The organism is Methylobacterium sp. D54C (assembly GCF_053345595.1).
The window spans coordinates 1-90,213 of sequence record NZ_JBKFAK010000022.1 but is presented as its reverse complement, the minus strand read 5'-3'; the positions used below and the strand labels follow the sequence as shown (position 1 = coordinate 90,213).

General features: G+C 71.0%; 83 protein-coding genes, 2 tRNA genes and 1 pseudogene. 44 read left to right on the top strand and 42 right to left on the bottom strand.

Annotated elements, in window-relative coordinates:
• The 3 genes and pseudogenes from ACLBYB_RS26925 to ACLBYB_RS26915 form a co-directional block, all read right to left on the bottom strand.
• A pseudogene (locus ACLBYB_RS26925) lies at nucleotides 1-209 on the bottom strand (polysaccharide biosynthesis/export family protein); the annotation flags it as partial.
• 261 nt (nucleotides 210-470) lie between these two features.
• Nucleotides 471-719 (bottom strand): Flp family type IVb pilin, encoded by a 249-nt coding sequence (locus ACLBYB_RS26920; RefSeq protein WP_447700614.1) that lies wholly within the window; start codon nucleotides 717-719, stop codon nucleotides 471-473.
• Between the two features lie 181 nt (nucleotides 720-900).
• A complete protein-coding gene (locus tag ACLBYB_RS26915; protein WP_447700613.1) occupies nucleotides 901-1,197 on the bottom strand; it encodes a DUF3072 domain-containing protein in 297 nt (98 codons plus the stop codon).
• A gap of 174 nt (nucleotides 1,198-1,371) precedes the next feature.
• On the opposite strand from ACLBYB_RS26915, the gene ACLBYB_RS26910 reads away from it, so the two are divergent.
• From ACLBYB_RS26910 to ACLBYB_RS26880, 7 genes are all read left to right on the top strand, one after another.
• The gene (locus ACLBYB_RS26910) at nucleotides 1,372-1,938 is read left to right on the top strand and encodes a gluconokinase (RefSeq protein ID WP_427510502.1); all 567 of its coding nucleotides are present in this window, start codon (nucleotides 1,372-1,374) and stop codon (nucleotides 1,936-1,938) included.
• Between the two features lie 4 nt (nucleotides 1,939-1,942).
• A complete protein-coding gene (locus ACLBYB_RS26905) occupies nucleotides 1,943-2,764 on the top strand; it encodes a Cof-type HAD-IIB family hydrolase (protein WP_447700612.1) in 822 nt (273 codons plus the stop codon).
• Between the two features lie 168 nt (nucleotides 2,765-2,932).
• Nucleotides 2,933-3,910: a lytic transglycosylase domain-containing protein gene (locus tag ACLBYB_RS26900; RefSeq protein ID WP_447700611.1), complete on the top strand. Its 978-nt coding sequence runs from the start codon at nucleotides 2,933-2,935 to the stop codon at nucleotides 3,908-3,910.
• A gap of 343 nt (nucleotides 3,911-4,253) precedes the next feature.
• Entirely contained in the window at nucleotides 4,254-5,135 is an 882-nt protein-coding gene (locus ACLBYB_RS26895; protein ID WP_020095664.1) for a helix-turn-helix transcriptional regulator, read from the top strand.
• Nucleotides 5,136-5,361: 226 nt separating this feature from the next.
• Entirely contained in the window at nucleotides 5,362-6,213 is an 852-nt protein-coding gene (gene cysE / locus ACLBYB_RS26890) for a serine O-acetyltransferase (protein ID WP_026605327.1), read from the top strand.
• 91 nt (nucleotides 6,214-6,304) lie between these two features.
• Nucleotides 6,305-6,520, top strand: a complete 216-nt coding sequence (locus tag ACLBYB_RS26885) for a DUF3126 family protein (protein ID WP_007565940.1) — start codon at nucleotides 6,305-6,307, stop codon at nucleotides 6,518-6,520.
• 146 nt (nucleotides 6,521-6,666) lie between these two features.
• Nucleotides 6,667-6,996 (top strand): DUF6949 family protein, encoded by a 330-nt coding sequence (locus tag ACLBYB_RS26880; protein WP_020095662.1) that lies wholly within the window; start codon nucleotides 6,667-6,669, stop codon nucleotides 6,994-6,996.
• 6 nt (nucleotides 6,997-7,002) lie between these two features.
• On the opposite strand, the gene ACLBYB_RS26875 is transcribed toward ACLBYB_RS26880, so the two are convergent.
• Nucleotides 7,003-7,710: a transglutaminase-like cysteine peptidase gene (locus ACLBYB_RS26875; protein WP_447700610.1), complete on the bottom strand. Its 708-nt coding sequence runs from the start codon at nucleotides 7,708-7,710 to the stop codon at nucleotides 7,003-7,005.
• A gap of 319 nt (nucleotides 7,711-8,029) precedes the next feature.
• Here ACLBYB_RS26875 and ACLBYB_RS26870 point away from each other — a divergent pair, with 319 nt between their 5' ends.
• Nucleotides 8,030-8,287, top strand: a complete 258-nt coding sequence (locus tag ACLBYB_RS26870) for a hypothetical protein (RefSeq protein ID WP_012320711.1) — start codon at nucleotides 8,030-8,032, stop codon at nucleotides 8,285-8,287.
• A 7-nt stretch (nucleotides 8,288-8,294) separates the two neighbouring features.
• Here ACLBYB_RS26870 and ACLBYB_RS26865 read toward each other — a convergent pair whose 3' ends face one another.
• The 8 genes from ACLBYB_RS26865 to ACLBYB_RS26830 form a co-directional block, all read right to left on the bottom strand.
• Entirely contained in the window at nucleotides 8,295-8,894 is a 600-nt protein-coding gene (locus tag ACLBYB_RS26865) for a transglutaminase-like cysteine peptidase (protein ID WP_447700609.1), read from the bottom strand.
• A 368-nt stretch (nucleotides 8,895-9,262) separates the two neighbouring features.
• Nucleotides 9,263-10,984, bottom strand: coding sequence for an AMP-binding protein (locus tag ACLBYB_RS26860; protein ID WP_447700608.1), 1,722 nt, complete (start codon nucleotides 10,982-10,984; stop codon nucleotides 9,263-9,265).
• A gap of 45 nt (nucleotides 10,985-11,029) precedes the next feature.
• On the bottom strand, nucleotides 11,030-11,464 hold the full coding sequence (locus tag ACLBYB_RS26855; protein WP_447700607.1) for a hypothetical protein: 435 nt from the start codon (nucleotides 11,462-11,464) through the stop codon (nucleotides 11,030-11,032).
• 14 nt (nucleotides 11,465-11,478) lie between these two features.
• Nucleotides 11,479-12,258, bottom strand: a complete 780-nt coding sequence (locus tag ACLBYB_RS26850) for an enoyl-CoA hydratase (RefSeq protein ID WP_020095657.1) — start codon at nucleotides 12,256-12,258, stop codon at nucleotides 11,479-11,481.
• Entirely contained in the window at nucleotides 12,255-13,148 is an 894-nt protein-coding gene (mmsB, locus tag ACLBYB_RS26845) for a 3-hydroxyisobutyrate dehydrogenase (RefSeq protein ID WP_447700606.1), read from the bottom strand. The genes ACLBYB_RS26850 and mmsB overlap by 4 nt, the downstream gene beginning before the upstream one ends.
• 234 nt (nucleotides 13,149-13,382) lie before the next feature.
• On the bottom strand, nucleotides 13,383-14,444 hold the full coding sequence (locus ACLBYB_RS26840) for an enoyl-CoA hydratase/isomerase family protein (RefSeq protein ID WP_447700605.1): 1,062 nt from the start codon (nucleotides 14,442-14,444) through the stop codon (nucleotides 13,383-13,385).
• The gene (locus ACLBYB_RS26835) at nucleotides 14,441-15,586 is read right to left on the bottom strand and encodes an isobutyryl-CoA dehydrogenase (protein WP_447700604.1); all 1,146 of its coding nucleotides are present in this window, start codon (nucleotides 15,584-15,586) and stop codon (nucleotides 14,441-14,443) included. Before ACLBYB_RS26835 ends, ACLBYB_RS26840 begins: the two co-directional genes overlap by 4 nt.
• A gap of 122 nt (nucleotides 15,587-15,708) precedes the next feature.
• The gene (locus tag ACLBYB_RS26830) at nucleotides 15,709-17,205 is read right to left on the bottom strand and encodes a CoA-acylating methylmalonate-semialdehyde dehydrogenase (protein WP_091980827.1); all 1,497 of its coding nucleotides are present in this window, start codon (nucleotides 17,203-17,205) and stop codon (nucleotides 15,709-15,711) included.
• 116 nt (nucleotides 17,206-17,321) lie between these two features.
• On the opposite strand from ACLBYB_RS26830, the gene ACLBYB_RS26825 reads away from it, so the two are divergent.
• Both ACLBYB_RS26825 and ACLBYB_RS26820 read left to right on the top strand, forming a co-directional pair.
• A complete protein-coding gene (locus ACLBYB_RS26825; protein ID WP_447700603.1) occupies nucleotides 17,322-18,230 on the top strand; it encodes a LysR family transcriptional regulator in 909 nt (302 codons plus the stop codon).
• 87 nt (nucleotides 18,231-18,317) lie between these two features.
• Entirely contained in the window at nucleotides 18,318-19,481 is a 1,164-nt protein-coding gene (locus tag ACLBYB_RS26820; RefSeq protein ID WP_447700602.1) for an iron-containing alcohol dehydrogenase, read from the top strand.
• A 131-nt stretch (nucleotides 19,482-19,612) separates the two neighbouring features.
• Here the strand turns inward: ACLBYB_RS26820 and ACLBYB_RS26815 are convergent, their stop codons facing one another.
• On the bottom strand, nucleotides 19,613-20,842 hold the full coding sequence (locus tag ACLBYB_RS26815) for an ABC transporter substrate-binding protein (RefSeq protein ID WP_020095650.1): 1,230 nt from the start codon (nucleotides 20,840-20,842) through the stop codon (nucleotides 19,613-19,615).
• Between the two features lie 257 nt (nucleotides 20,843-21,099).
• On the opposite strand from ACLBYB_RS26815, the gene cpaB reads away from it, so the two are divergent.
• The 7 genes from cpaB (at nucleotide 21,100) to ACLBYB_RS26780 (ending at nucleotide 29,167) form a co-directional block, all read left to right on the top strand.
• Nucleotides 21,100-21,915 (top strand): Flp pilus assembly protein CpaB, encoded by an 816-nt coding sequence (gene cpaB, locus ACLBYB_RS26810; RefSeq protein WP_020095649.1) that lies wholly within the window; start codon nucleotides 21,100-21,102, stop codon nucleotides 21,913-21,915.
• Between the two features lie 5 nt (nucleotides 21,916-21,920).
• The gene (locus ACLBYB_RS26805; protein WP_447700601.1) at nucleotides 21,921-23,549 is read left to right on the top strand and encodes a type II and III secretion system protein family protein; all 1,629 of its coding nucleotides are present in this window, start codon (nucleotides 21,921-21,923) and stop codon (nucleotides 23,547-23,549) included.
• A gap of 30 nt (nucleotides 23,550-23,579) precedes the next feature.
• A complete protein-coding gene (locus ACLBYB_RS26800; protein WP_175556351.1) occupies nucleotides 23,580-24,347 on the top strand; it encodes a CpaD family pilus assembly protein in 768 nt (255 codons plus the stop codon).
• Nucleotides 24,348-24,425: 78 nt separating this feature from the next.
• Nucleotides 24,426-25,670: an AAA family ATPase gene (locus tag ACLBYB_RS26795; RefSeq protein WP_056526226.1), complete on the top strand. Its 1,245-nt coding sequence runs from the start codon at nucleotides 24,426-24,428 to the stop codon at nucleotides 25,668-25,670.
• A 57-nt stretch (nucleotides 25,671-25,727) separates the two neighbouring features.
• Complete coding sequence (locus tag ACLBYB_RS26790; protein WP_026605321.1) at nucleotides 25,728-27,176, top strand: CpaF family protein; 1,449 nt, start codon at nucleotides 25,728-25,730, stop codon at nucleotides 27,174-27,176.
• 4 nt (nucleotides 27,177-27,180) lie between these two features.
• Nucleotides 27,181-28,158, top strand: coding sequence for a type II secretion system F family protein (locus ACLBYB_RS26785; protein ID WP_020095644.1), 978 nt, complete (start codon nucleotides 27,181-27,183; stop codon nucleotides 28,156-28,158).
• Between the two features lie 31 nt (nucleotides 28,159-28,189).
• Entirely contained in the window at nucleotides 28,190-29,167 is a 978-nt protein-coding gene (locus tag ACLBYB_RS26780) for a type II secretion system F family protein (protein ID WP_447700600.1), read from the top strand.
• Between the two features lie 25 nt (nucleotides 29,168-29,192).
• Here ACLBYB_RS26780 and ACLBYB_RS26775 read toward each other — a convergent pair whose 3' ends face one another.
• Complete coding sequence (locus tag ACLBYB_RS26775) at nucleotides 29,193-29,450, bottom strand: GcrA family cell cycle regulator (protein WP_012320730.1); 258 nt, start codon at nucleotides 29,448-29,450, stop codon at nucleotides 29,193-29,195.
• 378 nt (nucleotides 29,451-29,828) lie between these two features.
• On the opposite strand from ACLBYB_RS26775, the gene sseA reads away from it, so the two are divergent.
• Entirely contained in the window at nucleotides 29,829-30,677 is an 849-nt protein-coding gene (sseA, locus tag ACLBYB_RS26770; RefSeq protein ID WP_447700599.1) for a 3-mercaptopyruvate sulfurtransferase, read from the top strand.
• 65 nt (nucleotides 30,678-30,742) lie between these two features.
• Here the strand turns inward: sseA and ACLBYB_RS26765 are convergent, their stop codons facing one another.
• Genes ACLBYB_RS26765 through ACLBYB_RS26750 form a run of 4 tightly spaced genes read right to left on the bottom strand, consistent with a single transcriptional unit; the run spans nucleotide 30,743 to nucleotide 33,980 of the window.
• Nucleotides 30,743-31,567 carry an FTR1 family iron permease gene (locus ACLBYB_RS26765; protein WP_042672594.1) on the bottom strand — a complete coding sequence of 275 codons (825 nt, stop codon included), beginning with the start codon at nucleotides 31,565-31,567 and terminating at the stop codon, nucleotides 30,743-30,745.
• 51 nt (nucleotides 31,568-31,618) lie between these two features.
• Nucleotides 31,619-33,052: a 4Fe-4S binding protein gene (locus tag ACLBYB_RS26760; protein ID WP_447700598.1), complete on the bottom strand. Its 1,434-nt coding sequence runs from the start codon at nucleotides 33,050-33,052 to the stop codon at nucleotides 31,619-31,621.
• The gene (locus ACLBYB_RS26755) at nucleotides 33,049-33,399 is read right to left on the bottom strand and encodes a cupredoxin domain-containing protein (RefSeq protein WP_447683352.1); all 351 of its coding nucleotides are present in this window, start codon (nucleotides 33,397-33,399) and stop codon (nucleotides 33,049-33,051) included. The genes ACLBYB_RS26760 and ACLBYB_RS26755 overlap by 4 nt, the downstream gene beginning before the upstream one ends.
• 17 nt (nucleotides 33,400-33,416) lie before the next feature.
• Nucleotides 33,417-33,980: an iron transporter gene (locus ACLBYB_RS26750; RefSeq protein WP_020095636.1), complete on the bottom strand. Its 564-nt coding sequence runs from the start codon at nucleotides 33,978-33,980 to the stop codon at nucleotides 33,417-33,419.
• A 353-nt stretch (nucleotides 33,981-34,333) separates the two neighbouring features.
• On the opposite strand from ACLBYB_RS26750, the gene ACLBYB_RS26745 reads away from it, so the two are divergent.
• The gene (locus ACLBYB_RS26745) at nucleotides 34,334-36,457 is read left to right on the top strand and encodes a carbohydrate porin (RefSeq protein ID WP_447700597.1); all 2,124 of its coding nucleotides are present in this window, start codon (nucleotides 34,334-34,336) and stop codon (nucleotides 36,455-36,457) included.
• A gap of 148 nt (nucleotides 36,458-36,605) precedes the next feature.
• Here the strand turns inward: ACLBYB_RS26745 and lipB are convergent, their stop codons facing one another.
• Nucleotides 36,606-37,337 (bottom strand): lipoyl(octanoyl) transferase LipB, encoded by a 732-nt coding sequence (gene lipB / locus ACLBYB_RS26740; RefSeq protein WP_447700596.1) that lies wholly within the window; start codon nucleotides 37,335-37,337, stop codon nucleotides 36,606-36,608.
• A gap of 89 nt (nucleotides 37,338-37,426) precedes the next feature.
• Here lipB and ACLBYB_RS26735 point away from each other — a divergent pair, with 89 nt between their 5' ends.
• The 3 genes from ACLBYB_RS26735 (at nucleotide 37,427) to ACLBYB_RS26725 (ending at nucleotide 40,139) form a co-directional block, all read left to right on the top strand.
• On the top strand, nucleotides 37,427-37,732 hold the full coding sequence (locus tag ACLBYB_RS26735) for a FliM/FliN family flagellar motor switch protein (protein ID WP_020095633.1): 306 nt from the start codon (nucleotides 37,427-37,429) through the stop codon (nucleotides 37,730-37,732).
• 118 nt (nucleotides 37,733-37,850) lie between these two features.
• Nucleotides 37,851-37,935 (top strand) — tRNA-Leu (locus ACLBYB_RS26730).
• Between the two features lie 653 nt (nucleotides 37,936-38,588).
• Nucleotides 38,589-40,139, top strand: coding sequence for a DEAD/DEAH box helicase (locus ACLBYB_RS26725; protein ID WP_020095631.1), 1,551 nt, complete (start codon nucleotides 38,589-38,591; stop codon nucleotides 40,137-40,139).
• A gap of 170 nt (nucleotides 40,140-40,309) precedes the next feature.
• On the opposite strand, the gene ACLBYB_RS26720 is transcribed toward ACLBYB_RS26725, so the two are convergent.
• Nucleotides 40,310-42,448 (bottom strand): molybdopterin-containing oxidoreductase family protein, encoded by a 2,139-nt coding sequence (locus tag ACLBYB_RS26720; RefSeq protein ID WP_447700595.1) that lies wholly within the window; start codon nucleotides 42,446-42,448, stop codon nucleotides 40,310-40,312.
• 228 nt (nucleotides 42,449-42,676) lie between these two features.
• Here ACLBYB_RS26720 and ACLBYB_RS26715 point away from each other — a divergent pair, with 228 nt between their 5' ends.
• From ACLBYB_RS26715 to ACLBYB_RS26700, 4 genes are all read left to right on the top strand, one after another.
• The gene (locus ACLBYB_RS26715) at nucleotides 42,677-42,862 is read left to right on the top strand and encodes a YegP family protein (protein WP_026605317.1); all 186 of its coding nucleotides are present in this window, start codon (nucleotides 42,677-42,679) and stop codon (nucleotides 42,860-42,862) included.
• A 162-nt stretch (nucleotides 42,863-43,024) separates the two neighbouring features.
• A complete protein-coding gene (locus ACLBYB_RS26710) occupies nucleotides 43,025-43,294 on the top strand; it encodes a hypothetical protein (RefSeq protein ID WP_331293994.1) in 270 nt (89 codons plus the stop codon).
• A gap of 149 nt (nucleotides 43,295-43,443) precedes the next feature.
• Nucleotides 43,444-43,581 (top strand): hypothetical protein, encoded by a 138-nt coding sequence (locus ACLBYB_RS26705; protein WP_165923092.1) that lies wholly within the window; start codon nucleotides 43,444-43,446, stop codon nucleotides 43,579-43,581.
• 26 nt (nucleotides 43,582-43,607) lie between these two features.
• A complete protein-coding gene (locus tag ACLBYB_RS26700) occupies nucleotides 43,608-44,060 on the top strand; it encodes an acyl-CoA thioesterase (RefSeq protein WP_020095626.1) in 453 nt (150 codons plus the stop codon).
• On the opposite strand, the gene ACLBYB_RS26695 is transcribed toward ACLBYB_RS26700, so the two are convergent.
• Nucleotides 44,053-44,592 (bottom strand): superoxide dismutase family protein, encoded by a 540-nt coding sequence (locus ACLBYB_RS26695; protein WP_056526253.1) that lies wholly within the window; start codon nucleotides 44,590-44,592, stop codon nucleotides 44,053-44,055. The two genes, ACLBYB_RS26700 and ACLBYB_RS26695, sit on opposite strands and share 8 nt — an antisense overlap.
• Before the next feature lie 109 nt (nucleotides 44,593-44,701).
• Here ACLBYB_RS26695 and ACLBYB_RS26690 point away from each other — a divergent pair, with 109 nt between their 5' ends.
• From ACLBYB_RS26690 to ACLBYB_RS26615, 16 genes are all read left to right on the top strand, one after another.
• Entirely contained in the window at nucleotides 44,702-45,493 is a 792-nt protein-coding gene (locus ACLBYB_RS26690) for a TlyA family RNA methyltransferase (protein ID WP_447700594.1), read from the top strand.
• Nucleotides 45,490-46,755, top strand: coding sequence for a class I SAM-dependent RNA methyltransferase (locus ACLBYB_RS26685; protein ID WP_447700593.1), 1,266 nt, complete (start codon nucleotides 45,490-45,492; stop codon nucleotides 46,753-46,755). Before ACLBYB_RS26690 ends, ACLBYB_RS26685 begins: the two co-directional genes overlap by 4 nt.
• Before the next feature lie 53 nt (nucleotides 46,756-46,808).
• Entirely contained in the window at nucleotides 46,809-47,081 is a 273-nt protein-coding gene (locus tag ACLBYB_RS26680) for a hypothetical protein (protein ID WP_100253168.1), read from the top strand.
• 491 nt (nucleotides 47,082-47,572) lie between these two features.
• The gene (locus ACLBYB_RS26675; RefSeq protein ID WP_447683359.1) at nucleotides 47,573-49,501 is read left to right on the top strand and encodes a methyl-accepting chemotaxis protein; all 1,929 of its coding nucleotides are present in this window, start codon (nucleotides 47,573-47,575) and stop codon (nucleotides 49,499-49,501) included.
• A gap of 54 nt (nucleotides 49,502-49,555) precedes the next feature.
• Nucleotides 49,556-51,139 carry a chemotaxis protein CheW gene (locus ACLBYB_RS26670; RefSeq protein ID WP_447700592.1) on the top strand — a complete coding sequence of 528 codons (1,584 nt, stop codon included), beginning with the start codon at nucleotides 49,556-49,558 and terminating at the stop codon, nucleotides 51,137-51,139.
• A 50-nt stretch (nucleotides 51,140-51,189) separates the two neighbouring features.
• Entirely contained in the window at nucleotides 51,190-52,245 is a 1,056-nt protein-coding gene (cheB, locus tag ACLBYB_RS26665; protein ID WP_447683361.1) for a chemotaxis-specific protein-glutamate methyltransferase CheB, read from the top strand.
• Between the two features lie 19 nt (nucleotides 52,246-52,264).
• Complete coding sequence (locus tag ACLBYB_RS26660; RefSeq protein ID WP_447700591.1) at nucleotides 52,265-52,864, top strand: HEAT repeat domain-containing protein; 600 nt, start codon at nucleotides 52,265-52,267, stop codon at nucleotides 52,862-52,864.
• A gap of 12 nt (nucleotides 52,865-52,876) precedes the next feature.
• Entirely contained in the window at nucleotides 52,877-53,740 is an 864-nt protein-coding gene (locus tag ACLBYB_RS26655; RefSeq protein ID WP_447700590.1) for a CheR family methyltransferase, read from the top strand.
• Between the two features lies 1 nt (nucleotide 53,741).
• Nucleotides 53,742-54,113 carry a response regulator transcription factor gene (locus ACLBYB_RS26650; RefSeq protein ID WP_091683012.1) on the top strand — a complete coding sequence of 124 codons (372 nt, stop codon included), beginning with the start codon at nucleotides 53,742-53,744 and terminating at the stop codon, nucleotides 54,111-54,113.
• Nucleotides 54,110-56,692: a chemotaxis protein CheW gene (locus ACLBYB_RS26645; RefSeq protein WP_447700589.1), complete on the top strand. Its 2,583-nt coding sequence runs from the start codon at nucleotides 54,110-54,112 to the stop codon at nucleotides 56,690-56,692. The genes ACLBYB_RS26650 and ACLBYB_RS26645 overlap by 4 nt, the downstream gene beginning before the upstream one ends.
• On the top strand, nucleotides 56,692-56,961 hold the full coding sequence (locus tag ACLBYB_RS26640) for a hypothetical protein (RefSeq protein WP_447683365.1): 270 nt from the start codon (nucleotides 56,692-56,694) through the stop codon (nucleotides 56,959-56,961). The genes ACLBYB_RS26645 and ACLBYB_RS26640 overlap by 1 nt, the downstream gene beginning before the upstream one ends.
• Complete coding sequence (locus ACLBYB_RS26635) at nucleotides 56,958-57,755, top strand: ParA family protein (RefSeq protein WP_447700588.1); 798 nt, start codon at nucleotides 56,958-56,960, stop codon at nucleotides 57,753-57,755. Before ACLBYB_RS26640 ends, ACLBYB_RS26635 begins: the two co-directional genes overlap by 4 nt.
• A gap of 51 nt (nucleotides 57,756-57,806) precedes the next feature.
• Nucleotides 57,807-58,175: a response regulator gene (locus tag ACLBYB_RS26630; protein WP_447700587.1), complete on the top strand. Its 369-nt coding sequence runs from the start codon at nucleotides 57,807-57,809 to the stop codon at nucleotides 58,173-58,175.
• A gap of 93 nt (nucleotides 58,176-58,268) precedes the next feature.
• Nucleotides 58,269-59,516, top strand: a complete 1,248-nt coding sequence (locus tag ACLBYB_RS26625; protein ID WP_447700586.1) for a methyl-accepting chemotaxis protein — start codon at nucleotides 58,269-58,271, stop codon at nucleotides 59,514-59,516.
• 138 nt (nucleotides 59,517-59,654) lie between these two features.
• Nucleotides 59,655-60,659 (top strand): magnesium transporter CorA family protein, encoded by a 1,005-nt coding sequence (locus tag ACLBYB_RS26620; RefSeq protein WP_012320756.1) that lies wholly within the window; start codon nucleotides 59,655-59,657, stop codon nucleotides 60,657-60,659.
• Between the two features lie 97 nt (nucleotides 60,660-60,756).
• Nucleotides 60,757-62,442: a methyl-accepting chemotaxis protein gene (locus tag ACLBYB_RS26615; protein ID WP_447700585.1), complete on the top strand. Its 1,686-nt coding sequence runs from the start codon at nucleotides 60,757-60,759 to the stop codon at nucleotides 62,440-62,442.
• Nucleotides 62,443-62,457: 15 nt separating this feature from the next.
• Here the strand turns inward: ACLBYB_RS26615 and ACLBYB_RS26610 are convergent, their stop codons facing one another.
• The 5 genes from ACLBYB_RS26610 to ACLBYB_RS26590 all read right to left on the bottom strand — a co-directional run bounded on the left by ACLBYB_RS26610 (nucleotide 62,458) and on the right by ACLBYB_RS26590 (nucleotide 68,193).
• The gene (locus ACLBYB_RS26610) at nucleotides 62,458-62,778 is read right to left on the bottom strand and encodes a DMT family transporter (protein ID WP_447700584.1); all 321 of its coding nucleotides are present in this window, start codon (nucleotides 62,776-62,778) and stop codon (nucleotides 62,458-62,460) included.
• Nucleotides 62,779-62,906: 128 nt separating this feature from the next.
• A complete protein-coding gene (locus tag ACLBYB_RS26605; RefSeq protein WP_447700583.1) occupies nucleotides 62,907-64,592 on the bottom strand; it encodes a B12-binding domain-containing radical SAM protein in 1,686 nt (561 codons plus the stop codon).
• A gap of 244 nt (nucleotides 64,593-64,836) precedes the next feature.
• Entirely contained in the window at nucleotides 64,837-65,679 is an 843-nt protein-coding gene (locus tag ACLBYB_RS26600; protein WP_447700582.1) for an SDR family NAD(P)-dependent oxidoreductase, read from the bottom strand.
• Nucleotides 65,676-66,443 (bottom strand): enoyl-CoA hydratase-related protein, encoded by a 768-nt coding sequence (locus ACLBYB_RS26595; protein ID WP_447700581.1) that lies wholly within the window; start codon nucleotides 66,441-66,443, stop codon nucleotides 65,676-65,678. Before ACLBYB_RS26595 ends, ACLBYB_RS26600 begins: the two co-directional genes overlap by 4 nt.
• 10 nt (nucleotides 66,444-66,453) lie before the next feature.
• Complete coding sequence (locus ACLBYB_RS26590; RefSeq protein ID WP_447700580.1) at nucleotides 66,454-68,193, bottom strand: acyl-CoA dehydrogenase; 1,740 nt, start codon at nucleotides 68,191-68,193, stop codon at nucleotides 66,454-66,456.
• Between the two features lie 137 nt (nucleotides 68,194-68,330).
• Between ACLBYB_RS26590 and ACLBYB_RS26585 the strand changes: the two genes are divergently transcribed.
• The gene (locus tag ACLBYB_RS26585) at nucleotides 68,331-69,329 is read left to right on the top strand and encodes an L-threonylcarbamoyladenylate synthase (RefSeq protein WP_447700579.1); all 999 of its coding nucleotides are present in this window, start codon (nucleotides 68,331-68,333) and stop codon (nucleotides 69,327-69,329) included.
• A gap of 133 nt (nucleotides 69,330-69,462) precedes the next feature.
• On the opposite strand, the gene wrbA is transcribed toward ACLBYB_RS26585, so the two are convergent.
• Entirely contained in the window at nucleotides 69,463-70,065 is a 603-nt protein-coding gene (gene wrbA, locus ACLBYB_RS26580) for an NAD(P)H:quinone oxidoreductase (protein WP_056526308.1), read from the bottom strand.
• A 135-nt stretch (nucleotides 70,066-70,200) separates the two neighbouring features.
• Between wrbA and ACLBYB_RS26575 the strand changes: the two genes are divergently transcribed.
• On the top strand, nucleotides 70,201-71,073 hold the full coding sequence (locus tag ACLBYB_RS26575) for a LysR family transcriptional regulator (protein ID WP_447700578.1): 873 nt from the start codon (nucleotides 70,201-70,203) through the stop codon (nucleotides 71,071-71,073).
• 6 nt (nucleotides 71,074-71,079) lie between these two features.
• Here ACLBYB_RS26575 and greA read toward each other — a convergent pair whose 3' ends face one another.
• The 15 genes from greA to ACLBYB_RS26500 all read right to left on the bottom strand — a co-directional run.
• Nucleotides 71,080-71,553: a transcription elongation factor GreA gene (gene greA / locus ACLBYB_RS26570; protein ID WP_020096234.1), complete on the bottom strand. Its 474-nt coding sequence runs from the start codon at nucleotides 71,551-71,553 to the stop codon at nucleotides 71,080-71,082.
• Nucleotides 71,554-71,794: 241 nt separating this feature from the next.
• Complete coding sequence (acuI, locus tag ACLBYB_RS26565; protein ID WP_447700577.1) at nucleotides 71,795-72,781, bottom strand: acrylyl-CoA reductase (NADPH); 987 nt, start codon at nucleotides 72,779-72,781, stop codon at nucleotides 71,795-71,797.
• A 73-nt stretch (nucleotides 72,782-72,854) separates the two neighbouring features.
• Nucleotides 72,855-73,439, bottom strand: coding sequence for a hypothetical protein (locus tag ACLBYB_RS26560; RefSeq protein WP_447700576.1), 585 nt, complete (start codon nucleotides 73,437-73,439; stop codon nucleotides 72,855-72,857).
• A gap of 212 nt (nucleotides 73,440-73,651) precedes the next feature.
• Nucleotides 73,652-74,749, bottom strand: a complete 1,098-nt coding sequence (locus tag ACLBYB_RS26555) for a cell wall hydrolase (RefSeq protein ID WP_056526330.1) — start codon at nucleotides 74,747-74,749, stop codon at nucleotides 73,652-73,654.
• A 425-nt stretch (nucleotides 74,750-75,174) separates the two neighbouring features.
• Entirely contained in the window at nucleotides 75,175-79,386 is a 4,212-nt protein-coding gene (rpoC, locus tag ACLBYB_RS26550; protein WP_447700575.1) for a DNA-directed RNA polymerase subunit beta', read from the bottom strand.
• Between the two features lie 174 nt (nucleotides 79,387-79,560).
• Nucleotides 79,561-83,685: a DNA-directed RNA polymerase subunit beta gene (rpoB, locus tag ACLBYB_RS26545; protein ID WP_447700574.1), complete on the bottom strand. Its 4,125-nt coding sequence runs from the start codon at nucleotides 83,683-83,685 to the stop codon at nucleotides 79,561-79,563.
• Nucleotides 83,686-83,930: 245 nt separating this feature from the next.
• Complete coding sequence (gene rplL, locus ACLBYB_RS26540; protein ID WP_020096227.1) at nucleotides 83,931-84,308, bottom strand: 50S ribosomal protein L7/L12; 378 nt, start codon at nucleotides 84,306-84,308, stop codon at nucleotides 83,931-83,933.
• 49 nt (nucleotides 84,309-84,357) lie between these two features.
• Nucleotides 84,358-84,876 carry a 50S ribosomal protein L10 gene (rplJ, locus tag ACLBYB_RS26535; RefSeq protein WP_026605422.1) on the bottom strand — a complete coding sequence of 173 codons (519 nt, stop codon included), beginning with the start codon at nucleotides 84,874-84,876 and terminating at the stop codon, nucleotides 84,358-84,360.
• A gap of 539 nt (nucleotides 84,877-85,415) precedes the next feature.
• On the bottom strand, nucleotides 85,416-87,059 hold the full coding sequence (locus tag ACLBYB_RS26530) for a B12-binding domain-containing radical SAM protein (RefSeq protein ID WP_091980893.1): 1,644 nt from the start codon (nucleotides 87,057-87,059) through the stop codon (nucleotides 85,416-85,418).
• Between the two features lie 258 nt (nucleotides 87,060-87,317).
• The gene (rplA, locus tag ACLBYB_RS26525; RefSeq protein ID WP_020096224.1) at nucleotides 87,318-88,016 is read right to left on the bottom strand and encodes a 50S ribosomal protein L1; all 699 of its coding nucleotides are present in this window, start codon (nucleotides 88,014-88,016) and stop codon (nucleotides 87,318-87,320) included.
• A gap of 11 nt (nucleotides 88,017-88,027) precedes the next feature.
• Entirely contained in the window at nucleotides 88,028-88,477 is a 450-nt protein-coding gene (rplK, locus tag ACLBYB_RS26520; protein ID WP_010686899.1) for a 50S ribosomal protein L11, read from the bottom strand.
• 226 nt (nucleotides 88,478-88,703) lie between these two features.
• Nucleotides 88,704-89,237: a transcription termination/antitermination protein NusG gene (nusG, locus tag ACLBYB_RS26515; RefSeq protein WP_012320778.1), complete on the bottom strand. Its 534-nt coding sequence runs from the start codon at nucleotides 89,235-89,237 to the stop codon at nucleotides 88,704-88,706.
• 76 nt (nucleotides 89,238-89,313) lie between these two features.
• A complete protein-coding gene (gene secE, locus ACLBYB_RS26510) occupies nucleotides 89,314-89,610 on the bottom strand; it encodes a preprotein translocase subunit SecE (protein WP_020096222.1) in 297 nt (98 codons plus the stop codon).
• A gap of 182 nt (nucleotides 89,611-89,792) precedes the next feature.
• Nucleotides 89,793-89,869, bottom strand: a tRNA-Trp gene (locus ACLBYB_RS26505).
• 177 nt (nucleotides 89,870-90,046) lie between these two features.
• Nucleotides 90,047-90,213: EF-Tu C-terminal domain-related protein (locus tag ACLBYB_RS26500; RefSeq protein ID WP_447700615.1), on the bottom strand; the 167-nt coding region annotated here is incomplete at its 5' end.

The following is a 90,213-nucleotide window of genomic DNA, read 5'->3' as shown; positions in this document are numbered from 1 at the left end:
GCGAGCAGGCTGTCGAGGGGGCGGCCGCGCAGGGCCTCGACCACGGAGGGGGTGACGTCGATGATCTCGTAGCGGGCAAGGATCCCGCCGTCGGCCGTGGCGACCTCGGCCCCGGCCTGGATCGCGCTCGCCGTCGGACCCGCCGCGGGCAGGTACGTGCAGCCCGACATCGCCGTGACGGCGAGCAGGACGAGGGGAAGTTTGCGCATCCAGATGTTGCCCATCGGTATTGCCGAGCCCGTGCCTAGCCCATAGCGGCCCAGGTGTCCGTAGCGGGTGAGCCACACTCCGCCCGCCACGACCGAGACTGCTAAGTCATCCTCGTTAAGCACAGCTTTTTCGGGGCACAGGGACGACGAATGCCGGGCGCAGCGCGCGCTGCTGAAATATCGGGACACAAATCCGAGCGCTGTCGACGGTAACGAGTCGGCCCATCGACTCCAGGGCCGCACGGCCCCGGCGCGATCCGCTCACTGACCCTGGGTCACCGCCGCGGTGATGTCGCCGTAGACGGCGCTGACGCGGGACACGTAGTAGCGGATGCTGCCGACCGCGACGAGGAAGATCAGGCCCCCGAGCAGGGCGTACTCGGTCGCGGTGGATCCGCGGAGGTCGTGGGCGAAGCGCGCGGCCGCGACAGGGATCCGATCCGTCAGGGCGGCCGCCGCCCGGGATCGCACCGCGCGCCGCCCCGCCCCGTCGCCGCCCGGCTCATCCATGGTCGAACGCGCCTTCCCATCCCGCCGTCCGCGTGGCCTCACGCGCTCGGAAGGCTGTTACCGGCCCGCGCTTGCCGCCGGCTTAACGAAGTGTCCGAAACAGGGCATCGGGCTGATTCCGGGCGGGATATGCACCGCCCCGCGCGGCGGGCGCGCCCGGCGAGGGCGCGCCCGCGACGGCTCAGGCGTGGCCGGCCTTGTGGCGCAGGTCGTCGATCCGCTTGGAGGCCTCGGCCTTGTCGAGGTCGGGATCGAACGCCTTCGGCTCCTTCGCCTCTTCGGAGAGCGTCTTCAGGTAGGAGGCCTGCGCGCCGGTCATCGGCTCGCCGCCGGTGGTCCACTGGTCTGGATCCTTGATCTGGTTCGACACGTCCTTCGGGTCGGTCTTGGGGTTCTCCGGCGCCTCCTGGTGCGCATCCTGGCGCACTCCGGAATCCCGATCGGCCTTCGACGTCGCCTTCGCGGTGGTGGTAGCCATGCGACTCATGTTCCCTAAATGTTCGCGTTCTGGGTCGTCAACGCGGCCCGCGCCGCGACGGTTCCTGCCGACACGGCGGCAACGTCGGGCGCGGCGATCTTCCCATCCGCGCGCGCGCTCCGCATGATCGTGACGCGCGGCGGCCCGGCGCGCCTCGGAGCCACGGTGGTCCGGATGACGTCCCAATCAGACTCGCCATTCGATGCCGGGACGGCCGCTCAGGTGCTCGTGGTCATGGGCGTCTCGGGGTCCGGGAAGAGCACCGTGGCGGCGCTGATCGCCGAGAAGCTCGGCTGGATCTTCGTGGACGGCGACAGCTTCCACGCGCCGGAGCATGTGGCGAAGATGCACGCGGGCCACGCCCTCGACGACGCGGACCGCGCACCGTGGCTCGCCCGGATCGCGACCTGGATCCAGCAGCGCCTCGACGCCGGCGAGTCCGGCGTGGTGGTCTGCTCGGCGCTCCGGCGCGCGTACCGGGACGTCCTCACCCGGGGCAGCCGGCGGGTCCGCATCGTCTACCTCGACGGCGACAAGGCCCTGATCGCGCGGCGTCTCGCGGAGCGCCAGGGTCATTTCATGTCGCCGCATCTCCTGGACAGCCAGTTCGCCACCCTCGAGGTCCCGGGCCCCGACGAGCACCCGATCACCGTCGGGATCCTCGAGCCGCCCGAGGCGATTGCCGACCGGGTCGTGGCGGAACTCGCCACCGCGGCGCGCCGGGATCCGGGTGGGGAGTGACGCGATGACTGCAGGAACCGGCAAGGCCGCGGGGATCGCCCTGGTGATCTCGGACGTCGACGGCACCCTGGTCACCGGGGACAAGCGCCTGACGGCAGCGACGGTGGCGGCCGTGCGCCGCCTGCGCGCGGCCGGGATCGGCTTCAGCATCGCCTCGGCGCGGCCGCCGATCGGGCTGCGGAGCCTCGTGGCGGAGCTCGGCCTCGACCTGCCGATGGGGGCCTTCAACGGCGCGAGCGTCGTCCGGCCGGACCTGTCGATCATCGAGGAGCGGACCATCCCGGAGCCGGCGGCCCGGGCGGCCCTCGACCGGCTCCTGGCCGAGGGGCTGGACGTCTGGGTCTTCGCCGACGGCGCGTGGTGCCTGCGCGACCCGGACGGGCCCTACACCGACCTGGAGCGCCGCACGATCGACGCGGAGCCCCGAGTCGTGCCGGATCTCGGAACGCTCATGGGTATGGCCGCCAAGATCGTCGGCGTCAGCCGCGACCACGCCCATCTCGCGGCCTGCGAGACGCGAATCGCGGCGGCGCTGGCCGGCCGGGCCACCGTCCACCGCTCGCAGAAGTACTATCTCGACGTGACGCCGCCCGATCTCGACAAGGGTCGCTTCGTCGCCTGGATGAGCGCGCATCTCGCCATCCCGCGCGAGCGGATCGCCACATTCGGCGATGCCGGGAACGATCGCCCGATGTTCGCGCAGAGCGGCTACTCCGTGGCGATGGGCAATGCCGAGGCGAGCGTCCAGGCGGCCGCCAGCGCGGTCACGGACAGCAACGACGCCGACGGGTTCGCCCGCGCGGTCGAGCGCTTCATCCTTCCCTGACCGGCTCCCCAGACCGGCCGACCGCGTCCGCGCGCCGCCCTGTGGCGCGCGGATCACAAGCACGCCCGTCGCCCCGGCCGCCCACAGGCTGCCGAACGGGGGCCGCTTTCCGGCCTCATTTCCCCGTGACCTAGCTTGACTACAGAACAAGCAGCACCGGGTCTCGGAATGCATCGCCTCATCCTGGCCGCCGTCCTCGCGGTCGCGCCCGCCGCCGCCTTCGGGCAGGGCGCGCGCGACAATATCGACGCGTTGATCGAGCAGCAGGCGAAGGCGAACGGCGTTCCGGCGAGCTTCGTGCACGCCGTGGTCAAGCGCGAGAGCAACTACAATCCGCGGGCGAAGGGCGGCAGCGCCCTGGGTCTCATGCAGATCAAGCACGCGACCGCGCGCGGCATGGGCTACACCGGCGACGCCGCCGGCCTGTACGATCCGGAGACCAACCTGCGCTACGGCGTGGCCTATCTGGCGGGCGCCTACCGCACGGCCAAGGGCAACGTCGCCCAGGCCTACCAGTACTACAACCGCGGCTACTACTACGCCGCCAAGCGCCAGGGCATCTCCACCGAGGTCGCCTCGGTGGTCGCCCCCGTGGCGGCTTCGGCCAGCGCCCTCGCGAGCCTGTTCGGCGGCGGCGTCGCCGACTCCAAACCCAACCCCGCGGCCGCCGCCCTGGCCTACGCGCCGACGGCCGCCGCCGTGGCCGAGGTTCCGACCGAGACCGTCGAGGTGCCGCTGCCGCCGCGCCGGCCCGCCGCCCTGGCCGGCGCCGCGGTCGAACTCGCCAGCCTGTCCATCGACCCGGCCGCGGGCGCGCCCCCGGCCGCCCCGCAGGCCGCCTCGGTTCCCTCCGTGGAGGTGCCGCTGCCGCCGCGCCGACCCACGGCCCTCGGGAGCGCGGAGGCCTCGCCGGCGCAGATGGCGGAACTCCGGCTCTCGCCGCAGCCCGCGGCGGCCGCCACCCCGATGACCCCCGCGGCCGCTTCGGCACCGGCCACCGAGGCGGCGGTCGAGGCGGTCGAGGTGCCGCTGCCGCCGCGCCGTCCGTCGCTCCAGATGCTCGCCGCCGCCACGCCGCGGCGCGCCCCGGCCGCCGCGGCGCTCGCCACGCCGGTGCGCGAGGCCACGGCCCTGCCGGTCGAGTAGCGCGCCCGCTCCGGCGCGGGCGCAGACCGCCGATCGCCCGCCCGGCCGGGCCTTCTGCCCACACAAGGATCATGCCCAAGGCTTGACCATCGGGTCGATCCGCAACACATAGGCGCCACGCCAGCAACGTGGTTGGATCGTTACGGTACGGACCGGCGCCGCGAGACAGCGGCCGTACGCGGGTGGCGCACGACGGATCTCAGGGCAGGAAACGCCGGTCTACACGCGCACGTTCTCAGGCAGCTTCCTGTCCGGCGGAACGCCAAAGCGCGATGGATCTCGAAGCGGCAGGCATGCAGGGCACGGACTCTGCTTTCGAGCTGGCAGGAAAGCGGACGGCGCCATGACCGGCGTGGAACAGGAATCTCTCTTTCTCACGGACCTCGGGCGACGCGTCAGGCACGCGCGCACAGTGCGCGGGCTGTCGCGCAAGGTTCTGTCGCAGACCTCGGGCCTGTCCGAGCGCTACATCGCGCAGCTAGAGGGCGGCCAGGGCAACGTCTCGATCATCCTGCTGCGGCGGGTGGCGAACGCCATGGGTGTGCGGCTGGACGACCTGATCACCGGCAACGACGCGCTGCCCGACTGGCCCGTGGTGCGCGACCTCCTCGCCCAGGCGAGCCCGGCCCAGATCGTCGCCGCCAAGGAGGCCCTGTCCGGCGGCAGCCGGCCCGAATCGAGCAACCGGCCGCGCGTGGCGCTGACCGGACTGCGCGGCGCCGGCAAGTCGACCCTCGGCAAGCTCGCGGCCGAGCGCCTCGGCTGGACCTTCGTGGAGCTCAACGCCGAGATCGAGCGGGAGAACGCCCTCTCGGTCCAGGAGATCTTCGCGATCTACGGCCAGGAAGGCTACCGCCGGCTCGAGCAGGCGGCCTTGCGGCGCCTGACCGAGCATCCCGGGCCGCTGATCCTCGCGACGAGCGGCGGCATCGTCGCGGAACCGCTGACCTACGATCTGCTCCTCCAGGCGTTCTACACCATCTGGCTGCGCGCCCGGCCGGAGGAGCATATGAGCCGCGTCCGCGAGCAGGGACACCTCGCCACGACGGGCGACCACGCCTCCGCGATGCAGGAGCTGCGCGCCGTGCTGGCGAGCCGCGAGCCGCTCTACGCCCGGGCCCCGGCGACGGTGGACACCTCCAACATCCCTGTCCAGACGATGCTGGACCGCCTGACGGCGGCGATCGAGGCGCGGTTCGGGCAGGGCGTGCCGCTGGCGGACTGACCCGCCCGCGTTCGCTGACAGCCATGCGACCGATGCGACCCCCGGGCCGCGCTGGCCCTTGATCGCCGCGGTGCAGCGCACCACGCTAGGACAGTACCCGCGGTCCGTCGCCGCCGCTGCCGTCTCTCCGGGCGGGACAACCACCCCGCTCGAGCGGGCGCTGGACCGGCCCCGCCCCACGCGCGACCGGCAGACCCTGCGAAGTCCCGGACATGAGCATCCGACTATGAGCGCCAGTCCTGCCTTCACTCACCCATCGCATGACCTCGCGGTCGTCGACCCGGTCTGGTCGCGGTTGCGGGACGAGGCGGAGGATGTCCTGCGGACCGAGCCGCAACTCGCCTCCTTCATCGTCGCCACCATCCTGAACCACACCACGCTGGAAGGCGCGGTCTCCCACCGGGTCGCGGCGCGGCTCGGGCACCCGTCGCTCCCGGCCGAACTCGTCGCCCACGCCTTCCACGAGGCGATCACGGTCGATCCCGGAATCGGCCAGGCGTTCCGCGCCGATATCGGCGCGGTGATCGACCGGGATCCGGCGACGCTCCGGGCCCTCGAACCGGTCCTGTACTTCAAGGGCTTCCACGCCCTGCAGGCCTACCGCCTCGCCCACCATGTCTGGAACCGCGGTCGACGCGACCTCGCCCTCTACCTCCAGAGCCGGGTCTCGGAGGTGTTCCAGTGCGACATCCATCCGGCGGCGCGGATCGGTCGGGGCGTCTTCCTCGACCACGCCACCGGCCTCGTGGTCGGGTCGACCGCGGTGATCGAGGACGACGTGTCGATCCTCCACGCCGTGACCCTGGGCGGCACCGGCAAGCAGCGCGGCGACCGCCACCCCAAGATCCGCCGCGGCGTGATGATCGGCGCCGGCGCCAAGATCCTGGGCAACATCGAGGTCGGGGCCTGCGCCCGAGTGGCGGCGGGCTCGGTGGTGCTGCGGCCGGTACCGCCGAACACGACGGTCGTCGGCGTGCCGGCGCGCGTGGTCGGCACCGCCGGCTGCGACGATCCGGCTCGGGCGATGGACCAACTCGTCGCCCTCGATCAGTTCATCCACCTGGGCGACGGGATCTGACCCGGGGCCGTCGCGCTTGCCGCTCCGCCCGCGGCGTGGCAAGCCCTCGGCCCATCCGCGGCGCCAGCGCCGCCAGGGGAGATCGACCAGCGTGACCAAAGCCGAGACCGCGAAGCTTCAGGACTATCTGCGCCGCAAGTTCGCGAACAACAATATCCGCCTCACCGCGATGAAGACCGGCGACTCCGCCGAGGTGTTCATCGGCGAGGAGTCGATTGGCGTGATCGCCGACGACAAGGAGGACGGCGACGATTCCTTCGTCTTCCGGATGGCGATCCTCGACATCGATCTCGAGGAAGAGGCCTGAGGCCCCGCGCTCCGGCCGGACCCGCGTCTCGGATCGGGTCCCGCCGGCCGCACCTGTGCACGGATTAACGCTAACGAGGACTCGTGCTTAACAACCGGTAAACGGCGTGAGTACAGTGCGCGCAACCTGTATCAGGAGCGCGAATAATGGTCCTCACGCCCGTCGCCCTCGAGTCGATCCGGACCCTCTGCATCGGACTGGCGCTGTCCGGCCTGATCGCCAGCGCCTTCGAGCTGTTCGCGGCGCGGCGGGCGAGCTTCAGCCTGCTGGAGCGCGGTGGTCTGCCGGCGGTCGCCGCCCTGCCGATGCTGGCCTTCTCGGCGCCGTTCATCATCCTGCGCAACACGGTGCGCGGCCGGCGGATCGAGGGGCGCCCGATCCCGTTCGTGATGCTGGCGACGGTCATCGCGTGCGGCTGGAGCCTGCTCTCCGGCCGCGTCGCCCTCGACCTCGCCGCGATGCTGGTCGGCGCCTGACCGGGTTCAGGGCTCGGCGGTGGCCACCTGCGCGGTCCCGTCCTTGCCCTCCAGGGACACCCAGGCCGCGCCGTCCTGGCCGGCCCGCTTGATGAAGTTGTAGCCGGTGCGGCGCCAGGACCGGATCGCGTCGGTCTTGTTGTCGAGGATGAAGTCGCCGCGGTCGGTCCGGACCGTCAGCACCGCGTGGCCCTCGTTGGTCTCGTCGATCACCACGGTCATCAGCAGGGCGCGCCGCGGCAGGCCGCGCTCCACCAGCATCCGCCGCTTCAGCAGCTGGTAATCCTCGCAATCGCCGAACCCGTCATCGGGGAAGTCCCAGCGGTCGACGACGCCCCAGTGCGCCTGATCGGTGATCGGCCGGATGCGCGCGTTCACGCGGCGGTTGACGCTCTGCAGGGTCCGCCACACCGCCACGGTCAGGGAAATCTCGGCCGGCTCGGCCGTGTCGACCGTGCATTCCTGAGGCGTGCGGGCGCAGAAATCCGTCCAGCCCGCGGTCGCCCGCACCGGCCCGGTCGGTTCGGCGGCGGTCACCTGATCCGGCAGGACCAGCCGCGCGTGGGCGTGGGTCGTGGCGCCGCCCATCGCGAGGATCGTGCCGAGCAGGGCAAAACTGGCCGCCTGCCGCGCGCGGCACGCCGCGTGCGTCCACCCGCGCCAACGGAGCGGGCCGAAGACCTGACACGAGATACCGCCATCCGCGTGCCGCATGGTTCAAGCCCCCGCCGCCCGATGATGACGGAAGGGTGACACGGCCACGTGCGACGCACAATGGGTCAGGACGAGACAGCTAACGCGCGGGGAGCCGTATCGGTTCCGATTTAAGAGAGTGTTGCATCCGCGGGGCTGACCGAAATCGTATGCACTGAGTGAATAGCCGCTCTGCGCCTTCTCGGAAGGCCTTGATTCACGTCAGCTTTGCCGGCTTCTCAGCACGGCTCGCACGGGGGATTCGCGGCGGGCTCGATCGAGACGCGTGAAGCCGGCCAGCCCGTCGCCGACGGGGCCGCACCCCAGGAAAGGACCCGCCATGCAGCCCGCCATCCAGCAGGTGATCAGAGCGCTCGCCGAGGATGGTCGGGCCGGCGCGATCAATATCGCGGAGCACGCGGTCGATTCCTACCTCGCCGACGCGCCGAGCGAGGGCGACAGGGCGCTGTCGCGGGACATCCTGGTCCGGGATCTCGCCAGTCTCCGGGGCGTCGCCCCGCATCTCGCGGCTTTCATTGGCCGGGTGGAGTCCTACGTGGCGAGCCTCGCCCAGCCGTCGCTGAGCCGGGCGGCCTGAGGCCGCTTCACCGGTTTGCGGTGGTGACCGGGGAGGTGACGCCGCCGAGGGAGACCCAGGCGACGGCGTCCTGGCTCTCGCGCTTGATGAACACGTAGCCGGTCTTGTGCCAGGGCAGGATCGCGCTGGTCTTGTTGTCGAGCACCAGGTCGCCGCGGTCGGTGATCAGGGTCAGCACGGCGTGGCCCTCGCCCTTCTCGTCGATCACCACGGTCATGCGCATCGCCCGCCGCGGCAGGCCGGCCTCGGCCAGCATGTGGCGCTTGAGCAGCTGGAAGTCCTCGCAGTCGCCGATGCCGTCCTCGGCCAGGTCCCAGCGGTCGGCCACGTGCAGGTGGTCCTGGTCGGTCATCGGCTCGATCGCCTTGTTGACCCGCCGGTTCACCGACACGATCGTCGCCCAGGTGGCGGGCGTCAGGCTGATCCGGGCCGGCTCGCCCCGGTCCAGCGCGCACTCCGCCGCGTAGGTCTGGCAGAACGTCACCCACGCCGCGATCGGCTTGGCGTCGCCCAGGATCTTGGCGCCCACGTCCGCGGGCAGGCTCGCCAGCGTCTGCGCCTGAACCGGAGCGGCGAGGCCGAGCAGCGTCGCCGCTCCGACCAGCATCCCCCGAACCGTCCTGAGAAGCGCCGCGCCCATCGAACCCGTCCCCGTTGTTGAGGACAGGATTGCGCCGCAGAGCCTCCGCGGCGCTGAAGCGGATGCGCGCAATTTTACCGATCCGCCGGCGCGGGCCCGCTCACGCGCGACAGCGTCGACGGGAGACTTGAGAACCCTTGTAAATCGGCGGCTTCGGCTTCGGAAACCGAAAACCTTGAGGGTTCGTCACCCGGGGACCTTAGTCCTCAGGCGCGCAGCCGCCATCGCGAGCGCAGCGGGGCGCGCCAGGACTGCGCCAAGCCGACCGATGGCGCGCTGCCCTGGGTCGCCTGGCCGCGCCCGCGATGACGGAGTGGATGCGCTCAGCCCGCCGTCTAGTCGAGCTTGCGCTCGGCCTCGCCCTTCAGCTCCGGGAAGTCCGCCTGCGTGTAAGCGCGGCCCCGGTGCGGGTCCTCGGTGATGCCCTCGTGCTCCAGGCGGCGCAGCTGCACCCGCCGGATCTTGCCCGAGATCGTCTTGGGCAGATCGGTGACGAATTCGAGCCCGCGCAGGCGCTTGAAGGTCGCGAGCCGGGCGTTGGTGAAGCGGAAGATGTCGAGCGCCGTCTCGGGTCCGGGGCTCGCTCCGGCCACCAGGGACACGTAGGCCTTCGGGATGGTGTGACGCATCGGGTCGGGCACAGGCACCACCGCCGCCTCGGCCACGGCCGGGTGCTCGATCAGCACGCTCTCCAGCTCGAAGGGGCTGATTCGGTAGCCCGACGACTTGAACACGTCGTCGGCGCGGCCGACGAAGGTGTAGCAGCCCTGCTCGTCCACGAAGGCGACGTCGCCGGTGTGGTAGAGGTCGCCGGCCGCGCCCGACAGGTTGCCCTGGCCGTCGTCGTAACCCTGCATCAGGCCGGCGGGCCGGTGGGCCCCGAGTTCGAGGCAGACCTCGCCCTCGGCGGCCGGCTGACCGTCGAGGTCGAGGACGCGCACCCGGTAGCCCGGGAGAGGCCGGCCCAGGGCGCCCGGCACCACCGGCTGCCCCGGCGTGTTGGCCATGAGCGCGGTGGTCTCGGTCTGGCCGTAGCCGTCGCGGATCGTGAGGCCCCAGGCGCTCTTCACGCGCTCGATCACCTCGGGATTCAGGGGCTCGCCCGCCGCGCAGACCTCGCGCAGGGCGAGCCGCTTCCCGGACAGGTCCTCCTGGATGATCATCCGCCAGACGGTCGGCGGCGCGCAGAGCGTCGTGGCGCCGGTGCGCTCCAGCTGCGCCAGCAGCGCGGCCGCGTTGAACGGCGCCTGGTTGATCACCAGGATCGTCGCGCCGGCGTTCCAGGGCGCGAAGAACGAGGACCACGCGTGCTTCGCCCAGCCCGGCGAGGAGACGTTGCAGTGCACGTCCCCCGGCTGCAGCCCGAGCCAGTACATGGTCGAGAGCGCGCCCACCGGGTAGGAGCGGTGGCTGTGGCGCACCAGCTTCGGCTTCGCCGTGGTGCCGGAGGTGAAGTAGAGGAGCAGCGGGTCGTCGGCGGCGGTCGGGGCGTCCGGCGCGAAGCTGTCCGAGGCCGTGAAGGCGTCGTCGTAGGCCGCCCAGCCCTCCGTCGGAGCCCCGGTGACGAGGCGGACGGCGCCGCCCGTGTCGAGGCCGGCGAACCGTGCGATCTGCTCCGGCCCGACCACGATCGCCCGCGGGCGGCCGCGGGCGAGGCGGTCGGCGAGCTCGTCGGCGGTGAGCAGCGTGGTCGCCGGGATGACCACGGCGCCGAGCTTCATCGCGGCCAGCATGGTCTCCCACAGGGCCGGCACGTTGCCGAGCAGCAGGAGCAGGTGGTCACCGCGCTTCAGGCCGAGCTGACGCAGGTGGTTGGCCACCTGATTGGACCGTGCCGCGAGCTCGCCGAAGCTGAGGCTCTGCTCGGCCCCGCTGCCAGCCTCGACGATCCGCAGGGCGGCGCGGTCGCGGCTCTCGGGGCTGGCGAGGACGGCGTCGAACCAGTCGAGCGCCCAGTTGAACGGCACCGGGTCCGGCCACGCGAAGGCCGCGACGGCGGCGGCGTAGTCGGTGCGATGGGCCAGCAGAAGGTCGCGGGCCTCCCGGAAGCTCGGCATGGTCGTTCCCCCTCGTCCTCGTTGACCGATCCCGACCCGGCGTCTTCAGGCCGGGATCAGATCCTCACCGGCCTCGCCCTGCGCGAGGCGCTGAACCATGGCGGCGTGGAAGTCGCGGATCTGCCCGGCAATCGCCCCAACACTGCGGTCGTTGCGGGCGAAATCGTCGGCGTTCAGCGCGATCAGGCCGGCCGTGTAGCCGGCTTCGTTGTGTTCGAATGGATCCGCGTAGAGCCATGCCCACCAATCGCGGGGCGGGATCAGGCTGGCGCCGGGCTTGACCCGCAGCGCCGCCAGGAAACGGAAATGGCGCGTCAGCTCTTTCCGCCAGACCGACCGCGTCCGTTGGGGCACGTCGAAGGCGAGCAGCTTCACGAGGTGCTCGTTGATGGTCTCCTCGCGCCCGCGCGCCTTCTGGGCGACGATTGCGCGCGGGAAGGCCATCTCGAACCGGACTTCGTCGTGGTCCAGCACATCCATCGCCTGGTCCCCGCTCAGGTGTTCTCGAACCGGGGCGGCCGCTTCTCTACGAAGGCGGCCATACCCTCCTTCTGGTCCTTGGTGGCGAACATGGCGTGGAACACCCGCCGCTCGAACCGGATGCCCTCGGTCAGCGTGGTCTCGTAGGACCGATTGACTGCCTCCTTGGTCATCATCGCGATCGGCAGCGACATCGACGCGATGGTCTCGGCCGCCTTCAGCGCCTCGTCGAGGAGCTGGTCGGCCGCGATCACGCGCGAGACGAGGCCAGCGCGCTCGGCCTCGGCGGCGTCCATCATCCGCCCGGTCAGGCACATCTCCATGGCCTTGGCCTTGCCGACGAAGCGGGTCAGCCGCTGGCTGCCGCCGATCCCAGGCATCACGCCGAGCTTGATCTCGGGCTGGCCGAACTGCGCCGTGTCGGCCGCCAGGATGATGTCGCACATCATGGCGAGCTCGCAGCCACCGCCGAGCGCGTAGCCCGCCACCGCGGCGATGATCGGCTTGCGCACGGCGACGAACCGGTCCCAGTCGGCGAACCGGTCGCCGGAATACATCTCCGCGTAGGTGGCGTGCTGCATCTCCTTGATGTCGGCGCCGGCCGCGAAGGCCTTGGCCGAGCCGGTGAGGACGATGCAGCCGATCCCCGGATCGGCATCCGCCTCGGTCGCCGCCCGGATCACCTCGCGGGTGAGCTGCGCGTTGAGGGCGTTCAGGGCCTTCGGCCGGTTGAGGGTGATCAGCAGGACGCGCCCGCGCGTCTCCGTCAGGATCGTCTCGTACGTGTCGCTCACGACTCGCCTCCCTGCCCGCGGAGCATACGGATGATCGCGGAAAAGTCCTCTCCCCCGTGGCCCGCGCCCTCGAACAGGCCGTAGATCTGCGCGGCCTCCGCGCCCAGCGGCGTCGCCGCCCCCGCGGCGATGGCGGCGGCCTGAGCGAGTCGGAGGTCCTTGAGCATCAGCGCGGCGGCGAAGCCCGGCTTGTAGCCGTTGTTGGCCGGCGAGGTCGGCACCGGGCCCGGCACCGGGCAGTAGGTGGTCAGCGACCAGCACTGGCCCGAGGAGACTGAGGCCACGTCGTAGAGCGCCTGGTGCGACAGGCCGAGCTTCTCGCCGAGCGCGAAGGCCTCGCTGACGCCGATCATCGAGATGCCGAGGATCATGTTGTTGCAGATCTTGGCCGCCTGCCCGGCACCGGCATCGCCGCAATGGAACACGTTCTTGCCCATCGCCTTCAGCAGCGGCTCGGCCCTGGCGAAGGCGGCGGCGGCGCCGCCGGCCATGAAGGTCAGCGTGCCGGCCTTGGCGCCGCCGGTGCCGCCGGAGACCGGCGCGTCCACCGACAGGCAGCCCCGTGCCTCCGCGAGGGCGTGGGCCTTGCGGGCACTCTCGACGTCCACCGTGGAGGAATCGATCAGGAGCGTGCCGGCGGGCAGGGCCTCGGCGAGCTGCGTCCAGACCTCGACCACGTGCCGCCCGGCGGGCAGCATGGTGATGACGACGTCCGCCCCTTGGGCCGCCTCCAGGGCCGAGCCGGTGACAGCGACGCCCGCGGCGCGCGCCGCCTCCAGCGAGGCCGGCACCAGGTCGAAGCCCCGTACGGTGTGGCCCGCCTTCACGAGGTTGGCCGCCATGGGCCCGCCCATGTTGCCGAGACCGATGAACCCGATGGTCTGCGCCATCCTGCTTCTCCCTGCTCTCCTCGCGCACCTTCACCTCAACGGCAGGCCACGTCGGTCTGCACCGAGCGCGACACGCCCCCTCTCCCGTGCGGGAGAGGGTCGGGGTGAGGGATACGCCCTCTCCGGAAAAACCTGGTCCCTCACCCTGTCCCTCTCCCGCACGGGAGAGGGGACCTGCGCTCCGAAGGGATCCGGAGGCGCCCTTGAAGCGATGCCGGGACGCGCGATCTCACATCACACAGGCCCCGTGCGCGCGTCCGAGAAGACCGGCTCCGCCCGCTTCTCCAGCCAGCGGGCGATCCGCGCCGGATCGACCGCGTCGAGGGTCGGCGGGTTCCAGCGCGGGCTCTTGTCCTTGTCGATCACCGCGGCGCGGATGCCTTCGCGGAAATCGCCCTCCGCTAGCAGCGCCAGCGAGGCGTGGAACTCGCGCTCCAGGCAGGCTTCCAGGTTCGGCGCGCCGCGGCCGAGCCGCAGGAGGCACAGCGTCAGGACGAGGCTCGACGGCGCCTTGGTCAGGAGCGTCGCCTGGGTCGCGGCGGCGAAGTCCGAGCCGTCCGCCGCCAGGGCCGACAGGATCTCGTCCACCATGTCGAAGGCGAAGCAGCGGTCGATCACCGCCCGGTGCGCGGCGAGCGGTGCCGGCTCCGGATCACGGGCGAGCCGTGCGATCGCGTCCCGCACGCCCGCCTGCCCGGCATCCGGGTCGAGCGCCACGAGGGCGTCGATCAGGTCAGGCAGACCCGCGGAGGGCACCAGGGCGTCGGCCAGCCGGCAGAAGATCGCGTCGGCGGCGCCGACCGGCTCGCCGGTCAGGCCGAGATAGGTGCCGAGTTCCCCGGGCGCGCGCGGCAGCAGCCACGTTCCGCCGACATCCGGCAGGTAGCCGATGCCGGTCTCCGGCATGGCGACGCGGGAACGCTCGGTGACGATCCGGTGCGCAGCGTGGCCCGCGAGCCCGACACCCCCGCCCATGGTGATGCCGTCCATGACCGCCACGAAGGGTTTCTCGTAGGCCGCGATGCGCGCATCGAGCCTGTACTCGTCCCGCCAGAAGGTCTCGGCGAAGGCGGTATCGGGGCTGTCGTAGAGGGAGCGCAGGTCGCCGCCAGCGCACAGGCCGCGCTCGCCCTCCCCGGTGAGCAGCACCGCGGCGATGCCCGGATCGGCCGAGAACCGGTCGAGCGCCCGGTCGATCTCGCCGACCATGCCGTGGGTCAGGGCATTGAGGGCCTTCGGCCGGTTGAGCCGCAGTCGGCCCAGTGCGCCGACCCGCTCGACGATCACGTCGCTCATCGGCGGCCCCCGGTCAGCCCGCGGGCGATGATCAGCCGCATGATCTCGTTGGTCCCCTCGAGGATCTGGTGCACGCGCAGGTCGCGGACGATCTTCTCCACGCCGTACTCGGCGAGGTAGCCGTAGCCGCCGTGAAGCTGGAGCGCCTGGTTGGCGACCTCGAAGGCTGCGTCGGTGACGTGGCGCTTGGCCATCGCGCAGAGCTGGGTCGCGGCCGGGTCCTTGGCGTCGAGCGCGGCGGCCGCGTGCCGCAGGAAGGTGCGCGACACCTCCAGGCTCGTCGCCATGTCGGCGAGGCGGAACTGCAGCGCCTGGAAGTCGGTGAGCCTCGCCCCGAAGGCGCGGCGGTCGCCCATGTAGGCGAGCGCCTTGTCGAGGGCCGCCTGCGCGCCGCCGAGCGAGCAGGCCGCGATGTTGAGCCGCCCCCCGTCGAGGCCGCTCATGGCGATCTTGAAGCCCTGGCCCTCGGCGCCGAGGCGGTTGCCCACCGGCACACGGCAGCCGTCGAAGCGCACCGCGCGGGTCGGCTGGGCGTTCCAGCCCATCTTGCGCTCGTCGGCCCCGAAGGACAGGCCGGGCGTGCCCTTCTCGACCACGATCGCGGAGATCCCCGCCGGGCCGGCCTCGCCGGTGCGGACCATGCAGACGTAGAGGTCGCTGGCGCCGGCGCCCGAGATGAACTGCTTCTCGCCGGAGAGCACGTAATGGCCGCCGTCCCGCTCGGCGCGGGTGCGGAGCGCCGCGGCGTCGGAGCCCGAGCCCGGCTCGGTGAGGCAGTAGCTGGCGATCCGCTCCATGCCCATGAGCGACGGCAGCCAGCGGCGGCGCTGATCGTCGTCGCCGTAGGCGTCGATCATCCAGGCGCACATGTTGTGGATCGACAGGAACGCCGCCACGGTCGGGCAGCCGGTGCTGAGCGCCTCGAAGATCAGCGTCGCGTCGAGGCGCGACAGGCCGGAACCGCCGACATCCTCGCGGACGTAGATGCCCGCCATGCCGAGGGCGGCCGCTTCCCGCAGGGTCTCGACCGGGAAGGTCTTGTCGCGGTCCCAGTCGAGGGCGTGCGGCGCGATGTGCTCGGCCGCGAAGCCGAGGGCCATCTCGCGGATCGCGGTCTGGTCCTCGTCGAGCCCGAAACTCATGGGCACTCCCTCATGTTCGTCAGCCACCGCGCGAGGTACGCACATCGGCCGCCCCAAGGCGGGCCGTACCCCCTCCCCGCGCGGGAGAGGGGGACCCGGGCCCCACCTCGAGCCGTCGCGCTCTACCGCATCGTCGGGATGGAGAACTCCGCCCCGCTCTTGATGCCGCTCGGCCAGCGCTGCGTCACGGTCTTGGTCTTGGTGTAGAAGCGGATCGAGTCCGGCCCGTGCTGGTTCAGGTCGCCGAAGCCCGAGCGCTTCCAGCCGCCGAAGGTGTGGTAGGCGATCGGGACCGGGATCGGCACGTTCACGCCGACCATGCCGACGTTGACCCGCGCGGTGAAGTCGCGGGCCGCGTCGCCGTCCTGGGTGAAGATCGCGACGCCGTTGCCGTACTGGTGGGTCGAGGGCAGCGCCAGCGCCTCCTCGTAATCCCTGGCCCGAACCACCGAGAGCACGGGGCCGAAAATCTCTTCCTTGTAGATCGTCATGTCGGGCGTCACGCGGTCGAACAGCGAGCCGCCCATGTAGAAGCCGTTCTCGTAGCCCTGGAGCTTGAAGCCGCGGCCGTCGACGGCGAGTTGCGCGCCCTCGGCTACGCCCTTGTCGATGTAGCTCGCGACCTTCTGCACGGCCTCCCGGGTGACGAGCGGGCCGTAATCGGCCGAGCCGTCGTGCGAGGGACCGATCTTGAGCGACTCGACCCGCGGGACCAGCTTCTCCATCAGGCGGTCGGCGGTCTGCTCGCCCACCGGCACCGCCACCGAGATGGCCATGCAGCGCTCGCCGGCCGAGCCGTAGCCGGCGCCGATCAGCGCGTCGACCGCCTGGCCCATGTCGGCGTCCGGCATGATGATCATGTGGTTCTTGGCGCCGCCGAAGCACTGGGCGCGCTTGCCCGTCTCGGCGGCGCGCACGTAGATGTACTCGGCGATGTGCGAGGAGCCGACGAAGCCCACCGCCTTGATGTCCTCGTCGTCGAGGATCGCGTCGACCGCCTCCTTGTCGCCGTTGACGACGTTGAGGATGCCCGGCGGCAGGCCCGCTTCCAGGAAGATCTCGGCGATGCGGATCGGCACGCTCGGGTCGCGCTCGGACGGCTTCAGGATGAAGGCGTTGCCGCAGGCGATGGCCGGGGCGCATTTCCACAGCGGGATCATGGCCGGGAAGTTGAACGGCGTGATGCCGGCGACGACGCCCAGCGGCTGGCGCAGGGAGTAGACGTCGATCCCGGGACCCGCCCCTTCCGTGTACTCGCCCTTGAGCAGGTGCGGGATGCCGCAGGCGAACTCCACGACCTCGACGCCGCGCTGGATGTCGCCCTTGGCGTCCGGCACGGTCTTGCCGTGCTCGGAGGCCAGCAGCTCGGCCAGCGAATCGTTCTCGCCGCGGATGAGCTCGAGGAAGCGCATCATCACGCGGGCGCGCTTCTGCGGATTGGTCGCCGCCCAGGCCGGCTGGGCCGCTGCGGCGTTCTCGACCGCGGCGCGCATCTCGGCCTTGCTGGCGAGCGCGACCTTGGCCTGCACCTCGCCGGTCGAGGGGTGGAACACGTCGGCGAACCGCCCGCTCTCGCCGCCGACGTTCCGGCCGCCGATGTAATGCCCGATCGTGCGCATGCGCGCCTCCCTGTGATGTGGCGTTCGATTTTGGCGCACCCTATCAGGATCGCTTGAGCGATAAAGCCGGATGCGCTTACAGCCGTCGTGCATCGATGCACAGCGAGGGTGCGATCATGGCCAGGACGGGACCCAACTGGGACGACCTTCGCTTCTTCCTCGCCGTAGCGCGGACCGGAACGCTGAGCGCCGCCGGGACCCGTACCGGCACCGAGCACACCACGGTCGGGCGCCGGATCCGCGCCCTGGAGGAAGGGCTCGGCGCCCGGCTGTTCCACCGCAGCAACCTCGGCTACGCGCTCACCGAGGACGGCGCGAACCTGCTCGGCGTCGCCGAGGCCATGGAGAGCGCGTTCCTGTCGGCGAGCGCCGCCACGGAGGCCGCCCAGGCGGTCTCCGGCACGGTGCGGATCGGCGCGCCGGACGGGTTCGGCAGCGTGTTCCTGGCCCCCCGGATGCACCGGCTCACCGCGCGCCATCCGGGGCTGGAGGTCGAGATCATGGCGACCGCCCGGATCTTCAGCCTGTCGAAGCGCGAGGCCGACATCGTCATCGGCCTGTCCGGCCCGCAGCAGGCCCGGGTGGTGGCGCGCCGCCTGACCGATTACCGGCTGCTCGTCTACGCGGCCGAATCCTACCTCGCCGGAACCGGGCCGATCGCGGAGGTCGGAGATCTCTCGGGGCATCCCTTCGTCGGCTACATCGAGGACATGCTGTTCACGCGCGAGCTGAACTATCTCGGCGCCCTGGGCCCGCCGGTCTCGGCGCGTCTGCGCTCCACCAACCTCCTGGCCCAGGTCCACGCGACGCTCGGCGGCGCAGGCCTCTGCGTGCTGCCGGCCTTCATCGCGGCGGCCCATCCGGGGCTCGTGCCGGTGCTGCCCGGGGCAGTGTCGCTGACCCGCTCGTTCCACATGCACATCCACGAGGATCACCGGAAGGCCGCCCATATCCGCGCCGTGGCGGGCTTCATCGCGGGCGAGGTGGAGGCCGCCGCCGCGCTCTTCGCCGGGCCGGCAGTGTAAGCGCCGGCAGTTTCGCCCGGCGGGCGCAGGTCGTAAGATCGTCGTTCCGGCGCACCAGCAGAGGCGCCGGGTGGGAGAAGCAAGAGTATGGTCGCCTCGATCGCCCTGCCCCGGCTGATGCGCGTCGGCGCCGGCGCCTCGCGGCTCCTGCCGGAGGTGCTCGGCCAGCTCGGCCTGTCGCGGCCCTTCGTGGTCACCGATCCCTATCTCGCCGGCAGCGGCCGCACCGACACGCTGCTCGAGCGCCTCACCAAGGCGGGCGCGCAGGCCACGATCTTCTCCGAGACCGTGCCGGACCCGACCGTGGCGTCCGTGGAGGCGGCGCTGGCGGCCCTCCAGGCGGGCGATTTCGACTGCGTGGTCGGCTTCGGCGGCGGCAGCCCGATGGACACCGCCAAGGCGGTGGCGGTGCTCGCCCGCCACGGCGGCCACATGCGCGACTACAAGGCGCCGCGCCAGCAGGACGAGCCCGGCCTGCCGATCGTGGCGATCCCGACCACCGCCGGCACCGGCTCGGAGGCGACCCGCTTCACCATCGTGACCGACGAGGCCTCGGACGAGAAGATGCTCTGCATCGGCCTCGCCTACCTGCCGGTGGCGGCCCTGGTCGATTACGAGCTGACGCTCACCAAGCCGAAGCGGCTCACCGCCGATACCGGCATCGACGCCCTGACCCACGCGATCGAGGCCTACGTCTCGCGCAAGTCGAACCTGTTCTCGGACGGGCTGGCGCTTCAGGCGATGCGGTTGATCGCCCCGAACCTGCGCCGGGTCTGGACCGATCCGGGCGACCGGGCGGCCCGCGAGGCGATGATGCTCGGCGCGACCCAGGCCGGCATCGCCTTCTCGAACGCCTCCGTGGCGCTCGTCCACGGCATGAGCCGGCCGATCGGCGCCCATTTCCACGTGGCCCACGGGCTCTCGAACGCGATGCTGCTGCCGGCGGTGACGGCCTTCTCGGCCCCGGCCGCGATCGACCGCTACGCCGCCTGCGCCCGCGCCATGAAGATCGCCGGCCCGGACACCGATGACCGCTCGGCGGTGTCCGCCCTGGTGACCGAGCTCGAGGCGCTGAACGACGACCTCGACGTGCCTGGACCGCGGGAATACGGGATCGACCCGGCCCGCTGGGAGGCGCTGCTGCCCACCATGGCGGCCCAGGCGCTGGCTTCCGGCTCCCCCGCCAACAACCCGGCGGAGCCCAGCGCCGACGAGATCGTGGCGCTGTACCGGCGCGTCTGGGCGGGGTGAAACCCTCTCGGAGCAGAGCACATCCTGAGACGGGACATTCGACCTGCCGCCGTCTGTGCGAGCGGAGCGAAGCAATCCAGGGACGCGCCGCCCCGGGTCGCTGCGCTGCGCTCGCGATGACGGGGTGAGACCTACTTCGCCGCCGTCAGCGGGCAGCCGCTCTCGGCCGGAGAGGCGAAGGCCTCCTTGCCGGGGATCGTCGAGATCAGCTTGTAGAGGTCCCACGGACCCTTCGACTCGGCCGGCTTCTTGACCTCGAACAGGTACATGTCGTGGACCATGCGGCCGTTGGGCTGCACGATCCCGCCATGGGCGAACACGTCGTCCACCGGCAGCTCCTTGAGCTTGGCGTTCACCGCGTCGGTCTCGTCGGTGCCGGCCGCCTTGACGGCCTTCAGGTAGGACAGGACCGCCGAGTAGGTGCCGGCCTGGATCATGTTGGGCATCCGGCCGGTGCGCTTCATGTAGCGCTGGCCGAAGGCGCGGGTCTCGTCGTTGGCGTCCCAGTACCAGCCCTCGGTGAGCGTCAGGCCCTGGGCGACCTTGAGGCCGAGCCCGTGCACCTCCGAGAGGGTGAACAGCAGCGCCGCGAGCTTCTGGCCGCCCTCGACGATGCCGTACTCGGCGGCCTGCTTGATCGCGTTCGAGGTGTCGAGGCCGGCATTGGCGAGCCCGATCACCTTGGCCTTCGAGCCCTGTGCCTGGAGCAGGAACGACGAGAAGTCCTGGTTCGAGAGCGGGTGCCGGACGCTGCCCAGCACCTTGCCGCCGTTGGCGAGCACGACCTTGCTGGTGTCGGCCTCCAGCGCCGAGCCGAAGGCGTAGTCGGCGGTGAGGAAGAACCACGTGTTGCCGCCCGCCCGGGTCAGCGCGCCGCCGGTGCCCACCGCCAGCGCCCGCGTGTCGAACGCCCAGTGGTAGCCGTAGGGCGAGCACGCCTTGCCGGTGAGGTCGCTGGTCGCGGCCCCGGTGGTGATGGTGATCTTCTTCTTCTCCTTGGACAGGCCCTGGACCGCCAGCGCCACGGAGGAGGTGGTCAGCTCCATGATCGCGTCGACATTGTCGCGGTCGTACCATTGCCGGGCGATCGCCGAGGCGATGTCGGGCTTGTTCTGGTGGTCGGCCGTGAGGATCTCGATCGGCACGCTGCCGATCTTGCCGCCCATATCCTCCACCGCCATCCGGGCGGCCTCGACCGAGCCCTGGCCGCCGTACTCGGCGTAGAGTCCGGACTGGTCATTGAGGACGCCGATCCGTATCGCGTTGTCCGAGAAGCTTCCCTGCGCGGCCGCCGGAGCGGACCCGAGCGCGGTCCCCGCGAGTGCGGCCGCCATCACCGCGCCGCCGATTGTCCTGATCATGTCTCCCCCCGGTTCGCCCGAGCGCCCGCTTCTGAGGCGGTTCCGGCGGCACGATAGGGGACGGCCCGGCGCCGCGCCACGGCCGAGGTCGGGCGGGAGCTGAAGGATTCCGCGGATTGTGACGCGGTTCCGATCGACCCGTTTCCGGACCGGAGACAACGGCAGAGGTTATAATACCTTAACCATAATTACACGAATCCCCGCGCAGGTTCCGGTCATGGACGGCAATCCGGCCGTCTCCGGCGCGTGGCGATGCGATGAACCCAGCCCGTTTCGCCGTCCTCGGTATCGCCCTCGCGGCGGGGACCGGGGCGGCCTTCCTGATGAGCGGCGGCGATCCGCCACCGCCGCCACCGCCGCCGACGGCCGAGGCGCCGCCGCAGCCGACGACCGACGTGCTCGTGGCCGCCATCGACATGCCCATGGGCCAGGTGCTCCGGGCCGCCGACCTGCGCTGGCAGCCCTGGCCGGACGGCGCCGTGGCCAACGGCTACATGACCCGCAAGATCAACCCCAAGGCCCTCGAGGAGACCGTCGGTGCGTCCGTGCGCTCGGGCTTCCTGACGGGCGAGCCGATCCGCGCGCAGAAGCTGGTGCGTCCGGAGAGCGGGTTCATGGCGGCGATCCTGCCGCCCGGCATGCGCGCGGTCGCCATCGTCACCGACAGCCGCGGAACCAACTCGGCCGGCGGCTTCATCCTGCCGAACGACCGCGTCGACGTGATCCGCACCTTCCGCGACGAGTCCAATTCGCGGGCCAACAACAGCGACGTGCAGCTCTCCCAGACGATCCTCACCGACATCCGCGTCCTGGCGATCGGTCAGCTGGTCCAAGAGAAGAACGGCACCAACGTCGTCACCGGCGAGACCGCGACGCTGGCGGTCACGCCCGCGCAGGCCGAGACCCTGGCGCTCGCCCAGAAGGTCGGCGCCCTGACGCTCTCCCTGCGCAGCCTCGCCGATGCCGGGCTGCCGCCGGAAGCCGTGCCGCTGGCCGACGCGTCCGCCGCGCAGATGCCCGAACCCGCCCTGACCGTGGTGCGCTTCGGCGTCGCGCGGCAGCAGACGCCGTGACCGCCATGACCGCTTCGCTGTCCCTCACGCGCCCGACGCGGCGCCCCGACCGCGGCCCGCGCCGTTGCTCGGCCGGCGCCCTCGCGCTGCTCGTCGCCCTGACCGGGCCGGCCTCTGCCCAGGATCGCCAGACCTTCGGCCCGGCGCCGATCCTGACGGTCGGAGCCGCGGAAGCGAGCTCGACCCGGCGGGTCGAGCTGACCGCGGGCCGCTCCGTCATCGTCGACCTGCCGCGGGACGCCAAGGAGGTGTTCGTGGCCAACCCCGCGGTGGCCAACGCCGTGGTCCGCTCGACCCGCAAGGTCTTCGTGATCGGCATGGCGGACGGCGCGACCTCGATCTTCATCATGGATGCCGAGGGCCGCCAGATCGCCGCCCTCGACGTGACGGTGGCGCGGGACCTGAACCTCGGGACCCTGCGCGAGCTGCTCAACCAGAGCATCCCGGGCGGACGCTTCGACGTGCGCTCCTCGGGCGCCTCGGTGCTCCTGTCGGGAGCGGTCAACTCCTCGGCGGACGCGCAGCAGGCGATCGACATCGCCAACGCCTTCGTGGGCCTGGGCGGCGCCGGGGCCGCGGGGGCCGCGGGCGCGGCCAGCGGCGGCGTCGCCGCCGGCTCGCGGGGCGCGGTGATCAACAACCTCACGATCCGCAACAAGGACCAGGTGATGCTCCGCGTCACCGTGGTGGAGGTGTCCCGCAACGTCCTGAAGCAGTTCGGGATCAACATGGCCGGCAACTGGTCGGCTCTGAACCCGGTCGGAAACCTGGGGCAGACGCTCGTGAACGGCGGCACCGCGGCGGCCACGCAGGTCCCGGCGTACATCCCGAATGTTATCACCAACAACCTGCCCTTCCCGATCAACACGAACACGCCGACCGGGAATCTGGTCCAGGCCTCCGTGCAGGGGGGCGGCTTCTCGCTTCAGGCGACCCTGAAGGCGTTCGAGCAGGCCGGCGTCTCGCGCATCCTGGCGGAGCCAACGCTGACCGCCATCTCGGGCGAGGCCGCCAAGTTCCTGGCCGGCGGCGAGTTCGCGGTGCCGGCCTCGGCAACCTGCGCCGTCGGCGGCGTCTGCTCGCCCGGCATCACCTACAAGCCCTACGGCGTCGCCCTGTCGTTCACACCGACGGTGTTGGCCGACAACCGGATCTCGATCCGCGTCGCCACGGACGTGACCGAGATCGATACGCAGCAGAGCTTCAACTATGTGATCGGCAACACCTCGGTCGCAGTGCCGGGCACCCGGGTGCGCCGCTCCGAGACCACCGTCGAGCTGCCCTCCGGCGGTGTGATGATGACCGCCGGCCTGATCCAGCAGTTCAACAAGCAGGCGATCGCCGGCCTGCCCGGCCTGATCAACCTCCCGATCCTCGGCGCGCTGTTCCGCTCCCGCGACTACCAGCGCCAGGAGACCGAGCTGATGATCATGTGCACGCCCTACATCGCCCGGCCGATGGAGGCGAAGCAGGTCAGCCGGCCCGACGACAACTTCGTCGACTCCAGCGACGGCCAAGCCGTGCTGCTCGGCCAGATCAACCGCATCTACGGCAAGGTCGCCCCGCCGGGCGCGGCCGCCGCGGCGCCGCTCGGCCGCACCTACCGCGGCCGCGTCGGCTTCATCGTCGAGTAGCGCCCCGCCGCGCCTCCCAGGATCGGACCCATGACCGGACCCATGACCGGACCCACGACCGGACGTCACCCGCCCGCCCTGCCGCGCCGCGCCGCGAGCGTGCTCGCCGCCTGCGCGCTCTCCGCCCTCGCGGCAGCCTGCAAGACCGATCCCGTCACGACCGGCGGCATCGACGTCACGGATTACCGCGCGCGCCACCCGATCGTGCTGACCGACGGGCCCCGCAGCCTCGACGTGTTCCCGACCGGCACGGGCCATCTGGACCCGCGCCAGGCGACCGATGTTGACGCCTTCATGCTGGAGTACCGGCGCTACGGCCGCGGAACCCTTCTGATGCAGGTACCCCAGGGCGTCCCGCCCGACCAAGTCGCCGCCGTGCAGCGGACGGCCTCGGTTCTCGGCCGGCTCGGCACGCAGAACGGCGTCAACGCCCGCGAGATCGCCGTCAGCGGCTACGCGGTGGCGGCGCCGACCCTCGCCGCGCCGATCCGGCTGAGCTTCCAGCGCATGCAGGCCAAGGTGGCCGATGCCTGCGGCCTCTGGCCTCAGGATCTCGGGGCCGGCAATTTCGCGACCGACTACAACAACCGGCCGAGCTGGAACCTGGGCTGCGCCATGCAGTCCAACGTCGCCGCGCAGGTCGCCGACCCGGTCGACCTCGTGCGCGGCCGGCCCGAGGGCCGCATCGACACGGTCAAGCGGGTCCGGGACATTGGCCAGTTGCGGGACGGCAAGGATCCGTCAACCACATGGCGGCAAGATGGGCAGACCGCCGTGAAGGCCCAGGTCACGAACTGAGACAGCCGGCGCCGGGGATGGGCAGCCCCGCCGCCGATCGCAACGCCGCACCCCGCACGCGAACCCGAAAGCGCCGTCATGGCAGAGCTGTCCGAGACAACCGAGCGCACGATCGCCCCGGTGCCCCGGATCACCATCCAGGCCTTCTGCGAGACCGGCGAGACCGCGGCGATGATCGAGGGCGCGGCCCTCGACCGGCGCATGCAGAAGGCGCAGGTCAAGGTCCGGATGGGCGGCGGGGCCGCGGCGATCGAGGCGTACCGGCACGCGCCGACGCCCAACGTCATCGTCCTCGAGATCCAGGGCGCGCGCTCGCGGCCGATCGAGTGCCTCGACGCCCTGGCCGAGGTCTGCGACGAGGGGACCCGCGTCCTGGTGATCGGTCACGTCAACGACGTGATGCTCTACCGCCAGCTGATCCAGCGCGGGGTGTCCGATTACCTGATGGCGCCGGTCGAGCCCCTGACGCTCATCGCGGCGATCTCCGACCTGTTCACGGCCCCGGGCGTCAAGCCGGTGGGCCGGACCGTGGCGGTCTACGGCGTCAAGGGCGGCATCGGCGCCTCGACCGTGGCGCACAATTTCGCATGGTCGGTGGCCCGGGGTCAGGGCGTCCAGACGGTGATCGCCGATCTCGACATCGCCTTCGGCACCGCCTCGCTCAACTTCAACCAGGACCCGCCCCAGGGCATCGCCGAGGCGGTGTTCGCCCCCGAGCGGCTGGACTCCGCCCTGGTCGAGCGGCTGCTGTCCAAGTGCAGCGACAACCTGAGCCTGCTCTCGGCCCCGGCGAGCCTCGACCGGACCATCGACCTGTCCGAGCCGGCCTTCGACACCCTGATCGAGCACATGCGGGCGAGCGTCCCGTGCGTGGTCCTCGACATCCCCCACCAGTGGAACGCGTGGACGAAGCGCGTCCTCACGGCGGCCGACGAGATCCTGATCGTGACCGGGCCCGACCTCGCCTGCCTGCGCAACGCCAAGAACCTCCTCGGCGCGCTGAAGCACGGTCGCCCGAACGACCAGCCGCCCCGCATCGTGCTGAACGGCGTCGGCGTGCCCAAGCGCCCCGAGATCGGCACCGCCGAGTTCGCCAAGGCCCTGGAGGCGCCGGTCGCCCTGACGATCCCGTTCGAGCCGACCCTGTTCGGCACGGCCGCCAACAACGGCCAGATGATCGCCGAGATTCAGGCGGGCTCGAAGGTGGCAGAGCTGTTCAACGACCTGGCGGCCATGACCCTCGGGCGTCCCGAGAGCCGGCGGGGCCGTCCGAGCCTGCTGGAGCCGCTGCTCGCCAAGCTTTCCGGCCGCAAGGCATCCTGATGCGGACGCGATCCCTCACCCGGCCGGTGCCGCGGGTCAGCGTCGGGGCTCTGACCCATGTTCGGTAGGCGACAGTCCGGCGGCGCGTCGGCGCCGCCCCCGCCGATGCCGCAGATGCGGACCCCGGCCCCGGCCACGCCGGTGCTGCGCGACGCGCCGGCGCCCGCGCCGGCCCAGCGCCCGGCGCCGGCGGCCCCGGTCGTCGTCGAGACCGCGCGCTCGGAGGATTACTACCGCACCAAGAGCCTGATCTTCGGCGCCCTCATCGAGGCGATCGACCTGACGCAGCTCTCGCGCCTCGACGCCGAGACCGCGCGCGAGGAGATCCGCGACATCGTCACGGAGATCATCGGGCTCAAGAACATCGTCCTGTCGATCTCCGAGCAGGAGGAACTGCTCGACGACATCTGCAACGACGTGCTGGGCTACGGCCCGCTGGAGCCGCTGCTCGCCCGCGACGACATCGCCGACATCATGGTCAACGGCGCCCACCGGACCTTCATCGAGGTCAACGGCAAGATCCAGCTGACCAGCGTGCGGTTCCGCGACAACCAGCAGCTGATGAACATCTGCCAGCGCATCGTCAGCCAGGTCGGCCGGCGCGTCGACGACGCCTCGCCGATCTGCGACGCGCGCCTGCCGGACGGGTCCCGCGTCAACGTCATCGCGCCGCCGCTCGCCATCGACGGTCCGGCGCTCACGATCCGCAAGTTCAAGAAGGACAAGCTCACCCTGGAGCAGCTCGTGCGCTTCGGGGCGATCTCGCCGGAGGGCGCCGAGGTCCTCAAGATCATCGGCCAGTCGCGCTGCAACGTGGTCATCTCGGGCGGCACGGGCTCGGGCAAGACCACGCTGCTCAACTGCCTCACCGCCTTCATCGAGCACGACGAGCGGGTCATCACCTGCGAGGACGCGGCCGAGCTGCAGCTCCAGCAGCCGCACGTCGTGCGCCTGGAGACACGGCCGCCCAACATGGAGGGCCAGGGCCAGGTCACCATGCGCGACCTCGTGAAGAACTGCCTGCGCATGCGCCCGGAGCGGATCATCGTCGGCGAGGTGCGCGGACCGGAGGCCTTCGATCTGCTCCAGGCGATGAACACCGGCCACGACGGCTCGATGGGCACGCTCCACGCCAACAGCCCGCGCGAGTGCCTGTCGCGTATCGAATCGATGATCTCGATGGGCGGCTTCACCCTGCCGTCGCGGACCCTACGCGAGATGATCTGCGGCTCGATCGACGTCGTGATCCAGGCGATGCGTCTGCGCGACGGCTCCCGGCGCATCACCCACATCACCGAGGTGCTCGGCATGGAGGGCGACGTCATCACCACCCAGGACGTGTTCCTCTACGACATCGTCGGCGAGGACGCGAACGGCAAGCTGATCGGGCGTCACCGCTCCACCGGCGTCGGCCGGCCGAAATTCTGGGAGCGCGCCCGCTACTACGGCCTCGAACAGCGGCTCGGCGAGGCGCTCGACGCCGCCGAGGTCGTCGACCGGAACTGAGCCGATGGCGGACGCCTCCAACCTGCCGATCGCCGCCGGCCTCGCCGGTATCGCGGTGGCCGCCATCGCCTACGTGGCGGTCCTGCCCCTGCTCGGCGGCGAGCGCCGGGCCACCAAGCGCCTGAAGACGATCAGCGTCTCCGCCTCGGGGGCGGCGACCCGGGGCGTCGCCGTCAACCGGCGCGAGCAGGTCGCCAAGACGCTGAGCGAGATCGAGGCGAAGGCCAAGGGCGCCTCGAAGGCCAGCGTGGAATTGAAGCTCGCCCGCGCCGGCCTCGGCTGGACGAAGCAGACCTTCTACGGGGTCTCGGCCCTGAGCGGGGTCGTCTTCGGGCTCCTGCTCTTCGTCATCACCGACAACGCCCTGGCGGCGCTCGGCGCCGCCTTCGCGGGCGGCTTCGGCCTGCCGGCCTACCTGCTGCGCCACCTGCGGCTCAAGCGCATCGCGAAGTTCAACAAGGAGCTGCCCAACGCCGTCGACGTGGTGGTCCGCGGCATCCGCACCGGCATCCCGGTGGGCGACTGCTTCCGCATGGTCTCGCGCGAGGCCGAGGAGCCGGTGCGCAGCGAGTTCCGGACCGTGGTAGAGACGCAGGCGATGGGCCTGTCCCTCGGCGAGGCCTGCACGCGGCTATTCGAGCGCGTGCCCACCGCCGAGGTGAACTTCTTCGCCATCGTGATCAACATCCAGCAGCAGTCGGGCGGTAACCTCTCCGAGGCGCTGAACAACCTCTCCACGGTGCTGCGCGACCGCGCCAAGATGCGCGGCAAGGTCCAGGCGATGAGCATGGAGGCCAAGGCCTCGGCCTCGATCATCGCCTGCCTGCCTTTCGCGGTGGCGGGCATCACCGCGCTCACCAGCCCCGACTACATCTCGCTGCTCTGGACCACCGACACGGGCAAGATCGCCCTGGTCGGCGCGGCGATCTGGATGTCCATCGGCATCTTCACCATCAAGAAAATGATCGCCTTCGAGTTCTAGGCGCGGTGCGCCGTCTGCCGGATCCCGCCCGATGATCGACGCCATCGCCGAGAAGCTGTTCGATCCCCGCTTCATGGGCACGCTGCTGACCGCCGTCGCGGCGGCCGCGACCGCCTACGCGGTGGCGCAGCCCTTCCTGGAGACCGACCGGCTCGGCAAGCGGATGAAGCTCGTCAGCGACGAGCGCGAGCAGATCCGGCGGCGCGAGCGGCTGAGCGCGGAGCGGACCGGCAACCGGGCGACGCTGCGCACGGAGCCGAAGGCCTACATGAAGTCGGTCGTCGAGAAGTACCAGCTGCGCCGCTGGCTCGGCACGGACACGGCCAAGCGCAAGCTGATGCAGGCAGGATACCGCGGCCAGGGGGCGGAGACCGCTTTCCTGTTCTTCCGCCTCGTCGTGCCGGTCGCGGCGGTGATCGCGGCCCTGTTCTACCTGTTCGTGCTGGAGGTGCTCGACGCCTCGTACCTCATGCGGTTCGGGCTGGTGATCGGCGCGGCCTACATGGGCATCAAGGCGCCCGAGCTGTTCCTGGTGAACACCGCCAAGAAGCGCCAGACCGAGATCCGCAAGGCGTGGCCGGACGCCCTCGACCTCACGCTGATCTGCGTCGAATCCGGCATGGCGATCGAGAACGCGTTCCGGAAGGTGAGCACCGAGATCGCCACGTCCTCGGTCGTGCTGGCCGAGGAACTCGCGCTGATGACCGCCGAGATGTCGTTCCTGCCCGACCGGCGTCAGGCCTACGAGAACCTCGTGATGCGCACCGGCCTCGAGCCGGTGAAGTCCGTGGCGACGGCGCTGATCCAGGCCGAGCGCTACGGCACGCCGGTCGGTCAGGCGCTGCGGGTGCTGAGCCAGGAAAGCCGCGACATGCGCATGAACGAGGCCGAGAAGAAGGCGGCCGGTCTGCCGCCGAAGCTCACCGTACCGATGATCCTGTTCTTCCTGCCCGTGCTGTTCGTCGTCATCATCACCCCGGCGGTCATCCAGATCATGCGGACGCAGTGACGGCCGGGATGGCGCAGGGAGTGGCTCAGCGGATGCGGCCGGGGCGGGTCGGCTCGAACACGATGCGGCGGTGGTAGGCGCACCAGCTCTTGCCGTCGGACACGGGGGCGCCGCAGCAGACGGCGCGGTCATTCGGCTCGCCGATGATGTACTTGCACACGAAGGCGCCGGACTGCGCGAAGGGCACGCGCAGGTCGGCCGACGGCTCCTCGACGGTCTCGGCGTCGCCGATCTGGGACATGCGGACGAGTTGATTCATGGTGTCGATCGGCTCAATAAGCATCCTGCACGGTGGGTCGGGCGCCCGGGCAGACAGGGAAGGTTTGAACGCATCTCGTTCAGGCGACGTCCCCGTATCGCGTCCGCGAGCGGAACGTCCGGGGCGGCCAACACGATGCCGGCCGGACGGCCGACGCGATTGGCGTCATCATGGTGTCGTAACTGGGGTTACGGCTCTTTAAAACAAGACCAGCCTGCGCTGGATGCATCGGACCACGGTGCGGGATGCGTAGCTCACCCGATCCGGCGCGCGCTCGATTGGCATTGGCGCGGCTGACGAATCCGCCCGAACGCCGCCGTCCCGCGATGGCCCGGGCGTGCAACGCTGGGCGACCTGTGGTTCTGTGAGTCCGCAACGCGAACAGAGCCGGATCCGCCGACCATGGCCCAAGCGCCCCTCGTGTCACCCGAATGGCTGCACGACCGCCTCGCGGCCCCCGACATCGTCGTGCTCGACGCCTCCTGGTACCTGCCCGCAGCGGGCCGCGATCCCGAGGCCGAGTTCCGCACCGCCCACATACCCGGCGCCCGCCGCTTCGATCTCGACGCCATGAGCGACACCGAGTCGAACCTGCCGCACATGCTGCCGCGGCCCGAGGTGTTCGCGGCGCGGATGCGCGCGCTCGGCATCGGCGACGGCATGCAGATCGTCGTCTACGACGGGCAGGGGCTGTTCTCCGCCCCGCGGGTCTGGTGGATGCTCAAGGCCTTCGGCGTGCGCGACGCGCTGGTGCTGGACGGCGGCCTGCCGGCCTGGGTGGCGGCGGGCTACCCGACCGAGGAGGGCGAGCCGCGCCAGCCCGAGCGGCGGCACTTCACCGCCCGCTTCGACCACGGCGCCGTGGCGGACGCGGACGACGTCGCCCGCGCCCTGGACAGCGGCTCGGCGCAGGTCGTCGACGCTCGCTCGGGCACGCGGTTCCGCGGCGAGGAGCCGGAGCCCCGCCCCGGCGTCCGGCCGGGGCACATGCCCGGCGCGCGCAACCTGCACTACGCGGCCCTCCAGCGCGACGGCCGGATGAAGAGCCCCGAGGAGCTGAAGGCGGTCTTCGCCGAGAACGGCGTCGATCCGGACCGGCCGATCGTGACCACCTGCGGCTCCGGCGTGACCGCTGCGATCATCGCGCTGGCGCTGGAGACCATGGGCCGCCCGGCGCAGGGGCTCTACGACGGCTCCTGGTCGGAATGGGGCGCCGACCCGGCCCGGGCGGTGGCGACGGGCGCGCCGTAGCGCGCGGCAATCGGACGCCGTGGAGGCGGCGAGATCGATGCCCGCCGCCCGCAGGCCCGTCGCAGCTAGGCCGGCCGCACCGCGCGGCGCTTGTCGGCGGCGCTCCACTGCATCAGGCCGACCATCACCGCGATGGTGGCGACGTAGACCAGCCCCTGGAGGGCGGTCGGCCGGTCGGTGTAGCCGACCAGGGCGTGCAGGACGCGGCCCGGCCAGGAATTCTCGGCGATCACGCCGGAGCTGTTCCAGAGGGTGTAGCCGAGGACCTCGACCACGCCGGCATTCGCCAGGAACTGCGCCGCCTGCGCGGCGAGGCCGGCCGCGAGGAAGATGATCAGGACGCTGGTCACCGAGAAGACGTAACGGCTCGGAATCGAGGCGAGCCCGAGATAGGTCACCGCCGAGAGGAGCGCGCCGGCGCCGATGCCGGCGACCGCACCGAACTGGATGTCGGCGCCCGAGGTGCCCGAGGCCACGAGGCCGTAGAGGAACAGGACCAGCTCGGCCCCCTCGCGCAGGATCGCGGCGCCGATCACGATCGACAGGGCCGCCGCCTCCCGCTCGCCCGAGCGCACCGCCGCGCCGGCGGCGCGCAGTTCGCCCGCCAGCTCCTTGCCGTGCTTGCTCATCCAGGTGTTGTGCCAGATCAGCAGCAGCACCGCGACGATCAGGACCGCGGCGTTCAGGATGTCCTGCCCGCTGCCCTCGAACGCGTCCGAGATCTTCTCGGCGAACAGCGCCACCAGGGCGGCGCCCGCGAGGCCGCCGGCGATGCCGAGCAGGACCCAGCGCATCCGGCCCGGGATGCCGCGGGTGGCGGCCAGCACGATGGAGATGATGAGGCCCGCCTCGATGACTTCGCGGAAGGCGATGACGAAGGCGCCGATCATGGCGGTCTCCAGGGTTTGTGAGGTCGTGTGACGCGGCGCGCGGACCGCGCGCTACCAGATCCAGAACAGGAGCACCCAGTTGGCCACCGAGAGGGCGGCCGCGCCGGCGATGCAGGCCGAGGCCGCCACCCGGCGGAGGCCGCCGGCGGCGAGGCCCGCCACCCGCCAGGCCAGCCAGACGCTCCACAGGCTGGCGCCGGCGAGCAGGCCCGCGCGGATCTCCGCCACGTAGGGGATCACGATGCCGTCGCCGCGCAGGAACGTCACGGTGAGCGCCGACAGGCCCAGGAACACGCCGCAGCCCGCGACCGGGATCAGCGTCTGGGTCAGGTGGTGGAAGCGCCGGAGCGACCAGCCGCCGAGGCTCAGGGTCGCGAGCGCCACGATCCCCGACAGAGCGAGCCCGAGGACGATCGTCGCGGCGCCGATGTAGGCCAGCAGCAGCCCGCCGTCGAGGAGCGTCATGACGTCGTTGCGGTCGGGGTAGTTCGTCAGCACGAACCAGGGCGCCGAGTGCTCCAGGGGCCACGTCGTCCCGCGATCGATGAGCCACGTGGCCGCCCATTGCTTGGCATCGACGAACCAGGGGCTCGAGGACCACTGGAAGGCGCCCACCGCCAGTGCCAGCATGCCGAACAGGATCAGCATGGTCTGGTCGAGGCTGGGCTCCGCGCCGGCCACGTGGACGATCTCGTGATTGGGCGAGCGCAAGGCGAGGCGCACGGCGCCGCGGTGGCCGCTGCAGCGGCCGCACATGTGGCAGGCGCCCGCGCCGCGCATGGTCTTGACCGGCACGAGGGGCGCGCAGTTGAAGGACTCGGTGCCGCCGACGGGCTTGGGCGAGTCCGCCCAGGCAGCGCGGTCGACCTGGAAGCTCACCGGCGCGAGCTTCGACAGCACCGCGAAGACGCCGTTGACCGGGCAGAGGTAGCGGCACCAGACGCGCTTGTTGCGCCCGTACAGCAGCCCGACCACGATCGCCGCGAGGGTGGAGCCGCCGAGCACCGCGAGGACCGGCTTCGGGTAGCCGTAGACGCTGGTCATCTGGCCGTAGACGGTGGTTCCCGCGAAGGCCACGAACGGCCAGCCCTGCCAGGTGATCCAGCGCGGCACGGCGTAGCCGCGGCTCCACCGGCTCGCGAACTCGCTGAGGGCCCCCTCCGGGCAGAGCACGCCGCACCAGGCCCGGCCGACCAGCACCATGCTGACCAGCACGAACGGCCACCAGATCCCCCAGAAGGCGAACTGCGCGGCGAGCGTCAGGTTGGTCCAGATGTGGGCGGCATTGTCGGGCAGCGGCAGCAGGGCCGGCACGATCACCAGCACCGCGTAGACGGCGACGATCAGCCACTGCACGGACCGGATGATCCAACCGTACCGGCGCAGCGCGTCGCCGAACCGGGCGAGCCGCGCGTCGACCGCTGACCGGCGCGGCGTGACGTCGGCGAGGGCCAGGGAGCCGGGCGCTGTCGTGGACGCGCTCATTTGGCCACCAGGGTCGCCTTCGCTTCCGGGTGGAAATCGTCGAACACCTGGTAGGTGCCGGCATCGAGGGTGCGGAACACGATCGCCGAGGTCGAGCCAGCGGCCAGCGCCTTCTCGCGGCGCAGTTCCGTGCTCTCGAACTCCACCGGCGTCTGGCCGGTGTTCGAGATCTCGAGCTTGAACCGGGTGTTGGCCGGAACCTCGATCACCGTCGGGATGATCACGCCGTCGCGCATCTCCACCTTGATGACCGGCATGTCGTCGGCGCGCGCGGGCGCGGAGGCCGACGCGGCGGCGACCAGCAGTAGCGGGATGGCTGGGACGAGGGAGCGCGGCAGGCGGGACACGGTCAGCTCCGGCACTCTCAGTAGGCGCCCTTCTTGCCGACGCCGGCGAAGGTGAAGTCCTGGGTGATCTCGAAGGGCTCGAACCACGGGCCGACGCCCGTCTCCTTGTCGACGTGGCGGCCGAAATGGCTGTCCTTGCCCGGGGGCGCGACGGTGACCTTCAGACGGTAACGACCCGGGCCGAACAGCTTGACGTTGTCGCCGTAATGCGGCCCGTCATTGGCGACCATCGGCATCAGCATGCCCGACACCGTCTGGTCGGTGGGCTTGTCGCCGTCGAGCTTCACCGCCTCGAAGCGGACGTCGAGCGCCGGCACCCAGTCCCCTTCCGCGAAGCCGTTGCGGTTGTCCTTGGCGGCGCGGATATCGGTCTCGAGGTGGATGTCCGACTTGGCGGCCTCGCGCATCATGCCGGGCGGATCCATCTCGATCGGCTGCAGATAGACGGCCGCAACCTCCAGGCCGTTGCGCGTCACGTGCGGACCGATCGGCACCTCCTTGGCGGCCGCGGCACCGGCGAACGCCAGGAGCGAGGCCGCGGCGAGGCCGCGGAGAACCGGGAGGATGTGCGAGGCGTGCATGCGACCGCACATAATCCAGGCCGCGGGAAGATCAAACCGGAATCGCACGACAGTCGAATAATAACAATTCTAATCTGCCGGTCAGCCGCATCGACATTACGGTATTCGCATGTCGTTGCATCGCCAAAGGTCGATCACGACGCACTTTCACGAAGCTATTCGCGGTACGATGCCCTCTGGATCTTGACGAATCCAACGCGGGCTGGATCGTCACGCCAGTGCCATGCGACGAACCGAGGATGCGAGGCGGCAAGGCCATGGATCGCACGATGGCCCGCGATCACGAGCGCGCGACCCGGCTTGCGCGGCCCCGTGACGCGTTTTAGCAAATGCTATACTTTTCTGTGAGTCGGATGAGATCCCGTTCCGTGTCCCTGGTCCGCACTGCGGCGCTCGTCCTGGCCGTCCCTCTCCTGGCGCCCGCCGCCGCGCGGGCGGCCGACATCTCCCCGCCGCGCCCAGTCGAGGCGCCGTCCTACACCGACTGGTCGGGGGGCTATGTCGGCCTCGAGGGCAGTGCCGGCGGGTCCTACGGCGCCTACAATTTCGGTCCGACGACGATCGGCGCCCGGCCGGTCCCGGCCTTCAAGAGCGGCGATTCCACCGGCCGCAGCGACCAGGGCAAGAACGCCACGACGGCGGTCGGCGGCCTGTTCGGCGGCTGGAACTGGCAGGCCGGGCCGTGGGTCTACGGCGTCGAGGCGAGTCTTGACGCGGCGAATCTGAAGCGGCCCATCCCCTCGACGATCGCGGGCTTCGGCTACGCGGACGTGGACCCGGCCTTCAACATCGTGCGCGCCAAGACGGATCTCTACGGTACCCTGCGCGCCCGGCTCGGCTATAGCTTCGACCGCTACCTGATCTACGGCACCTTCGGCCTCGCAGGGGCGAATGCGCGCATCCTGGCGACTTACCCGGACCTCGACACGGGCGGCCAGACCACCGCGCGGCGGGACCTCGGCTACGTCGGCTTCACCCTCGGCGCGGGCGTGCAGTACGCCATCACCGACAGCCTCGCGCTGGGCATCGACTACCGCTACATCGATCTCGGAGGCAGCCGGCGCTTCCCGCTGGGCACGGTGCCCGGCGACGCGGGCGGGCCGGTCACGACCCGGGCGCGCTTCACGTCCAACGAGCTGTTCGCGCGGCTGATGTGGTTTCCGGACGGGCTGAAGGTCCCACCGGACCCGGACGAGACCGCCCCGCACGATCCCGACAACGGCGATACCGGCCGCTTCTCGCTCCACGGCCAGACGACGCTGATCGCGCAGGGCGTTCCCGGCTTCCGCTCGCCCTACGAGGGCGCGCAGAGCCTGATCCCCCATCAGGCCCGGCAGACCACGACGGCCACGATCTTCCTCGGCCTCAAGCTCACCGATAGCACCGAGGTCTACTACAATCCCGAGTTCAGCCAGGGCTTCGGCCTGTCGCGGACGCTGGGCGTCGCCGGCTTCGTCAACGGCGAGGCGCAGAAGGCCGGCGCCTCGTTCCCGAAGCTGCGCTCGAACCGCTACTACGTGAAGCAGACCTTCGGGCTGGGCGGCGAGACCGTCGAGGTACCGGACGGCCCGAACCAAGTGGCCACCCGCTACGACGCCGAGCGGATCACGCTGATCGCCGGCAAGTTCGCGCTGGGCGACTTCTTCGACGGCAACATCTATGCGCACGACCCGCGCGTGGACTTCTTCAACTGGTCGCTCTGGGGTGCCTCGGCCTGGGATTTCCCGGCCAATCTCCCGGGCTTCACGCAGGGCGTCTACGCCGAGTACAACCGGCCCGAGTTCGCGATCCGCGCCGCCTACACGCAGGTGCCCAAGGAGCCGTCGAGCGACGTGCTCGACCCGCGGGTGTTCCGGCGCGCCGGGCTGAACGTCGAGTTCGAGGAGCGCCACGTCCTCCCCTGGCTCGATCAGCCCGGCAAGATCCGCATCGGGCTGTTCTCGAATGTCGGCGTCTCGGCCAACAACCGCGACATCGTCACCCTGACGCAGCTCGGCCTGTTCGACGACATCAACGACGCCGTCGCGGCGACCCGCCGCCCCCGCCGCAAGACCGGCGGCTACATCAACCTGGAGCAGGCGCTGACGCCCGAACTCGGGCTGTTCGCCCGGGCGAGCCTGAACGACGGGCGCACCGAGAACATCTCGTTCACCGACATCGACCGGAGCTTCTCCGGCGGCCTGTCGCTGAAGGGCAAGGCCTGGGACCGCCCCGACGACACGGTCGGCATCGGCGCCGCAATGAACGGGCTCTCGCCCTCGCACCGGGCCGCCTTCGCGGCCGGCTATCTCGGGCTGCTGATCGGCGACGGGCGTCTCAACTACGGCACCGAGCGCGCGCTGGAGACCTACTACGCCCTGAACCTCACGAAGTTCGTCACCCTGACCTTCGACTACCAGTTCATCGACAATCCCGGATACAATCGCGACCGCGGGCCGGCGCACTTCTTCGCCTCGCGGCTGCACGCCGATTTCTGATCGGCGCCGGTGAGACGGCCTCCGGCCGGAGCGTTCGGACGCTATGCGTATTCGCGAGCGAAGCGATCCGGTCCGGGCTCCGGACGACACGCCCCCTGGGTCGCTGCGCTCGCGACGACGGCGGCATCGCCCGATGGCGCAGCCCTGCTCACTCCGCCGCCTCGATCGCGGTCGCCCCGAAGATCGCCTCGAAGGCGGCGCGGAGCTGCATGTCGACCTCGGCCATGCTCACCGGCAGGCCGAGGTCGACGAGGCTTGTCACGCCGTGCTCCCGGACGCCGCACGGCACGATCCCGTCGAAATGCGCGAGGTCGGGCTCCACGTTCAGGCTGATGCCGTGGAAGCTGACCCAGCGGCGGACCCGGATGCCGATCGCCGCGATCTTGTCTTCGACGCCGGGCCCCTTCTCGGACCGGCGCACCCAGACGCCGACCCGGTCCTCGCGGCGCTCGGCGCGGACGTTGAAGGCGGCCAGCGTCTCGATCAGCCACGCCTCCAGGCTCGCCACGTAGGCGCGCAGGTCGCGGCTGCGCCGGTCAAGGTCGAGCATCACGTAGGCCACCCGCTGGCCGGGGCCGTGATAGGTATACTGCCCGCCCCGCCCCGTCGCGTGGACCGGGAACCGGTCCGGCGCGACGAGATCCTCCGGCCGGGCCGACGTGCCCGCCGTGTAGAGCGGCGGGTGTTCCAGCAGCCAGACGCATTCGGGCGCCGCGCCGCGGGCGATCGCCTCCGCGCGCGCCTCCATCCAGGCGAGGGCGGCGGCGTAATCCACTGCCGCGTCGCTCACGCGCCAGCCCACCGGGCCGGCGACCGGATCGGTGCCGGGCCGCTTCGGGAAGGCGGGCGGGCTGACCGTGAGGCGGGGCGCGTTTACCAAGAGTTCACCATCCTGCGTCGATGGTCGAAGCCTTCAACATCCGCGGCCGGCGGTTGCAAGGTTCCGGCTGCGAGACGGGATGGCGGACGGTGGCGGTCTTCGAGACCCTGAAGGTCGATCTGACGGTGGTGCTGGGCCGGGCCCGCATGCCGCTGCACATGCTCCTCCGGATGGGCCGCGGCGCCGTGATCGAGCTCGAAGCCAGCGACAGCGACATGGTCGAGATCCTGGCCAACGACCACCCGATCGCGCGCGGGCAGATCGTGGTGACGGGCGACCGCATCTCCGTGGAGGTGACCGAGCTGATCCGCAAGGCGGCCTCGATCGTCGAGCCGGGCGTCAGCATCGGCGACGGCGCGGCGCCTTTCCTGGAGGGCGGCTACGATTCCCCGTGACTGCGCTTGTCGGCGGCCGGACGATCTGTTATCCGCTGCGCCGCGCGACACGAAAGCGGCCCCGGGTTCTCCCGCGGCGCGCGACGGTCGGGCGAACGGACCGGTCTTCGCGTCCGATGCGGCCATGGCGGAATTGGTAGACGCGCTAGCTTGAGGTGCTAGTCCCGAGAGGGGTGGAGGTTCGAGTCCTCTTGGCCGCACCACATTGTTTCGGTTGACCGGACCTGCGGCAACCCGGATGTGGTGCATGACAGGGCGGTGCGCCGCCGATCACGACATACCATCATCTGAACTTGCGCTCCGGGTTGGGACTCGCGTGCCGCTCGCACGCCTGCCCGGGCGCCTGCGCCCGACCAGGGGCTGCGCGAGGACCGCCCGCATCATTCCGCGCCGGGACGTTACAGGATCGGTCAGCGAGCCGACGGAGCGCCGGACGCCCCAGCACGGCGGCTTCGACGTACTCGTGCGGGGTCAGGCCGTGGCGGTCCTTGAACCGACAGGAATCCTCGAGCGGGACGCGGCTCCATCTCCGCCGCGACGGTGGCGCTCCATCGGGACGCGCGGCGCCCAGCCTGAGCGGGCCGCAACCCGGCCCTGCTCCGGCCCCGCATTGACTTCGCAACCGCACACACGCATATCGGCGACGCAGCGTCAGCGGCCGCAACGGCCCGCATGAGGGGGCTGCGTGACGGATCGGGCGCCTCCCCGGCGTGATCCGGCCCCCCTCTTCATAACGTGCATGCACCCGGGCCGCCCCATCACGCGGGCTGCCCCCTGCCAACGGACCGGCCCATACACGGCACAGCTCGCGAGCGACGCGAGGTGCCCGGCCGGCCCTGCTGCATCGGATACATCCTTGACCCAATTCACCGATTTCGGCCTCGCCCAGCCCGTGCTGCGGGCGCTCAGCGAGGCCGGCTACGTCGCGCCGACCCCGATCCAGGCCCAGGCGATCCCGCCGGCCATGGCGGGCCGCGACCTCTGCGGCATCGCCCAGACCGGCACCGGCAAGACCGCGGCCTTCGCGCTGCCGATCCTGCACCGCCTCTCGCTCTCGGACCGCCGCGCCCCGCGCCGCGGCTGTCGGGTGCTGGTGCTCTCGCCGACCCGCGAGCTCGCCAACCAGATCGCCGAATCGTTCACCGATTACGGCCGGCACCTGTCCTACACCACGACGGTGGTGTTCGGCGGCGTCACCATCAGCCGCCAGGAGCGGGCGCTGGCGCCGGGCGTCGACGTCCTCGTCGCCACCCCCGGCCGGCTGATCGACCTCGTCGACCGCCGCTCGCTGACCCTGGAGGGCGTCGAGATCCTCGTCCTCGACGAGGCCGACCAGATGCTCGATCTCGGCTTCATCCACGCCCTCAAGCGCATCGTGAAGATGCTGCCGCAGAAGCGCCAGAGCCTGTTCTTCTCGGCCACCATGCCCAAGAACATCGCGGGGCTGGCGTCCCAGTATCTCACCGATCCGGTCCAGGTCGCGGTGACGCCGGTCGCCACCACGGCCGAGCGGGTCGAGCAGGAGGTGATCTTCGTCCATACCGGCGCCAAGCAGGCGCTGCTGGGGCACATCCTGCGCGATCCGGCGATCGAGCGCGTGCTCGTCTTCACCCGGACCAAGCACGGGGCGGACCGGGTCGTGCGCGGCCTCGACAAGGTCGGCATCGCGGCCGCCGCGATCCACGGCAACAAGAGCCAGCCCCAGCGCGAGCGGGCGCTGGCCGCCTTCAAGGACGGCTCCTGCCGGGTCCTGGTCGCCACCGACATCGCGGCCCGTGGCATCGACGTCGAGGGCGTGAGCCACGTGGTCAACTTCGACCTGCCGAACGTGCCGGAGAGCTACGTCCACCGGATCGGCCGGACGGCCCGCGCCGGCGCCGACGGCCTCGCCATCTCGTTCTGCAACGATGAGGAGAAAGCCTACCTGCGCGACATCGAGCGCGTGACCCGGCAGAAGGTCCCGGTGGCGGGCTTCCCCGAGGGCTTCACCCCGCCGTCCCGCCAGGAGGCGGCCGAGATCGCCCGCGAGGAGGAGCGCCGGCCCGAGCGTCCGCAGCAGCGCCCCGGCGGCGGCCGCCAGGGCCAGCGGCCCCGGCAGCAGCAGGGCCGTCCCCAGCAGGGCCGACCCGAGGGCGGCCGCGGCTTCGGCGGTCCCGGCCAGGGCGCGCCCCGGCAGGGCCGACCCCAGGACGGCCGCGGCGACAACCGCGGTGACAATCGCGGCCACGCCCCGCAGGGCCGCGACGCCCGCGCGGACCGGCCCGCCCGCCCGCAGGGCGAGCGCCCGAATCAGGGTCGCCCGAGCCGCGACGCCCGGCCCCAGCGCGCCGATGCCCGTCCGCGCAGCGGCGGTGGCGGCGGCGAGGGTCGCAGCATCGGCTGGCTGGAGCGGGCGCCCCGTTCCTGAGCGAAGATGGCCTGAGTGAAAATCGAGCCGCCCGGGACGGATCCGTCCCGGGCGGCTTCGTTTCCGGCGACCGCGCCGGACGAGCGGCGAAACCGCAACCGGATGACGGCTCGACCCTCTGTGTGAACCCGGCGCGGCGATCGTGAGCGGATCGCCGCGCGCGGAGCCGTTCAGTTCGCCCGTGAGACCTCGACGAGGTTGTCGGAGAACGAGGGCGCGTGGCCCATATCGGTGAAGGCGCCGGACGAGATGCTGTTCACCGTGCCCTCGTTGAGCTGCCGCCAGTAGCCCAGCGTCGCCACCACGATCCCGGCCTTCACGTCGTCGGTGATGCGGGCCACGCCCTTGAAGGCGCCGCGGTCGTTGGCGACCTGGACCCGGTCGCCGTCCCGGATGCCGCGCGCGTCGGCGTCGGCTTGGCTGATCATCACGAACTGCTCGCCCTGGCCCTTCTGCTTGTCCTCCATGTTGGCGTAGCAGGAGTTCAGGAAGTAGTGGCTCTTGGGCGAGACGATGTTGAGCGGGTAGCGCTTGGCGAGTTCGGGATCGTTCGTGTGCGACTCGCGCGGGCCGAGGTAGTCCGGCAGCGGGTCGAGCGCCTCGCCGGGCTGGAAGCCCTCGTACATCTGCCGGAACGGCGGGGCGACGAAGTTCGTGGCGCCCTCGACCTTCAGCATGCACTTGCCGGTCGGTGTCGGGAAGTTCCCCTCCCGGTGCGGCGCCCGGTCGTCCGGCGTGCCGACCTTGAGCCGGGCGAAGCCGTGCTCGCGCATGTACTGGAGGTCGATGCCCTCGCAGGCCGGCGATGACCAGTCGACGTAGTGCTCAAGGCACTCGCTGTCGCTCCATTTGAAGTTCTCCTCCTCGAAGCCGAGCCGGGCGGCCAGCCGGCGGAAGATCTCGTTGTTGGGGATCGCCTCGCCCGGCGCCTCGGCGCACTTGGTGTTGTAGGTCAGGTAGAGGTGCCCCCAGGAGAGGATCATGTCCTCCATCTCGGCGCCCATCGTGGCCGGCAGCAGGATGTCAGCGTAGGAGGCCGTGTCCGAGATGAAGTGCTCGGCCGAGACCATGAACAGGTCCTCGCGCATCAGCCCCTCGACGATCTTGTCGGTCTCGGGCGCCTGCGTCACGGGGTTCGAGTTCCAGCACATCATCGACATGATCGGCGGATCGAGCTGCATCTCGCCGGTAAGCGCCCGGCCGATCTGCAGGTTGGAGACGACCCGGGTGCCCTCCGGGATCAGGTCCGGGCGGCAGATGACGTCGAACTTGTAGGGATGCTCCCAGACGCCGAACTGCGTGATGCCGCCGCCGACATGGCGCCACGCGCCGGTCAGCGCCGGGATGCAGGTCACCGCCCGGATGGTCTGGCCGCCGCCGTAGTGCCGCTCCAGCGCCACGCCGATGCGGATGCCCACCGGCTGCTCGGTCGCCATCTCGCGGGCGAGCTTCCGGATGTCGTCGGCGGAGACGCCGGTGATCGCCGCGGCCCATTCGGGCGTGCGCGTGCTGGCCCGCTCCTTCAGCTCCGCGAAGCCGACGGTGTGGTTGTCGACGTAGTCCTGGTCGACGAGGCCCTGTTCGATGATCGAGTTGATCAGCGCCATGGCGAGCGCGCCGTCGGTGCCGGGCTTCAGCGCGATGTGCCAGTCGGCGGCCTTGGCGGTGCGGGACGCGTAGGCGTCGATCACGACGACCTTGGCGCCCTGCTTCTGGGCGTCCTTCACGATCGCCCAGTGGTGCAGGTTGGTGCTGACCGAGTTGCAGGCCCAGATCACGATGTACTTGGAGTGGATGTAGCTGTCCGGGTCGAGGCCCGCGGTCGGGCCGACGGTGAGGAGCCAAGCCGTGCACGAGCCCTCGCCGCAGAAGGTGCGCTCGGTGACGGTGGCGCCCATGCGGTTGAAGAACGCGTCGCCGCCGTTCAGCCCGTGCACGAGGCCCTGGTTGCCGAGGTAGCTGTAGGGCGCGATGGCCTGCGGCCCGTACTGGTCGATGATCGCCTTCCAGCGGGTGACGATGGTGTCCAGCGCCTCGTCCCAGGTAATCCGCTCGAACTGCTTCGAGCCCTTCGGGCCGACCCGCTTCATCGGGTAGAGCAGCCGGTCCGGGTGGTAGTGGCGCTTCTCGTAGTCCTTCAGCTTCACGCAGAGACCGCCGCGGGTCATCGGGTGGTCCGGGTTGCCGCGCACGCTCAGGAGCTCGCCGCCCTTCACCTCGAACAGCATCGAGCACGTGTCGGGGCAATCGTGCGGGCAGCCTCCGTAGAAGACCTCCGAGTAGGCCTCGGGCTGGACGATCTCGTTCATGCTCTCTCCCTCACCGGCCGCGGGCGTCCCGTTATTGTTCAGGCGTCCCGGCTCCCGGTGGGCGGAGCGTACAATGAGAGGAAGAAAAATTCTAACTCGAATCCCGGCGGCCGATCGCGCACGCCCGCCGCTCGGTGGCCCGTCCGCCCCGCGGCGCCCTCACCGCCCCGCCTTCCCTTGCGCGGGCGCGCCCCCATCTGAGGGATGGACGAAGCGGGGGCCTGCGACATGCGGTTCGAACTCTACCGGGACGCCAAGGGCGAGTGGCGCTGGCGCCTGCGGGCGCGCAACGGCGAGGTGATCGCCGATTCGGGCGAAGGCTATGTCCGCCGCGAGGATTGCGAGCACGGCATCGCGCTGGTGCGTCAGAGCGCCGAGGCGCGCATCGAGGACATGACGACGAAGATCGCCTGACCCCGCGCGTCTCAACCTGCGATCAACCCTGTCCGAAACGTCGCAGCGGTTAAGCTGCAACGCTTCCGCTCGCCCACGCGTTGCAGCGGTTCGGACCGAGCGGAGCCCGTCGCCCTGCGCGGTTCGTCGACCAGGACGAATGACACAAAGGGAGTCGAGACCGTGCTGAGGAAATTCCTGCTCGCGGCCCTGCTGGCGCTGGGCTTCGCGGCCGCGGCGCCGCAGGGCGCGTCCGCCGCGCCCATCGGCCCGGGGCTGGCTCTGCCCGCCGAAGCCGCGCCGGCGGTGGCCGAGAAGGCCCAGTACTACTACCGTCGCCGGTTCTACGGCCCGCGGCCCTACTGGCGCCGCCCGTACTACGGCCGCCGGTTCTACTACGGCCCGCGGCCCTACTACCGTCGTCCCTACTGGCGCCGTCGGTTCTACTACTGATCGGCTCTCCGACCTGACCGGCCCGGCGGCTCCAGCGAGCCGCCGGGCTCTTTCACACCCCGATTCGGGGTGCGCGACCGCGAGCCTTGCTTTATCGTGCCAGGAACGGGACCGCCGACGGCAGATCGGCGCGCCCGAGAGGAAGCCCGATGAACGATATTGCGCAACGCGCCGAGCCCGCGGCGGCGACGCCGGACCTCTGGCAATCCATCCCGCTCGAATGCATCCTGAGCGCGGTCGCCGTTCTGCTGGCGGCGGGGCTCAAGCTCGCCGGCGTGATGTCCTGACGGCGTGCGGGGGGCGGATGGACGGCATGCAGCACGTCGCACTCTCACCGGCCGGAGGCGCGCCGCCCGCTGAGGTCGATCTGCCCAAGGGCGATCTCACGGTGCGCACCATCGCCATGCCGGCCGACACCAACGCCAACGGCGACATCTTCGGCGGCTGGGTGCTGTCGCAGATGGACCAGGCCGGCGGCATCGCGGGCGTCGACCGGGCGCAGGGCCGGGTGGTCACCGTGGCGCTGGAATCGATGACCTTCATCCGGCCGGTCCGGGTCGGCGACGTGCTGTGCGTCTACACCCGGGTGTCGCATGTCGGCCGGACCTCGATGAAGATCGAGGTCGAGGCCTGGGCACGGCGGTTCTGCACCCAGGTCCGCGAGCGGGTCACGCAGGCCACCTTCACCTTCGTGGCCATCGACGAGGACGGTCGGCCGCGGCAGATCCCGCCGGCCGTGCCGTCCCCGTCCGCGACGACTACTTGATCACCCCGCAGGCGACGCGGTCGCCGGCACCGCCGATCGGCTGGGTGTTGTGGTCGTCCTCGTTGGCGTGGATGATCAGCGCCGCGCCGTCCCCGTCCTTCAGGCCGCCCTCGCCGTTCAGCGGCGTCTCGCTGGAGACCTCGGCATTGGCCGAGCCGTCCTGCGCCGCGTAGAGGTTCGGCAGGTCGCCCTCGTCGGGGCCCTCCGCGTTGAGCAGCCCGTGCTTGCTCTGGTCGTGGTTCACGTGCGCCTTGGAGTTCATGAACTTCGGGTCCGAGCAGTCGCCCACGGCGTGGAAATGCATCCCGTGCCAGCCGGGCGGCAGGCCGCCGGGCTGGATCGTCACGCGCAGGACCAGGGCATTCGCCCCGTCGCGGATCGCCAGCGTGCCGATCGGGTCGCCCTTCGCGTTCTTGATCGGCGCCGTGTAGGTCTCTGCCGGTTTGGCCGCCTCCTTGGGAGGCTCCTGTGCCAGGGCACCGCCGGCGGCGGCGGTCCCGAGCAATACGAGCAGCGGCAGGGTGCGGGTCATGCGGTGGCTCTCCTTTCCGGCCCGGTCTAGTTAGGGAGCGCGCCGGCCTTCGACAGGGCGGCGGCCCGAAACCTCCGCCGCAGACCTGCCGGAACCGCACGAAGCCCCGATGACCCGAGACCGGACCAGCCCGGACCGCGCGTCCCCCGCGGACGATCCCGCGGAGAACCCTGCGCCGCGGCGCGCCGACCTGTACCTCGTGGCGCACGGCCATTTCGAGAGCCGGGCCCGGGCTCAGGCGGCGATCCGTGCCGGGCTCGTGCGGGTCGACGGGCGCCCGCTCGCGCGCGCCTCGGACCCGATCGCACCGGGCGCGCGGGTCGAAGCGGAAGCCGAGCATCCCTACGCGTCCCGCGGCGGCCTCAAGCTCGCCGCCGCGCTGGACGCGTTCGGCGTCGATCCGGCCGGCCGCGTCGCCCTCGACGTCGGCGCCTCGACGGGCGGCTTCACCGACGTGCTGCTCGCCCGCGGGGCGCGCCACGTCCACGCCCTCGACGTGGGCCGGGGGCAGCTCCATCCGCGCCTCGCCGGGGACCCGCGCGTGACCAACCGCGAGGGCACCGACATCCGCGACCTCGGCGCGGACGCCCTCGTGCCGCCCCCCGAGCTGGCGAGCGTGGACGTGAGCTTCATCGGCCTGCGCCTCGTGCTGCCGGTCCTCCCGGGCCTGTTGAGGCCGGGATCGGCGATCGTCGCGCTGATCAAACCGCAATTCGAGGCCGGCCGAGCCCGGATCGGCCGCGGCGGCCTCGTGCGCGATCCGGCGGTCCACGCCGAGGTCTGCGCGGCCGTCCGCGGGACCCTGGAGGGGCTCGGCGCGGCGATCCTGGGCCTGATCGACTCGCCGGTGCCGGGCGGCGACGGCAACGCCGAGTTCCTGATCGGCGCGAGGTTGCGGTGAGTGAGACAACAGATAGCGAGACGGTCACGATCCGGGGGCTCGGCGCCCGCGGCGACGGGATCGCCGAGGACGGCACCCCGGTGCCCTACACGCTGCCCGGGGAGCGCGCGGAGATCCGCCGCGAGGCGCGACGCGCCGCGCTGCTCGGCGTCGCGCAGGCCTCGCCCGACCGGGTGGAGCCGTTCTGCCCCTACTACATGCGCTGCGGCGGCTGCCGCACCCAGCACCTCGCGCGGCCCGCGGAGCTCGCCTGGAAGCGCGACCTCGTCGCCCAGGCCCTGTCCCAGGCGCGCCTCGATGTGACACCCGGTCCGGCGATCGACGCCCACGGGGCGGGCCGCCGCCGCCTTACCCTGCACGTGCGCGAGATCGGCGGCCGGGCCGAGGCCGGGCTGATGGCGGCGCGCAGCCACGCGCTGGTGCCGATCGACCATTGCCCGATCACTGTGCCGGCGCTCCACCCGGCCCCGGAAGTCGCGCGCCGCCTCGCCGCCCCGCTGGGCCACGGGCGCAAGCCCCTCGACGTCGCCGTGACGGCCACCGACCAGGGCCTGGACGTCGACCTGCGCGGTCACGGACCGGTCAGCGCCGGCGTCGGCGCCGCGCTGGTGCGGATCGCCGGCGAACTCGGCCTCGCTCGGCTCTCCCTGCACGGCGAGCGCCTGATGGAGGCCGAGCCGGTCTCGGTCACGGCGGACGGCCCCGCCGCGGCGACGCGCCTCTACCCGGCCCCCGGCGGATTCCTGCAGGCGACCGCGGCCGGTCAGGCGACGCTCTGCGACCTGACCCTGGCGGCCCTCGGCCCCCGCATCCGGCGCGTCGCCGACCTGTTCGCGGGCTGCGGGCCGCTGACGCTGGCGATCGCCCGGACGGCCGCGGTCCACGCCGTCGAATCCGATGCCGCGGCCCTCGCGGGCCTCGAGCGGGCCGCGCGCGCCGCCGCGGGCCTGCGCAAGATCAGCAGCGAGCGCCGCGACCTGTTCCGCCGGCCCCTGCTGCCCCCCGAACTCGACGCCTTCGACGCGGTGGTGTTCGACCCGCCCCGGGCCGGCGCGGAGGCGCAGGCCCGCCAGCTTGCCGCCGCCCGCGTGCCCCTGGTGATCGGCATCGCCTGCGACGCCGGAACCTTCGCGCGGGACGCGGCGACGCTGGTCGTCGGCGGGTACCGGCTGGAGACCGTCACGCCGGTCGACCAGTTCCGCCATTCGGGCCATGTCGAGATGGTCGGGGTGTTCCGGCGCGAGACCGCGCGGCGGCGCTAGGCCACGCAACCGGCGGCCACGTTTCCCGTTCTCCCGGCGACGGGAGACTTTCCATGATCCGCGGATTTCTCGGTACCGCGACGCTCGGTGCGCTGAGCCTCGCCCTCATCACCCCGCTCGCGGCGCAGACGCGAGCGCCCGACCAGACCGGCACGGGCGGCGGCCCGGCCTCGACCATCACGGCGCCGAACACCAACAGCCTGGGCGTCACCAAGCCGCCCGGCACGTCCCTCGGCCCCGGCGAGGTGCCGACCCCGGAGCAGCGGCGGCGCGAGCGCGCTCTGACCGACAAGATCGAAGGCAGCATCTGCGACGGCTGCAACTGAGATCGGGCCCGGGTCGCTCGGGCCGGGTTCCCGCTCAGGCCATCGCCTGTCCGGGCCGCGATGTTCGACCGGGCCGTGCCCCGCAAACGGCTCTCCATTCGGCGCGACCTCGGGCGGCGCGGAACTTCAGATCGCGCTCGCTCCGGCCTGCGGGCCCCGCGGGTCCGCCGAGGGGCTTGGCCAAACCGCCGGCTCGATACAGCAGCGACCCGCGAACAGGATTGTTGCCAGCGCATATTTCCATATTGGTTGCAAATATATCCATATTCATAATCCAATATCCTATCTTCAAGCCAGTCTTTTTGTAGATATAATCCAAATATTAATCTTCATATTCACGGATATGGCGGTCCTTCGAGCGGATCATTGCTCAAAAGTTGTGTTCTCGTTTATTGATTCGCAACTTGATGCTTCGTAAGACTTGCGTGTCGCGGGTCCTAGCCTGGGGGCGGTGACGTACAGCCGCGACTTCAGGTGAAGGAAACGCCGCCATGGCCCTCGTGAAGAAAGCCGCCCTGTCGGGATCGCACGCGCAGGTCCGGAAGGGTGAGCCGGCCAGTCTGAGCCAGCTCGGGCGCCTCAACGAGGAGAGCCGGCGCAAGGCCCGGACCTTCGCCAAGCAGCAGAAGGCGGCGGAGCGCATCGCGGCGGCGACAACCCAGCTCGCCAGCGGTGTCGCCGAGGCCTCGTCGGCGGCCGAGGAGCTGCGCAAGGCGATGGAGCAGATCGCCGCCGGCGCCGAGGAGGCGGCCGGGGCCTCCGAGCAGTCGCAGCGCGCCGTCACGACCGTGTCGGAGGCGATCGGCACCGCTCGCACCGAGGCCGAGACCTCGCGCCAGAAATCGGAGGCGCTTCAGGGACTCATCGCCGCCGTGAGCCAGCAGATCCGGCTCAGCGTCGGCTCGATCGCCACGGCGGCCGAGCGTCAGGCGGCCTCGGTCACGCTGATCGTCGAGCTGGAGCGGCAGGCGGCCAATATCGGCGACATCGTCCGCGCCGTCGCCCGTATCGCCGACCAGACCAACCTCCTGGCCCTGAACGCCGCCATCGAGGCGGCCCGGGCCGGCCAGCACGGCAAGGGCTTCGCGGTGGTCGCCGACGAGGTCCGCACCCTGGCGGAGACCTCCGAGCGCAGCGCCCAGGAGATCCAGGCGCTGATCGGCCGGATCCAGGAAGACGTGAAGGTCATCGCCGAGGGCATCAACCGCGCGGCCGAGGGCGCGCGCCAAGAGGTCGCGCGGGGCGAGACGATCACCGCCCAGCTCGAGGCGGTGCGGCAGGCCATGGTCGAGATCATGCGCGGCGCCGAGACCATCGCCCGGGTGGCCGTCGAGTCTGAGAGGGCCGCGGTCGAGGCGCAGAAGGGGTCCGAGCTGATCGCGGCGGCGGCCGAGGAGCAATCCTCCGCCTGCCAGCAATCGCTCAAGACCATCGAGCAGCAGACCACCGCCCTCGGGGAGAGCGAGCAGGCTGCCACCGAGCTCGCGACCCTGGCGGACGAGCTGAAGAACGCCACCGACGTCGGAAAGAGCGCCGAGGAGGTCGCCTCGGCGGCCGAGGAGCTGTCCTCGGCGGTGGAGGAGATCAACCGGGCCGCCGCGCAGATCACCACGGCGCTCGACCAGATCGACCGGGGCGCCCAGCAGCAGACGGCGGCCGCGCAGCAATCGGCGGCCGCGATCGCGCAGATCGAGAAGGGAGCGATCCTCGCCCAGGACAGCGCCCGCGACGCCCTGGAGAAGGGCGGCCTGATCACGAGCCAGCTTCAGGAGAACCGGGCCGCGGTGGACGGACTGGTCGCGGGCGTCGGCAACGCCCTCGCGGAGACCGACCGGAGCCGAGAGCAGATCAACGCCCTGGAGCAGGTGAGCCGGAAGATCGACAAGATCGTCGACGCGATCACCACGGTGGCGATCCAGACCAACATGCTGGCGGTGAACGGCTCGATCGAGGCGGCCCGGGCCGGCGAGTTCGGCAAGGGCTTCATGGTGGTGTCCACCGACATCCGCAACCTCGCCCGGGATTCCTCGGAGAACGCGGAGCGGATCAAGGACCTCGTGAAGGCGATCCAGGACCAGATCGTGGTGGTGCGCCGGGACCTGGAGGCGATCTCCGCGGCGGCCGCCGCCGAGGTCGAGAAGAACCGGGCGATCACCCGCGACCTCGAGACCACCGCCGACGACATGGGCGTGGTGCTCGACGGCAACCGGCAGATCCTCCAGGGCGCCGACCTGATCATCCGCAACGTCGAGGAGGCGAAGCGCGGCGTCGACCAGATCGCCACGGCGGCCCGCCAGGGCGGCCAGGCGGTGAACGAGGCGCAGCAGGCCGCCCGCGAGCAGGCGAACGGCGCGGAGGAACTCGCCGCCGCCATCGAGGAGGTCGCGTCGCTGGCCGACGAACTCCAGAACCAGGACTGAGACGCGCCCGGCCGGGACGGCCCCACCCGAATCCTGCTCAGCCCGGAGCCCGCCATGCCCAACGACGCCCCAGCCTCGGCCGCGACCGGCCGGTCGGAGACCGCCTCCGCGCTCCAGTTCGTGACCTTCCACGTCGCCCGCGAAACCTACGCGGTGCCCCTCGCGGAGGTGCAGGAGATCATCCGCCTGCCCGACATGGTCGACGTTCCCCTGGCACCCCCCGCCCTGGTGGGACTGGCCAACCTGCGCGGCTCGGTCCTGCCGGTGGCGAGCCTGCGGCGGCTGTTCGAGCTGCCCGACCGGGTCCACGACGACGCCGCCCGGGTGGTCGTGGTCGGCCAGGGGTCCGGCGACGGCGGCGGCGCTGGCGGGACCTCCGGCTTCGTGGTCGACCGGATGGCGAGCGTGATCACCGCCGAGCCCGGGGAGATCGAGGGGACCGACGGCCTCACCGCCACCGCGGCGACCGAGCTGCTCGCGGGCGTGATCAAGCGGCCGGCCGGCATCGTGCTGATCATCGATCTCGGGCGCCTGCTGCAGCGCAGCGGGTCCGGGCGCGCCGGCGCAGAGGGCGGGTCGGGCGGACGGAACGCGGTCGGGCCGATCGAGGCCGGCGGCGCGGCCTCGGTGCGGCCGGAGGGCGAGGCCAAGCTCTCTGACGAGATCCAGCTCGTGTCCTTCGAGCTCGCGGGCCAGGAATACGCCCTGCCGATCGAGCAGGTGCAGGAGATCGTCCAGGTCCCCGACCGCGTCAGCGAGCTGCCGAAGGCCGAGCGCCACGTCATCGGTGTGATCAACCTGCGCGACCGGTTGCTGCCCCTGGTCAGCCTGCGGGCGCTGTTCGGGCTGCCGGGCGTGCCCCTGGGAGAGCAGAACCGGATCGTGGTGGTCGCCTCCCGGGAATCCGCCGGCTCCGTCGGCATCGTCACCGACACGGTGAAGGAGGTGCTGCGGGTGCCCCGCGCGGTGGTCGACCCGCTGCCCGACCTGCTCGCGCAGGGCGACGCGCTGCGCGAGGTCGAGGCGATCTGCCGGCTCGGCGGCGGCAAGCGGCTGGTCTCGATCCTGTCGGCCGCCCGCCTGTTCGCCACCACCGGGATCGCCGGCGACCTCGCCGGCCTCGGAGCCGCAGAGGAGGGCCCCGTGCAGGAACGTCAGACCGCGACCGCGCCGACGCGCGCCGACGAGGAGGAGCAGTTCGTCGTCTTCCGCCTGGCGGACGAGGAGTACGGCGTGCCGATCGACGCCGTGCACGAGATCGTCCGCGTCCCCGAGCAGCTCACCCACGTGCCGCGGACGCCCGGCTTCATCGAGGGCATCGTCAACCTGCGGGGGGCGGTGCTGCCGGTGGTCGACCAGCGCCGCCGCTTCCGGCTCCCGGAGGCCGCGCGCAACGACCGCCAGCGCATCATGGTCTTCGCGATCGCGGGGGTGCGGACCGGCTTCATCGTCGACTCGGTCTCGGAGGTCCTGAAGATCCCCCGCTCGGCCATCGTGCCGGCGCCGGACCTCGCGCAGGACGACGACAGCGCCGTGGAGCGGGTCGCCAACCTCGCCGCCGCCAAGCGGATCATCCTGATGGTGAACGTCGACCGGCTCCTCAGCCGGCACGAGGTCGCGGATCTGCAGGCGGCCTGAGCCGCCGTCTCCGGGCCCGGTCCGAGGCCGCTCCTGCCACGCAACCCGCCATGCCCAAGCTCCTGATCGTCGACGACTCCGCCCTGATGCGCAAACACCTTCGCCTGATTTTCGAGGAGACAGGCCAGTTCGAGGTGCGCACGGCGCGCAACGGCCGCGACGCCCTGGACCAGATCGACAGCTTCGAGCCCGACGTGGTCACCCTCGACATCAACATGCCCGAGATGGACGGGCTCACCTGCCTCGGCGAGATCATGGCGGCGCGCCCGCGCCCGGTGGTCATGGTCTCGTCGCTGACCCGCGAGAGCGCCGCCGTGACCCTGGAGGCGATGCAGCTCGGCGCCGTCGATTACGTGGAGAAGCCCGGCGGCACCGTCTCCCTCAACATCGGCGAGGTCCGGGACGAGATGGTCGCCAAGGTCCGCGTCGCGGCCCGGGCCAAGCCCCGCCGCGCCCGCGGCCTCCTCGACCGGGTCCGGCGCGGGCGCGGCGAGATCGCGAAGCGCCGCCCGGCGCCCCGGGCCGCGGCCCGCGTCGAGGGCTGCGTCCTGATCGGCGTGTCGACCGGGGGACCGCGGACGCTGGAGGAGATCCTGCCGGAGCTTCCGGCCGACCTGCCCTGGCCGGTCGTGATCGCCCAGCACATGCCGGGCTCCTTCACGGGGGCCTTCGCCCAGCGCCTGGACCGCCTCTGCGCCCTGGAGGTGGTGGAGGTGACCGCCCCGGTCCCCCTCGCGGCGGGCCGCGTCTACATCGGCCGGGGCGACGCCGACGTGGTGATCGAGCGCCGGCTCGGCCGGCTCGCGGTCGCCACCGTCCCGAGCGACCCGGCCCTGCGCTGGCACCCCAGCGTCGACCGCCTCGTCCGCAGCGCCCGGGATCACCTGCTGCCCGAGGCCCTGATCGGCGTCGAACTCACCGGCATGGGCGACGACGGCGCCGCCGCCCTGGCGGCCCTGCGGGCTGCCGGCGGCCGCACCATCGCGGAGGCCGAGTCGAGCGCCGTCGTGTTCGGCATGCCGGCCGAGCTGATCCGCCTCGGCGGCGCGACCCTGACGCTGCCCGCCCGCTCCATCCCGGCGCAGCTCGTCGGCTGGCTCTCCTGAGATCGACACCGAGACTGCCATGGCCCTGGTCCGCAAGCACCCCGCCCTCCCCGCGCCGGCGGAAGCCCCGGAGGATCCCCGGATCGCCCTGGAGGGCCCGACGGCCGCCGGGCGCCGCGACGCGGCCCATCGCCTGGCCGCCGATCCCGACGCCGCCGGCCTGCTGGCCGACCGCCTCGCCCGCGAGGCGGACCGGAGCGTCGGCGAGGCGATCCTCGGCGCCCTCGGTCGCATCGGCACCCCGGCGGCGGCCGAGCGCCTGTTCGGCCTGCTGGGCTCGGAGGACGTCTGGCTGCGCAACGCCGCGATCGAGACGCTGCAGGAGATGGACGCGGCGGTGCTCGGCGCCCTTGAGCGGGCCCTCACCGATCCCGACAGCGACCGCCGGATCTTCGCGGTGAACGTGCTGGTCTCCCTGCGCCACCCGGCGGCCGCGACCTACGCCCGCCGGGTCCTGGCCGAGGACGGGCACGTCAACGTCTGCGCCGCCGCCCTCGACGTGCTCGCCGAGATCGGCACGCCCGAGATGGTGCCGGAGATCGAGGCCGCCGCCGCCCGCTTCCCCGACGCGCCGTTCCTGCGCTTCGCGGCCAGGGCCGCCTGCCGCCGCATCACCTGACCGGCGGCCGGCATGACCGCACCGTTCCCGCCGCCGACGCCCGTCGTCACCGATGCCGACTTCGTCCGCTTCCGCGACTTCTTCTACCGCAAGACCGGCATCATGTTCGCCGACAACAAGCGCTACTTCGTCGACAAGCGCCTGCAGGAGCGGATGCTCGCGAGCGCGCTGCCGGTCTTCCGCGACTACTTCAACACCCTGCGATTCCAGGCCAGCGGCCAGGAGTTCCAGACGCTCGTCAACCTGATGACCGTCAACGAGACCTACTTCTACCGCGAGGAGTACCAGTTCCGCTGCCTCGTCCGGTCGATCCTCCCGGAGGTCACCCGGCGCAAGCGGCCGGGCGAGCCGGTGCGGATCTGGTCGGTGCCCTGCTCGACCGGCGAGGAGCCCTACTCGATCGCCTTCCAGCTCCTCGACACGTGGCCGGAGGTCGACCGGTACGACATCGAGATCGTCGCCTCGGACATCGACACCGCCGTGCTCGACCAAGCCAAGCGCGGCCTCTACGGCGACCGCGCGGTCCAGCACGTCCCCCGGGCGACCCTGGAGCGCTACACCCGGCGGGTGCAGGGCGCCCACGAGGTGATCCCGGACATCCGCGACTCGATCGCCTTCGCACAGGTCAACCTCTCGGACCCGCTCTCGACCCGGCAGTTCCGCGGCTTCGACGTCGTGTTCTGCCGCAACCTGCTGATCTACTTCGACGACGCGTCCCGCCGCGGCGCCGCCCAGACGCTCTACGAGGCGCTCGATCCCGGCGGCTTCGTCTGCCTCGGCCATTCCGAGTCGATGAGCCGGATCTCCGCGCTGTTCGACCTCCGGAAGTTCGCGGAGGCGATCGTCTACCAGAAGCCCCTGAGCGCGGAGGCCTGACATGGCCAGGATCCTCGTCGTCGACGACGCCACCACGGTGCGCCTGTACTACCGCGACGTGCTGGAAGAGGCCGGCTTCGCGGTCGAGGAGGCCGTGAACGGCTACGAGGGCCTGGAGAAGGCCGTCGCCGAGGGCTTCGACCTCGTCCTCGTCGACGTGAACATGCCCAAGATGGACGGCTACGCCTTCCTGCGGCAGGGCCGGACCATGCCGGAGCTCCAGGCGGTGCCGGCCGTGATGATCTCCACGGAGAGCGCCGGCGCCGACCGCGCGCGGGCCTTCGCGGCGGGCGCCAACCTCTACCTCGTCAAGCCGGTGCGCCCGGACGCCCTCGTCGCGGTCGCCACCGTGATGGCCGGAGCCGCACCGTGACCAACGCCCTGCTCGCCCAGTTCATCCCCGAGGCCCGCGAGCTCCTGGAGCGCGCGGGGAGCGGCATGCTGGCCCTGGAGAAGTCGCCGGGCGCCGAATCCCTCGACGACGTCTTCCGGGCGGTGCACACCCTCAAGGGCACGTCCGGCCTGTTCGAGATCGCGCCGCTGACCCATCTGGTCCACGCGGCCGAGGACCTTCTGGTCGAGGTCCGGGCCGGCACGCTCGTCCTGGAACCCGCCATCGTGGACGGGCTCCTCGACAGCCTCGATCTGGTCGGCCACTGGATCGACGTCTTGGAGAGCCGCGCGGTCCTGCCGGACGACGCCGACGCCGTGATGGCGGGCCGGGTGACGGCCCTGCGGGCGTGGCTCCCCGCGGCGATCGAAGCCACCGTCGCGCGGGCCGATTACGGGCCGCCGGACTGGCTCGCCGACCTCCCCGAGGCGGACCGGCAGGCCGCCTGGAGGCGCGCCGCGGCAGCGGGCGCCCCCCTGACCGCGTGGCACTACGAGCCCGACGAGACCTGCTTCTTCCGCGGCGACGACCCGGCCCATCTTGTGGCGCAGGCCCCGGGCCTCGTCGCGCTGCGGGTACGGCCGCGCGCCGCAACCCCGTCGCCGGAGACCTGCGACCCGGTGCTGAGCTGGCTCCGCTTCGAGGTTCTGTGCGTCGCCGACGCCGAGGCGGTCGCCGACCATCTGCGCTACGTCGCCGATCAGGTCCGGGTCGGCGCGATCCGGCCGGACGACCTGATCGTCCTGACCGGGACGGAGGATGAGGCCGAGGTGTTCGGCGACTTCGCCGCGCGGGCCGGGACGCTCCTCGCCGAGGACGCCCGGGCGGACCTCGCCGCCGCCGCCGACGCCCTGCTGGGGATCGTCGGTGCCGGGACCCGGCAGGCCTGCGCCCTGCGCTGGATCGCGGCGCTGGCCGCCACGGCGGAGACCGAGACGCTCCGCCGCCTCGCCGCCGACCTCGGCGGCCCGCGGCCGGCCTCGGGTTCGCCGCCGACCGATCGGCCGCCCGCAGAGGCGGCCGCCCCGGACCTCGCCCTGCGCCAGCAGGCAGAGGCGATCCTCGCCGCGCAGGCCGAGATGCTGGCCGTGCCGACGGACCCGGCCGTCGCGGAGGGCCGGTTCGAGTCCGTGCGCACGGTGGTGCGGCGCTGCCTGCCGCATCTGGTGCCCGGCCGGGCCGCCGCCCTGGAAGCAGCCCTGGGCCGAGCGCGCGCGGGCGCCACCGAGACCCTCGGCGCCGTCCTCCGCGGCGTGGCGAGCGGCGCGGCCGCCGCACCGCCGATGCCGACACCCTCCGGAGAGCCCGCGCCGCGGCCCACCGCGGCCCCGCCGCCGGCGACCGAGCCGCGCGATGCCCCGGAGGGATCCGGCCCTGACGCCAAGGGTCCGGCGCGCATGCTGCGGGTCGAGCAGGGCAAGGTCGACGCCCTGATGAACTTCGCGGCCGAGCTGACGGTCGCCAAGAACGGGCTCGCCTATCTCGCCGGACGCGTCGAGCAGGTCAGCGGCTCGCGCCAGCTCGGTCGGGAGATCAAGGAGCAGTACGCGGTCATCGACCGGATCGCCCAGAGCTTGCAGGTCGGCGTCATGGCGATCCGCATGATGCCGGTGAGCCAGGTTTTCCAGCGCTTCCCCCGGCTCGTCCGCGACATCACGCGCAAGCTCGGCAAGGAGGTCGAGCTGGTGATCCTGGGCGAGGAGACCGAGGCCGACAAGAACGTGCTGGAGAGCCTCGCCGACCCGCTGATCCACATGGTCCGCAACGCCCTCGATCACGGGATCGAGACCCCCGCGATCCGGATCGCCGCCGGGAAGCCGGCGCGCGGCACCCTGCGGCTCGCGGCGCGGCAGGAGAACGACAACGTCATCATCGAGGTGGCCGATGACGGCCGCGGCATCGACCCGGAGGCGGTCCGCGAGAAGGCGCTGCGCAGCGGCCTGATCGGCCCGGATCAGGCCGCCCAGATGACCGCGGAGGATCTCGTCAACCTCGTCTTCGCGCCCGGCTTCTCGACGCGGGATCAGGTCTCGGACCTCTCGGGGCGGGGCGTCGGGATGGACGTCGTGCGCAGCGCGGTGCGCAGGGCGGGCGGCGACGTCTGGCTCGCGAGCAAGCCGGGCGCGGGCACCTGCGTGACCGTGCAGCTGCCCCTGACCATGGCGGTGACCCGCATCGTCACCGTGGTGGCGCGGGGCCAGCAATACGGGGTCGCCATGGACGCGGTGGCCGAGACCGTGAAGGTTCCGCGGGACCAGATCCACCGGATCAAGCAGCGCGAGACCTTCGTCCTGCGGGACGCGATGATCCCCCTGATCCGGCTCGCCGACAGCCTGGGCCTCCCGGCGGCCTCGGACGCGCCGCCGGAGGAGGAGGCCGTCATGGTCGCCCGTGTCGGACGCGAGCGGGTCGGCATCGTGGTCGACGGCTTCCGCGAGCGCATGGAGGTCATCGTGCGGCCCCTCGACGGTCTCCTCGCCGGCCTCGCGGGCTTCTCCGGGACGGCGCTCCTCGGCGACGGAAGGGTTCTCCTCGTCCTCAACCTGTCGGATCTGCTCTGATGGCCCTCGAACACAGGGGCGCCCGCATCCGGCTCTCGGGCCACTGCCCGGTCGAGGATGCCGAGCCGCTGCTCGATATCCTGCGCGCCACCCCGGAGGCCGTCGTCGACCTCACCGGCGCGGCGTGGCTCCACACGGCGGTGCTCCAGGTGCTGATGGTCGCGGCACCCGCCCTCCGCGGCCGGCCGGCCGGAGCCGTGCCGGCGGCCTGCCTGGCCGCGCTGCCCGAGGCCGCCGCGGAAGGCGCCGCGGAGGCCGAGCGCGGATGACCGAGCCGGGGACCGGGCGCATCCTCGCCGTGGCGAACCGCAAGGGCGGCACCGCCAAGACCACGACGGCCGTGAATCTGGCCGCGGCGCTCGCGGAGCGCGGCCGGCGGGTGCTGCTCGTCGACCTCGACAGCCAGGGCCATGCCGGCCTCGGCTTCGGCGTGCGGGCGAGGCCCGGCGAGCCGACGGTGCACGACCTGTTCCGCGGCACCGGGGTGACGGATCTCGGGCGCGCCGTGCGGCGCACCGCCGTGCCGAACGTGGACGTGCTGCCGGCCGATCGCGGCTTCTCGGGCCCCGACGGCGCCGTCGCGCCCCTCGGTCTCGCGGCGGCGCTGAAGCCCCTGGCGACGGATTACGCGGTGATCCTGATCGACACCGCACCGACGGCCGACGCCCTGCTGATCAGCGCCCTGGCGAGCGCGCACCACGTCCTGGTTCCGACGCAGCTCAGCCACCTCGCGGTGGACGGCGTCGGGCAGTTCGCGCGCGCGTTCTTCCGGGTGGCGACGAGCCTCAATCCCGGTCTGCGCGGCCTCTCGATCGTGCCGGTGCAGGTGGATCTCCGGATCACGATGCAGCGGGAGGCCCTCGAGCAGCTCGCGAGCCGGTTCGGCCGGGAGCGCCTCCTGGCTGGGATCCGCACGGACATCGCTCTGGCGGAGGCCTTCGGATGCGGACGGCCGGTTCGGTACGTGAATCCCCGTGCGCGGGCGGTGCAGGACTTCGAGCTGTTATGCGACCACGTCATGGAAAAATGCATTGCCGGGCAGATTGGAACGATTAAAACTTAGCCGTTCGCACAGACATGGAGTTCAGAGCGAGAAATGAATACGATATTACTGGTGGACGACTCACCGACCATTCTTTCGAGCATGTCAGGAATACTTCGCAGTTCGGGATATGAAACCGAACAGGCCGCCGATGCCGAGACGGCACTCGCGAAGGTCAAGGCAGGCCTGAGGCCGGCCCTCGTGATCACGGACTTCCACATGCCCGGCATGGACGGCGTCCAGTTGATCCAGGAGTTGCGGAAGCTCGCGCCGACCCGCTTCACGCCGATGCTCGTTCTCACGACGGAATCGCAGCAGGAGAAGCGCGACGGCGCGCGCCAGGCGGGGGCGACCGGCTGGCTGGTGAAGCCGGTCCAGGCCGACAAGCTGCTGCAGGTCCTGACACAGGTCGCCCCCGCGATTCAGCGCCGCGCCGCCTGATCCGGGCGACCCCTCTCCGCTGAAGCCCGCTCCGCGGGCCTCGGCCTCGCCCGGCCCCGCGCCACCGCTTCCGACCGAATGACCGTTCCCGCGATGCAGATTGCTGCCCGTCCCTCCGCGAAGACCGAGCTGCGGACGCTCCTGCTCAGTGCCGCGGCCGGCGGCGCGGTCGGGGCCGTGCCGCTGATCCTGGGGATCGCGCAGCCGGCGCAGCTCCTCTTCGCGGCCGCCGCCGCGCTCTGCGGGGGCCTCGTGACCCGCGGGCTGCAACCGTCCTGCCGCGCGGTCGAGCCGGATGCCCCGCCGATGGCGGTCACGCTTCGGGCCGAACCGGCGGCCGCCCCGGCGCACGGAGCGGCCTGCGCCGAGGCCGTGGCCCGGGATCTCGGCGACCTCGACCCCTATTTCGCCGTGACGGGCGAGCAGCTGCGCAGCATCGTCGCGCAGACCGAGGCGGCCGCCGCCGCGATCCTCGCCTCGCTGCAGAGGCTCGACGCCGCCCAGGCGCGCAGCGCCGCCTGCATCGGCGGCGCGCACGACCGCATCGTCGGCTTCGCCGAGCAGAGCGACGCCGCGCTGCAATCCCTGGCGGCGGCCCTCGGCGCCTATCTCGACCGGCGCCTGAACGAGACCCGCGAGGAACGCGGCACCGTCGAAGTGGCCGTCGGGCAGATGCGCGGGCTCGATGCCCTGATCCTCAGCCTCGAGAAGGTCGGGGCGGCGACCCGGATGCTGGCGCTCAACGCCAACATCGAGGCGGCCCGCGCCGGGGCCCACGGAGCCGGCTTCCGGGTCATCGCCCGGGAGCTCCAGGATCTCGCGCAGACCTCCCAGACCGCGATGGCCGAGGCGCGCGTGCAGGTGGCGGACGCGCAGCAGACGATCAGCCGGGTGCTGATCGCCGATCGCGGGGACGACGCGACCCGCACCGAGCAGGAGCGCCTCCGCGCGCTGATGGCCGAACTCGGCGGGATCGCCGAGACGACCACCCGGGTCCTCCTCGGGATGGCGCGGACGGACCTCGCCGAGGTCAAGGCGCAGAATGCGGCGGTGGGCGACGAGGTGCTGTCGGTCTTCGGCCAAGTTCAGTTCCAGGACGTCGTCCGCCAGCAGATCGAGGCGGTCGACGCCGCCAACGCGGCGCTGCAGCTCTGCCTCGACGGCCTGCGCCGGCGGCTGATCGGCACCGGGCCGGGGCGGGCGATCGCGCCGGCGGCGATCCTCGAGACCGCGCGGGCGCGCTACGTCACCCAGATCCAGCGCCGCGTCGACGCCCAGGCCCTCGACCACGTCGTCGACCAAGCCCTCGACCCGGTAGCGCCCGACATCGAGCTGTTCTGACGGGGCGGGCCGCGATGTCACGGAAGCGTCAGAAAACAGCGCCACATCCGCGGCACAGCTTGCATCGACCGTCGCGGTGCCGGATGCGGGCTGCGGCCCCGCGCTGTCCCGTGACCGATCCGCATCCGAGACCCGTACGTGATCTTCATCCACCAGCCCGCCGTCGGCGCCGGAGCCACGCTGCTTGAGCGCCGCGTCATCGATCTCCAGGACACGATCCCCGAGGACACGGTCTGGCTCGATCTGATCCGCCCGAGCCGCGAGGAGGAACTGAAGGTCGAGTCGTTCGCGGGCATCGAGGTGCCGACCCGCGAAGAGATGAAGGACATCGAGCCCTCGGAGCTGCTCTACGTCGAGGACGGCGCCCGCTACATGACCGGCCGGGTGCTCTCGAAGGTCAGCGACGCCGAGGAGCCGGGGCTGGCCGGCATCACTTTCATCCTGCGCGGCAACCGTCTGGTGACGGTGCGCCACGAGGAGCCGCAGGCCTTCCGCATGTACACGCAGCGCGCCGGGCGCTCGATGGGCAACGGCGGCGCCTCGACCCCCTCGGGCGAATCGATCCTGGCCGGGCTGATCGAGGCGGTGATCGACCGCGCCGCCGACGTGCTGCAGCTCCAGGGCGAGCGCATCGACCGCCTGTCGGGCAAGATCTTCGAAGTGCAGGAGGACCCCTCCGCCCGCAACACCGCGCTGCAGGACACGCTGCGGGCGCTGGGCCGGCACGGCGATCTCATCTCCAAGCAGCGGGAGAGCCTCGTCTCCATGGAGCGGATCCTGCTCTCGCTGTCGGCGACCTACCGGACCAACAAGGCCCCGCGCGACCTGCGCGAGGACGTGCGCTCGACCCTACGGGATCTTCAATCCCTCGAGGAGCACGCCACCTTCCTGTCGACGAAGATCCAGTTCCTGCTCGACGCGACCTTGGGGCTCGTCAACCTGGAGCAGAACAACATCATCAAGCTGTTCTCGGTCATGGCGGTCGTCTTCATGCCGCCGACCCTGATCGCGTCGATCTACGGCATGAATTTTAAGTCCATACCGGAACTAGATTTCGCCTTCGGATACCCGATGGCGCTGATCATGATGGTCGTGGCGGCGGTATTTCCCTACTTCTTCTTCCGGTGGAAGAAGTGGCTCTGACAACAAACGCCGGTATAGAGCCGACAGAATCTTAAGACCTCTACGGGAGCATGGCGGGGCCTGAAGGCGCGGCGCGGCCGCGTAGACGGAACCTCCCATGCGCTTCTCCCTCAAGACGATCCTCGCCGGTGCCATCGGCCTGCTCGCCCTCGCCGCCGTGGGCCAGGGGATCGCCAGCGTCGTGAGCCTGTCGGAGATCGAGCGGAACGCCGCGGCGATCTCGCAGCAGGCCCTGCCCGCGCAGAACCAGGCCGAGGCCATCGGGACGGCCGTGCGGGACGCGCGCCTGCGGCTCTACCGGCTCGCGGTGGCCTCGCCCGACGCGGCGGCCCTGGACAGGAACCAGACAGCGCTGACCGACGCCCTCGGCGAGTTGTCCGGCCTCCGGCAAGCCTATCAGGACCGCCTGACGAGCCCGCAGGCCCGGGCGATCTACGAGCGCTTCACCAACGCGTGGAACGCCTACCAGAACATCCAGCTGCAGGTGGTCGAGCTGATGATCGCGGGCGACCAGCCGGGCGCCCTCGCACTCGTGCTGGATCCCGCGACGGGGGCGCAGAACGACGCCGCGGTGGCCAGCCTGACCGAGTCGATCGCGGCGGCGCGGGGCCAGACCGAGGCCAACGTCACCCAGACCGTGCAGGCGGCGACGCGGGCCAAGCTGATCGCGCTGATCGCCACCGTGGTCGGCCTCGCGGTCGCGGCGGCCGCGATGCTGTTCGCCCTGTTCGGGATCGCGCGCCCCATCGAGCGCATGACCGGCGCGATGGGCCGCCTCGCCGAGGGCGACGAGACCGTGCCGGTCCCGCATACGGGGCGCCGCGACGAGATCGGCGCGATGGCGGCGGCCGTGCAGGTCTTCAAGGACAACCTGATCCACACCCGTGCCCTGGAGCAGGAGACCGCCCTGGCGCGGGACGGCGCCGAGGCGCAGCGCCGGCGCGCGGTCCACGCCATGGCCGAGTCCTTCGAGGCCGCGGTCGGCGGCGTGCTGGCCCGAGTGGCGGACGCCGCCCTCGGCATGCGGGCCGACGCCGAGGCGATGAGCGGCACGGCCACGCACACCGCGGAGCGCTCGGCCACGGTGGCGGGCGCCGCCCAGGAGGCCGCCCAGCATGTCGGCACGGTCGCGGCGGCCGCGGAGGAACTCGGCGCCTCGGTGCAGGAGATCGGCCGCCAGGTCGACGGGTCCGCCGAACTCGCCCGGAGCGCGGTGGTCCAGGCCGGCGACACGGCCGGCCTCGTGCAGGAACTGAGCACCGCCGCGGGCCGGATCGGCGACGTCGTGCGCCTCATCACCGACATCGCCGGCCAGACGAACCTGCTGGCGCTGAACGCCACGATCGAGGCGGCCCGCGCCGGCGATGCGGGGCGCGGCTTCGCGGTGGTCGCCAGCGAGGTGAAGCAGCTCGCCGCCCAGACCGCCCGGGCCACCGAAGAGATCGCCGGTCAGGTCGGCCGTATCCAGGGCGCGACCGGGCAGACCGTGGACGCGATCGACGGGATCACGGCGCGCATCCGCGAGATCGACGGGGTGGCGACCTCGATCGCAGCCGCCGTCGAGCAGCAGGGCGCGGCGACCCGGGAGATCGCCCGGAACGTGGCCGAGGCGGCGTCCGGGACCGGCGCGGTCACCGGGACGATCGACGCGGTGGCGCGGGCGGCCGACGACACGGGTACGGCCGCCACGCGGATGCTGGCCTCCGCGTCGAGCCTCTCGGAGGAGGCCGCCGAGCTGCGCCGGGAGATCGACGCCTTCCTGCACACCGTGCGCGCGGCCTGAGGCTCGGCCTCAGGCTCAGCCGGGGCTCGACAGCTTCATCAGGACGAGCCCGGAGCCGATCAGGCCGGCCGCGAGGATCCGGCTGGCACTCGCCTGCTCCCCGAGCACGGCGATGCCGACCAGGAAGGCGCCGACCGCGCCGATTCCGGTCCAGATCGTGTAGGCGGTGCCCAGGGGCAGCGTGCGCATGGCCAGCGCCAGGAAGCCGACGCTGCCGGCCATCGCCAACGCCATGATGGCGGTCGGCCAGAGGCGCGTGAAGCCCTCCGACTGCTTCATCGCGAAGGCCCAGACGACCTCCAGCACGCCCGCGGTGACGAGATAGATCCAGGACACGGCGGCCCTCCCGAAAGGGCCGGGCCGTCCCGGACTTGTGCCCCGCGCGGCGGGGGGAGGACGTGGCCTCGCGGCGGGTCAGCTAGCGATGATCGGCCGAGCCCGCAAGCGCGGCGGCCGCGGATCCCTCAGGCCACCGCGGCGAGGTGCTTGACCTCGGCCTTGGCTACCACCTTGCCGACCGGCGGCGCCTTGCAGGTCTCCGCCTCGGGCGCCAGGACCGGCGGCTGCACCCAGCGGCCGGCATCGAGGTCGGCGATCCGGCCGTTGATCTCGCGGATGACGTAGCGCGAGAACGGGTAGACGTGGAGGTAGATCACCATGTTGGTGACCACGGCCTCCAGGGCGGCCGGGTTGCGGCGGGCGGTCTCCAGGAACACGCTCCAGAAGTGCTTGGCGAGCTCCGGACGCCGCACGGTCATCCGCCAGCACACCCGCAGCAGCGAGTAGAGATCGTGGGCGATGTGGCCCCAGTTGAGCTTCTGGGCGGCGAATTTCGGCCGCTTCACCCGCCGGGCGACCACCCGGACCCGGTCGAAGAAGTTCGGCGGGTCGTAGATCTCCTGGAGGACGTCGCGGTAGTCGGCCAGCACGTCGCGCTGCGGCCGCAGGGTCACGAAGTTGATGCCCTGCGTGCACTGGTCGCCCTGGTCGGCGGTGGTCGCCGCGTAGTTCTCGTAGAGGCGGCCCTCCTTGCGCAGGCGGCGCGAGAGCTGCGTGTTCGGCAGCGCGAAGAGCAGGCCGACCATGGCGATCGGGATGCCGGTCTGGCTGATGCACAGCGACATCGCCTTGCTGATGCTGTCCTTCTCGGTGTCGAAGCCGACGATGAAGCCGGCCGTGACGAACATGCCGTGCTCGTAGAGCTTGTGCACGCTGTCGGCGATGGACCGCTTGGTGTTCTGCTTCTTCTGCGTCTGGATCAGCGTCGCCTCGTCGGGCGTCTCGATCCCGGTGAACAGGGCGAAGAAGTTCGCGTCCCGCATCATCCCGAGCAGCTCGTCGTCGTCCGCGAGGTTGAGCGAGGCCTCGGTGGAGAACTTGAACGGGTAGCCGTGCGCCTCCTGCCACTGGATCAGGTGCGGCAGGAACAGCTTGATCGCCTTCTTGTTGCCGATCAGGTTGTCGTCGACGAAGTCGACATGGCCGCGGTAGCCGAGGCCGTAGAGCCGGTCGAGCTCGGCCAGCATCTGCGGAGTGGTCTTGGTCCGCGGGGCGCGGCCGTAGAGCTCGATGATGTCGCAGAACTCGCAGGTGAACGGGCAGCCGCGCGAGAACTGGACGCCGATGTAGAGGTAGTGGCTGAAGGTCAGCAGGTCGAAGCGCGGGATCGGGCTCTTGGTGACGTCGGCCTTGAACTTCTCGGCCGTGAGCCGGCCGCGGCGCTCGCCGGCCTCCCAGGCGGCCACGAACGTGTCGAGGATGCCCTCGGCCTCGCCCAGCACCAGGAAGTCGGCCTTGTCGTAGACCTCCGGCGTCGAGGTCGGGGCCGGGCCGCCGACGCAGACCGGGGTTCCGAGCGCCACGCAGCGGTCGATGACCACGAGGCAGTCCGGCTCCTGGGGCAGCATGCCGCCGGTCATCACGAGGTCGGCCGCCTGGATCTGCGCGTCCGTCAGCTCCTCGCAGTTGCGGTTGATGAGCGTCACCTGCCAGGCCGGCGGCAGCATCGCGGCCAGCGTGATGAGGCCCAGCGGCGGCGCGGGCGCGCGGGCGCCCTGCAGCTCCATGGCCTCTTTGAAGTTCCACATCGAGTTTTCGTAGAACTTCGGGAACACCATCAGCACGCGCGGGGCCGTGTTCGCTTCCGACATGCCAGTTTCCCTCGTTCACACGCACGGTCCCGGCCCGACCGGAGATCGGGGCGGGCACAGGATCGCTCTGCTGACCTGCGGGCGAATTAAGGCCGTTTTTCGCTCCCGCAGCAATCGGAGCCGCCGATCCCGACAGGACGCGCGTCCGGGCCGCGCGAATCAACCCCGCCGACGGGTCCCGGGGCGGATCCGGCCCGTTTGCCGCGGGGCTGCGCCATTCGGGCGACAGGTCCCGCCAAAACTGTCACGGCCCGACGCGGAACCGCTCCGGCCGCGTCCCGTCGGCGTCGGTGAAGCCGTACACGCGCGCGAGGTCGCCGGCATGCAGCACGGCGCCCGCCCGGGCGGCGATGCCGGGGTCGGCGGCGAGCGCCGCGAGCGCCCGGCCGGCGTAGAGCGGGCTCTCGGTGGCGTGCTGCTCCTGGCCGAGGTCGCGCGCCCGCTCGGTGGCGACGGAGCCCGGCGAGAGCCCGAGGGCGGTGACGCCGTGGGGCGCGAGTTCCCGGGCGAAGGCCAGGGTCAGCCGGTTGGTCGCGGCCTTGGCGGAATCGTAGAACACGTCGCCGAGGTAATCCTCGGTCCCGAAGGAGACGAGCGCCAGCAGCCCGGCCCGCGCCGCCACCATGGCGGGGGCGACCGCCCGGGCGAGCAGCAGGGCCGGCAGCGGCCCGGCTTCGAGGAGGCCGATGTACGGCTCCGCCGAGCGGCGCCAGAACGGCGTGCCCCAGCCGGCACCGTCCGGGTAACGCTCGCCGTCGTAGCCCTCGTTGCCGCTCCACACGCTGCAGGCCGCGACGTCGATCCGCCCGAACCGGCGCAGAGCCCAGTGGACCAGCGCGTCGGTGGCGCGCTCGGAGTGGTGATCGCAGAGGTAGTGGTGACCGCGGCCGCCGGCGGCGTCGACCGCGCGGGCCGTGTCCTCGATCGCCTCGGCGCGCATCTCGGTGCGCGGGCCGGTCTCGCTGGAGCGAGCCGTGACGATCACCGTGGCCCCCGCCTCGCCCAGCGCCCGGGCGAGACCCCGGCCGACGCCCCGCGACGCGCCCGCGACGAGGCAGATCTTCTGGGAGAGGTCGGGCGGGCTCACGCCGAGGCGGCGGGCTTCGACCGCGACAGGAAGGCGGCGAGCCGCTCCTGGGATTCGGGCGAGCGCAGCTGCGCGTCGAAGGCTTTCGCCTCAGCCTCCAGGGCCGCCTCGACCTGCGCCTGGTCGCCCCGGATCAGCGCCCGGGACGCCGTCAGCGCCCCGCGCGGCAGGGCGGCGAGGCGCGCGGCCTGCGCGATGGCCTGCTCGACCAGCATGTCGGCGGGCAGCACCGCGTTGACGAGGCCCAGGGCCTGCGCCTCGTCGGCCTCCAGCGGCCGGGACAGGAGCAGCAGCTCGGTCGCCCGGAGCCGACCGACCCGCAGGGGCAGCAGGTAGCTCGACGCCGCCTCCGGCACGAGGCCGAGCTCGACGAAGGGCATGCGCAGGCGCGCCGCCGGGCTCGCGTAGACGAGGTCGCAGTGCAGGCAGAGCGTCGCGCCGATGCCGACCGCGATCCCGTCGACCGCCGCCACCATCGGGGTGCGGGTCCGGGCGAGTTGGCGGATGAAGGCCAGCGCCGGCGAGGAACTGAATCCATCACCGGCATGTCCCATGAAGTCGGCGAGATCGTTGCCGGCGCTGAACATGCCGGGCTGCCCGGCGAAGACCACGGCGCCGACCGCGTCCGACGCGTCGGCCTCCACCAGGCCCGCGCGCATCGCGTCGTACATGGCGCCCGTGAGGGCGTTCTTCTTCTCCGGACGGTTCAGGGTGATCAGGCGGACGCCGCCCGCGAGGTCGGCGATCGTGACGGGTTCGGCCATGATCCGCTCCTCAAACCGCCAGCGCCAGGGCGGCGTCGTCCGTGAAGGCGCCGCCCTCGACCACCGCCTGCTCCAGGCCGGAGGCGGCTACCAGGAGGTTCTCGGCGTAGAACCGGGCGAGCGCGATGCGGGCCGCGTGCGCCGGGTCCGTCTCGCCGGCCTTCCGGGCGGCGCTCGCGGCGAGCGCGCCCCGGGCGAGGCAGGCGGCGCCCAGCGTCAGGCCGAACAGGCGCAGGTACGGCGTCGCGCCGGCGAGCGCCGCCTCGGGGCGGTTCGAGCTCAGCGCGGCGAGCTGGTGGCTCGTCGCCCGGTCGAGGCTGACGATCCCGTCGCGCAGCCGCGCCGCCATGTGGCCGAAGGCGGTGTCGCCGGCCTTGAGCAGCCCCTCCGCGGCCCGGCGCATCCAGGCGATCTGCGACCGCGCGGTGCCCCCGCCGTTCAGCGGCAGCTTGCGGGCGGTGAGGTCGATGGCCTGGATGCCGTTGGTCCCCTCGTAGATGCCGAGGATGCGGGCGTCGCGCATGAGCTGCGCCGCCCCGGTCTCCTCCACGAAGCCCATGCCGCCGTGGACCTGCACGCCGAGCGAGGTCACCTCGTTGGCGAGGTCCGTCGCGAACGCCTTCGCGACCGGGGTCAGCAGCGAGGCGCGGTCCAGGGCCGCCTGCCCCTCCGGCCCCTTCGACGCGTCGAGGGCCGCGGCGGTGAGGTAGCAGATGGCGCGGGCGGCAGCCGTCGAGGCCTTCATGGTGAGCAGCATGCGCTGCACGTCCGGATGGGCAGCGATCGGGCTGGTCGCCTCGGCGGCGCCCACCGCCTTGCCCTGGCGGCGCTCCTGCGCGTAGGCGAGCGCCCGCTGGGTCGCGGCCTCGGCGATTCCGACGCCCTGCAGGCCGACATTGAGCCGTGCCGCGTTCATCATCGTGAACATGCAGGCCAGACCCTTGTTCTCCTGGCCGATCAGCCAACCGGTAGCGCCGCCGCCGTCGCCGAACGCCATCGAACAGGTCGGCGAGGCGTGGATGCCGAGCTTGTGCTCGATGCCGGAGCAGCGCAGGTCGTTGCGGGTGCCGTCCGGCAGCACCTTCGGCACCAGGAACAGGGAGATGCCGCGCGTGCCGGCGGGCGCGTCGGGCAGCCGGGCCAGGACGAGGTGGACGATGTTGTCGGCGAGGTCGTGCTCGCCGTAGGTGATGTAGATCTTGTTGCCGGTGATCCGGTAGGTGCCGTCGCCCGCCGGCACGGCCCGGGTGCGCAGCAGGGCGAGGTCGGAGCCCGCCTGCGGCTCGGTCAGGTTCATGGTGGCGGGCCACGCGCCCGAGACCAGCTTCTCGAGGTAGCGCGCCTTCAAGTCGTCCGAGCCGTGGGCCGCGAGCGCCTCGATGCCGCCCTGGGTCAGGAGCGGGCAGAGGCCGAAGGCGAGGTTGGCGCCGTTCCACATCTCGGTGCAGGCGGCCTCGATCAGCTTCGGCAGGCCCTGGCCGCCGTGGTCGGCCTCGGCCGAGAGTCCGTTCCAGCCGCCCTCCGTGAAGGTGCGGTAGGCCTCGCGCCAGCCCGGCGGCGTGGTGACCCGCCCGTCCGCGAACGGGGTGCCGTGCCGGTCGCCGACCCGGTTGAGCGGCGCGATCACGCCGGCGGCGATCCGCCCGGCCTCGGTCAGGATCGCCTCGGCGTCGTCGGGATCGACCGCGTCGAGCCCGGCCACGTGCCGCAGCGTGAAGAGCATCTCGGGGACCGGGGCGCGGTAACTCATACGATCCTCCCGTGTGGCGGCCCGCCCGCGCGTTCGATCCGGGGCGGGTTTGACCGCGCCCGCGCACCGGCGCTAGGGCGGGGCGAGGATAGGCGCGCGGGGCTCGCGTCGCCATGACCTCGGAGACGGCTTCCCGCATGAATGATCCCGGGTCAACGGTCCCGGCCGCGACCCGGCGGCTCACCGCCGACGCGGCCGGCCTCGCGGAGGCCGCCGCGCTCCTTCGGGCCGGCCGCCTCGTCGCCTTCCCGACCGAGACCGTCTACGGGCTCGGGGCGGACGCAACCGATCCCGCGGCGGTGACGGGCATCTTCGCCGCCAAGGCGCGGCCGCGCTTCAACCCGCTGATCTCGCACCTGCCCGACGCGGCGGCGGCCCTGGCGGAGGGCGTCTTCGACGCGCCGGCGCGCCGCCTCGCGGAGGCCTTCTGGCCCGGCCCCCTCACCCTGGTCGTCCCGGCGCACGCGGGCACGCGGGTCTGCGACCTCGCCCGCGCCGGCCTGCCGAGCCTCGCCCTGCGGGTTCCGGCGCACCCGCTCGCGCGGGATCTCCTGGCGGAGGTCGGGCGGCCGGTCGCGGCGCCCTCGGCCAACCGGTCCGGGCGGGTGAGCCCGACCCGGGCCGCCCACGTCCTCGACGATCTCGCCGGCCGGATCGCCGCGGTGCTCGACGGCGGCGACACGCCGGTCGGCGTCGAGTCGACGGTGGTGGCCTGCCTGGGCGGCACGCCGCGGCTGCTGCGGCCCGGCGGCGTCGCCCGGGCGGCGCTCCGGGCAGTGCTCGGCCTCGACCCGGCGGCGCCCGAGGCGGCGGATGCCGACCGGCCGGCGGGCCCGGGCATGCTCGCCTCGCACTACGCACCGCGGGCGCGGGTCCGGCTCGACGCGGTGCGGATCGCACCCGGCGAGGCGGTCCTGCTGTTCGGCTCGCATCTCCCGGCGGATCACGAACTCGCGCGGGCCAGCGTCAACCTGAGCCCGGCGGGCGATCCCGCCGAGGCCGCTTCCCGGCTGTTCGGCGCCCTGCGCGACCTCGACGCCTCGGGGGCGGAGACCATCGCGGTCGCGCCGATCCCCGAGGACGGGCTCGGCGAGGCGATCCGAGATCGCCTCGCCCGGGCGGCCGCGCCCCGCTGACGGCGGAGAATTTTTCGCCGGCCGCGGAACAGAGTTCGGCCTGATCCGTTTACTGATCACGAAGGCCTTCTCAGCCCCCAATGGCCTTTTTCCTTTAAGGCTCGGAGCAATCCGAGCCTTTTTTCTTGGCTTCTCAGTCTCGGGCCAGCTTGGCGGCAATGCCCGCCACGTGGCGGCCCTGGAACCGCGCGCCCTCCAGCTCGACGGCGCTCGGCTGGCGGGAGCCGTCGCCGTCCGCGATCGTGCTGGCGCCGTAGGGCGTGTTGCCCTTCACCGCCTCGACGCCCGCCTGCCCCTGGAAGCTGTAGGGGAGGCCGACCACCACCATGCCGTGGTGGAACAGCACCGTGTGGAAGCTCGTCAGCGTCGTCTCCTGGCCGCCGTGCTGGGAGGCCGTGGAGGTGAAGACCGAGCCGACCTTGCCGACCAGGGCGCCCTTCATCCAGAGCCCTCCGGTCTGATCGATGAACTGCTTCATCTGCGAGGCCATGTTGCCGTAGCGGGTCGGCGTGCCGAAGATGATCGCGTCGTAGTCGGCGAGCTCAGCGACGGTCGCGACCGGCGCAGCCTGATCGAGCTTGAAGTGGCTCTGCCGGGCGACCTCCTCCGGGACCAGCTCGGGCACGCGCTTCACGACGACCTCGGACCCCGTCTCGCGGGCGCCCTCGGCGACGGCGTAGGCCATCTGCTCCACGTGACCGTAGGTCGAGTAGTACAGCACCAGAACCTTCGCCATGGGATGGTCTCTCCTGCGTGTCGGACGGCCGACCGAATCGTCGGCCGGCGGATGGCCCCTGCATCGCGCATTTGCCGCCTTGCAAGAATGCGCCGACATGCAAGATTGATCTTGCACAGATGCAAGGTTCGGGGCGTGGCGCTCGATTGGGACGAATTCCGGTTCGTGAAGGCGGTGGCCGATCGGGGCGGCCTGACCGCGGCGGCGGCCGAACTGGGCATCAATCACTCTACGGCGTTCCGGCGCCTCGCCGCCCTGGAGGCGCGGCTCGGCGCGCGCCTGTTCGAGCGGCTGCGCACGGGCTACGTGCCGACCGCCGCCGGGCAGGCGATGATCGAGGCGGCCGGACGCATCGAGCTGGACGTGGCACGGTTCTCCCGCGCGGTGGCGGGACAGGGCGAGACACCCTCCGGCGAGTTGCGGGTGACCGCGCCGGCCGGCTTCGCCGCCGAGCTGCTGATGCCGATGCTGGCGAGCTTCGCGGAGCGTTATCCTGAGATCCGGATCGAACTCATCCTCGCCGAGGCGACCCTCAACCTGTCGCGCCGGGACGCCGACGTGGCGATCCGGATCAGCCGGGAGCCGAGCGAGACCCTGGTCGGGCGCCGCCTCGCCCTCACCGCCTGGGCGGTCTACGGCCGCGCCGACCGCGCTTACGGCGACCTGGCCCGCGAGACGTGGATCAGTCCGAGCCCGCTGGTGGCGGGGGGCTCGCTCACGCGGTTCGTGGAGGCGCGGGTGCCGTCCGACCGCGTCCGCCTGCGGATCAACGCGGTGCTGGGCCTGGAGGCGGCGGTCGAGGCCGGTCTCGGCATCGGCCCGCTCCCCTGCTTCACGGCCGACGTCAACCCGGCGCTGCGCCGCCTGTCCGGACCGCACCCGGAACTCGGGGCAGACCTGTGGATCCTGACGCATCCGGACCTGCGCCACGCGGCGCGGGTCCGGGCCTTCATGGAGCACGTCGCCGAGGCGCTGCTGCCCCTGCGGGCGCGCTTCGAGGGCCGATGACCCGCCTCAGCGGATCTCGACGACCTCGACCTCGTGGCCGTTCACCTCGACCACGTCGCCGATCGTCTTGCCCGTGATGGCGCGGGCGAGCGGTGCCACGTACGAGATCGAGCCCTTGTGCGGGTCGGCCTCGTCCTCGCCGACGATCCGGAAGGTCTGCCGGGTCTCCTTGCCGGACTCGTCCTCGCGGACCACCGTGACGGTGGAGCCGAACTGCACGGTGTCGCCGCCCCTGGGCTCCACGAGCTGCGCGGTGTTCTTCCGGGCCGCCCAGTAGCGCAGGTCGCGCCCGATGCGGGAATCCTCCGCCTTGTCGGCGGGGTCCAGCGAGGCGACCTCCTTCTCGAGACGCGCGACTTCGGCCTCGATCTGCGCGAGCCCCTCCGGCGTGACGAAGTTCGTGTGCGGCGAGATCGGCCGATCCGGCAGATTCTCGAACGCTTCCCCACCCTCGGGCTCTTTGACGAATGCGACGCTCATGAAGACGCCAACACGCGAGGTACGGCAAAGGTTCCCGCGCGGCGATGGCTCGGCGGTCTCGCCGTGGCGCCGCGCCTGCCACGGCCGGGCGGCCCGATCCTCATCCACGAGGAGCACCCCGTCGCGAACATGCTCGCGCCGCGGAAGGAGAGGCCGCGGCCTGGCCCGGCACTCCCATGTCCGTATCGCCCCCCGTTCCTCCAGGGCGAGGAGGCGGAACGCCGCCTGACGGGCGCCGGAGCTATCCGACCTCCACCACGGTCCGGCCCCGAACCTTGCCGGCCAGGATCTCGTCGCCGAGCCGGCCGACCTCTTCCAGGCGGACCTTGCTGGTCATGGCGGCGAGCTTGGCCAGATCGAGCTCGCGGGCGAGGCGGGCCCAGGCCTCGCGCCGCTTCTTCTGCGGGGTGGTGACGCTGTTGATGCCGAGCAGCGAGACGCCGCGGAGGATGAACGGCGCCACCGAGGTCGGCAGGTCCATGCCCTGCGCCAGCCCGCAGGCCGCGACGGCGCCGTCGGCCCGGGTCATGGCGAGGACGTTGGCGAGGGTCGTGGAGCCCACGGCGTCGACGCCGGCGGCCCAGCGCTCCTTGCCCAGCGGCTTGCCGGGCTTCGACAGTTCGGCCCGGTCGAGGATCTCGGCGGCGCCGAGCCCCTTCAGGTAATCGGCCTCGCCGTCCCGGCCCGTGGAGGCGATCACGTGCCAGCCCGCCCGGGCGAGGAGCGCCACCGCGACGGAGCCGACGCCGCCCGAGGCGCCGGTGACGATGACCGGGCCGTGCTCGGGCTTCACGCCGTGGGCGTCCAGCGCCATGCAGCACAGCATCGCCGTGTAGCCGGCGGTGCCCACCGCCATGGCCTGCTCGGCCGTGAGGCCCTGGGGCAGCGGAACCAGCCAGTCGCCCCGGACCCGGGCGCGCTGCGCGTAGGCGCCGAGATGCGTCTCGCCGACGCCCCAGCCGGTCAGCACGACCGCGTCGCCCGGCCTGTACTCCGGATGGTCCGAGGTCTCGACGATCCCCGAGAAGTCGATGCCGGGGATCATCGGGAAGCGGCGCACCACCGGCGACTTGCCGGTGAGCGCGAGGCCGTCCTTGTAGTTCAGGGTCGAGTGCGTCACCCGCACGGTGACGTCGCCGTCCATCAGGTCGGCGTCGTCGAAATCCCGGAAGGCGAGGCTCTGGCCGGCCTCGTTCTTCTCGACCACCCAGGCCTTGAACGTCCCCATCGTCACCTCCCGTGCTGCGCGGTGAGGTGTGGCCGGGACGCCCGGAATCAAGGCGACGGCGGTCGTGACCGGCTCAGTATCCGTCGTACCGGCTGCCCGTGTAGAAGCCGAGACCGACGCCGATATCCGAGGAACTCGCCCCGGTGATACCGAGGGCGTCCGGGATCGAGCCGACGAGCGGGCCGCCGTAGGCCGCGGGCCGGTAGCCGTAACCGCCGCCGATCGGCGCCCAGCCGGCCCGGGCGGGCGCGACGAGGACGCGGCGGCTGACGCTGGCATATTCCGGCGGGATCGTCTCGGGGATCGTCTGCGCCGGGCGGATCAGCACGGTCCGGGTGCGGACGGCGAAGCGCGGCGGCGTGGTCACCCAGCAGCCGATCAGCTCGCCGCCGGAGCCGCGGCTGGTCTGCCAGTAGCGGCCGCCGGGCGAGACCATCACGCGCTCCGACACCGTGTCGTAGACCGGCGGCGTGGTCCGGTAGACCGTGCGGGGCGGGCGCACCAGCACGTTCTCCTGCACGGTGTCGTAGACCGGCGGCGTGACGACGCGGCGATAGCATTCGGAGCCGTAGCAGCCGCCGGCCTGGGCGGGTGCGGCGAGGAGCGCGCCACCGAGGGCGGCGGCGAGGAAAGCGGTGCGAGCGACCGGCGCGGTCATGGAAGTCCTCTGATACGCATTACTACGAAACGCGGCGCGGACGCGGCGCTCGTCTCGACGTACCAGAGGCCAGACTCGTTGCCCGGCGCGCAAGCATTATCGGGAACGAAGGTAAAATTAACCCTTGGTTTCGACTGCTTAGGCGTCGCCTATCTAGGTAGGATTGTTCGGATCTTCGACAGTCTCTCTTATGAGACCGGATCCGGCCCGGGTCAGGTCTGGCCGGCCCGGAGCTGGTAGAAGATGTGCCGGCCGATCACGTCCATCTTGCGCAGGCGGCGGGCCCAGCCCGGACGCACGTAGTCGGCGTGGTAGTGGGTCGCGGCCCCGACCTCCGCGAGGTAGGTCCGGCCCTCGATCACCGAGCGGGCGATGCGGGTGGCGCTCTCCCAGGCGCCGGCATCGGTGATGCGCAGCGACTTGCCCTCGCAGGCGAAGGAGAACTGGCAGCCCATGTAGTGGTGCCGGTTCTGGTAGACGACGCCGCAGACGCTCGCCGGGTAGAGGCCGCTCTTCACCCGGTTGAGCACCACCTGGGCGACAGCGGCCTGGCCGGCCTCGGGCTCGCTCCGAGCCTCGAAATAGACCGCCTCGGAGAGGCAGCGCTGCTCCTTGTCGAGGGCGTTCGGATCGATCAGGTCGGCGTAGCGCCGGCGCGCGTCCTCGGGCACCGGCTGGGCGCTGTCGGGCCGCTCGGTGCGGATCGCGAAATCGGGGAGCGCGAGGCTCGCCGCGGCGATCTCGACGGGGATGGCGTCGGCGGGCGCCGGCGTCGTGGAGGACAGCGCGATGGCCCGCGGCACCGGCGGGGTCGAACCGTCGAAGCGCTCGGGGCCGCCATCCTCGGTGAGGTCGGCCGTCCCCGCGCCCGTGGAGGCGGCGGTGCCGCTGCCGGTGGTGAGGCCGAGATCCGGCACGGGGACGAAGGCGGCCTCCGGCTCGGATTCCGGGTCCCAGATCGCGGAGCCCTGCGTCAGCACGCCGGTGACGCTGCCGGTGACGTCGCCGAACACCAGGGCGCCGCCCGCCTCGCGCAGGTTCGCGGCCCGGCGCGCGAAGCTCTCGGCCGGCGGCCGGGCAGGGTCGCCCTTGCCGGCCCGCTGCACGACCGGGAAGACGTGCGCGCCGGTCTTGAAGGTCGCCTGGGGCGGCTCGTCGCCGAGGCGGCGGAGGGCCGATCCGATCAGCAAGGTGCCGGGCGGCAGCGGTGGGACCGTGTCGGCGTCGATCACCCCGAGCCGGCTCGCGCCGATGGCGTTCTCCGTGCCGGCATCGGCGGTGAACGACACCAGCAGGCCCAGACCGACCATCCAGGGCGTCAGGGCCGCCGAGAGCCAGCGCAGGCTCGATTCCCGTCCTCGTCTCGTGCCCACGACGCCAGACCCGCACTCACGCACCCGAACCGGCCCGATCCTCCCCGTTTCCAGGGTGTTTCTGCGGCCGCGCCGAATTTATCGCGCGGTATGGTTGAGCTGCCGTTAAGGCCGGACGGTCGCGCGCGTCTCGATACGGTTTCGGGGTTGCAGTCGACACTGCCCGGCCCGTCATCACGAGCGCAGCGAAGTGACCCAGGGCAGCGGGACGTCTTCCAGCGTGGCGCGACACTGGGTTGCTTCGCTGCGCTTGCAAAGACGGCGTTCGAGTTGGTGAGGGGACACGGCCGGACAAAGGCAGGCCGGAACGAGAAAGGGCGGCCCGAAGGCCGCCCTCTCCCAACTCAGTCCTGCCGACGGCCTCACTCGGCGGCGGCGGGCGGAAGCTCCTCGACCGGCATCGCGCCGCTCTCGGCCTGCTTCTGCTGCAGGATCATCGCGTCGCGGCGGCGGGCGATGGAGCGGATGTCCGCCACCATCGAGCCCGTGCCCGCCGGGATCAGCGACCCGACGATGACGTTCTCCTTCAGGCCCTCCAGGGTGTCGACCTTGCCGTTGACCGCCGCCTCGGTGAGGACGCGGGTGGTCTCCTGGAACGAGGCCGCCGAGATGAACGACTTGGTCTGCAGCGACGCCTTGGTGATGCCGAGCAGGACCGGAACGCCCTGGATCGGCTTCTTGCCCTCGGCGAGCAGCTTCTCGTTGAAGTCGGTCAGCTCCGTGCGATCGATCTGGTCACCCGAGAGGATGTCCGAGTCGCCGCCGTCGGTCACTTCGACCTTCTGCAGCATCTGACGGACGATCACCTCGATGTGCTTGTCGTTGATCGACACGCCCTGCAGCCGGTAGACCTCCTGGATCTCGTTGACGAGGTAGGCCGCGAGTTCCTCCACGCCCTTGATCGCCAGGATGTCGTGCGGGGCCGGGTTTCCGTCGACGATGTAATCGCCGAGCTCGACCACGTCCCCGTCCTGCAGGTGGATGTGCTTGCCCTTCGGGATCAGGTACTCGACCGCCTCCGAGCCGTCGTGCGGCGTCAGCGTGAGCCGACGCTTGTTCTTGTAGTCGCGGCCGAACGCGATGGTGCCCGACTTCTCGGCGATGATCGCCGCGTCCTTCGGGCGCCTCGCCTCGAACAGCTCCGCCACCCGCGGCAGACCGCCGGTGATGTCGCGGGTCTTGGCCGAGTCGGTCGAGACACGGGCGAGGATGTCGCCAGCCTTGACCGTGGCGCCCGGGTCGAAGCCGATGATGGCGTCGACCGGCAGGAAGTAGCGGGCGTCCGAGCCGCGCGGCAGCTTGAGCGCCTTGCCGTCCCGGTCGACCACGACCATCGCGGGCTTCAGGTCCGAGGTCCGGGCCGAACCGCGCCAGTCGACGACGACGCGCTTGGCGATGCCGGTCGACTCGTCGGTGGTCTCGGTCATGGACTGGCCGTCGACCAGATCCTCGTAGGCCACGATGCCGTCCACCTCGGTGAGGATCGGACGGGTGTAGGGATCCCACTCGGCGATCCGCTGCCCGCGCTTGATCTTGTCACCCTCGTCGACCCGGAGCTTGGCGCCGTACTGCAGGCGGTGGACCGCCCGCTCGACCCCGTCCGACCCGACGATGACGACCGCCACGTTGCGGCCGGTGGCGATCAGATCACCGTCCGTGTTCTTGGCCACGGCGCGGTTGCGGATCTTGATCGTGCCCTCGAAGCTCGACTCGATGAAGGACGAGTCTGCGATCTGGGCCGCACCGCCGATGTGGAAGGTGCGCATCGTGAGCTGCGTGCCCGGCTCGCCGATCGACTGCGCCGCGATGACGCCGACGGCCTCGCCCATGTTGACGGGCGTGCCGCGGGCGAGGTCGCGCCCGTAGCAGGTGGCGCAGACGCCGCTCTTGGTGGCGCAGACCAGCACCGAGCGGATCTTCACCTCCTGGATTCCGGCGGCGTTGATCGCCGGCAGGTGCCGCTCCTCGATGGTCTCGCCGGTCTTGACGATCACCGTGCCGTCCGCGGCCACCAGATCCTCGGCCGTGGCGCGGCCCAGGATGCGGGTGGCGAGCGTCGCCACGACCTGACCGGCATCCACGATGGCGCGCATCTTGATGCCGCTCGTCGTGCCGCAATCCACCTCGCGGATGACCGCGTCCTGCGCCACGTCGACGAGGCGGCGGGTCAGGTAGCCGGAATTGGCGGTCTTCAGGGCGGTGTCGGCCAGGCCCTTACGGGCACCGTGCGTGGAGTTGAAGTACTCCAGAACGTCCAGGCCTTCCTTGAAGTTCGAGATGATCGGGGTCTCGATGATCTCGCCCGACGGCTTGGCCATGAGGCCGCGCATCGCCGCCAGCTGCTTCATCTGAGCAGGCGAGCCGCGGGCGCCGGAGTGGCTCATCATGTAGATCGAGTTGACCTGCTTGTCGGCCCCGTGCTCGTCCTTCTGGACGGCCGAGATCCGGCCCATCATCTCGGCGGCCAGCTTGTCCGAGCACTTGGCCCAGGCATCGACAACCTTGTTGTACTTCTCACCCTGGGTGATCAGGCCGTCGTTGTACTGCTGCTCGTAATCCTTCACGAGCGCGCGGGTCGTGTCGACGATCGACCACTTGTTCTCCGGCACGACCATGTCGTCCTTGCCGAACGAGATGCCGGCCTTGAACGCGTGGTTGAAGCCGAGCGCCATGATCCGGTCGCAGAAGATCACCGACTCCTTCTGACCGCAGTGGCGGTAGACGGTGTCGATCATCGCCGAGATCTCCTTCTTGGTCATCAGCTTGTTGACGACGTCGAAGGGCACCTTGGCGTGCTTCGGCAGGGCGCCGGAGAGGATCACGCGGCCGGGGGTGGTCTCGTAGGTCTTGGTCAGGGGCTCGCCGTCCGGGCCGATGCCGGTCCAGCGCCACTTGATCTTCGAGTGCAGCGACACCGCCTTGGCGGCGAGAGCGTGCTCCAGCTCGCCCATGTCGCCGTAGACGCCCTGCATCGGGTTCTTGGTGTTGCCCGGCTTGAACTCGCCCGGCGCGCCCTCGGCCACGATCGACAGGTAGTAGAGGCCGAGAACGATGTCCTGCGACGGCACGATGATCGGCTGACCGTTGGCCGGGTGCAGGATGTTGTTCGTCGACATCATGAGGACGCGCGCTTCCAGCTGCGCCTCGAGCGACAGCGGGACGTGCACGGCCATCTGGTCGCCGTCGAAGTCGGCGTTGAACGCGGCGCAGACCAGCGGGTGCAGCTGGATCGCCTTGCCCTCGATCAGCTTCGGCTCGAAGGCCTGGATGCCGAGGCGGTGCAGCGTCGGCGCGCGGTTCAGCATCACCGGGTGCTCGCGGATCACCTCATCGAGGATGTCCCAGACCTCCGGCTTCTCCTTCTCCACGAGCTTCTTGGCCTGCTTGACGGTGGCCGAGAAGCCCTTGGCGTCGAGGCGCGCGTAGATGAACGGCTTGAACAGCTCCAGCGCCATCTTCTTGGGCAGGCCGCACTGGTGCAGCTTCAGCTCCGGACCGACCACGATGACCGAGCGGCCCGAGTAGTCGACGCGCTTGCCGAGCAGGTTCTGGCGGAACCGGCCCTGCTTGCCTTTCAGCATGTCGGCGAGCGACTTCAGCGGGCGCTTGTTGGCACCCGTGATGACGCGGCCGCGGCGGCCGTTGTCGAACAGGGCGTCGACGGCCTCCTGCAGCATCCGCTTCTCGTTGCGGATGATGATGTCGGGCGCGCGCAGCTCGATCAGCCGCTTCAAGCGGTTGTTGCGGTTGATGACGCGGCGGTACAGGTCGTTCAGGTCGGAGGTCGCGAAGCGGCCGCCGTCCAGCGGGACCAGCGGGCGCAGGTCCGGCGGGATCACCGGCACGACCGTGAGGATCATCCATTCCGGCTTGTTGCCGGACATCTGGAAGGCCTCGATGATCTTGAGCCGCTTCAGGAGCTTCTTGGGCTTCAGCTCCGAGGTGGTGACGGCGATCTCCTCGCGCAGATCGTTGGCGATCTTGTCGAGGTCCAGCTCCTGCAGGATGCGCCGGATGGCCTCGGCGCCGATCATGGCGGTGAACGAGTCCTCGCCGTACTCCTCCTGCGCGCGCAGGTACTCCTCCTCCGACAGGAGCTGACGCTCCTTCAGGGGGGTGAGGCCCGGCTCGATGACGCAGTACGACTCGAAGTACAGGATCCGCTCGAGGTCCTTGAGCGCCATGTCGAGCAGCAGGCCGATGCGCGACGGCAGCGACTTCAGGAACCAGATATGCGCGACGGGGGCGGCCAGCTCGATGTGGCCCATGCGGTCGCGCCGGACACGCGCGAGGGTGACCTCGACGCCGCACTTCTCGCAGATGACGCCCTTGTACTTCATGCGCTTGTACTTGCCGCACAAGCACTCGTAGTCCTTGATCGGCCCGAAGATGCGCGCACAGAACAGGCCGTCGCGCTCGGGCTTGAAGGTCCGGTAGTTGATGGTCTCGGGCTTCTTGATCTCACCGTACGACCAGGAGAGGATCTTCTCCGGGGACGAGATCGAGATCTTGATCTGATCGAAGCTGACCGGCTGGGCCTGCTGGTTGAAAAGGTTCATGACCTCTTGGTTCATGATCCGCTCCTTGTTGACGCCGGCAGCCCCGCGCCGGGCCACCGCGTCCTGAAAAAGATCCGGCGCCGCGCCCCGCGCGGGCGCTGCTCACCGTCGTCGAACCCCGGAAGGCCCCTCCCCTTCCCGCTCGACCGTGGCGGCGGGCAACCGCCGCCACGGGAGGTGTGGTCTCTCTTACTCGGCCGCGTCCGCCGGCGGCTCCAGCTGGTCGTTGGCCGCCTTCTTGGAGGAGGTGAGCTCGACGTTGAGGCCGAGCGAGCGCATCTCCTTGACGAGCACGTTGAACGACTCGGGGATGCCGGCCTCGAAGGTGTCGTCGCCGCGGACGATCGCCTCGTAGACCTTGGTGCGGCCGGCCACGTCGTCCGACTTCACCGTCAGCATCTCCTGCAGCGTGTAGGCCGCGCCGTAGGCCTCCAGCGCCCAGACCTCCATCTCGCCGAAGCGCTGGCCGCCGAACTGCGCCTTGCCGCCCAGCGGCTGCTGGGTGACGAGCGAGTAGGGGCCGATCGAGCGCGCGTGGATCTTGTCGTCCACGAGGTGGTGCAGCTTCAGCATGTAGATGTAGCCCATCGTCACCTTGCGGTCGAAGGGCTCGCCGGTCCGCCCGTCGTAGAGCGTCGACTGCGCCGAGCGGTCGAGACCGGCCATCTCCAGCATCTGCTCGATGTCGGCCTCCTTGGCGCCGTTGAAGACCGGCGTGGCCATCGGCACGCCGCGGCGGACGTTGTTGCCGGCCTCGGCCAGCTCCTCGTCCGTCAGGCCGTCGAGCTCGCCGGGGGAGTAGATCGCCTTCATCTCCTCCCGCAGCGGCGCGATGTCCTGCGACTTCAGATAGGCATCCACCGCCTTCGACACCTTGCGACCCAGGCCCGCAGCCGCCCAGCCGAGGTGCGTCTCCAGGATCTGGCCGACGTTCATGCGCGAGGGCACGCCCAGCGGGTTGAGCACGATGTCGGCATGCGTCCCGTCCTCCAGGAACGGCATGTCCTCGATCGGCACGATCCGCGACACGACACCCTTGTTGCCGTGACGGCCGGCCATCTTGTCGCCCGGCTGGATCTTGCGCTTCACCGCCACGAAGACCTTGACCATCTTCATGACGCCGGGGGGCAGCTCGTCACCGCGCTGCAGCTTCTCGACCTTGTCGAGGAAGCGCTGCTCGAGGCGCTTCTTCGACTCGTCGTACTGCTTCTGCATCGCCTCCATCTCGGTCATGAGACGGTCGTCGATGACGGCGAACTGCCACCACTGCGAGCGCGGGTAGTCGTTGATCAGCTCGCGGGTGAGCGTGGTGTCCTTGCGGAAGCCCTTCGGACCGGCCACCGGCGCCTGGCCGATCAGCACGTCCGCGAGGCGGGCGTAGGTGTTGCGGTCGAGGATCGCCTGCTCGTCGTCGCGGTCCTTGGCGAGCCGCTCGATCTCCTCGCGCTCGATCGCCTGGGCGCGCTCGTCCTTGTCGACGCCGTGGCGGTTGAACACGCGGACTTCCACGATGGTCCCGGTGACGCCCGGCGGCACCCGCAGCGAGGTGTCGCGCACGTCCGAGGCCTTCTCGCCGAAGATGGCGCGGAGCAGCTTCTCCTCCGGCGTCATCGGGCTCTCGCCCTTCGGGGTGATCTTGCCGACGAGGATGTCGCCGGCGTTCACCTCGGCACCGATGTAGACGATGCCGGCCTCGTCGAGGTTCTTGAGCGCTTCCTCGGAGACGTTCGGGATGTCGCGGGTGATCTCCTCCGGCCCGAGCTTGGTGTCGCGGGCCATCACCTCGAACTCCTCGATGTGGATCGAGGTGAACACGTCATCCTTCACGATCCGCTCGGAGAGCAGGATCGAGTCCTCGAAGTTGTAGCCGTTCCACGGCATGAACGCGACGAGCACGTTCCGGCCGAGCGCCAGCTCGCCGAACTCGGTCGAGGGACCGTCGGCGATGATCTCGCCCTTCTTGACGAACTCGCCGACGCGGACCAGCGGCTTCTGCGTGATGCAGGTCGACTGGTTGGAGCGCTGGAACTTCTGCAGCCGGTAGATGTCGACGCCCGGCTTGTTGGCGTCGGCCTCCTCGGTGGCGCGGATGACGATGCGGGTGGCGTCCACCTGGTCCACGATGCCGGCCCGGCGGGCCGCGATGGCGGCGCCGGAATCCCGGGCGACCACCGCCTCCATGCCGGTGCCCACGAACGGGGCGTCGGCGCGGACGAGCGGCACCGCCTGGCGCTGCATGTTCGAGCCCATCAGCGCGCGGTTGGCGTCGTCGTTCTCGAGGAACGGGATCAGCGCCGCGGCCACCGAGACGAGCTGCTTCGGCGACACGTCCATGAGGTCGACGCGCTCAGGACCGACGACGATCACCTCGCCGGCCCGGCGGCAGACCACGAGGTCCTCCGTGAGCTTGCGGGCCTCGTCCATCTGGGCGTTCGCCTGGGCGACGTAGTACTTCGCCTCCTCCATGGCCGAGAGGTAGGCGACCTCGTCGGTGACCACGCCGTCGCGCACGCGGCGGAACGGGGTCTCGATGAAGCCGTACTTGTTCACCCGCGCGAAGGTGGCGAGCGAGTTGATCAGGCCGATGTTCGGGCCTTCCGGCGTCTCGATCGGGCAGATGCGGCCGTAATGGGTCGGGTGCACGTCGCGCACCTCGAAGCCGGCGCGCTCGCGGGTCAGACCGCCCGGGCCCAGCGCCGAGAGGCGGCGCTTGTGCGTCACCTCGGAGAGCGGGTTGGTCTGGTCCATGAACTGCGACAGCTGCGACGAGCCGAAGAACTCGCGCACGGCCGCGGCCGCGGGCTTCGCGTTGATCAGGTCCTGCGGCATGACCGTGTCGATGTCGACCTGGCTCATGCGCTCGCGGATGGCGCGCTCCATGCGCAGGAGGCCCAGGCGGTACTGGTTCTCCATGAGCTCGCCCACCGAGCGGACGCGGCGGTTGCCGAGGTGGTCGATGTCGTCGACCTCGCCCTTGCCGTCGCGCAGCTCCACGAGCGCCTTGACCACCGCCAGCATGTCCTCCTTGCGGAGGGTGCGCACGGTGTCGGCGGCGTCGAGGTCGAGGCGCATGTTCATCTTCACGCGGCCGACCGCCGAGAGGTCGTAGCGCTCGGAATCGAAGAACAGCGAGTGGAACATCGCCTCGGCGGTCTCGAGGGTCGGCGGCTCGCCCGGGCGCATGACCCGGTAGATGTCGAACAGCGCGCCCTCGCGGTTGGAGTTCTTGTCCACCGCCAGCGTGTTGCGGATGTAGGGGCCGATGTTGACGTGGTCGATGTCGAGCACCGGCAGCTCGGTGATCCCGACCTCCTCCAGGCTCTTCAGGAGCTTGTCGGTGACCTCCTCGCCGGCCTCGGCCCAGATCTCGCCGGTCTGCACGTTGACGAGGTCCTCGGCGACGTACTGGCCGACGAGATCCTCGTCGGTCGCCTTGAGGAACTTGGTGCCCTTCTCGGTGATCTGGCGGGCGTTGCGGGCGTTCAGCTTCTTGCCGGCCTCGAGCACGACCTCGCCGGAATCGGCGTCGATCAGGTCGACGGTCGCCTTCATGCCCTTCATGCGCTCGGCGTCGAACGGCACGCGCCAGTCGGCGCCGTCCCGGTCGTAGACGACCTTGTTGTAGAAGGTCGACAGGATCTCCTCGCCGTCGAGACCCAGGGCGTAGAGCAGCGACGTCGCCGGCAGCTTGCGCTTCCGGTCGATGCGGACATGCACGATGTCCTTGGCGTCGAACTCGACGTCGAGCCAGGAGCCCCGGTACGGGATGATGCGGGCGGCGAACAGGAGCTTGCCCGAGGAGTGGGTCTTGCCCTTGTCGTGGTCGAAGAACACGCCCGGCGAGCGGTGCATCTGCGAGACGATGACGCGCTCGGTACCGTTGACGATGAAGGTGCCGTTCTCCGTCATCAGGGGCATGTCGCCCATGTAGACGTCCTGCTCCTTGATGTCCTTGACGGACTTCGCCTGGGTGTCCGGATCGACATCGAACACGATGAGGCGCAGCGTGACCTTCAGCGGGGCCGCGAAGGTGATGCCGCGCTGGCGGCACTCGTCCACGTCGTATTTCGGGGCCTCGAAGGTGTAGCGCACGAACTCGAGCAGCGCCGTGGAGGCGAAGTCGGAGATCGGGAACACCGACTTGAACACGCTCTGCAGCCCCTCGTCGGCGCGCCCGCCCTCGGGCTCGTCGACCATCAGGAACTGGTCGTAGGACGCCTTCTGAACCTCGATGAGGTTCGGCATCTCGGCAACTTCCTTGATCTTGCCGAAGAACTTCCGAATGCGCTTGCGACCGACCAGCGTGTTGGCCATGTGACCTCGCTCCTACCCGCGTGCCTCGCGCCCGGGGAAGCGTTCCCGAAAGGGACCTCCCGCACCGGGCCGTGACGCGCGCCCCGCCGAGCCGCGCCACCGAACCGAATCTCTTGCCGGTCCCGTTCCAGGACCATCCGCCGAAGCGGCCTAAAGCCCGCGGGCGCTGACCCGCGGGCTCCGGTCACGACAGGCTCGCGCGGAGCCTTCGTGGGGTGATGGGCCGGGACCGGCCCATCGTCGACTTACTTGAGCTCGACCTTGGCGCCGGCCTTCTCGAGCTGGGCCTTGAGCTTCTCGGCCTCGTCCTTGGCGACGCCTTCCTTGATCGGCTTCGGCGCGCCCTCGACCAGGTCCTTGGCCTCCTTGAGGCCGAGGCCGGTGATCGCGCGGACCTCCTTGATGACCTCGATCTTCTTGTCGCCGGCGGAGGCGAGGACGACCGTGAACTCGGTCTGCTCCTCGGCGGCGGCGGCAGCGCCACCGGCGGCCGGGCCGGCGGCCACGGCGACGGCAGCGGCGGCCGAGACGCCCCACTTCTCCTCGAGCATCTTGGCCAGGTCAGCGGCCTCGAGCACGGTCAGCGAGGACAGGTCGTCGACGAGCTTGGCGAGATCAGCCATTTTGAATTCCTCTCAGATATCGGTTTGAACGGATGGATTTTGAAGGGCCTCAGGCGGCCTCGTCCTTGTTGGCATAGGCCCCGAACACGCGGGCGAGCTTCGCCGCCGGCGCGTTGACGACCTGAGCGATCTTGGTCGCGGGCGCCTGCACGAGGCCCACGATCTTGGCGCGCAGTTCGTCGAGGGACGGGAGCGAGGCGAGCGCCTTCACGCCGTCCGGGTTCAGGGCAGTCTTCCCCATCGCGCCGCCGAGGATCACGAGCTTGTCGTTGACCTTGGCGAAATCGACCGCGACCTTCGCGGCAGCGACCGGATCGCCGGAATAGGCGAGCAGGGTCGGGCCCTTCAGGAGCGGCTTGATGGAGGCGACGTCCGTGCCATCGAGTGCGATGCCGGCGAGGCTGTTCTTGGCGACCTTCACGGTGGCGCCGGCCTGCTTCATCTGCGCGCGCAGCTTCTGCATGTCGGCGACCGTGAGGCCCTTGTAGTGGGCCACGACGACGACGGCGCTCTGATTGAACACGCCGTTGAGCGTCGAGACGAGATCAGCTTTAGCTGTCCGGTCCACTGGGCTCTCTCCGGTTGGCGGAACCCGGTCTCGGGTCCGCCGGTTGCACATGCCGCCCGGACGTGGTCTCGGCCTTCAGGAAGACCGGGAACGTCCGAACGACGCTTCGCGGCCCTGTCCCCGCGCGTGCCCCTTCGGGCCGCCTCGGGCGAGTTGGTTCAAACCGACACCCCTCCACGGCCGGGGCCGAGGCGAGGCTTTTCGAATTCGGTCTTCCCCGTCTGTGCAGGCTGGCGGATTAAGCCGGCGAACCGGCACCTGCAGTCTCGGACAGGACATGGCCGGACAAGGCTCCGCGGGGCTCGTCGCCCCTGGGATCCTTCCGGCCAGTGCCACCCGGTTGCCCGGGCGACATTTCGAGCGGAAACCGGCCGATCGGCCGCTCTCCTTCCGTGAGGATGAAATGCGTGAGGCGCGGTGTATAGAGCCTAGCAAGCCACCTGCCAAGGGCCGGAGCGCGACTTTTCCGCCGCAGGCAAGGACTTGCGCGGGTACCCTGCCGCTGCTGCATCGCTCGGGGCCCTTCCCGGGATCCCCGGCTAGGCCGCCTCGCGCTCCGGCACCAGCTTGCGCCGCGCGGTCTCCCACCAGCTGCGGTCGCGGGCGGCCTTCGCCTCCGCGGCCTTCGCGGCGTAGAACGAGGCGTTGTGCTCGCCGCGCAGGGCCTCGCGGGTGAAGCGGATCAGGTGGTGGGCCACGAAGCCCATGTTGAACACCGCCTCGATCTGCCCGCGCTTCAGCGCGTAGCCGGCCGCGCTCCAGAACGGCCTGCGGTAGTCGGAGAAGATCCCGACGCGGGTGATGATGTTGAAGCCCAGGATGAGGCCGCGGCGCAGGTTGGTGAACGTGAGCTTGCCGGCCGTCGGCGTGGTGATGCGGTTCGGGTAGGTCACCGCGCACTGGTGCTTGAAGCGCTCGAAGATCTTCTCCGGCTCGTAGGCGTGCGCGATCGCCCGGCGCCAGCTGCTCACCACCGAATCGTGGGGGCGCTTGAACAGGACGTTCGACTCGAGGCTGGCGTCGTGGAGGAGCCGGCCCTCGCGCTCCAGCCGGTCCCAGAGCGGGGTCTTGGGCAGGGCCTGGAGCAGGTTGATGGTCAGGACCGGGATCGCCGAGCGGTCGATGAAGTCGATCAGGTTCTGCTCGGATTTGTCGGTGTCGCTGTCGAGGCCCAGGATGATGCCGGAGGTCACCTCGAGCCCGTAGGAATTGAGGGTCTCGATCGCCTCGTACATCGGCACGGCGGCGTTGTGGGTCTTGTCGATGCCCTTGAGGGCGTCCGCCTCCGGGGTCTCGATCCCGACGAACACCGTCATGAAGTTGGCCTGCCGCATCAGCTCCAGGATCTCGGGCTGCTTGGCCATGTTCAGCGTCGCCTCGCAGGCGAACTGGAGCGGGTAGTTGTTCCGCTTCTGCCATTCCACGAGGTGCGGCAGCATCTCGCGGGTCGCCTTGCGATTGCCGATGAAGTTGTCGTCGACGAAGTAGACCACCGCCGGGTGGCCCGGCTGGCTGACGATGGCGTCGAGCTCGGCGCACATCTGCTCCGGGCTCTTCAGGCGCGGCTGGCGGCCGTAGAGCTGCGGGATGTCGCAGAACTCGCAGCGGTAGGGGCAGCCCGAGGAGAATTGCAGGGAGCCGATCAGGTAGCGCTTGAGCGGCGCCGCCTCGTAGGCCGGAGCCGGGAAGTCCGCGAGCGGGAGGCGATCCTTGGTCTCCAGCACCACCTGGGCGGGCGGCGGCGTGAGGTCCGCGTCGAGGCGAGCGACGAGCTGGTCGGTGGCGTCGCCGATCTCGCCGATATGGAGGTAGTCGAAGTCGCCGTACTTCTCCGGCGCGCCCGAGACCGAGGGGCCGCCCAGCACCGTCACCTTCCCGGCCGCGCGGGCGCGGTCGCGGATATCGTGGATCTGCGGCTCCTGGATGTGCATCCCGGAGACGAAGACCGCGTCGGCCCAGGCGAAGTCGGCCGGGCCCGCGCGGCGGATATTCTCATCGATGAACCGGCATTCCCAAGCCTCCGGCATGTAGGCCGCGATCAGCAGCAACCCCTGCGGCGGCATGAACGCCTTCACCCCGCCCATCAGCGGGTAGGCGTGGGAGAATGTCCCGAAGGACGGCGTGTAGGCGGGAAAGACGCACAGGATGCGTCGCTTGGAGGTGACCGTCAGGGTGCATCGCATGCCGGACTATCTAGCACAGCCGCGGCCGTTGGCGCCCCCCTCGGCGGTTAAGAATGGCGTGAGGGACGCAGGTTCGGGCCGGCCCATCGCGGCTTGTCTTCCTGTCGCGTCACCGACCGTATTCCGCGCCTGCCTCAAGCCCTGGACAGGCCTGCGTCGGAGACAGGTCCGAGACAGGGACGAGCACCGATCCCGCGAACGCAGAGCGCCCGGCCGTTCCCGGCCGGGCGCTCCGCAGCGTCGACGATTCGTCCCGCCTCAGGCGGTCAGAACCGTGTTCGGCTCGACCTTCACGCCAGGGCCCATCGTCGAGGTGACGGCGATGCGCTGGACGTAGGTGCCCTTGGCGCCCGCGGGCTTCGCCTTGGCGACGGCGTCCGCGAAGGCCTTGATGTTCTCGACGAGCTTGTCGGCGTCGAACGAGACCTTGCCGACGCCGGCATGGACGATGCCGGCCTTCTCGACGCGGAACTCGACCGAGCCGCCCTTGGCGCCGGCGACGGCGCCCTTCACGTCCATGGTGACGGTGCCGACCTTCGGGTTCGGCATCAGGCCGCGCGGGCCCAGCACCTTACCGAGACGGCCGACCAGCGGCATCATGTCGGGGGTCGCGATGCAGCGATCGAACTCGATCTTGCCACTCTGCACGATCTCGAGGAGATCCTCGGCGCCGACGATGTCGGCACCGGCGGCCTTGGCGTCGTCCGCCTTGGCGCCGCGGGCGAAGACCGCCACGCGCACCGTCCGGCCGGAGCCGTTCGGCAGGTTGCAGACGCCGCGGACCATCTGGTCGGCGTGGCGGGGATCGACGCCGAGATTCATCGAGACCTCGACGGTCTCGTCGAACTTCGCGGTCGCCCGCTCCTTGACCAGCTTGATCGCCTCGTCGAGCGCGTAGAGCTTGGTCGCCTCGATGCCCTCGCGGGCGGCGCGGATGCGCTTGCCTTCCTTAGCCATGCTGCCCTCCCTTACGCGACGACTTCGAGGCCCATGGCCCGCGCGGAGCCACGGATCATCGCGACGGCCGACTCGACCGTGTCGCAGTTGAGGTCGGGCATCTTCTTCTCGGCGATCTCGCGGAGCTGCGCCTCGGTGATCTTGCCGACGGTCGGGCCCTTGCCCGGGGTCTTGGAGCCGGAGGCCGGCTTCTTGCCGAGCTTCAGGCCGACGGCCTTCTTCAGGAAGAAGGTGACCGGGGGCTGCTTCATCTCGAAGGTGAAGGAGCGGTCCTGATACGCGGTGATGATCACCGGGATCGGGGTGCCCTTCTCCATCTGCGCGGTCTTCGCGTTGAAGGCCTTGCAGAATTCCATGATGTTGAGGCCGCGCTGACCGAGCGCGGGGCCGATCGGCGGCGACGGGTTGGCGGCGCCGGCCGGGACCTGAAGCTTCACGTAGCCCGTGATCTTCTTCGCCATGGGACTGCTCCCAATGAAAATCCGCCCCCGTGCGGCCTGAAGCGCGGCGGGTCGGACGGTTGCAGGTCGCGGTGCGAGCCGTGGATCCCGGAGGCGAAGCCGGGCGGTTCTCCCGCGGATGGTGCCGCGCCCTCAGCGGAACGCGGCAGTTTCGCGGCCCCCGCACCCGGTGGGGATGCGGCGACCGGAACCGACGGGCGGCCGCAGGGCCGCCGCGATCGGGGGCTCAGGCCTTCTCGACCTGGGCGTATTCGAGCTCGACCGGCGTGGCGCGGCCGAAGATCGACACGGCCACCTTGAGGCGGGAGCGGGCGTCGTCGATCTCCTCGACGGTGCCGTTGAAGCTGGCGAACGGGCCGTCGGCGACCCGGACGGTCTCGCCGATCTCGAAGGAGATCGAGGGCTTCGGCCGGTCGACGCCCTCGGCGACCTGGCCCTTGATCCGCTCGGCCTCGGCGTCCGGGATCGGCACCGGCTTCGACTTGTCGGCCCCGAGGAAGCCCGTGACCTTCGGGGTGTTCTTGATCAGGTGGTAGACCTCGTCGGTGAGGTCGCACTTCACCAGCACGTAGCCGGGGAAGAACTTGCGCTCGGCATCGACCTTCCGGCCGCGGCGGACCTCCACGACCTTCTCGGTCGGGACCATCACCTCGTCGAACAGCTCGGTCAGCCCGCGCTGGGCCGCCTGGTCCTTGATGGACTGGGCGACCTTGTTCTCGAAGTTCGAGTAGGCGTGGACGATGTACCAGCGCTTCGACACGGTTCCGTTCAACTCCGACAAGTCCCCGGGGTCACCCCCGATCGGCGGCGAGCCGCCCCCAGACGCCCAGGATCTCTCAGACGCCCAGGATCAGGCCGACCAAGAAGCGCAGGGCCTGATCCACGACCGTGAAGAACAGGCTCGCGGCGACGACCATCACGAACACCATGATGGTCGTGATCGTGGTCTCCCGGCGGGTCGGCCACGTGACCTTGCGGGCCTCGTCGCGCACCTGGGCGAAGAACTCGCCCGGCGTGGCGCGCTTCTGCGGCGCGCGGGCGGGGGTCGCGGGCCGGGCGGGCGGCGGATTCGCGGGACCGCGGGCCGCGCCGCGCACCAGGTCCACCTTCTTGGTCGCTTCGTTCGATGCCATGGCGCCAGTGTCTGTGCGTGTTCGGCCCCGAGGCAGAGACCGCATCCGGGAATGCGAATGTCGGCGCCGAGGACCCGGATGGGCCCGCACCGACGGTCGCTTCAGATCTCGGATTGCGCCCGCTCTAGCGCAACTCCCCCGGCTTGTCGACCGGGCCGCCGCGCGGGATCGGGCTGAATGTCTGGCAGGAGTGGAGGGACTCGAACCCGCAACCTCCGGTTTTGGAGACCGGCGCTCTGACCAGTTGAGCTACACTCCTAGCGCACCGCCCAATGCCCCATCACGGCGCGGCTTGCAAGGGGTCGCTTGCGGGAAGCGGGCGGGAAGCGGCGCCGACGGGACCCCGCCCGCCCGAAACGGAAACGCCGGCCCCCGTCGAGACGGGAGCCGGCGTCGGAGAGGCGGGGCGGCGCGCGGCGCCGCCCCGGATCGGTTGTCAGTCGTTGATGGCGGCGACGACGCCGGCGCCGACGGTGCGGCCGCCCTCGCGGATGGCGAAGCGCAGCTTCTCCTCCATGGCCACCGGCACGATCAGCGCCACGTCCATGGTCACGTTGTCGCCCGGCATCACCATCTCGGTGCCCTCCGGCAGCGTGCAGATCC

Bases quoted from the DNA above. Each gene is read 5' to 3' on its own strand.
- ACLBYB_RS26870 (WP_012320711.1), top strand. From the start codon at position 8,030: ATGCAGCCCGCCATCCAGCAGGTGATCAGAGCGCTCGCCGAGGATGGT.
- ACLBYB_RS26765 (WP_042672594.1), bottom strand. From the start codon at position 31,567: ATGATCGGCGCCTTCGTCATCGCCTTCCGCGAAGTCATCGAGGCGGGC.
- ACLBYB_RS26715 (WP_026605317.1), top strand. From the start codon at position 42,677: ATGCGGTTCGAACTCTACCGGGACGCCAAGGGCGAGTGGCGCTGGCGC.
- cheB (WP_447683361.1), top strand. From the start codon at position 51,190: ATGCCCAAGCTCCTGATCGTCGACGACTCCGCCCTGATGCGCAAACAC.
- ACLBYB_RS26695 (WP_056526253.1), bottom strand. From the start codon at position 44,592: ATGACCCGCACCCTGCCGCTGCTCGTATTGCTCGGGACCGCCGCCGCC.
- ACLBYB_RS26660 (WP_447700591.1), top strand. From the start codon at position 52,265: ATGGCCCTGGTCCGCAAGCACCCCGCCCTCCCCGCGCCGGCGGAAGCC.
- ACLBYB_RS26920 (WP_447700614.1), bottom strand. From the start codon at position 719: ATGGATGAGCCGGGCGGCGACGGGGCGGGGCGGCGCGCGGTGCGATCC.
- ACLBYB_RS26805 (WP_447700601.1), top strand. From the start codon at position 21,921: ATGACCGCTTCGCTGTCCCTCACGCGCCCGACGCGGCGCCCCGACCGC.
- ACLBYB_RS26750 (WP_020095636.1), bottom strand. From the start codon at position 33,980: ATGCACGCCTCGCACATCCTCCCGGTTCTCCGCGGCCTCGCCGCGGCC.
- rplK (WP_010686899.1), bottom strand. From the start codon at position 88,477: ATGGCGAAGAAGATCACGGGCTACGTGAAGCTTCAGGTCCCGGCCGGC.
- ACLBYB_RS26760 (WP_447700598.1), bottom strand. From the start codon at position 33,052: ATGAGCGCGTCCACGACAGCGCCCGGCTCCCTGGCCCTCGCCGACGTC.
- ACLBYB_RS26780 (WP_447700600.1), top strand. From the start codon at position 28,190: ATGATCGACGCCATCGCCGAGAAGCTGTTCGATCCCCGCTTCATGGGC.
- rpoB (WP_447700574.1), bottom strand. From the start codon at position 83,685: ATGGCCAACACGCTGGTCGGTCGCAAGCGCATTCGGAAGTTCTTCGGC.
- ACLBYB_RS26815 (WP_020095650.1), bottom strand. From the start codon at position 20,842: ATGATCAGGACAATCGGCGGCGCGGTGATGGCGGCCGCACTCGCGGGG.
- ACLBYB_RS26790 (WP_026605321.1), top strand. From the start codon at position 25,728: ATGTTCGGTAGGCGACAGTCCGGCGGCGCGTCGGCGCCGCCCCCGCCG.
- ACLBYB_RS26785 (WP_020095644.1), top strand. From the start codon at position 27,181: ATGGCGGACGCCTCCAACCTGCCGATCGCCGCCGGCCTCGCCGGTATC.
- rplL (WP_020096227.1), bottom strand. From the start codon at position 84,308: ATGGCTGATCTCGCCAAGCTCGTCGACGACCTGTCCTCGCTGACCGTG.
- ACLBYB_RS26820 (WP_447700602.1), top strand. From the start codon at position 18,318: ATGGTCGCCTCGATCGCCCTGCCCCGGCTGATGCGCGTCGGCGCCGGC.
- ACLBYB_RS26825 (WP_447700603.1), top strand. From the start codon at position 17,322: ATGGCCAGGACGGGACCCAACTGGGACGACCTTCGCTTCTTCCTCGCC.
- ACLBYB_RS26875 (WP_447700610.1), bottom strand. From the start codon at position 7,710: ATGCGGCACGCGGATGGCGGTATCTCGTGTCAGGTCTTCGGCCCGCTC.
- ACLBYB_RS26555 (WP_056526330.1), bottom strand. From the start codon at position 74,749: ATGGTCGGTCTGGGCCTGCTGGTGTCGTTCACCGCCGATGCCGGCACG.
- ACLBYB_RS26800 (WP_175556351.1), top strand. From the start codon at position 23,580: ATGACCGGACCCATGACCGGACCCACGACCGGACGTCACCCGCCCGCC.
- ACLBYB_RS26865 (WP_447700609.1), bottom strand. From the start codon at position 8,894: ATGCTGGTCGGAGCGGCGACGCTGCTCGGCCTCGCCGCTCCGGTTCAG.
- ACLBYB_RS26860 (WP_447700608.1), bottom strand. From the start codon at position 10,984: ATGCCGAGCTTCCGGGAGGCCCGCGACCTTCTGCTGGCCCATCGCACC.
- cpaB (WP_020095649.1), top strand. From the start codon at position 21,100: ATGAACCCAGCCCGTTTCGCCGTCCTCGGTATCGCCCTCGCGGCGGGG.
- ACLBYB_RS26670 (WP_447700592.1), top strand. From the start codon at position 49,556: ATGCCCAACGACGCCCCAGCCTCGGCCGCGACCGGCCGGTCGGAGACC.
- rpoC (WP_447700575.1), bottom strand. From the start codon at position 79,386: ATGAACCAAGAGGTCATGAACCTTTTCAACCAGCAGGCCCAGCCGGTC.
- ACLBYB_RS26650 (WP_091683012.1), top strand. From the start codon at position 53,742: ATGGCCAGGATCCTCGTCGTCGACGACGCCACCACGGTGCGCCTGTAC.
- ACLBYB_RS26635 (WP_447700588.1), top strand. From the start codon at position 56,958: ATGACCGAGCCGGGGACCGGGCGCATCCTCGCCGTGGCGAACCGCAAG.
- greA (WP_020096234.1), bottom strand. From the start codon at position 71,553: ATGAGCGTCGCATTCGTCAAAGAGCCCGAGGGTGGGGAAGCGTTCGAG.
- ACLBYB_RS26720 (WP_447700595.1), bottom strand. From the start codon at position 42,448: ATGAACGAGATCGTCCAGCCCGAGGCCTACTCGGAGGTCTTCTACGGA.
- ACLBYB_RS26905 (WP_447700612.1), top strand. From the start codon at position 1,943: ATGACTGCAGGAACCGGCAAGGCCGCGGGGATCGCCCTGGTGATCTCG.
- ACLBYB_RS26910 (WP_427510502.1), top strand. From the start codon at position 1,372: ATGACGTCCCAATCAGACTCGCCATTCGATGCCGGGACGGCCGCTCAG.
- ACLBYB_RS26690 (WP_447700594.1), top strand. From the start codon at position 44,702: ATGACCCGAGACCGGACCAGCCCGGACCGCGCGTCCCCCGCGGACGAT.
- ACLBYB_RS26595 (WP_447700581.1), bottom strand. From the start codon at position 66,443: ATGGCCGAACCCGTCACGATCGCCGACCTCGCGGGCGGCGTCCGCCTG.
- ACLBYB_RS26680 (WP_100253168.1), top strand. From the start codon at position 46,809: ATGATCCGCGGATTTCTCGGTACCGCGACGCTCGGTGCGCTGAGCCTC.
- sseA (WP_447700599.1), top strand. From the start codon at position 29,829: ATGGCCCAAGCGCCCCTCGTGTCACCCGAATGGCTGCACGACCGCCTC.
- secE (WP_020096222.1), bottom strand. From the start codon at position 89,610: ATGGCATCGAACGAAGCGACCAAGAAGGTGGACCTGGTGCGCGGCGCG.
- ACLBYB_RS26705 (WP_165923092.1), top strand. From the start codon at position 43,444: ATGAACGATATTGCGCAACGCGCCGAGCCCGCGGCGGCGACGCCGGAC.
- ACLBYB_RS26895 (WP_020095664.1), top strand. From the start codon at position 4,254: ATGACCGGCGTGGAACAGGAATCTCTCTTTCTCACGGACCTCGGGCGA.
- ACLBYB_RS26880 (WP_020095662.1), top strand. From the start codon at position 6,667: ATGGTCCTCACGCCCGTCGCCCTCGAGTCGATCCGGACCCTCTGCATC.
- ACLBYB_RS26615 (WP_447700585.1), top strand. From the start codon at position 60,757: ATGCGCTTCTCCCTCAAGACGATCCTCGCCGGTGCCATCGGCCTGCTC.
- cysE (WP_026605327.1), top strand. From the start codon at position 5,362: ATGAGCGCCAGTCCTGCCTTCACTCACCCATCGCATGACCTCGCGGTC.
- rplA (WP_020096224.1), bottom strand. From the start codon at position 88,016: ATGGCTAAGGAAGGCAAGCGCATCCGCGCCGCCCGCGAGGGCATCGAG.
- ACLBYB_RS26585 (WP_447700579.1), top strand. From the start codon at position 68,331: ATGAATGATCCCGGGTCAACGGTCCCGGCCGCGACCCGGCGGCTCACC.
- ACLBYB_RS26700 (WP_020095626.1), top strand. From the start codon at position 43,608: ATGCAGCACGTCGCACTCTCACCGGCCGGAGGCGCGCCGCCCGCTGAG.
- ACLBYB_RS26745 (WP_447700597.1), top strand. From the start codon at position 34,334: ATGAGATCCCGTTCCGTGTCCCTGGTCCGCACTGCGGCGCTCGTCCTG.
- ACLBYB_RS26560 (WP_447700576.1), bottom strand. From the start codon at position 73,439: ATGACCGCGCCGGTCGCTCGCACCGCTTTCCTCGCCGCCGCCCTCGGT.
- ACLBYB_RS26840 (WP_447700605.1), bottom strand. From the start codon at position 14,444: ATGAGCGACGTGATCGTCGAGCGGGTCGGCGCACTGGGCCGACTGCGG.
- ACLBYB_RS26590 (WP_447700580.1), bottom strand. From the start codon at position 68,193: ATGAGTTACCGCGCCCCGGTCCCCGAGATGCTCTTCACGCTGCGGCAC.
- ACLBYB_RS26915 (WP_447700613.1), bottom strand. From the start codon at position 1,197: ATGGCTACCACCACCGCGAAGGCGACGTCGAAGGCCGATCGGGATTCC.
- ACLBYB_RS26655 (WP_447700590.1), top strand. From the start codon at position 52,877: ATGACCGCACCGTTCCCGCCGCCGACGCCCGTCGTCACCGATGCCGAC.
- mmsB (WP_447700606.1), bottom strand. From the start codon at position 13,148: ATGGCGCAGACCATCGGGTTCATCGGTCTCGGCAACATGGGCGGGCCC.
- ACLBYB_RS26605 (WP_447700583.1), bottom strand. From the start codon at position 64,592: ATGTCGGAAGCGAACACGGCCCCGCGCGTGCTGATGGTGTTCCCGAAG.
- ACLBYB_RS26795 (WP_056526226.1), top strand. From the start codon at position 24,426: ATGGCAGAGCTGTCCGAGACAACCGAGCGCACGATCGCCCCGGTGCCC.
- ACLBYB_RS26675 (WP_447683359.1), top strand. From the start codon at position 47,573: ATGGCCCTCGTGAAGAAAGCCGCCCTGTCGGGATCGCACGCGCAGGTC.
- ACLBYB_RS26900 (WP_447700611.1), top strand. From the start codon at position 2,933: ATGCATCGCCTCATCCTGGCCGCCGTCCTCGCGGTCGCGCCCGCCGCC.
- wrbA (WP_056526308.1), bottom strand. From the start codon at position 70,065: ATGGCGAAGGTTCTGGTGCTGTACTACTCGACCTACGGTCACGTGGAG.
- ACLBYB_RS26625 (WP_447700586.1), top strand. From the start codon at position 58,269: ATGCAGATTGCTGCCCGTCCCTCCGCGAAGACCGAGCTGCGGACGCTC.
- ACLBYB_RS26640 (WP_447683365.1), top strand. From the start codon at position 56,692: ATGGCCCTCGAACACAGGGGCGCCCGCATCCGGCTCTCGGGCCACTGC.
- ACLBYB_RS26855 (WP_447700607.1), bottom strand. From the start codon at position 11,464: ATGGATGTGCTGGACCACGACGAAGTCCGGTTCGAGATGGCCTTCCCG.
- ACLBYB_RS26830 (WP_091980827.1), bottom strand. From the start codon at position 17,205: ATGCGCACGATCGGGCATTACATCGGCGGCCGGAACGTCGGCGGCGAG.
- ACLBYB_RS26835 (WP_447700604.1), bottom strand. From the start codon at position 15,586: ATGAGTTTCGGGCTCGACGAGGACCAGACCGCGATCCGCGAGATGGCC.
- ACLBYB_RS26530 (WP_091980893.1), bottom strand. From the start codon at position 87,059: ATGCGATGCACCCTGACGGTCACCTCCAAGCGACGCATCCTGTGCGTC.
- acuI (WP_447700577.1), bottom strand. From the start codon at position 72,781: ATGGGGACGTTCAAGGCCTGGGTGGTCGAGAAGAACGAGGCCGGCCAG.
- ACLBYB_RS26775 (WP_012320730.1), bottom strand. From the start codon at position 29,450: ATGCTTATTGAGCCGATCGACACCATGAATCAACTCGTCCGCATGTCC.